The organism is Deltaproteobacteria bacterium, from assembly GCA_020845775.1.
Lineage (GTDB): Bacteria > Bdellovibrionota_C > UBA2361 > SZUA-149 > JADLFC01 > JADLFC01.
This window is the reverse complement of record JADLFC010000028.1, coordinates 1-84778: the sequence shown is the minus strand read 5'-3', so window position 1 is coordinate 84778 and position 84778 is coordinate 1. Positions and strand designations below refer to the sequence as shown.

Genomic DNA, 84778 nt, shown 5'->3' with positions numbered 1-84778 from the left:
TTCTCGTAGTAGTTGCATGTTTAACTATTGAGCGCAGTTCTCTTGCTGGGCTTTTTAGTGTTTTTCGCCTGCTGCCTAAGGCTCTCCGCCAACGAAAAAGTTTATTTACAAAACGCCGCGCGAGTAAATTATCTATGTCGAGGCTTTTTAGCGATAAACCGCTTTCAGAACCCGCGCTAAGTTCCACAAGAAGTATTAACCCCGTAAATGCGCTCCACATAGTTATAATTAACTTCAACTCAGGCGAGCATCTATTGAACTGCCTTAACAGTGTCGCCGAAAGCATATCCACATTAAGCGCCACGCTCGATGTTATGGTAACGGTTATCGATAACGCCTCGACTGACAATAGTGCGAAAGAGGCGGCAAGTAAGTTTGGCGCTAGACAGCGTTTTAATTTTCACTTACTGCCTACGAATTTAGGGTTTGGCGGCGGCATTAACAAGGCTTTGGAAGCCGACAACTCGGCGGCAGCACTAATATTAAATCCCGATGTTAAAATTTCAGCTGACTGCATTTTTAAGTTAATAGAGGCTCTGGACAATTGCGATAACCTCGGAGCAGTTGCGCCACTTCTTAGAGATGAAGCGGGAAAAATCGATGAGCGATACTTACCGAGGCGCTTTCCAACGTTGGGGTCTACAATTGCCGAGTTGTTCTACTTGCATCGGCTTTTTCCGGCAAACCCTTGGACAGCGAGCTATCTTGGAAAGGACGATTATTGTTTTTCTAAATATTTTAGAGAAGCGCTGTTCCCTGAAGCTTCTAAAGTCTGCCTATCGAAAAATCCCTTTCTGGTTGAGCAACCAGCTGCCGCATGTTTAATGGTAAGAGCTGCCGCGTTTAAAGCTATTAGTGGCTTTGACGAGCGATATTGGCCAGCGTGGTTTGAGGATGTAGATTTTTCTAAACGCCTTCTTGAGAGCAATTGGCTCTCGGCATTTCTAGCTTCCGCTCGAGCTATCCATGCTGGCGGCCATAGCCTGAAATTCATCACCAACGCTCAATTCGCTCACATCTGGTACGGCAATATGGCGAGATACTGGAGAAAGCACGCAAGTCGCCGACAGTATTCGGTTTTTGCCAGCGTGCTCCGCCTTGCCATACTGCTGCGTTCGGGAGTGAACCTACTATGGGGACTCTGGCAGTTTGCCACCGGCCGACGCGGCGCTTCGCGTCGCGCGCTTAATCTGGCTAAAGCCCTTTTGCGTCGAGCGATTTCACCGTTTTCGCAATAATTAACGTGCCGTTTGACGAGAATTAGAAGCTTAAGGGACGTGCGGATTACACGCCCCCTAATGCTAATTAACTAACGAACATAGAAATCTTTACGGGCATACCCACCGCTTAGACTGTCAGACAGAGGAGGAAACATGTTGTCTTTCCACATTACCGCTCCACTGGTTGTTGTTACCTTTACGTCATACTGCCTATAAAAAATCCTAGTGTAGTAGCCGGTCAGAGGCACGGCTGTCTTGGAATACAGGTATGACCTCGTCACATCAAACCAATACAATGTCCCAGTTGTTTTTACATACTTGGCCTTGACGTAGTCATATAACCAAATATATCCCCATACGTTAGTATACACTCCTGATGCCTTTGGCATCATGGACTCTTGCTGAGCCTTTACCTGCGGTCTTATAAGAAAATAAGCATCGGATACCATGTCTAACAACTCAGCGTCATCCTCCTTAGACATGAGCTTGTTTAGTGCAACAACTGAGTTGTTTGTGTTTCCTGCCTGCACTACTTCAATTACTTCCTCCAGCGCAGCAACCTTATCGCCAGTTGTCAGGTTCTGAGCCTCCCTCAATATGTTTATCGCCTGCTCTCTCTTAGAGGCAGTATCAGGGCCAGCCTTTGCAGGTTCGACACCCACAAAACCGGACACTATTAACAACAACGCTAACAAAAGTCCCTTCTTCATACTAACTTCTCCTACTTCTTAACTTCTAACTTCCTCCACTTCTAAACATATCCAACTGTGCTAGAGTTCTTAGCTTTCTTCCAGAACACACGGTTAATAATGGAAAGATAAAAACTTTTCTAACAAACAGGAATAAACGCCTATCCTTGGCTAGATTTTGAAGTGGCGCAGCAATTTAGCGCGAAATATCTTTTTTTGTCAATTAACCAAGCGTTCCTTGCACACCTCCACACGAAAATTCGAATCTAATTTACAAAGAGCGGATTTGTGGGCATCTCGGCCCTCAGTTCCATAGGGGTATAATCTTCGACAACGACAGCAGCGAAATTGAGGTCTTGTAGGCGCAGTTGGTTGCTGTGCACTTTGGCTAAAATCCCAGGGGGAGAAATCTCCTCTGGAACTAACAGCAGGCCATATCTCTTACTTAATTCTCCCAGATATGGACTGCTAACCGCCCATATGAGTATGGGCGACAGAAGCATCCCTAGTAATATTGGAGCAATCCACACTAGCTCTGTCGGACTAATTAACCCTAGAGTTATCGCCCAGCTAAGTCCAACTAAGCCAATCCATCCCGAGCGCGAAAGTGCTAGCGGAAAACTAAGCCCTAGCGAATCTCTTTGCTGCACGTCCCAGGTTACGGTTCTCCCTAAAAGCGTATTCACTACAAACCACGAATGAAACATCATCATGGTAGGCGCAAACAATGTAAAAAAAAGCGTCTCGGCCAGTGCACTAAACAAAATATTGCTAACGCTCCCAAAAGAAAGTCGCGAAATGCGACTCTTTAAATTGAGAAATAGGGCACCAACTTTCGGGCCAAACAGCACTAAGACCGTTAGGAGGAACAGATACAACGCGTCCTCACCTCGCGATATTGGCCAAGTGGGAAAAAGCTGATGCTCGGAGGGAAAGTATTCGTGAACTAGCAGTGCCTCTAATATCGCATCCAAACTAGAGGAAAGCAGCAGCAATAGCCATAGCGGCGAACTAATGTAAGCAAGCGCACCCAAAACAAAGAATGTTCTACTAGATACGAGCAGCTCCGGGCGAAACAAAAGTTTAAGGTGCTGAATATTTCCTTGCGACCATCGCTTATCTCGCTGTAGATATTCTAAAGGAGTCGGCGGAACTTGCTCAAAAGATTCAGCCAACCAAGGAATTAAGTATACGCCCCAACCGGCGGAGTGGAGCAATGCGGCTTCAACAAAATCATGGCTAAGAATCTGCCCCCCGAAAGGAGCGCGACCCGGTAGCTCACCCAAGCCACAGTGACGGCGGAATGGTTCAATGCGAATAATTGCATTGTGCCCCCAGTAATTTGAATTAGAACCGTGCCAAAAAGCTGCCCCGTAAGAAAACAACGTGCCGTATAGTCGCGAGGTAAACTGAATTAGCCGGCCAAAAAGAGTCTTAGCAAATATTACCTTGGGACTGGTCTGTAATAGCGCTGCTTGGGGATTGGCCTCGAGCAATGAGGCAAGCTCTACAATGACTTTCCCAGACATGACGCTATCCGCATCTAGCACGATCATCGACTCGTAATTAGCGCCCCAGCGCTCCACAAAATCCTCTATATTCCCCGCCTTTCTGCCAACATTGTTCTGTCGATGGCGATAATAAAAGTTATGACGACCTTCTCCTCTTAGCATCTTGCATAGCGAAGACTCATGGGCTACTAGGTCCGCATCGCGCGTATCGCTTAGGACAAAAAAGTCAAAATGCTCACTAGCAGCGAGTTCTGTTAAATCCTTAAGCTCGTCATACATAGCAGCCATTGCGCCAAACACCAAAGCCGATGACTCGTTGTACACTGGCATTACTACGGCATGGCGCTTCTCTAACTCCTTACCCCGGGACCTAAGCGGAAGCCTTCGCTCCAGAACGAAGGGATTTAGGCGAAAACAAATGACAAAAAAACCCGCAACTGCAATCCAAAAGGGCACACAGATCCAAGTAAAGCATGACACGAACAGTAGAAATATAGGGGCTTGCAGCCAGGATATATCGACGCCCTGAAGAATGTAGGACATCCGAGAAGCCATCCAAGCACTGGATGCCACGACCAGGCACCAAAAAAAGACCGAACGACCGCGAGTTATAATTTCGTTCATTCGTCCCAAAGGTAAAACCATGTTTCACTTAGAGTTTCACCGCGAAGCGTTAGCGTGAGTCTCATGTCAACAGCAGTATCCACATCTCTTATGGCCACGAAAACCACTCGCCAGTCCCCGGTTAGCTCATCCTTCTGAATAGTGAGATTGCGAAAGCTTCCCTTAGACAAAAACAAGTTCGGATGAAGAGGCTGATTAGCTCCCAGGCCCTTTAATTCAGAACCAGAAAAGTCGACCAAATAACGCCTGGCGATTTTTTCTTCATCAGCCGTAGAAAACTCAGTCTCTGCAAGAGACTGGGAAAGGGTGCGCTTAACCTGCGCGACATCGGAGTTAACGGCATCGCGTCCGGCAGTAATGCGATATTTCAGTTTTAGGGGCCGATCCACTGTGTCTTGTGGCACCCAATATGCCACTACGTTGTCATTTGACTCGAACTTGCTAGCGATCTCGACGAGCTCAACCGAGCCCGCTCCCCAAGGCCCTTTCGGCGCAATCCAAAAATCCGGGCGATTTTCGTAATGAGTCTCTAGGTCGAGATAATTTTCATAGCGCCTATCGCGCTGCACCAAACCAAACCCTTTAGGATTAATGTCGAGATAGCGCGTAACGCGCACTCCTTCCCCACGGCGAATCAATGGTCTAACTATCCACTCTTTGCTGGTGCCAGTTAGCATCAGCAACACATCAGAATCGTGAACTTCAGGCCGATAATCCCCCTGATCCCGAGCATCCGCTTCGCCGCGCAAAAACATGCTCGTAAGCGGCGCAATGCCCATCTTGCGACTTTGATCGCGTGGATACAGTGTCGCCTGGCAATCGACCGAAGTTTGCTGTCCCGGATGGATGAGAAAACTATAAGCTCCAGCCACACTGGCACTATCTAACAAGGCATAGAGCGTAAGATAGGTATCACCGGCCCGAGGCTTAACTAGCCAATAGTGCGAAAAATAGGGAAACTCCTCTCCGCGTGGCTCCGCGGTATCGACCGCCAAACCCCTAGCGGAAAGGCCAAACTGATCTTCTCGCCCCACGAGGCGAAAATACGATGCCCCCAGAAAAACTGCCACATCGTCGTAAACATCGGCCTTGTGCAAAGGATGGGTAATTTTCAAACCTGCAAACTTCTCGATTTTAGTGCCATTAACTTTTTTTTCCACACGCGGATCGAAGGTGAAAAAATCGCGCGAATAACTTATTTCCTGGACTTTCTCCCCATCGACTTCAAATATGCGAACTGGCACGGAAAACAAAAAACCGAGGTGAAAGAACTGCGCTTCAAACAACGCCTGGCCCCTCCAAAGAGCTTTATCAGCATTGAAGCGAATCATGCGATAGTCATCGTAGCTAAGGCCAGCTAGCGAACTATGCACACTTGGCGGCTGATGGGGCTTGCGAGATAATTCTTCCGCCATTTTTTCAACGTAGGAAAAATCCACCGGAGCTGCTACGGCCCTCTCGGCCCAGAAAAAGCAGATGCCCCAGAGAAAGAGCTGCGCCGGGCAATAAAACATTAGCGCCCCAATACTTCTTAGCGATCTAACCACCAGCTCCCAAAGCCCTTCGCGTTGGCGCAGTCCGCTGCCAATCTCATCCATATTGTTTCGTGGAAATTAACAGAATGTATCTATTACTGATGAGGGTGCCTTCCATTATCCACCAGGCCCCCAAGCAGTGTTCTTTCGAGAATCGAGATCGCGAGACAACCTGTAAGACTAGACAAACTAACCGAGCCCCAGGCCTCTTTTGGTTTCCCCTCCCGACATTAATCGCGTGGAATTATAGTAGGGAATTTGGCAAGCCGCAAGCTGTCGAGCGGCAAACATGAGGCTTTTTTTACAGTCCGAAGCAATTGCCCCTCCCAACGCCTCGTCGCCCCTCTGCTCCCTCCCCCTCAGCTCTACCGGAGCCACCGAGCCACGAGGCCAAGACAAACACGCCATAAACCACTGTTTTTTCAATGACTTAACAGCACGAACTTCAGGCAGTTTAAAGTATCCCAATAGCTCCGAGGGTAAGTTCTGGAGCTAAAGGCACGCTGGCAAAGTGAGTTTGAGGATCCGCCAAAAATTAATTGGATGATCGCCATTAAGCCTAAGTCTAGGTTCTAGTTTTATTGAGTTTTCTGCACCTAAATACATCTTGCTCCTAAAGCCTGGTGATTTTAGTGCTCTGCAATATGTCGTAATTTCAACGACTTAAGGATTGGAGCCGATGGGGATCGAACCCACGACCTCATGACTGCCAGTCATGCGCTCTCCCAGCTGAGCTACGGCCCCTTAAAGGATTTACTGAATGCTTTTTAATAGCGAGGCTAAACGCATGAAAGGAAAGGGATTTCTGGCCTTCCCCGCCAAACGAACCTCGTAGTGTAGATGTGGCCCAGTTGAGCGTCCACTGGAGCCCGATAGGCCTAGCTTATCACCGCGCGATACCTTAGCGCCCACCTTAACTAAATAGGACGACAAATGGGCATATCTAGTTTCAAATCCATTCCCGTGATCTACAACCACCATTCGCCCATAAGATCCCTGATAGCCAACTACGACCACCTCGCCATCCGCAGAGGCGTAAACCGGAGTCCCACTCGGTAGCGGAATATCTACGCCATGATGCTTATGACTCCTGTGAGTAAAAGGTGAGGTTCTCTTGCCATATCCAGAAATCACATTCCCATAATGAACGGGATAACCAATAGGGAAATAGCGCAAGCGAGCAAGCTCCCGCTCTATCAGTTCTAGCGAACCCAACTCGCGCACGTTCACTTCCTGGTTAGCCTCAATTCGCCTCAACTTATTTGTAGAATACGTCAAGATAGCGGCATCCTCATCGCCACCACCAAGTCCATTAGAAACCCCCTGCTCGTTAGCTGCGGGTTTAAAATTCTCCACAACGTCGGCATGCAACACAGAATCGAGAACCGCATCGAGTTCCCTACCCTTCTTGTAAAGGTTTTCCTCGTAAACTCTCGCGCGTTCAGCCGCACTTGCTAACTGAGTAACTACTTTTGAAAACTCCTTCTCCGAAATATACTTCGTGCGACTGCTGTCGATACTTAGATTTACTAAGGCAACTAAACTAAAGCAGCTAACGACTACCGTAAGCACCGCGCCAATAAAACGCGGTGTAGAAATGTTAGAAGCCCCATTTGAAAAAAACTCTCCAATGGTATCGAAAAATCTCATCTCCCTCCCTAGAGCTAGGAGCCATTGCGGCATTTGCCGCATAGGCCCACCTATATTACTCGGTAACTCACTAACAAAACGCGAGTCAAATAAGGCATAGCAACTAAACTATCAAAAAGCAAATTGCTAAACACTAGCAACACAATCGGAAATTATCGCCCTCCTTCGACATGAGTCATACTCCGCTACTCCGACAGAACCTCAGCATTGAAGCCAAGCAACTTCATAGCAGACTGCTTAAACTCCTTGGTCACGCGCTTTCCCGCCAGCATACGCGCAATCTCGTCGACACGTGCAGAGTTCGACAAAGACGACACGGAAGTTCGAGTTTCGCCGCTAGCGGTATCCTTGCGTATGACAAAGTGATGCTCGGCTAAAGAAGCAATCTGTGGCGCATGAGTAATAGAGATAACTTGGGAAAACTCAGCCACTTTCTTTAGCTTCTCGCCAACTACGTGAGCCACAGCACCACCTACACCAACATCAATTTCATCAAATATCTGCAGTGGTGCACTCTCCCTTTCGTTAATGATAGTTTTAAGCACTAGCAAGATTCGCGACAATTCGCCACCAGAGGCAACATCAGCTAGAGGGCAAGCTGGCTGGCCAGGATTTGCCGCCAACAAAAAACGCACATAGTCGCGGCCAAAACGCGACGACTCTTGGATAGCCGAAACTTCCACAATAAACTTCGCCTGCGCCATATTTAGCTTGCATAGCTCCGCCTCAACGACCCTTGAAAGCGCCTGAGCAGCCTTGCGGCGCTCTGCGCTTAACTCCTTCTCAAGTTTCTTTAAAACTAGATCCTTCTGCTCTAGCTCCAAACGCAAATGTTTCGGATCGCTCAACGTGCCACTAAGCTCGGCAAGTTCTCTCTCCCAGTCTTCGCACTGCGAAAGTATTTCATTAATGGCCTTCCCATGCTTTCGCTCTAGCCTCCCAATCTCAGCCAATCTATCGCGCAGATTTTCAATTCTTGTCGGATCCTCTTCTAATTTAGAAGAGTAACTCTGCAAAAAGAAAAGTACTTCGCCTATATTTGCTACCGCTGGCTCAATTAACTCCACAACCTGAGCCAATGTGGGATCCTTCTCAGCTCCCAAAGCGATCCTTTCCTCCAATCGCGAAAGCTGTGCACATATTCCCGATGAATCATCTTCGAGCAACAGCGAAGCTTCGCTACATACTTCAGCCAAAAGTTCGACCGAAGACAGTTTCGCGACTTCAATCTCTAGTTCTCGGCGCTCGTCCCTCTTTATGTCAAGGCGCCGAATTTCCTCCACCTGAGCAGACAACTGCTCAACGCGCACTTGCATATCAGCACTCTGCCGCTCTAACGCTCCTAACTTGCGGCTAGCCACTCCCCAATCGCCATAGGCTTCTGCAACCTGACTCAACAAATCATCGCTAACGCCAAATTGATCTAAAAACTCCCGATGGCGCTCCGCACTAACTAACAAATGGGCCTGGTTCTGCGCAGTAATATCGAATAAAAAGCCAGAAACGCGCTGCACGCAATTTGCCGTAGAAAGCCGTCCATTGATGTAAAACTTACTGCGACCGGAGCGATCTAGAATTCTTCTAATAAGCAAATCATCAGCATTATCAATATCGATATCGAGTCCCAAATCCTCCTCGAGCTTAAAACTCTTTCTAGCACGCTCGTCCAACACAAAAAGTGCCTCGACCTCGCAAGCCTCCGCACCTTCGCGAATCAAATTACTCGACGATCGCTTTCCCCCTAGTAACTCAATGGCCTTTAGCAACACGCTTTTTCCAGCGCCAGTTTCGCCAGTAATGACGTTTAAACCCGGCCCGAACTCGACCTCCAGCTCTTCGATGATTGCTAAATTCCTTATCCTTAAAACCAACAGCATTCTTATCCAACACAGTTATCGCGTTAACGCGTAGCCCACTTGAGTTTACTCGCCAACACATCAAAATAATTCCTAATGGAGGATTTTACAAATCGCACCGAACGAGCCGATCTCCTCACCTCTACCTCATCGCCACTGCAAATTGCCATTCCCTCCTGCCCATCAATAGTTAAATAGACCTGTCCTCCATCGGCAGAAGAGTAATCTAGCACCCTAAATTTTACCGAAAAGCTGTCCGGCAAAACCAAAGGGCGACTAGCTAATGCATGTGGGCAAATCGGAGTAACTAACATTGCCTGCACCTGCGGATGCACAATAGAGCCACCGGCCGCCAGGGAATATGCCGTGGAGCCACCAGGAGTAGCAACAATTACACCATCTCCACGCATCACGCCTGCAAACTTGTCGTTCGCATAAAACTCCATATTAAAGAGCCTTGCAATCCCCTCCTTAGTGATCACTATGTCATTAACTGCAACAAAACTGCGGCTTGTTTTACCTCCACGCAGTAAACGGGCTTCAAACAATGCGCGAACTTCGGACGTCGACTTCCCCTGCAAGAAATTATCCACAACAACACAAGATTCCTCAGGACTAACTTCCGCCAAAAATCCCAAAGTGCCGACATTTACTCCGATAATAGAAATCGGCCGCTCCCCAGAAAGCCTCGCCACTCCTATAAGTGTTCCATCGCCGCCAATAACAACAACTGGATCGCATTGCGAGACGATTTGCTCACGAGAAACTGCATCTGAAAACTTATTCCCAACAGATTCGAGTATTGGCGCGTCAAGCGATACATTGGCGACATACTTAACTCCATTCGCCATCAAGAACTCTACTAAGTTTTTCCCAATATCTCGCGCTCGCTCGAGCCTGGGATTTACTACTACGCCAACACTGGTGTGCTGCTTATTCGACATAGGCAGTTAAAGAACATCTACGAGGTTTATTCAGCGCCATCTTCTGAAAGTTCCTTAGCAATTGCTGAATTAATTTTTCCTGGTACTGCCGTAACCGAATCATAAACCGACAACACCTCTTCCCGTGCTGGCTCGGGCAATGCACTAGTTATGTGAACTGGTTCATACCCGGCCATGGAAATAGCCGCATTGCCAACAACATAGATTGCATATGGAGGCCATATGGCAATCGCGCCGACATTCATCATAGTCTTGCCGATTCCATCGCCATAAAACCATCGCTCACCACTATCCCTAAGGACTTCGCTAAGCTCATCCGGTTCTAAAGGCTGTTCCTTGCCACTAGCAAGTCCAGATAGCGTAGGGAAAGCTGTCTTCTCTATTTCATCTGTCCGAGAATGAGCCTCACTAAAATTTCGCCCTCTCGATGCACTCCCAGAGCGTGCTGGCGCTGCAGAACTAATATCGCCCAGCATCGAGGCACAGGCGTTGCAGAACAAAAGCGACAACACCCACAAAAAAGGCGCTCGTTTCCTTAGCACTAGCATTTGCATAGCTAACGAGTCCTATGTCCAGTCCAAAACGCCGCGCTTCCAAACATAGGCCAATCCCAACACTAACACCCCCATAAAAGTTACCATCGCCAAGAATGCCGACCAACCCAAGCTCTGCACTTGAACTGCCCAGGGGTACAAAAATACAATTTCCACATCGAAAAGAATAAATATCATTGCTACTAGATAAAACTTGACATTTAGTCTATCAGCAAACCCTCGACTGGGCACAGTGCCACACTCAAAAGGATCGTCCTTAATTTCAGAATACTTGCGCGGTCCAATTGCTATTGCCAAAACAAGTGTTACGAGCAAAAACCCTGCACACAACAACATCATCACCACAACTGAAATGTATTCGTTAAGCACTGCCTCTCTCCTCGGTATCCCTTACCTTCTAAATTCTCCGTCCATCCTAGCCATGAGCAACAACAAAAGCGCAATGGCAACAACGGCTACCACTACAAATGACCAAAGGATAAAGCCGCTTATTTGTCCAGAATCTTCAACCACACCGGCTTGCTTTGCAGTGGGGTATGCCAGCATGGCACGCGGTGCAGCACCGTCCAGCGATTTTTCGGATTTGCCAGCAGATTTGCTTTCTACATCCGCCGAAATTTTTGCCTCAGTTTTAAGCGGCTTAACCTCCTCCACCTTTCTCTCCTCTGGCGAAATAGATGCTTTATTTGCGTCATCCGTTGTCAAACTAATACTAGGCTTCTCGGTTGCCACCGCTTCTCGTGAACCGTCAGACTCTAGCGACTTAGCTAACAATACATCCAAAGGCTCTTCACCATCAGCCTCCACCCAAGACCGCATCTGAGCCGGCTCCGCCGAAGGCGACTGCGCAAGACTGGAGCCTTTCAGATCTGCCTCTTCCGCTAATGGCGGAGCCAGCGGCTTGTCGCGCGATATTAATTCCGGCTCCTTTTCTTCCTCTTCCTTTTTAGAGACTCTTCCTGCTGCCACTTCCTCGGCGGACGCGGACTCTGAATTTTCTTTAGCCACTGAGTCCTTAGGCTTAACTGCTCGCTTAAGCTCTATATCAGCTTTCACCGCTACCTCTCGTTTCTCACTCTTAACCACGCTAGATGAGCGGATAAGGCTACTACTAGACTTACTCGGCTCTGCAACAAAACCGGTCTCAGAGGACGAGAGACTAAAAACAGTGCCACCAGCGGCGACTGTGCGGTCTGAAGCAACTCCGGTATCGGCCATAGCTAGAAGCGAGCTGTCGTCAAGTGGCTTAAAACCAGAAAAAGCGTTGGCGTGCTCCCGACTAACGGCTAACTCTTCCAGTGGCAAGTCTCTAGCTATGAGTTTGCCGCGTTCTAGCTCGCGAATCGACTTAATGGATGGGGCAACAAGGCCATGAGAAGGGGCCTCAGCCCTAGCCGCTACTGACGTTTTTGTAGATAGATTCTCTGACTTCGAGAGCTCACTTACTTGGGTAGTAGTACCGACTACACTCCCGCCAATATTTATGATAGTGCCACCTACGCCAAGACTGCTCTCACTTTTTGAAGTAATATCCTTCTCCTCCACCGGAGAAGAACTATCGCCCCCCGTAAATGCAGCTGCCCTCTCCCGCCCATCGCCAAACATCTCACTACACGCCGCTACAAAAACCAGAACTACCATCAACGCCAGAAAGACGAGGTTGTCGAGAAACCAAAAAAGATCCTTCGAGCTAGTTCGATATTCGCGCATTGTGCTTACTCCTACCTATACTCAGTAATTACGACAGAAAAGACAAATCCACTTCTACACCAAAAGGGCCATTATTTCCACCACAATTTACCTTAAAGGTCGCTGTTTTCTGACACGCAGCAAGTGTGCTAATCTAGAGTGTCTGCTTAAGCCAAATTGCTAACCTAAGAGAGCTTTTGTTAATGTCACGACAATTTGATATACCTACCTCCTACCGCTCATCTGAGCTTACCGCAATTAAGAGCACATCTTCATTAAGCAACGACGAGAGGCGAAGTTTTAAACCAATAATTCTTGATTATTTAACGGTAATTTTTAGCATTGCTAGGCACTTTGGCTTCTGCTTTGGAGTCAACAATGCCATTGAAATTGCTCATCGAGCGATAGAGGAAAACCCGGGTCGGAAGATATATCTCTTGGGAGAGATGATTCATAATCCGGAGGTTAACGATGATCTATTAAAGAGAGGCGTTAAGTTTATAAGCGCATGTTGCGAGCAGGATCTTTCTATGTTATCCGCGGACGACATTGTAATTGCTCCGGCTTTTGGGGTTACATTGGAATTACAGGAGCGCCTAAGAAGGTGTGGCGTAGTTAAGTCGCACTACGACACTACTTGTCCCTTTGTGCGAAAGGTATGGAAGCGAGCTAGGGAATTGGGCGCTAGTGGTTTTACGGTAATAGTTCATGGCAAGCGCACTCATGAAGAAACCTTGGCAACCTTCTCCCACAGTCAGCCGGCTGCGCCAACACTCGTAATTCGAGATTTGGCCGATTCAAAAAAAATCACTGACTTCATTAGCGGAATTCTGTCCAAAGATGAATTTCTCTTGCATTTTAAGCCGAGCATGTCTAGGAATTTCGATCCCGATATACATTTAAGGAAAATCGGCGTTGTAAATCAGACAACTATGTTAGCAAACGAGACTAAACAGATTACTGCGGCGCTTCGGCAGGCATATTGCGATGTTTTTGGCGAAGATAAAATTGACGAACATTTTGCCGACACGCGAGACACTCTCTGTTACGCCACAAACGAAAACCAAAACGCAACTAAAGCTTTAATTGAGCATGGCGCCGACATCGCCATAGTAGTGGGCGGCTACAACAGCTCGAATACATCACACTTAGCCGAGCTCTGCGAGCAGGCCGTTCCAACTTTCTACATCCGGGATGCAAGCGAGATTTTAGACGCTTACACAATTAGGCATTTCGACGTCAAAAATGGCTCTATCGTTCAAAGCACAAACTGGCTCGACTACACACCTCCAGTGCGAATAGCCATAACTTCCGGTGCTAGTTGCCCAGACTATCTCGTAGAAAATGTGATAAAAAAAATACTAAGGTTTTTTGAGCCCTCTACCGCCGAGCAACCTCTTTCCACATATATACAGGGTTCAATTGCATGAGTGGCACAGTGTCTGCCGATGCAAGCGCAAGCAGCATGAATATTGTTCTAGTCGCACCTCTAGTGCCGCAGAACACCGGAAGCATTGCGCGGTTAACGGCCGCCACTAACTGCTTACTTCATCTAATTGAGCCATTAGGATTTAAACTTGAGGATCGCTACCTAAAGCGGGCTGGCTTGGATTACTGGCCAGAAGTTAGGATGCTTGTTCACAGTAACTGGGATAAGTTTTTAGCAGCGACTCAGGCAGCAGCAGAAAAGATTTGGCTGTTTAGTTCGCATGCAACGACTAATTACTGGGACGTAAAATATAGCTCCGGCGACTACCTAGTTTTTGGCAACGAAGGGTCAGGTCTACCGCAACACCTGCACGAACTCTACGCTAACCACCGCTGCCTAATTCCCATGGATAACCCAAAGGTGCGTAGTCTTAACCTTGCCAACGCAGCTTCGATAGTCCTTTACGAGGCTCGCAGGCAACTTAGCTTAGATCACTAGATCGTGCGCTCTACAGACCCGTTCTAAAATGCGCTCCTCTGGCACAAACTCGGAATGCAAAGAAAGACCTAAGCTCTTAATGGCGAGTGTTATCAATTTATCGCGCTTTACCGGTGACTCGTTATAGCCTCCTAATCTTGCAAAATACTCTCCTGCCAGCACCATCGCCTCCTCGGGAACCAGCCCCACGATCTCGCTGCCAATCACCCTAACACCAAACTCGCTCGCTAGCGTCACGCACCTCTCAAACACCTGATGCAGCCCTGCCACCCTAAAATCGGTCACATTGGTAGACACCTGACAGCAACCATACCCTCGCATATCCCAACCAATAGCTTTTACGGTTTTCAATGCCCCCGACTCGCGCTGACTTCCGGCCTGGGCGTTCGTGCCCACTACGCGGCCACTCTCCCTTAAACGCGCAGCGATTTTTCGAGCTATACCGACATTGGACGTATGGAGACTAACGTTAAACGCAATGAGCACGGGTCTAGCCCCTATAATGGTAGCACCAAATGTCCTATGATCCCTATTCGGTCCCTCATCGGAAACTAGCGAACCGTTGGCAAATCTTGCCGGCAGTTCTAGAAAACCACCACGGCGCAAGCTGGCTAAATCTCTACCAACTCGCTCCGTCGCAGCCTCTCCGTAATAGAAAACGGGAATCTGCAATTCGCTAGCAACTCTTTTCCCTAACTGGTGCGCTACCTCTATACAAGCAGCCCTGAACTCACTTCGCAGATACACAAACGGACAAACATCGACCGAACCAATGCAGGGATGTTCACCAGAATGCATCTCCATATCAATTAGAGCCTTAGATCGCTCATATAACCTAAACGCGCCTTCCAAAACAGCATCGGGTTCACCTAGCATTGTTATTACGCTGCGATTAGCATCCGGATTGGGATCGACGTGCAGCAAATGGACACCTTTAACGCTCGCTGCATAAGAAGCAATCGAGTCTATCTTGCCGCGATCCCGTCCATCGCTAATATTGGGAACACACTCAATCATATTACCTCACATCGCACGCACTTTCGGGCCATCGAACCTGAACGCCCAGCCAACGCGCATCACCTGATGAATTATATTTTCTCGGACTCCACAGTCTATCGACTTCTATAGTTAATAGAATATTACTAGAAACACCCCCTAGCTCGCCGCCAAGCGATACCCTCTGCCATGCAGTGTCAGTTAGCCGGGCGCTGTTCTGAGCAATGATGCTCCGCGTGCCCAGAACTGTATTTTGCCAGATAAACGTGACCGCCACCGGATTTTTAGCTAAATCTGGGTGCGCTGCCCGAAATTCCATTCTTATTGGGCTGTTACTCTCAGGACAAAATACGAGATTCGCCTTCCCGGCTGTCCAAACTACCACATCGCCCTCACCTCGTTCTCCCTGCTCAGCACCATAAAACCCTTTATGCCGAAAGCGGGCATTATCTGTCCAATCAAATTTCGCCGCATAAGCAATTAAAAGAATTAACATGGCGCAATATATCGACACACTCGATGCAATGACCATGCGACTACTAGTCATATCTAAAAACTGCCCATCTCCGCGCTGAAGGCCAAAACCAAGCAACGCCGCGAGCAAAAAATGCACCTCCTCGAAGTGAATGTGCGGGCCAGTAAGGAGCAAAATAGGAACGATTATAGAGATCGGACGGATGAGGCCTGTCATGCCTATAGAGACGCCGTCCGTAACAGCATTCTCCGAGCGGCTTGCTCCAAAAACGCCGAGGCCGATTAGACAAAAGGCCATTACAACGGCTACAATACCAGCAATACCTTGCTCAGCTAAAACGTGTAAATAGTAGTTGTTGGCGTTATCCTGCCAGCCTTTTAGCTCTATTCCCAAATCCCTTGCTGCTGCAGGAACGGATTGGAGAAAAGCCCCCATGCCGATACCAAACGCGGGAGATTTTAAAAAAAGCTCCGCTGCGATTCTTGCAAATATTAGGCGACTGCTAAACATCTCCTCAGCCGTGTCCCAGTTAAGGGTTTTTAGTACTCGCTGCACACTCGCCATGCCAGAAGCGCCCGCCTGTAATCTTTCATTAAGCGATGGATAGCCAAAAATCCCGACAATAGCCGCTAAAGCTAACAGCCACATCGAGGAAACAACAATGCGCCGCGCAGGTTTCGAAGTAGCAATCGGCAGGAATTGTTTACACCCGAAGTATGCAAGCCATAAAGCGACTCCTAGCCAAAAGGTCCGAGAGCCAGACCAAAGAGAAACTCCAAATAGGGTAACGGCGCCAAGCGCAAATATGCTGCGTTGACTTAAACGCGCAAGCGATGAGCCAACAGAGCTCTCGCCCTCTAAAGAGCGATTTGAAAAAGCCTTCCACAAGAGAATCGGTACGATTAAAATTGCCATAATGCCAAGAGAATTTGGATCCGAAAAACTCGCTCCATAACGACCGGCATAAACCCAAAACGCCGAACGATTAAAGGAACAGGCAGTATGAAACTCTAGCACCTGGCAAGCTCCATAGCCCGCGGCAAACATAGCTCCCGTTAGTAGACCAAGAACAAAGCCTTGTTCGCTAGTTACCTTCTTGTCACGACAAATAAAAAAACAGAGCAACAGCGCTATTACCCAGGTAGTTAGCGACTGCAATGCCTCTAGCCAAGGTTCGGCGTTTGCCGTGAGATAGTGATACAGGCCGGAAATTTTTCCAAAGGCAAGTATCGATGCTATGCGATATTCGTCGAAAAAAAACCAAACCGATTGCCCAAATCCCAACACCTGGGAAACAGCAATCAGCGCAATTCCAAGTAATGCGTATTGTTGGCGCAATGACAGGCTTTTGAGGAATGAATCTCCAGAATTAGAAGCACCTTTAAATCTAAGGGTTTTTGCTAAAAGCCAGCCAAGCATGTACACACTGACCGCACCTCTACCAAAAACTGGCACAACGCAAAAAGCAAAGCCTAGGAAGAAGTAAGCCAGGCCGTCTCGCCAGAAATTAAGCGAGAATGCAATCGCGAAAATGGCAAGACAGGAAGGGATTATAAAAGCTGGTAAAGTCGCGAGTTTAAGAAACGAGGATAAAACACTAATAACAAGGGCGATAATTACCAAACACTTTATGGATTTGTCTGCCATGATGGACGACCTGTAAACTCAATCATACGAGCATAGCGGCTCTCGTCCTTTCCCTTATCTGTAACCCACAATTGGATGTCCTCTGGTAAAAGTTTTTTTGCAATTTCGACTGGCCCTCCCTGCAAAAATTTCCTTAGCTGCTCTACCGCCGGATTTATTTCGCCGGGATGCGCTAACAGCACTAGCCCCACTTCGCCGGTAAACCCCGTAGGTCCCTGTCGAATAGTTCCCAGGTAAATGTCAGAGGCTGTTTTTGTTATGTCCACAGCAGAAATGTCCTGTCCACCCAGAAATCGCACCCCTGTATCGAGGTGTTCGGACTGCGTCGCCTCGCCGACGCCACCTACTTCCTGAACATACAAAGCCATGAATTCTTTGGGCTTCAACAAAAGCGAGAACGAGTACCAACCACCAGGCCGGATGTTAATCCTATCAAACGTAAACCAACCGCCGCTTCCGCTTTTCCCCTTTACATAAACCTCTGGACGCATAGAAGTCTCCAAGGAGCGAAGTGCAATAGCCCATCCTGGATACGGGTGTTCTTTAGAGGCGTATTTAGAAATAATGTTGTGTCTAAATCCAACGGTGGGTAGCTGATCAAAGCGCACGACAAATGAAAGGAAAAACGCCCTGTCCAGCTCGGGATCTAGGCCCTGGTCAGATCTAACTACCGCAAAAGAAGTTCCGCCTTTTACCGATTCCGGCTGAAACTCCTCAACTCCTTCGCCAGATTGCAAATCTCGCGCCGCAGTTCTAGTCGAAACGCCTAACGAACTATCGAATAACGAGAAAATCGCACAAACGCTGAGCAGTATCGGCAGAAAAAAGCCAAAGAGCATCCCTAGGATAATTCTAAATGTATACACTTAATGACTCACTCGAGCCGATACTTACAGGATACTATTCAGCAGAAGTGTCGCCTCCTTGAGCGTCCGATTGCTTCCTCGCAGAGGCATCTAAGCGCGCCTTCACGTCCTCGACCGCCTCATCTTCATCCTTGCTACTTACTGCTAGCGGCACTACATTTACAGTAACTACAGACTGAACTTCCGCGTGAAGCTTTACAGCCACCTTGTATTCTCCGACTCGCTTAATAGGTTCAGCCAAAAGAACTCTACGACGATCGACCTCAAACCCCTTACTGGCAAGCTCTCGCGCAATGTCGCGGGATCCAACCGAGCCGTACACTCTACCACCCTCTCCAACGCGCAGTCCCAGCTCAACTGCTATTGACGACAAACTAGCAGCTCGACCTTCGGCATCGGCCTTTAACTTCTTCTTCTTAGCCTCAATTTGCGCCTTTTTGTGGGCGATGCTCTTAGCCTTACGAGCGTTGAACTCCAAGGCTAAACCTCGTGGAATTAGATAATTTCGCCCAAAACCTGGCTTCACAGTTACTGTGTCACCAATATCGCCGACTCCTACGACATCGTCAGTTAATATTACTCTCATCTATCTCACCTACTAATCGATTCTACCTGCCCAAACTCATCTGCATCCAAAAACTCCTCATCCCCCTTAATGACGTCAACCAGCTCTTCTTCAAGCTCGTCTTGCAATCGCGCTGTAAAATCAGGTGCATATTTATCCTTGCGCACGCAGAGGAATCGTACAACCACCTCGCTAATTCTAAACTGCCTCTCCAGTTCGGCTACTAAAGAGTTATCGCCGTCAAAAACCATCAAGACGTAAATGGCAAACTCTTTTTTGTTAATTTTATACGCCAATCTCCTCCTTCCCCAAATGTCGAGCTTTTTAACTGCACCACCGCGACTCGCAATAGTGCGCTCAACTTTGGCGATCTCATCCTTGACCCCGTCGTCGCTTAGGTCTGGATCCAACAAAAGTACCACTTCGTAATCTCTTTTCATACCATGCCTCAAAACAATTAATTAAGTAATATTGTTAAACTATTAATACTAACGCTTATACCAACAGGGGTGCAATAACTAGAGCAACTATTGACATGAGTTTTATCAAAATATTCATTGCCGGACCAGAAGTGTCCTTAAACGGATCACCCACAGTGTCTCCGATTACAGCAGCCTTATGTGAATCACTACCCTTCTTTTCGCCTTCAATCGCTCCGGATTCAATGAGCTTCTTTGCATTATCCCAGGCCCCGCCGCTATTTGCCATAAAAAGAGCTAAGACAACGCCAGTAACTAACGAACCCGCTAGCATGCCAGCCAATGCCTCCGCTCCCAAGAAAGGACAAAAGCCAATTGCTACCGGCACTATAACGGCAACCAATCCAGGTAAAATCATTTCCCTTAGCGCTGCTTTTGTGGATATTTCCACACAACGCGCATGATCGCCAGTAACGCCTTCTTTGCCTTCCAACAAACCTGGAATTTCCCGAAACTGACGGCGAATTTCGTCTACCATAGAAGAGGCGGCTTTACCTACCGAAGTCATGGTGAGCGCAGCTATGATGGCCGGAATAGCAGCACCAATTAACAAACCAACTATTACCTTCGGATCCGTAAGACTTACCTTAAGGCCCCCAACTACCGGCACTGCCTGCGTATAGGCCGAGAAGAGAGCAAGTGCGGTAAGTGCAGCCGAGCCAATCGCAAACCCTTTACCTATAGCGGCGGTGGTATTGCCCAAGCTGTCGAGTTTATCTGTAATAGCCCTAGTCTCCGCACCTAAGCCGGCCATTTCTGAAATGCCTCCAGCGTTGTCAGCAATAGGACCATAAGCATCCACGCTCATAGTTACGCCAACAGTAGCCAGCATTCCCACAGAAGCTATTCCAATGCCGTATAACCCTGCAAAATAGTCCGCTACAATAATAGCCAAACATATGCCAATAACTGGAGCGCCGACGCTCAGAAATCCAACTGCCAAACCGCTAATGATGTTGGTTGCAGAACCCGTCTTTGACGCCTGTGCGATTCCAAAAACAGGCTTCCCGGAGGTATAGTATTCTGTGAGCAAGCCAATAGCTATGCCAGCGACCGTTCCAGCGAACACAGCTGCATACACAGCCATATTTACGCTCGTAACTAGAAAGTAGATAAAAGACACGACTAAGAAGATTACCGCTGAGTTAATAGTAGCCTGTCTTAACGCCCTAGCTGGATCGCTATCCTTAAGAGTCTTCATCGAATTAATTCCAACAAGCGAAGCAAGCAAGCCAATTGCAGACAAGGCCAATGGGGTTCCCATCAGGACAAATCTATAGGAGTGCGGGCTATCGCCTAGCTGAAAGCTTGTAAGTTTTGCGAGCCAGTCCTGTGAAAGCGTTATGGCAATAACAATCGTAGCTACTATTCCGCCAACATAGGATTCGAAAATATCTGCTCCCATACCAGCCACATCGCCTACATTGTCTCCCACGTTGTCTGCAATGACACCTGGGTTCCGCGGGTCATCCTCTGGAATCCCAGCTTCGACCTTGCCAACCAAATCGCTTCCTACGTCAGCAGCTTTTGTGTAAATGCCGCCACCGACGCGCGCAAATAGCGCAATCGACGAGGCTCCCATTGCAAAGCCAGAAATATTATTTAGCGCTAGTTCTGAGCCGCTTAAAAAATAATAGGAAAGAAAACCAAAATAGTAAAACAGCACACCCACACCTAAGAGTCCAAGGCTAGCAACAGCTAGACCCATTACTGCGCCGCCGCTAAAGGCGGTATAAAGTGCCTGTGGTTGATTCTTTTCAAATGCCCTTGCAGCCGTCCGAACATTAGCCTTAGTTGCTGCCAACATACCGGCAAGCCCAGCTCCAACCGAGCATGCAGCGCCAAGAAAAAAGGAAAATGCAGTTTTAAGACCAAGCGCCGGAGTAACCGAAATCAACAAAAACACTACGACGACAAAGATCGCCAAATAACGCCCCTCGGCAGTGAGAAACGTTCTCGCGCCAACCGCAATGTGATCTGAAATGTCTCTCATCTTTTCGTTTCCGGGCGCCTCCTTAATGATGCCTTGATACAGCTTATAGGCAAAAAGCACACCTAGGATAGCAGCGAGAGGTGCGACCGCGCTAATAAGGATTGCAATGTAATTGGACATTCTGGATAATCTCCCCTTTTTTTTATAAAGCTATTATATGTTTTGTTAGTTACAAAAATCTAAGGCTCTGCCATTAGCGGCGATGTAAGCCGCTCGCTCGTTCTCGCCAGCGCCGCGCCAGCGAGAACGGCCTCCGACACTACAACCGGCCCACCGGCCAGTTGTTTAGCACACCTCAAATATCAAGTCACGCCTATCTAGCATGTAATCTCTGCTGCGCCGCCAGTACGCCCATTTCTATGATACAGCACGTGGCGTCGGTCGCTCTACAAACTGCGTCACTTAACAACATCCGCTCTTCCCGACTAGGAGCACTCAACACCCAATCTTTAACATCGACTACCTTCTTTGCACCCGAGACCTCGCCTCCGGAGTTAGGTTGCCTCTCTGGATGCCCAATGCCGACTCTTAGGCGACAAAAATCTCCCCTGCCTAAATGCCGCATGACGTCCTCAACACCTCTATGTCCGCCGCTCGAACCGCCCTGCTTAATTCGGACTACGCCTGGGGCAAAATCTAAATCATCGTGAATGATTATTAGCTGCGAGTAGTCGATTTTAAAAAAACCACACACCGCCGCTACTGGCGCACCGCTTTGGTTCATAAATACCTGCGGAAGAACCAATATCACCTTATGCCCAGCAAGCGAAATATTTGCCAAATTGCAATTAAATTTCTGCCTCCATACGACCTTTTCACCCCGACCCTCGACCAGAGCCGCTAAGGCTTCAACCACCCAAGCGCCCACGTTATGGCGGGTATCGGCATATTTCCTGCCTGGGTTTCCCAAGCCAACCACGGCAAATAATTGCTCTACCACTACTCGCCCTTAGTGCACGTAAACCTAGTCGATTTAAAAAAACTAGGAACTGCCTTTTGCCTTAGCAGTCTCGCTAGTGGTTCCTGCAGCCTCTGGCGTTGCCGGGGTCGCTGGAGCCTCTTCAGCTTCGCGCTTTACTATAATGCTTACAATGCTAAGCTTTGGATCGCTAATCAACACAACATTTTGCGGCATAGCAATATCGCCCGCTTGAATCGAGTCGCCAGCCTCGAGTGCGCTGATATTGACCTCAATAAATTGAGGTATTTCACGTGGTAGACATTTTACGTCGATCTCGTGCGCCACGTGATTTAATACTGCATTGCCTAACTTAACAGCCTGACAGACTCCTAATAGGTGAATTGGAACCGTAGCAACGATCTTATGATCTTCAGTCACTGCTAAAAAATCCACATGCGTTACGCGGGATTTAATCGGCTCAAGCTGCACATTCTTTAACAAAACAGTTAACCCATCGAGCTCCTTTGACTTGCTCTTTAACGTATATAACTGCGTAGTGTTCGCAATATTAACTCGCTTGCCAAAGTGAAGCCCCTCTATTGCTAGACCTCGCGCTGCCTGCTTTTCGCCATAAACAACTCCAGGAATATATCCTTCCCTGCGAAGTTTCCGAGCCACGGACTTCCCGGTTTCTTCTCTATGTTCGACCTCGACTGTAAGTGGTTCCACTCTCTTAATCTCCCCTGATTGTTCTATAACGCCGCTCTCGCGCGGCGCAATTATTCATAAAAATCAAAAATCCCCTAATCCTCAAAAAGCACGCTCACCGAATCTTCCTTGTGTATGCGGGCGATGGCCTCTCCTATTAGGGGAGCAACGCTAAGCTGAACGATGTTGCTATCCTCGCCCTGAAGATCCGGATGATAAATTGAATCCGTAACAACGAGTTTGGTAATCCTACTTTTGGGAAGTTTTTGTTTTGCCTTCCCCGACAACACCGCGTGTGTCACGCAAGCGCTTACCTCAATAGCCCCAGCCGCGAGCAAAGCATCGGCCGCCTTCATCAGCGTTTCACCGGTATCAACTATATCATCTACTAAAACTGCCACCTTGCCCCTAACATCGCCCACCACGTTCATCTCTGCAACCTCATTAGGCGAGATGCGCCTCTTGTCAATTATCGCCAAGTGGGCATCGCCTAAGCGTTTGGCGTAAGCGCGCGCGCGCGACACGCCTCCGGCATCCGGAGAAACCATACACAGTGAGTCGCTGGGATAACACTGGCGCAGGTATTTTAGGTGCACCGGCATAGCGTAGAGGTTGTCGACCGGGATGTTAAAAAAGCCCATAATTTGACCAGCGTGCAAATCCATTGTCAAAACTCGCTGTGCTCCTGCTGTAACCAACAAGTCCGACACGAGTTTTGCCGTAATTGGGACGCGAGGCTTGCTCTTGCGATCCTGTCTCGCGTAACCGAAATACGGAATAACCGCCGTAATCCGCATGGCGCTCGCCCGTTTCAAGGCATCCAAGATAATGAGCAGCTCCATGAGGTGATCATTTCCAGGTGTCGAAGTGCTTTGAATTACGTAAACGTCATCGCCGCGAACATTTTCGCCAATTTCAACGCTTAGTTCTCCATCGCTAAATCTGCGAATGTCACAAGCCCTTAGCTCGACGCCTGCGGATCGCGCAATACTAGCCGAAAGCTCGCGGTTAGATCGCCCTGCAATAATGGAAAAATGACCTCTCATAATAAAAAAAATGGCTGGGCGGGGAGGGATCGAACCTCCGAATGCCGGGATCAAAACCCGGTGCCTTACCGCTTGGCGACCGCCCAATATTATTTCTCACCTTCGTTGGCAAGCCGCGGTCTTACCACTGCGACGAACCAAGCCGGACGAAGCTCTTGTATCCTGAGGCTTAGCCTCTTTGCTCGCTCCTCCTTACCTTCAAATACTGCTATCGTACTGCCGCTACCAGCTAAAAGCGGTCTATGGCCGCCTTCTTCGACAATTAGACTAAAAGCTTCTCGAATTTCGGGATATTCTTCTCGCACAATATCCTCGAAATCGTTTCCAATATGAGCTAAGAGGCTCTCGAACTGGGATTGAAATTTCCCGCCACAGATAACTGCTCCAGCTCCTCTCCGCCCACTTAGTTCTATATTGCCTTTAAGCGCAAAACCCAAACGCGCAAGTTCCTCTTCCGCCATCTGTTTAGCGCGACTCTCAAATTCCGCCAGAGAAAAGACTGGAATGTCTTTTCTTTTCTCCCGCATAAGCTCGTACGCCCGACTGGTATCAACCCCGACAAGTGGCTTCACCAGGATTACCCAAAGGTTTTCGAGCCCTCGCAGGTAGTCGGGCCACGTGGCGGGATCTAGTTTCATCACCCTGTCGCCAGTCCCGTCTACAAAACTAAGCCCCTCTCCCATCATCACTGGGACGTCCGATCCTATACGTGCGCCAACCTTATAGAGTTTTTTTAAAGAATATTCAAGCTTAAGCATCCTAGATAATAGCAAGATTAATTGAGCCGCATCGGAACTTCCGCCCCCTAGACCAGCTTGAAACGGAATATTTTTCTCTAGCTCAATATTTAGGTTAACCTGCCCATATAGCCGAACCTCCCTAAGAAACTCTTCAGCCGCCCGAACAACTATATTTTCCGACGAGTTAATAGTCTTAAGTGCCTGATTTAATTCATTATATTTTGCCGAAGCCGCGAATAAATGCTTGTGTAATTGTTCTCCTACTTTGCAAGCAAAGCTTACTCCGCTAAACGGTTCCAGGTTATTTTTCTCACGGCATCCAAGCAGCCCCAAATTAATTTGGTCATAAAGTGTTAGCGGAAGGACAAGCGAGTGAAGCAGGTGGAAACCATTCTCTGCCAGCCTTCCAACAACCCTCAGAGTAAGATTTATTTTTGCCGGCGCTACTACCTGCATATTTTTAATATTTTTTCCCAAAACAACTTTTTAGTAGGTCATAGCTGGTCTATAATGAAATTCTCATGAGCAAACGAGAATACACGGAACGCGCGAAGCTGAGCAATAAATACTTGAGCCGCAGGGGCAGCAAGTCGCTAAGGCGATATTACCCATTCGGCCATGAGCACACTTTAGTGAGCTATCGCAAAAAAAATCGCGTGGAAACTGTTTTGATGGAAATGCCTTGGGCCATCGTAATTCTTACAGCTATGATATATGCCGTTGGAATAGTTTTTTTTAAGATATTCTGGTTTGAAGTTTTTGGAAAACCACAAATCTTTGCCAAGCATAGCGTATTAGAGCGAGAACTTAAGGCAAGCCGCAATCGGAAGATTCCTTAACTATAATAATAGCTTCAGCTCAGTCGACATTCTCCAAAACATCTCGCATGGAATAGCTACCAGGCGCCTGTTTAACTAGCCATTTTGCGGCACGCACGGCCCCCCTTGCAAATATTGCCCTATTGGTAGCACGATGCGTAAGCTCCAGGCGCTCACCATTTGCAAAAAAATACGCCGTGTGCTCTCCAACGACGTCGCCACCTCTTACCGCGTGCATGCAGATTTCATTTTCCTTGCGCAGAGCCTCTTTCCCAGAACGCGAAGCAGTTATAACCGCGCTACCGCGACTAGGCTCCATAGCTCTTAGAATCTCATCGCCAAGCGTTAGCGCAGTGCCACTTGGCGCGTCCTTCTTCATCTTATGGTGAAGCTCAACTATTTCAACATCTACTCCAGAACCGAGCATTTTCACAGCTCGCCCCGCCAGCAAAAATAAAACATTCATCCCTACGCTAAAATTACTGGATAACAAAATCGGAATTGTCTTGCTAGCCTCTGTTATCGCAGCTCTCGTATCTTCACTTAACCCCGTAGTGCCAATTACAATTGGCTTGCCAAAATCCTTCGCCGCGCGAACTGCATCTCGTGTTCCGACTGGCGATGAAAAATCGATCACGACGTTGCAATCCTCACACTTTTTAAACCACTTCGTGCCGAGCGCAAGCTGCCACTGCCTTGTCCACTCCTCGATTCTTGCACTGCCCTCGGACGCTACCCCCGCAACAACAATATCGCGCGAGCCACTACTCCCATCCTCCGCCCCCACCACGACCTTGAGTATCTCCCCACCCATCTTCCCAGTTGCACCATAAAGACATATTCGCAAATCACTGCTCATTCCAAGCTTCCCTTAGAACCTGAAGATTAATCTCACCGCTAAAAACACGCGCCGCATCTCCCGTCAAATGTATGCGCTTTGCCTGAACATCCCAGCTTACCTCTAGCTCCCCTCCTAAAGTCTCCACGACAACAGTATTCGCGCACTTTCCCATATGAATAAGCGCCCCGACAGCACCACATGCGCCCGTCCCGCAAGCGAGCGTCTCGCCCACGCCGCGCTCCCAAACGCGCATCTTAATTCGACGCCGATCTACGATTTCAACAAACTCCACGTTCGTGCGCTGGGGAAAAAATTCATGTAGCTCTAACTTTGGACCCACCACACCTACAGGGTACTCCGAGACGTTCTCGGTGATAACAACACAATGCGGATTGCCCATGCCAACAGCAGTAATTCTATGCGTCTCGCCGTCTACAACAATCGGCACATCTACGTGCTCGCCCGCCTCCGCCGTAGGAACGCGCAGTCCCTCGAAAAACGGCTCGTGGAATGCTACCTTTACACGCGCGCCTCGCTGCAAAACCTGCACGGGAATGTTGCCAGCATCGGTCTCCAACTCAAACCCCCTCTCCTCATCGGCCAACAATCCGCTCTCGTAAATAAAACGCGCGGCACAGCGAATTCCATTGCCACAAATTGCCCGGCTTCCATCGGCATTAAAATAGCTCATCTTGTATTCAGCCCGGACAGAAGCATCAATCACGATTAGCCCATCGCCGCCAATCCCATAATGCCTATCGAGAATTCTTGGAATAAGCTCGTACAGCCTAGCGGGCAAGCCATAGCGACCATCCGCAACGACGAAATCGTTTCCATTTGCCTGCATTTTAACAAAACTAATGCTGCTATCATGCGCGTGATTCGGCTTAGACATAACAAAACTCCCCTCGATCTACTCAAGTCGCTCGACGATGCTCGACTCTCCTAAGAAAGTCACCCTAAGCGTCGCGGCAGATTGCCCCTCCACTCCGCGACTATTAACCGGAACTACCCTATAATCATAAACAGAGCCCGGTACTATATCCCTATCTGCAAAACTGTAAGTGATTGCCGCCTGCGACGCAGCGGGGCTAGCACTGCCTGCCTGTCTTTCTCCACTAGAAGCGAGGCCTGCGACACCAACTTCGCCAATGTCCTTAAATCTGCGCATCTTCTGGGAGTCATGAATAGCTCTCTTAATCGAAAAGAATTCGAGATTCTCGAGCACATCGCCACTAGCAGTAATCTTTGGTGCCTGCCAGCTCAGAATAACTGAATCCACCTGTCCCCTTGCAGTATAGAAACCAACTGCGCTCGGCGCAAAAGCCTCTGGCGGTTTGGGATCCCCCTTCCGCCCGCAACCGTAAACGAAAAGCAGGCTTCCTAAGACGGCTGCAAACAGCAGTAAAAGTGAAAATCGAGCCATCACGGACCTGCCCAAGCAAAACAAACTGTCTTCTCTAGTAATCATAAAATAAACCGCGAAAGGTCTACGTCCGTAACAATTTCACTCAGGCGTTGGCGCACCCGTTCTCCATCAATCCTCACCTGTCGGCCCCTGAATTCATCGGCAGAAAATAAAACATCATCTAGTAGCTTCTCTAGCAAAGTGTGCAAACGCCGCGCCCCAATATTTTCCGTTCGGGAATTGACCTCGGCAGTCAAACGCGCAATCTCGTCAATAGCATCGTCGCTAAATTCGAGCTCCACATCCTCTGTAGCTAACAAAGCGGTATATTGCTTGATCAATGCGCTCTTCGGTTCCTTTAATATTCGCACAAACTGTTCGGGCGTGAGACTTCGCAGTTCTACTCGAATGGGAAAACGCCCCTGAAACTCCGGCATCAGATCCGATGGCTTCGTAAAGTGGAATGCGCCGGACGCAATAAAGAGAACGTGATCCGTCTTTATAGAACCATACTTAGTGCTAACCGTGCACCCTTCCACTAATGGCAACAAATCTCGTTGCACACCCTCACGCGACACATCGGGCCCTTTAGTAGAGCTATGTTGCCCACAAATCTTGTCGATTTCATCAATGAATACAATGCCGTTTTGCTCCGCTCTAGCTAATGCGAGCCTAGTAACTAAATCCTCGTCAATGAGACTCTCGCTTACATCCTCCGTCAAAACTTCCCGTGCATCCTTAACGCTTAATTTTTTCTTTCCATGCTGCTTGGGCATCATGTTGGAAAAAACATCCTTAAGCTGATCCTCTAAAGCACCAAAGTTGCCATGACCAACTATTTCAAAATGCGTAGCCGAGGGTTTCACCGTCTCAACTTCCACAATTCGACTCTCCAATTTACCGGCCCGCAGCATCTCTCTAAGCTTTTCGCGAGTATTAGTCGAAGCGCGCCCCCCCTGAGCATCTAATTCGCCACGCTCAGAGTCGGGCAGCAATAAATCGAGCAATTTCTCTTCCGCTAGCTCAACTGCCTTTTCTCTCACCTTAGCCCGCTCCTCTTTGCGAACTATACTCACCGCGTTTTCAGCCAAATCGCGAATTATAGACTCTACGTCCCGCCCCACATATCCAACCTCCGTAAACTTTGAAGCCTCTACCTTTACAAAAGGCGCTTTCGTTAGCTTTGCAAGTCGTCGCGATATCTCCGTCTTCCCCACACCAGTGGGGCCAACCATAATTATGTTTTTTGGAGTGATTTCCTCCCTCATCTCCCCAGGCACGCGCAATCTCCTCCAGCGATTGCGCATAGCAATCGCCACTGCCCTCTTTGCGTCCTCCTGCGCTATCACATAGCGATCTAACTCGGCTACAATCTGCTGGGGCGTTAGCGAAGCATCGTCGGCGAGCAATTCGCTATTGTTTTCCTTTCTATCCAAATTCTCAGTCACAGCTCAATTCTTCAAATACAAAACTATCATTAGTAAAAGGGCAAAGCTCTGCCGCAATCTTTAGCGACTGCTCGACAACTTGCCGTGCATCTATTCTCTCTTGGCCATATCTTATTAAAGCCCGCGCTGCCGCCAATGCGTACGTCCCACCCGAACCAATGCCGATAACGCCGTCATCCGGCTGTATCACGTCTCCTACCCCCGAAAGCAAAAAAAGCGATGCGCCGTTGCCAACAATCATCATCGCCTCGAGCTTCCTTAGGAATCTATCCGAGCGCCAGTCCTTTGCCAATTCAACGGCCGCTCGCGGCAAATTGCCGCCGTACTCACCTAGCTTCGCCTCAAACCTCTCAAACAAGCTAAACGAATCGGCCGCAGATCCCGCAAAACCCGCAAGAACCTTGCCATTTTGCGAGCGCCTGATCTTAACAGCCGAGTGCTTCATAACGGTATTATTTACTGTAACTTGACCGTCTCCGCCAAATACAAGCCGATTATTGTGATTAACCGCTAAAATAGTCGTCGAATGAGTCTTTATCATTTCCATCGCAAATACCCCAATGCGTTTCAGCTTCCATTTATCATGCTGACGCCGAACTTTATAACCATTAAATGCCATGAAAACAACACCTAGACGGGATGCCTTTAATACACTATACCCAAACAAATGCAGGCGAAATGACATTGCATTTGGAAATAGTTTGCGACTTGTTTTATATGGATATTGAAACTCGCTTTTATCATAGAAGATCCCTACTTCAAAAGCGCATCGGTAACGGCGCAGCTATCATTCCTTCGTCTGTCGAAACGAAGAAGAGCAGAGATCAGCGGCATCATTTTCGTCAAGATTCTAACTTTTTCTATCTTACTGGCTTTTCAGAGCCAAATTCAGCCTTGTTACTTCTAGGAGGGAAGCGCGGGCCGCGGTCGGTAATATTTCTTCGAGAACGCGATCCCCTTAAGGAGCGCTATGAGGGGGAACATTTGGGTCTCACCCGCGCAAAGCGTCGCTTTAAGATAGACGAGGTTAGAAATATTGAAAATCTCGAAAATGACCTAACGGGCCTTTTAAAAGATCACGCCACACTACACTATGTGCCCGCTGTAAATCCGGAAGTTGACAGTGTCGTTTGGAGAATTTTTTGCAGGCAGTCCGATCCTAGCAGTCGTTTTCCGTATCAGCTTAAAGACCTGCGAGCAGAATTACATCAAATGCGCGCTGTAAAGGATAGTTACGAAATTAACTGCATTAAGCGCGCTATAGAGATAACGATTGACGCTTTTGTAAAACTTGCATCCGATCTGCCTTCTCTTAAGAGCGAAGCCCACGCTGCAAAACTGCTCGAACAATATTTCACCGAATTCGGAGCCTCTAGTTTAGGCTTTGACACCATCGTAGCGTCTGGCAAAAATGCCACCACTCTACATCATTCGCCTCTGCTTTCCCCGATTCTAAAGCAAAAACTGGTTTTAATAGATGCTGGAGCTGAATTTAACGGTTACTCGGCCGACATTAGCAGAACCTTCCCGGTATCTGGAAAATTTAGCACGGCTGAGAAGGAAATCTACAACTTAGTGCTTGCGGCGCTTGAAACCGCCCAGAAACGCGTTCATCCCCAAGCCACTGCAAACAGCATCCACCTAGCGGCCGTAAAGGAGATTACAAAAGGTTTAATCGATCTAAAAATCATTAAGGACAAGGACTGGCAAACAGCATTTACCGGCGAGAAATACAAGCCATACTTCATGCATAGGACTAGTCACTTTTTGGGCCTAGATGTACACGACCCGCCTCCGCCACAGCTCGACGGGAGCATTACTCATAGCGAGCCTCTTAGGCTCCAGCCGGGACACGTCATCACGGTAGAGCCAGGTCTTTATTTCGACTCGAGAGATATGAGCATACCGAGGCATTTTCGCGGTATCGGAATTCGCTTAGAAAACGATGTACTAGTTACGCCACATGGTGGAAGCGTTCTCACGTCGCGCTTGCCTGTAACGCTTTCAGATGTGGAAGAACTGTTAAAATAGCACATGGAGATTATGAAATTTAAATTTCTTTTTCACTTTCACTGGGCGTTTGCGCTGTCGCTAAGTCTTCTCTTTAGCGCCACTTGCGTTGCTCAGGAAGTTGATACAGATACGGAAGAAGACAGCAGCGTATTCAAAAAATTGTCAGAAATGAATCTAAATCTTTTTAAAGATATTTCGGCTTCGCAAACCGAAATATCTACTACGGCGGACGCCTGGATCTTGTCGCCACCCGATAGCGTTCGCATAACGTTTCTACTCGAATCTACTGGAAAAAGCGCTACGGCGACCTTTAACAACGTAAAGACCACATTCGAGGCGGTTAAAAAGGCAATTGCTTCGCCAGGTTCCATACCGCTAAACATTTTAGATCGAGGCATACAGCTTTCTAGCGCTGCGAGAAAGAGCCCTTCTATTAATAGCGGCGAACTCATGCGAGCCGAGCAGTTTATTGCGGTCGAATCGACAGACCTCACTGCAGTTAGCACGCTTATAGACAGCGCCTTGGGAGCGGGGGCTAGTTCTGTCGTCGATGTGTCTTATTTCGTGCATAAGGATGAGGCAAATATTACTGAGGCTATTAGCGTTGCCACTAACAAAGCTCGCCAGAAGGCCGAACTTATAGCCTCTTCTCTCGGAGTTAGTTTAGGCAAACTGTTATCGGCAACTGCAACGGAGGAATCGCTTGGTAGAACTCAGCGCATTCAGCAAAAGGACGGAATTGCACTAAAAACCTATGCCGATAAAGAGCTACACGTTTACGTCACTGTGCGCTATGCGGTAGGTAACTAGCGGCACGTTGAACAAATATTTCTGAGAGCTTTGGATTAGACCCCCAGTGTGCACGCACTGCTGTTGCGAGTATGTTGGGCGAAGGCGATAAACCTTCGATAGTGGAGAAATCTTCCGCCCGCTTAGTCGAAAGAAGCAAATTGCGATCGCGCAACTTAAAGCTGCCAGGCATTTCATCCCGCGTGCGGATTAGCCACTGAAAGTTGCGAATCCCCCTAAATCGCTGCCCAGTTTCTCCTATGACCGTCGTAGCTTGGCTCTCAACATCGCAATAGGCGAAGCCCGAGGCGCTCTCTTCTATCACTCTCGTCGCAGTGCCTCGTATTAGACCGACTCCTTCGTACACGCCGCCACTTGGCAATATAATGCTCTCCATTAGATAAGCCACCGCATCGCCTTCAGCAAAGACCACCCCACCGGCTTTGCCAAAAGACCTAATTTCCTTAAGAAGCGACTGATTGGAAGACAAGTCGTTAGCGTATAGGTGGACATAGCCGCCGGGTAGATATATACCGCTAATGCCGGCTGGCAACTTAGTATCAGCTATGGGCGAAAAAGATATAATTTCTGCACCTTCGCGGCGAATCAAATCAATATTGTCTTGAAATGCTAGATGAAAGGCTGCATCGTCCGCAACGGCTATTTTGCAATTCTTTGTCTTACCGTGAATCGTTGCAGCCGTTACTTGTATACTCCCGGCAGTAGCCGCAAGTTCTCTTAAAATCCCCAAATCGACGTTATCTTCTGCAAGCTCTCCCACAGCCATCACTAGACTACGAGTAAGAATACTCGGGTTCTCGCGCTGTGCTTCGCTAGCCGACATTAGCGCCGGATTGCCAAGCGGCAAATATCCAATAAATCGCACCCCTCCCAATACCTCGACAGATCTTTTTAGAATTTCTCCCTGCTCCTTGTCAGCGACCCTATTGACGATCACGCCAGCGAGTTTTGCATCCGCAGCAAAACTGTTAAAACCATCTACCACTGCACCTAAACTCTCCCTGTAGCCAGCACCATCCATAACCAAAATTATTGGCGTCTTGGTATCCATTGCAAACTCGGCCAAATTTCTATAACAAAAATCCTCGCCGTAATAGTCGAATAACGCCTTCTCGCCTTCTATTAAGACGAGTTCAGCGCCGCCACACAATCTTCCCAAGGAATTATGAATGTCCTTCCGCGACAGCATCCAGAAATCCAAACTATTGGCCAGCCTACCCGAGATGCGCCGATGATAAGTCACATCGATAAGCGATGGTCCAATTTTCCCCATCGCCACTGAAACTCCCTTTTTCTTCAGTGCAACGAGTAGACCACAAGTGACCGTAGACAAACCACTGCCGGCATGAGTTGAAGCGAGCAAGACTCGCGGAACAGCTATTTCCAATAAATTCTTGGAAGTCATAAAAAACAAAAAATTTATTTAAGCATAGTCGGCACTACCCTGCACCCACTAACAGATTTGAGACACTGAAGGACAACCAGTCGATTCGTATTACTTCCCTTTTTATTATTATCCACATTGAAGCAATTAGCTAGCTTAGTAAACTGCTGTTTATTGACTAAAACCTCCTTGACGGCAAATATTTTGTCGTTAAACGCTAAACCGCTCACGCATTCGGCAATTACGTCATCCAAATACACCACCTCACCCTTTACCACAACATCGCCACCCTCGATAACGGCATGCGCGCCAGGCTTTAGCACTCGCAAAAACTCTAGCAAGAATTCTCGCACAAACGCCTTGCAGTGCTTTAGTGACGAACTCGCGACGAGGTTTTCGCCAAACTCATTCGGATTAATATCGCAAAACCAGAACTCCAACCAATTATCGGCCAAATAGTCTACCTTATCCAAAAACGGTGGCGAAGTAACAATGAGATCCACCGAATTGTCGCCAATCTTTTCAAGTTTACGCGCGTCAGCGACTTCGCAAATCGAGGCACTACTAACTGCAAAAAAATCGCTCGAAAACCCGTCTCTCAATGCCTGTGAGGCCTTCCGAATAATGCGCGGAGCTACCGCGCGATACTCAGGCATTTGGCCACGCTTTTGGTTAATTAGTAATTGATGTGCCGAAGGAATCGAGATCTGAGGAAACGTGTAGGCGGAAAAAAAACCGCTCGAATGTCCATGCAAGCGCGATATAGCAACTAATTCGACGAAGTTACTAACCGCATCGCTGTGTTTGCGAAGAAAGCGCTTTAAGTTCACCAACTCCCTATACGTATCTGGATGATAAAATGGCGAAAACTTCTCCGGATACCCCTCTAGATCCACTGGGCGCCTAAAATCCACCTCGTTTAGACGCAGCACTATTTCGTCCAATCCAACTGGAGAGAGTTTAGCCGCAGTCATCCTAATTGCTAGCGGATTGACGTCACATGATAAACTCACTCTGCCGAGAAGCGCCGCTTGTAATGCAGTAGTTCCCCTACCACAAAAAGGATCCAAGACAACCTGTCCCTTGCGAGAGTACTGCCTTATGCAATAATCCGGAAGCTCAGGCTTATAGCTTGCCCTATAGCTCACAACATAGTGCAAGGAATGCATTTGGCGCGGCTGGCCAGCCCATAACTCCCCTACCAAACGCTTATACCCAACGCCCTGAGTGCAGTCTTCCTCCATAAGCCGCGATTTCGAAGGATTTTCTACCATATTGTGACCTATAGATGCGCCTTGCTTACCGCGTTCAAAAAAAGTCGCTCCCAAAAACTTCACATTCAAACAAAACCTAGCACATACTAGCTGATTGGCACACAAAAATAGTATTCCACTACATCTAACCTAAAGTTCCCATAAAAGAACTATATCTGTGGCTCAAGCAGCTCGAAGGCTAGCGAAATGCGATCGTTTTAGTGCACATTAACTGACAATGTCCCGAAATATCGCCTCGATAAATCACGCGTCACTCCAGTAGTTTTGATATTCAGTCGACATTATCAGTAGGTATTTGCCATTATTTCTTCATTATATGGTGCTTAACGACAGACATGAGGACGGTCAGGGAACTAGAGAATACTAACGGCGAGCTTGAGACTTTGATGGAAAAAAGCAGTGAGCACGCCACTATTCGCCTGCAAACTACGGCAGACAAGCTTGAGCTATATATTTCGATAACGCTAAGGAACCCAGACGCGCGGCATACATTTACCCGTGAAGAGCTACTGTCTATTATTTTTAGCTGTGCCGAGAAATCTCTAATCAACATTGCTTGCATAGACAAAATAGTAAATGAACTAAATTCGCAAACTAACGTTAGTGCTCGCCTAATCGCTCGCGGGCGCGCGCCAGTGCCCGGGCAAGACTCGAAGTTAATTCTATTTGTAAAAAAATTTGAGGGCTTTTCCCGTCCCGGAAAGCAGGTTGAATTTGTGGACTCTCGCTTTATTCGCGCTTTTGACAACATCGAAAAGGATAACATTATTGGCAAAATACGACCGCCTAACTCGGCCATTAACGGACTCGACGTCATCGGAGAGATGAGCGTCCCACAAAAGGGAAAGGCAACTCAACCTACCGTAGACAAGACTATAGAGCTCGTTGCAGAGGACGCAGACGGCGCTGAGACGATGCTAATTGCAAAAGAAAGGGGCTACCTCACGTCTGACAGCAGCGGCCGCCTCTCTATTAGTCCACATCTAGCTATAGAGGGAAATGTCGATTTTAAGACTGGCGACCTAGATTTTATTGGCTCGATTGAAATCACCGGAGACGTAGCAAACGGCTTTAAAGTTGTAGCCGGTGGCAACATCTCAGTGGCGGGGAACATAAATAACGGCATGCTAGTTAGCCGAAACGGATCGATTGCCATTCAAGGATGCGTAACTGGCTCAGAAACCCGCTCTCTTAGCGCAGCAAAGCAACTCAAGGCCCGTCGCGAAACAAAAGGAGAATCGCGTCTACTCGACATCTATAGCGCCGGAAATTTAAGCGCATCCATAGTGGCTGGCGCAAATATTTTTGCTCAAGGAGACATAATCATAAAGACGGAGTTAAGAGAAAGCATTGCGCGAACTCAATGCGCCCTAAGAATTCCACAAGGACACATACTAGGTGGCGAAATATTTGCGATTTGCGGCATAGAAGCCGGAACGATAGGCTCAGCCGGCGGCAGCAACACCACCATAAATCTAGTAGGCGATCCAAAATCCTCAATTGAATATCGACAACTAGAAAGCCAAATCGAATACTTCAAGAACGCCGAAAATCTAATTCAACTCTACCTTGCTCCTTACGTTGCCGCACTGCAAAAAAATATCAGGCTCGCACAGTCGCAAAAAGCATACATCGAAACCATGATTCGTTCGCTCACAGCTGTTACCAAACGAATAGACGAACTTCAAGAAAAGCAAAAGGCTCTAACAGAGTCATCTCAAGTACAGAGATCCTTCAAAGTTAGCTTCCATAAGACACTGTACGCGGGAACGCAAATAGTGGCAAATAGAAAAATATTTGCTCCCGACAGCAATATTGATGGGCCAAAGACCGTGGAATATCGCCCCAACGAGCGCGACTTTATCGTAAGAGATTTCTCTAAAATTGATTGCAGCGCCAAGGAGAGCGGCAAAGAACTTGGTCAACAGAATAAGAACTTGGAGAAAAAAGCATGATAGACTTTTCACTTGCCAACATAGGTTTATTAGATAACCGCTTTCTCGCTAAAAGCATCGGCCTGTTAAAGCCCCACAACCCCATTACTGTTGAGGAAAACTCCTCTATAGAACACGCGATTCAGTTACTTCAACAAAACAAAGTAGGATGCGTAATTGTAACCGATCGGCCTGGCAAGATAGTGGGTATCGTTACCGAACGCGACGTAGTAATAAAGGTCGCCTTAGCTAAAATAGATCTTTCGAGGACGCAAGTTACAACAATAATGACAAAAGCGCCTCATACTGAGTTCATGACTACCTCCATGGCGCATGCGGTAAGTCTAATGTCTCGTGGTGGTTTTAGACACTTGCCTATAGTAGACGAAGAAAATTACCCCATCGGCATAATATCCGTAAAAGATTTAATAGACTTTATCGTTGGCGAGACGCTGCGCGAGTTAGAAAAGATAGGTACTTAATACAATACTACTAGCTATAGAGATTTTCTTTTTCCCCATGAGGTCTGGTTTTCCAGCGCCTATGGACCCAAAACCACTGTTCCGGATGCTGTCTAATGACGTCTTCTAAAGCTTGGTTCATTTCTCGGGTAAAGGACATTATTTTTTCCGAGGAGTTTCCGCTAAGTTCTCTTGGATTCTTGAGCTCGCGCAATATAACCTCGAATCGTTCAGGCACAATCTCGACCGCTACCGCTAAGACGACTCTAGCTCCAGTGCGAAGCGCAGCCGTGCCGATTGCCTTTGTAGTCGCTGCGCGCAAGCCAAAAAAATCTACAAACGTCGCATGATTGCGCTTTACGTTCTGATCACACAGCACTACAACATCCCGTCCACCATTAAGCCGCGAGACTATTTCTCTGTAACCACCCTTCCGGCTAAATACATCGTTGCCAAATATGCTACGCCGCTCGTTACACCAGCTATCCAATCTCGGAAGATCGAAACCACGCGCCAAAATTGATATTGGCCTAACGAGAAGCGCGTGCATCTGAACAAAAAGTTCAAAACATCCATAATGCGCAGTGGCAACTAAAATTCCCGTCTTGCTGCAATCTTCCTCGCACACTTCGGAGCTCCTGCGCCAAAACTCGCGCACCTCGCCATAATCAACCTTTTCCTCCGCCGCCCTGCGCGTAAGCCTGGGCATCCGTGCAAAAGCGTAAAGATTGCGAGCCAACACTTCGAGCGACCTGCGATAAATATCATTGCCTTCCTCGCTGGAGCACTCCGGAAAAGCAATTTTTAGATTTCTTAAGGCTACCCTCCTCGAACGTGGCATTGCGAGCACCAAACCGTGGACGCAAATGCGCGCAATACACATGCCCAAAAATTCTGGTGTCACCTCCATTGCCAAGACTAAAAGGCGAACAATCGAGAGCGCGGCAAGGTCTAGCGCACCTTTTAAAATCGCACTTCGCATTTGAGCTATCCAGCAGCTAGCTTATTTTTCACGGAAAACCTAGACCGAATTGAATCTAATAACTCATAAAAAGTTCTCCATACGCTCTCTAAAAAAGTTGGAACTTGCTCGGCCGAGTTAAACTCCTTTTCCAAGGCGATATGAGCGCGAAACAAGAATGGCATTCCGCCCAAAACTACACTTTTAACTTCTGCCGCCGGATTTGAAGAATTAGGCCCGTCGTGATGCAAGTAGTAACTAAACTCAAAAGTGCGAGCTAGTTTTTCAATACCTCGAAGATTTGCAACGCGGCTTTCTACACCCCTTTGGTAATTGTCGCGGTAGTGCGCAATGCCTGCCTGAGCATTTATCCAAGGATTCATACATTGCTCCTGGCTTAAACCATACAAGGCAGCAGTTCCCTTAACAAACTGAAATAGGCCGCAGGCCGAAGTAGTAGGAGCCCGTGCCATTGGATTAAACCCCGACTCCACCTCGGCTATGGCTAAGAGCACAGCTTGATCTGTCAATGACAATCCACCGCGACGAGCGTAATAAAGAATAGCGCGAATTGCTTCGCGCTGGGCCCATGGAGGCGCACCTACGCCGAGGAATTCATCACTGCCCTTTCCGCTTAGCTCTGGCGAAACGAATTCACGCCTATAACTCGAAGCGCGAATCAATTCATCGACGGTAACATCAGGGATTTGACTTAGTAGTAACTGCTCACGGAATCGCTCCCCTGTTAGAGCAAGAAGTCCGAAAACAAAAACTATAAAAACATTAAACACCGCATGACTTGGATGATGTCGTATATACCGCCATATGATGCTCGCGCACCAACTAAGTGAGCACCAAGTGGCCGCAAGCAGAACGCAAACTAAGTTAGCTATTGTAGTATGCAAACCAGGAAGTGGCGGCAATGGAGCTTTACTCACTCGCACAGCGGAAGTCTGTATATCGCTATGATGCGACGCTACCCGTTCGACAATCTCTTCAAAAGAAGCGTCGTGAACGATTAGGGCATTAGACTGAAACGGTTCGCTCAAAATGCTATTATCAGTGGCCGCCAAATTACCCTCAGCGAACGGAGCGCTAATACTAATTAACTTGGCAGAAGTGCTAAATCTTTTCGACAAATCTCAGCTCCCGCTAGGCGTTTGTTGTTTTTCTAAAACTAGAGAGTATTCGATTTCCTTAAACCCTTTACAAAAAGTAAGTTAAATATTTTACCTTTTGTAAATGCTATAAACCCCCACATACAAGCCATGTCAATAACAACTATAACATTTGCATTTATCGCTTGAAGCACTATTATACTAAATAATGAAAAAGCCAAGTTCCAATGCTACTAGTCGCAAATTTGCTCCAGGCGAAATAGTTTTCTGTCCCGAGTTGCGATTAAACCTAGAGATACTAGAGGGCCCAAACGCTAAAGGAGAGTATTTGTCGTTAAAGGGAAGCGTCCGCCTGTGGATAAGCAGTGGCCGCTTGCAGGCAACCGAGGCTCCTAAGAAAAAAGCTAGAAAACAAAAAAGCAACAGCGTTCCGCTCGTTAATCGCCATAAGGACTCGCAGGACAAGATGCTTAGGCTCGACATGCATGGGTTTACAGTTAGTCAAGCAGTCGAGCAGTTGGAAATGGCTCTCGATAAGGCACTGCATAGAGATTTTAGAGGTTTAGAGGTAATACACGGAATTGGAAGCGGCGCTTTGCGCGAAGCTGTACATAAATATTTAAGCAGCTCGCGCCATGTTAGCAATTTTAGGCTATTGGAACAAAATCCAGGAACGACTATGGTGTATCTGTGAATATTCTAGCGTTAAACATGTCATAATTCCGCTCGACTTTTTATAGCTTGGCGATTGACTTGGCTAGGTTATTTGTGCATTCTTGTGTCGTTGTTATTTCTGTAAAAGAAAATTTCGTTAACCTTAAACATTGGAGTGGCAGATGTATGGAGGAGAGGATGCAGTATCCGAAATGCCAAAAGTGTACTAGTGGGGTATTGCTTCCGTTGTCCGATTATGGACAGGAGGGAGCAGCAGTAATGTATAAAGCCTGGGCATGCATAAACCCTGAGTGCGGGTTTTCTATTCGCATAGATAAGGGTGAAGTAACATACGGTCGAAAGATACAAGATAAGCAGTAGGCAGTAAGCGGTTATCTTGGGTATTTGCGAGGCGCTTAGGCGCAAGCGGTTTTTTTTTGCCGAAACAGGCTGGCTTAGTCGCTTTGCGGAGCTTTATCGCTTAGGCCTAGCTTGTCCATTTTGTATTTTAGGATGCGACGGCTGATTCCTAGAAGTTCGGCTGCGCGCGTTTGCACGTAGTTAGTTTTCTCTAGTGCTTTTTCAATAAGTTCTTTTTCGAAGGCTCTTTCTGCTTCCTCAAACGGCGTAATTCCGTCCAGGACATTTTGTCTCAAATCGCCGCCTGCTTTGCGCACTGCACCGCGAATGCGTGGTGGAAGTTCGGCAGGTGAAATTTCGCTAGTTGTAGTTAGCGCCAGGATGCTTTCCGTCACGTTTTCTAGTTCGCGCACGTTTCCTGGCCAGGAATACGCCATTAAGACATTCATCGTTTCGTCGAGGATTTTAGGAGCACGCCCACTGTAGAGCGAAGAAAAGCGTTTTAGAAAGAAATCGACTAAATGCGGAATATCCTCCAAGCGTTCGCGCAATGGGGGAACTTCGAGCGACACTACATTTATTCGATAGTAAAGGTCTTGCCTAAACCTTCCTTCTTGAATCGCCACCTCGAGACTTCGGTTTGTTGCGGCCACAATGCGAACATCTACTTTAATAGGCTTTGAGCAACCTATGCGATAGAATTCTTGATCCTGCAAAAACCGCAGCATCTTTACCTGAACTGGCAGACTTAATTCGCCGATTTCATCCAAAAATAAGGTGCCGTTAGTTGCGAGTTCAAAATGCCCTATTCGCTTTTCGATAGCATGCGTAAATGAACCTTTTTCGTGCCCGAAAAGTTCCGATTCTATTAGCGTCTCTGGAATCGCCGCACAGTTAAGAGGAATAAATGGCCCCGATGCTCGGCGACTTCTTTTGTGAATTTCTCTTGCCACCAACTCCTTTCCAGTGCCAGATTCGCCAGTCACGAGCACGGTGGTATCGCGTTCGGCAACTTGATTGATTTTTTGATACAGCTCGCAAATCACCGGGTGACGACCTACCATGCAGCCAAAATCACCGGGTAGATTCGGAAGATCAGCCCGACCACTTAGCTCTAGCGCCGACGTCTTGTGCAGATTCTTCAAATTGTTAACTTGAACGAGTGTGCGATCGATAAGACTAAGTAACTCTTCGATCTCAAAAGGCTTGTTGAGGTAGTCCACTGCGCCAATCTTCATTGCCGCGACGGCTGTTTTTACAGTTTTATTCGCCGTCAACATTATAACTGGCATGGCTGGGTAGTCCGCCTTAATCTCTTCTAGCAGCTTTAACCCGTCGCATCCCGGCATTACGACATCGAGCAACACGAGATCCGGCAAGGGAAGCCTAGCCTGATTACCCTCCGATTTACTGGAACGATCCACTAATTGAGAGCGTAGTATTTCTAATGCAACACTTCCCGATTCTGCAACGTCAACTTCATATTCTCTATTTAGGATTAACCTTAGCGATTCGCGCACATTAGATTCGTCGTCTACGACTAAGACTCGCTTGCGTTCTGTGACTTCAGTCATAAAAAGAACTAACCCCGCCCTTCAGGTATGTTTTCGTGACAAACTATCATAAGGCACTTTGAAACTAGCATTAAGATGCTCTCGTTAAGAAAACGACGTTTGTATTTGAGCAATTTGCCAAACCCTAGGCCTTTATGTATTGCTTAGAATGCGCAGATAATTTAAGTCCCTTGAAATCATTGAGGAATTTCTTAAAACAGTGTTGAAACTACCGTCATTTTCCGCATCGACTACCTTAGGCTACATGCTTCGTTGGGAGTTATTGCTTGCGTTCTTCCCGCCAGCAGTTTTTGGGCAAACAGCGATAAGTGCCGAACAATCGCCTGTAGTGGCTTCGCCGGCAACTGTAACGTCCTTTGTCGGTTACGACTTAGATATGGAGTCGTTTCGGCCAGAACTCGAAGAAGTAGTAGCCTTGGTCAGGGAATCGAGCAAGCTCGTTAAGGAGGGCAATTTGGAAGGGGCCAAGACATTGCTGCTAAAAGCTAAGGCGAGCTGTGAGGCGATGTTTAAAACTATCGGCAGAGGTAGCCATGACGAGCTCTATTTTCTTCTTGGCATGGTAAATGAATATCTTGGCGACAGCAAAGCAGCCATCGAAAACTTTGAGAGCTCTTTGAGGCTTAAGGCTAACAACCCAGTTGCCATATTTAAACATGCAACACTACTGAAAACCTCGCGCCGCTATAACGAGGCAATCTCTGAATTCCTCGAGGTAACCTGGCGGGCTGATTTTGCTAAACACGAGCCATATTTTTTAATGGCTGAGTGCCAAAAGGAGCTCGGGCAACACGACGCGGCCTTAGCTAGCCTAGAGAAATCATTAGCAGCAAACCCGTCTTACGTTCCCGCTCTCAGTCTTTTGATAAAAACTCGCAGCGAGAAGTTAGCAACCACTAACGACCCACAGCAAAAGGCGGATCTAGAAGGAAAAATCCTTCTAGACTTAAAAACCCTCGTAAGCATTGACCCAAGCAATCGAGAAAACGTAACTAAATATGTCCGCGCAACACTAAACCGCAGCGACCCTTTTTTCGATCGCCAATCGCTGCAATCAGCAGAATCGCTCGTAAGAGCGATAGTTGAGGCGTCAAGTTATAAAGACTCATCAATGGTCAAACTGCTATTCGATGCGCAGCTTAAGCAGCGAAATCTCGATAATGCCGAGAGGACTTTAAAATTAGGCCTAGAACAAGCCCCAAAATCTTCAATCTTACTAAACGCAACAAAACAGCTAGACTTAGAGAAAAACGCGCTTCTTAGCGATAGGTAGCATCACTAACTAGTGCAACGAACTACTTAACTGCGCTACCTCTGTCTAGCACTACATAAAACGCTGGCACGACTAATAATGTAACGAACGTGCCGAAGACGACGCCAAATCCAAGGCTTATGGCCATTGGAACTAAGAACTGCGCCTGAAAACTTGTCTCAAAAATGAGCGGCACCAGGCCAAAAAACGTCGTCAAAGAAGTGAGGATGATGGGTTTAAACCTCCTACAGGCACTAGTAATCAGTGCCTCAGAAAGCCCCATTCCCTCGCGTCTTAGGGAGTTAACAAAATCGATCAATACCAACGAATCATTCACAACTACCCCCGCGAGAGCAACGAACCCGCACATGCTGAGCAAGCTAATATCATGGCCCAATATGAAATGAGCCAACACAGCTCCTGCAAAGGCAAATGGAATTGCAAACATTACTACCAACGGCTGCATGTAATGCCTAAACACTATGGCTAGCTGTGCATAGATTAAGGCTAGCGCAAAGACAAAGCCCCTTAACAAGCTGGCATTAGATTCTCGCCTGTCTTGCTCAGTCCCAGACAAACTTGAACTTAGGCCGGGATAATCGAGCATTAGGTCTTTAAGCACGCCAGATTGAAGCACTGAGATAATCTGATCGGGATTTGCCATCGAATAATCGACCAACGCCGAAACGTTTACTATTCGCTTGCGGTTTGAGCGTCGAATTTCGCTATACCCCTCAGACTCGCTAACTTGGACGACCTCTACGAGAGGGACCTCCGCCCCATCAGATAGCCGTATCCGCATATTCTCAAGCGAGCTCAACCTGTCCCGCTCCTCCTTGGAATAACGCACCATGACTTTGAGTTCGTTCCGTCCACGTTGTATGCGCAAAGCCTCTGCGCCGAAATATCCAGCGCGCACCTGCTTGGCTAGCTCCGCCTCGGTTAACCCGAGCATTCTTCCTCGAGGAAGTAGTTTAAACTTCAGCTCCCGCGTACCTAAGGCAAAGTTATCCCGTGCATCCCTAACTCCCGCAAATTGTCGCAAAGCACCTAAAAGCCTCTCGCTAGCCTGCCGAAGGATAGAAAGGTCCTCGTGCTCAAGCCGAATATCTATGTCGTCCTCCGGATTTGCAAAATCAGAAGAAAACACGAGAGATTTAACTCCAGGAATTTCCCCCACCCGCTCCCTCCAATTCTTAGCAAAATCACTAGCTCGAAAATGCCGATTATCGCTAGAGGCTAAAAAGGCTGTCACACCCGCTATGTGCCCACCACTGCGCAAGAAACCCCCACCATGTGGCCCAACCTCCTGACTTTTTCCGACAGTCGCGAAGATATTTCTCAATGACTTATACCCATCAATAGCCAGGTCGTCGAACTCACTAGCCACTATTAATGCGCTGTCCTGAATGCGCTTAACGACCCCACTCGTATTTGCGGCAGTTGTTCCTACCGGCATCTCCACGCTTACGCTCACTATCTCGCCATCGCTGGGAGGAAGATTAATAAACTTAACCAAACCACCAAAGAGAAGTCCAAAGGAAAAAAGGAGAAATGAAGCGGCAATACTTAGCGTGAATACTCGGTTCTGCACCGCTTTACTAGCGATGGGCTTAAAAACATTCTCGACAAAAATATCTACCTTGCGACCAAACTCCTGCCGACTCCTTTCTATTCTACCCAAAGAACTTCCTCCAAGCGCCAAATGAGCAGAATGCGCTAGGTGAGACGGCAAAATAAAAAAACATTCGAACAACGAAATGCTAAGGACGGTTATTACAATTGCCGGAATGACCCAAACAAACTTTCCCATTGTGCCGGAAATAAACAACATTGGGAAAAAAGCGCTTATAGTAGTTAAGGTAGAAAACGCTACCGGCATAGCAACCTCTATCACCCCATCCACAGCACTATCTGTTAGCGACTTGCCCGATAAGCGATGCTCGTAAATATTTTCACCTACTACAATAGCGTCATCTACAACTATTCCTAGACACAAAATAAATGCAAACAGCGAAACCATATTAATGCTAATATCCAAGCCCGGTAGAAAAAGCATTGTGCCTAAAAACGATACCGGAATGCCCATTGTAACCCAGAAGGCGAGCTTCAGCTCTAAAAATAGGCCCAACACTACAAACACTAACACAAGCCCTATATAGGCATTTTTTAGTAGTAGTTCTAAGCGAGATTTAAGCAACTCAGATCTGTCATCCCAAATGCCTATATCGATATTTCCAGAAAGCCCGTGGCGCTTTTTCGCGACATAATCTCGAACTATTTCAGATATCTCGATCGGAGCTTGCTCGCCAACGCGAAACACTCTAAGCATTGCAGCGGGCTTGCCGTCAAAAAATCCCCTTTCGTCAACATCCTCAAATTCATCCAGCACTTTCGCAATATCGCCAAGTCTTACCTCTGCGCCAGCAGGCGTCGATACTACGCGAATAGATTCGTAATCAGCACCGTAGTCGCGCTTATCCCTAGTCCTTAGCAAGATTTCTCCGCCCGCTTCTTTGACGACGCCAGCAGGCAAATCGACATACCCCTGCCTAATGCGTTCGGCGATTGTATCTAGACTAAGTCGATATTTGCGCAGATTTTCCTCGGTGATTTCGACTGATATTTCATAGGGGGCGACACCCGAGAGCTCGATCTGAGTAATTTCCGGGTATTCCAATAAATCGTCTCGAATTGATTCTGCCATTTCGCGCAGCGATTTTTGCGACGCCTCGCCAAATACTGCAATAGACAACACCTCGTGCCGGGGCACAACCTTTGAGACTTTTGGCTCCTCAGCCTCCTTCGGAAACGTGCGAATACCGTCTACCTCTGACTTTATATCCTGAACCACCGCATCGACATTCGAGGATGACAATAGCTCAGCGGTAACTAACCCAGCACCTTCATACGCTATACAACTCGTCTCCTTAATGCCCTCTATACCTGAGATGGCCTCTTCGACTGGAAGACAAATCCCCTGCTCGACTTCCTCCGGCCCAGCACCTGAATAAGGAACTGCAATGTTTACGAGGTCAAGTTGAAACTCAGGAAAAATTTCCTGCTTGATAGACGGAGCAAATAGCAAGCCTCCAAATAGCAACACAGCCATGGCGATATTTGCCGCCACGCTGTTTTTTGCCATCCACCGCATTGCACTAAACACTGTCGGGCTCCTCTCTTGAAGTTTAAGGCACGAACTGCCTGCTCGCCATTTACGAGCTCGGTTCTCTAACTCTAAGTCTTAATCCAGAAGAGGCGCCAGCAATATTGGTGATTACTACGCGGTCGCCCTCTTCTAAACCGCTGCTAATGACGACCTCATCGTCCATAAAACGCGCTACTTCTACGCGCCGCTCATCTAGCACATTTTCGCCGTTTACCACCCATGTCGTGGAACCCTGCCGCAAGGCAAGGCGCGGAATGACAAATACGCCATTTAACATGCCAACATCGGATATAACCACTTGCACGAAACTTCCCATGAGCAGAGCGGAATTGCGTCGGCCATTTGCAGTAGGACTAAGTGAGTACGGCTCATCCACTTCCACTACAGCCTGAACCATTCGCGTTCTCGAATCCACTTCGCCCAAAAACCGCCGCATCCTGCCATTCCATGAGAGCACATTCGACCCAACACTCATATAAACTCTTGCCGGCAGGTTAAGCTCTTGGCTTTCCTTTCTAGCCGCACTAATCCAGCGAGCTTCGTCTGCAAGAATTGAAACGACAATTTTAGCGACGTCAGTTCCATAAACCTCAGCAGCGACGTCGCCCGACTTAATATATTGACCAACATCGACCCGCTTGGAGATAACGATGCAATTAAACGGTGCAAAAACAGTAGTGCGCTGAAAGGCAAGTTCCGCCTGTGATAACCTTGCTCTCGCCGCGAGTAATTTGCCCTCGGCATTTTTTAACTGCGGTCCAAAAAGTGCCAGCGCACTGGGTTCTGCCATATCGACAACTCCATCCGCAATGCTTGAAGATTGGGCCGTGGCGCCTTTCATGACTTTCCACTCCAGCCCAGCAATTTGCGCTCTTGCCTTGATAGTTTCAAGCTGCTCTTCGGCAGACAACACATCGGAACGTCTCACCTCGACTTCGTTACTGTAATCTCTATCGTCGATTCTAAATATTGGCGTATCCTTTTTAATAAAACCGCCTTCGACAAAAGCATCGTTTATCGAAATTACCCGTCCGTTAATTTCGGTCGACACATTCACGCGCTGTTTAGGCTCTACTGTCCCCGTGGCGCTTATCTCGATTGGCACATCGCTTTTACGTGCAGCTACCGTATCCACTAAGACGCCTAAATTTTCTTGCGGTAGCTCGGTCGGACGCTGCCGAAAAACCCAAAACAACAAGAGTGACAAGATGCCGAATCCTAGCGCCATGACAGGCTTCTTGTTTTGTCTTGACACCATCATTAATTCCTCGACTCACTAACTCGTTCGACAGAATTTTGCATTGGCGCTCCCACTCCAAGTGTTCGGGCCACTTGAACGTAAAGCGAGAGTAGCCGCCTACGAGCTACCAGCAACTCAGTTTGGGTGTTATAATAACTAATTCTAGCCACTAGCACAGCGAGAAGGTCGCTTAGACCTTGAAGGTAATCTCGTGTGGACACGCTAAGAGTGTTTCTTACGGCAAGTTCTTTATCCCTTATTAGCTGAATGCGGCGTTTTTCTGCCTCAACCTCTGTTAGGGCGATCTCTACTTCCTTAAATGCAACGAGCACAGTTCTAAGGAAACTCGTGCTCACTTCATCTAATACTGCCTTTTCTAGTTCTTCGCGCGCCTTTTTTCTTCCCCCATCGATAATAGTTAACCCTAACTCCACTGCAAGGTTCCACACTAGGTTTTCTGGTCGAAACACCTCGTCAATATTCGCTCCAACGTATGCTCCAGACGCGCGTAACAATACATTGGGAAACCTGCTTGCAACCACCGCGCTTAACTTAGCATGTTGAGCGCGCAATCTATACAATGCTGCCAATACATCCGGTCGCGAAAGCACGTAGGTAGCAGGGATTGTTTCGGGCAAAACGCAATCAAACTCTGGCAATCTCGTTTTTTCACATTCTAGCGATTCGCCGCTGAATTCGCCTAGTAGTATATTTAAGGATTGCTTAGCTCGTGCGAGCTCTATGTCCAGCTGGGGTTGGCGTGCTAAATTGGTCGATAGATTTTGTCGTGCTTGGAAGACGTCTAACGCGCCTGCGAGACCAGCCACATAGCGCGCACTTATGAGTTCGTACAAGCGCCTGTCGGACTGCAAATTTTCATCGATTAGTTTTAGCTGTCCACAGGCCTGAGCTATGGCAAAGTATGTATCGGCCACATCGGCGATAATGCTAAGTTTTGCAAAATTATAGTCCTCTTTAGCAGCGTGCATCTCTGACTTACTTGCTTCCTTGCTATGCCAAACGCGCCCCCAAATATCGACCTCATAAGAGGCTGGTATCGAAAGCTGAAAATCGCTATTAATTGGCTTGACGGAAAATCCGCTTGTTTGTTTTGGCAAAAAGCGAAGGTTAAGACGCGAGCGATCAGCACTGGCCGAGATCGATAACTCGGGCCACAAATCCGCCCTCGCGACTTTATACCTGGCATCTTGCTGAAGGAATCGTGCGTAGCTTTGCTTAAGCTCTAGGTTACCATTTACAACCCGATTAACTAGCGAGTTGAGGCGATTGTCTCCAAAATCCTCCCACCATTTCTCCCCCAACACCCTACTTAAGTCGCCCAGATTTTCGGCATCGGCAGCAGTGCCGTCTGTTACGCCAAATTTAATGGGAATTTTCTTTGGACTTAATTCTGCCACAGCGGCCGCCGGGCTTTCGGGCATCGCATTGCCATAGAGCCACGCGCAGCCATTTAAGAGAGCGAAGGGTGCTGTATATAAAACTATTAGCGAGCGCGCCACCCATTGCCTAAAAAAACACTTTGCCAAGTAGGCCAAATAATAAATACCGCTCCGTGTTAAACTGATGCTTAACGCTTAGAGAACTGTGGTCTCTTTCTCGCCTTATGTCGACCAGGCTTTTTTCGCTCTACGGCTCGATCGTCCCGAGTAAGAAAGCCTCCTTTCTTTAGAACCGATCGTAGCGTTGGGTCAGCTTGCACAAGTGCGCGGGATATGCCGTGCAAAACTGCCCCTGCTTGGGAACTGATTCCGCCACCTCTTACAGTTACTCTAATGTCATATTTGCCGCTAGATTCTTCTGTCAATGCGATTGGCTGCTTAATAACCATCTGCATGATTGAACTTGGGAAGTAATCCTCGTACGGCAGCTTGTTAACTGTTATTGCGCCTTCGCTGTCTTTTGCGGGAGATATATAAACGCGTGCAGCAGATGTCTTTCTACGTCCAGTAGCACAAATCGGTTTTATAGCCATTCAAATCCTCTCGGTTAACTTTTACTTTCTTATTGCACTAAATACACATACTAACTTCAGCTACCGCAGCATTCTTTTGAAAGAAACGGCTTAGGCTGTTGTGCCTGGTGCGGATGTTCAGAGCCCGAATATACTTTTAATTTCTGAAGCTGTTTTTTTCCTAAAGGTGTTTTGGGAAGCATTCTACCGACGGCCTTCATAATTATTTGCTCTGGCTTCTCAGCAAACAGTTTAGCTGTTGGTATAGTCTTTACACCGCCAGCAAATCCAGTGTGATGTCGATATACCTTGCTTTTCAATTTATTGCCCGTAAACTTAATATCTTTTGCATTGATTACGACCACAAAATCTCCGCAGTCATTATGAGGCGCAAAAGTTGGCTTATCTTTGCCGCGAAGCACACTTGCGATTTGCGATGCCAAGCGACCCACCACTTGATCCTTTGCATCAACAATTCTCCAACTGCGACTAGCTTCTGCCTGTTCGCGACTTTCAAAATACGTACTCATTTAACCTAACCCACCAATTTCTAAAATAAAAACAAATCTACGCACCCATGAGCCATCAAGCCCACGTGGCATTTTATTCTATACCGTTTCCAAAGCGCCAAGAATACCCCTAAATCTCAATACGTCAAGAGAAAGTCACGAAAATAAAGCATTTTATGCTACAAGACCCCCTACAAATTGGCGACTCTTCACTCATTCACAGTCGATCCATAGAAAGAAAACTACCCTTTTGCTGCTAATATTACAAAAACACTCTATTGCCTAAGGGGCGACTATCGGCGCATGTGCAAAAGTTCAAGTTCTTGCTGTTGAATTGCAAAATACTCGCCAAGCGAGTTTTTCACTGCTGAGGGTGCGTATCCACCGGTAAGCGCAGTAAGCTCAACGTAAATTCCTAGCGAAATGCCGTAGTATCTATTAGAAGCGTAACCAGTCTGCGGATCCACGATAGGCCCCGTTGGAACTGAGTAACTACTGGGACTAAGCGAGTTAGCGTGGTCTAGCTGTTCGCGAAGAAACGTCTCCTGTGTCTTATACGGATAGCGAGGCGCGCGAGTTTTTAGACTAAAGTTTCCATGACTTTCTGCAGATCCGTTAAATGAGTATCTAAGCAGTTTTCCGCTATGCTCATCCACTTCGAACACCACACCGACTGCCCTGAGTTTATAGTCGTCAAAGCTCGCCGAACTCATTCCCTTTGTCACTGCATCCGATGTTTCCTTAACTACGCCATCGAGAATTTCCTCTAAAACTCCCTCGTCGACTCTCAATGCAAAATTTGAATCCAAATAAAGTGGCGAGCTATTTGCGTGATGAGCCCTTGATGCCAATCCAGCTCTAACAGCGTTTGTAAAAACCGACTTCCTAACGAGATACAAGCCGGCATCCGTTACGACGAGTAAAAAAAACAGTGCAAGCGGCGTAAAAAGAACCGTTTCTAGCAAGCCGTTGCCCCACTGACAAAACAATATATTTCTCTTGCGCTTAAAACTCACTTTCTAATAACAACCTGCCTATTTGTTGCTAAAATAAAAGGTATGACTTTTCTTGTAAGCTCTTCAGGGGAATTGGCAAGATAGAGGTTAACATTTGCAAAATCCTCCGCGTACGCCTGCAACAGTGCGTACCGCCTGCTCAATTCACTTCGCTTATCTTCCGCTAGCCCAGGATGAATCAATGTAACGAAAATCAGGTTAACATTGGTAGACTTAAGATTATCCAACAAAGACATGACCTTTTGAGACCCCGCTTCGAAGAGCCAATCAGTTATGGCAATAATATTCTTGCCACTAATGGCGGACAAATTGCCGCGCCTTGCTCTTGCCTCATCAATATCTGAAAGAACCGAGTTCGCGAGAAGTAACTGTTGATACGCCTGGTCTATGGCCAGTAGAATATTTGCACCGTCTACCATATGGGAATACTGTCTTGACGCCCGCCAGTAAACTGCTTGGCGAAGGCTAACTGAGTCTAAACACTCTGCGCTGAGTTTACCTAACGGAAAGTGCACCTTGCCCCAAACGTCCCCTGTTCCCGGCAACTCACACCTCATTGTGGCTCCGCTAGCTAAACCATACCCGTGACTTACATCTTCAAGGGAATAACGCATTTCATCGCTAATCGCGGGGCTAGCAATAAAGCTACACAACTCGTCAGATGTAAATGATTCCTTTTCAAAGTAGTTCGCCCAAGCAGCGTGCCTCTTGGTTCCGTCTTGCGAAGGAAACGCTAAAGATCTAGTGACGGCATATCCTAGTGCATTGTCATTGCCCGGAGTATGAACCAGACCAATTCGAGACTGCTCAGAAGCCCCGAAAACATCTATCAGACTTATTGCGGCCAACTTAACAGCACTTAGCGCCGGATTAAAACAGTGTTGTGTAGCCCATCGGCGAAAAGAATCACTTTCCCATTCACCGTCCCAAGCCGCCCAGAATAACGGCTCTGTAAGCGAAGCAAGATTATCGGGGTTTGGATTATAGACAAAGTTCCAATATTTTGAGGCCGCCCACTGACCGCTATCTCCCCAAGCACTGTGAGACGGCGGTCTTAACGAGCTACCATCTGCAATTACGAACACGTAATCGTTTGGCACTACGCGCGCAGATGACGCATGCGAGTAGCGAAATTTAAGCGGCTCGCCATTTACTCTGGGTAGAAACCCGGCAAAACTCGCCGTATAGCTTCCGCTAACACTTAGCGATATGCCAGAAGAATCGATTCTTAGCCGCTCGCCATCTGCCCCACTTGAAATCGACAGACCTGGATGAAGAGCAAGCTCACTATGAATGAGTGCACGTGCAGCGTCTCTATCTGGCAAAGCCTTGCTTGCCTGAGTAACAATGCTATCTATTAAGTCCTGGCTTAAACTTCGATGTGAATAATACCCGCTAACATCTATCAACAAAACTGTAAGCGTCAATAGGACTGGCAAAACGACTGCCAGAAAAAAAGTAACGTTCCCGCTCTCTGCTGCTTGCCTCCTCGCCGCGAAACGGCACGCAGATATATTACTATCGAGCTGACGACAATTGGCTCTACAACAACTAGCCACAAAAACTACCTCTAAACACTAATAGCACTCCGCAAGCCCAAACATCACTTGCGACAAAGACTAGAGATTCGACATTTTAGCCAAATTCGAAAAAAAATCCATCTCAAAGGCAGAGCATATTACACACTGGGGAAACTCCCCAGTAAATCGATCGCGGCATGCTAAATGCCTCATCAACCTTAGCTGCTAAGATGTTATGCGGACTTGCCATAGAGACTTGCCATGAAGTCAGAACAAGCAATAATTCCAGATAGATGGCCTCTATTGGCAGGGCTCAAAAATGATCCCTGACGGTTCATTTCTCTTGCTTGGGCGATATTATTGGAGTAGAGTACGACACTAGCTAACGGGGTTAATACACATTTTTCAAATGCAAACTGAGTTTCGCCAAGTCGTATTCGATTTTCTAGTCAGGCTACTAAAGCCGGTATGCTTTTTTTGCATTCAAAAAGGCTTTAAATTTCAGGAGTTTAGCGAGGCCGCAAAGAAGGCTTTTGTGTCGGCGGCAAGTGATAGCGTGCTTGAGGCCAATAAGAAGGATGTTAGCTTGAGCCGTCTTTCAATAATCACTGGTTTACAGCGACGAGACATATCGCGACTAATACAGAGTTCCTTTGACATCAAAGACGAGTACAACCTCCTGACCAAGGTAATTGGCGCTTGGCAGAGGCAGCCGGATTTTTCCTCGCGGGGGAACAAGCCTCGAAAACTAGTATTTGAAGGTATCGAGAGCGAGTTTGCAAAATTGGTTTCCTCGGTTAGCCAAGACTTAAGTCACTACAGCGTGCTCTTTGAATTGGAGAGACTGGGCATCGCGCGCAAAGACGGCAATACTGTCGAGCTGCTACGCAATGCTTATTCTCTTAGCAGCGACGCTAAGAATGGCTTAATGCTTTTGGCGGACGACATCGGAGATCTCGTGTCGGCAGTAGATGAAAATTTGTTCGCCCAGCCCACGACTCCCAATCTGCATCTAAAAACTCGATATGACAATATTTGCCTAGACAAGCTTCAGGAAATTAAGGACTGGTTTATACAAAAGGGAATGGAACTTCACTCTGAGGCTAGAGCTTACCTCTCGCAATTCGACAGGGATTTAAATCCTCTCTTGCATTCCAAAAAGGGCGGCGGGCGAGTGACGTTGGGAACATTTAGCAGAGTCGAAATTCCCGCCGATATACAGGAGGCAAATCAGATTGCCGCTAAAAATAGTGATTAGCTTGATATTTCTTGAAGGAGAACGGAAGTGAGACTTTATAAGTTTTCTTGCATATTCTTGGCGATAAGCCTTTTTTTGCTTAGCGGCTGCGCCGGTGGCGGCACAGTGGGGACCGGAGGTGCGGCATTCGAGGGAACAATCACCTCAGCAAAAAACGGGCCGCTGCCTAATATTAGTGTGACCATTGCCGAGACTGGCGAAACCGCCACTACGGATGAGAGCGGACAGTTTTCAATTGAGACTAGCAGTATATCGGGGGATGTAGAGCTACTAGTAGAGGGCGAAACAGAACAAGGTAGCATTTCTGAAACTGTGGTGGTTGAGGATGTTCCAGCAGAGCCAGCGACCATATCTGTAGAACTCGAGGTGAATGAGAACTCTAACTTAATTGTGGTCGAAGGAGTTGAAGTGCGCGCGAAAATCGTCGGTACCTGCGACTTCTTTTTCGAGAATCGCCGTGTTATTCGCCAGACTAATGCTGCACCGCAGGGCGTTGAGTGCACAGCGAAAATTTGGCTTAGCCAAAACAGCGTCCCACTCCCCGGACTAGGATTCGCTATTCAAGTTCGCAGCTGTAGCGAAGATGCGAGTTGGATCACGTTAGGCAAGGGAACCACTCGCACTAGCGGAGATTCAATTGGCATCGGACAAATCGATTTTAACTTTATTGATGACTCAGAACACTGCGTCTACCGAATCATTGCGCCCCTGGATGAACCATTATTTCCAGAAGTAATTCACGAGATCCACACTTTTACTAAACAGTCGCAGGATGCAGGTACAGTTAAGTGATCGGCAAGTGAGGTGAAGCCTTTTTTACTGTTACCTACCTAAGTAATAGTAAAAAAAATTATGGGCGCGTTTTTTAACGCGCCCATAAATCATAACAATCGCAAGATGCGATCGAGTTATTTTTTCATGCAAATGGCTTGGCAGGAGACGTAAGCATACTTTCCACTTTTCGTCATCTTAAGAACCCACTCTGTGCCATCTATTTCGATCGTACAGCCACCAGTGTAATTTCCCTGATGATCGCCACTGTCAATTCCGCCGTGGACACTTCGCGACAAAGCGCAAAAGGAATAAGTTGACTTAGTGCCGAGCACGTTTCGAAAAGTTCCAGCTGCCTGGTCTTGCGTTCGCGTATATTCCGGGCTAAACCAAATCAAGGGATTCTTGCTCTGATAGCGATCGTCTAAGGCCTGATCGCCAATTTTAATATTGTCAGCTTTAATAGTGCCCTTTACATGCAACTTCTCACTGGGAGAATCTGTGCCAATACCAACATTGCCATCATTGTAAAATGTCGACGTGCCATTCGTGTCCCACACCGATGGAAGACCTCCAACTCCCTCACCACACGCCGTAATACTATCGGCGGCAATTGCTGGTGAGCTCAAAGCACAAACTATCCCTACCGAACAAAGAATTCTTTTCATACCGCTCCTTATCAATATATTCTATCAATCAAACTGTTATTTAGCCTTCCTCCTTCTCGCCTCTACACCCCGTCAGACGCTAGTCTTACAGACGGCAGTCCTACAGACAGTAGTCTTACAAACCGTGGTTAGAAACCATTAGCCCATTTTCGCCTGTTAAACGTTAAAGGAGTATTACCTACTTCAACACCACAAACTTGACATAACTTGGTTATGAAACATTGCCTGCGAACTGTGTCATAAAAAACTCGCTCAACCGACAGTGAGTTAATGCACAGATATTCTATAATATCAACGAGTTACTCCTCCGGGCAATGCTCCAAACAAGGCCAATGTATTTTTTTTCTAGCCTTAAAACTCACTCCTGCTGCTCCGAACATCGATATTAAGCTCCGAATGTTTCGAAAGGCGAAGGAGCATACCTATAGCAAATAGGTACATTACCATAGCGCTCCCGCCGTATCCCACAAGCGGCAAAACCATGCCCTTGGTTGGGAGCAATCCCAACACGACGGCAATGTTTAGTATGGCGGGCATGACCACTAGAAGAGTTAATCCCACAGCCAAAGTAGATAAGTACGGAGAAAAGGAAAGACGCTTTGACAGTATATAGCCTCTATATGCAAACACCATAAATAGCAAAACTACCGCCAAAGCCCCAATAAGCCCTAACTCTTCAGCTATAACGGCAAAAATAAAATCGGTATGTGCCGCTGGCAAGTAGAATAGCTTTTGTTTTCCGGCTCCCAAACCTGCACCGTAGAGACCACCGGAACCAACAGCTATTAGGGACTGAATCAACTGATAGCCAGCATTGGTTGCATCGCTAAAGGGATCGATAAAGGTCGAGAAACGACGCATGCGGTAGGGAGAAACAAATATTAGCGTAGCGATCGCAGCAGCAGCAAAGAGGCCCAAGCCAAGCAAGTGAGCTATCCTAACGCCAGCAACTAATAGCTGACAGACTACTATTGCCATAATAACGGCGGCAGTGCCAAAATCAGGCTCTAACAACAACAAAAAAACCAGCACGCTCGCTACGACTAGCGGCATAACGACGCCGCGGCAAAAACTGCTAAGTTGAAACTTCCGCCGCTCTACGTAAGACGAGAAATATAGCACTACTCCAAGCTTTGCTAATTCGCCAGGCTGCACACTTAGCGGACCAAGCTCTAGCCATCTACGCGCACCGCCCGCACTTCTGCCAATTGCCGGAAAAAGCACCAGCACGAGCAAAAAAATTAACCCGATGAGAAGATATCCAGAAACCTTACCAAGCAGATCCGATGGAATTTTAGTGGCTGTGTAGAGAGCACCGAGTCCTACTATCAGGTGCAGTAAATGCTTTCTCAAATAAACAGTCGACTCGCCATACAATTCTGCCGAACTAACGGCCGTGGTCGAAAACACCATCAACACCCCTACGCCCAACAGAAGATAGGTAGTTATGAGAATCCAAGAGTCCACTCGACCTACAGCATAACCATCGCTACGCACACCAAACGACACCGCGCTCCGACGACTAAGAACCCCGCCAAAACTCACAAAAAAGCCCTTTTAAACAAGTTAATAAGCAACCGAGGCATATCCGTCCTCGCCACTGCCTCGCCGTTCGGCTGATTCCCTCACCAAACTACCAAAATGCTCTCCTCGAGCAACGTAATTGGGATAAGCATCGAAACTTGCACAGGCCGGACTAAACAAAACCACATCCCCACTAGCCGCTAACTCCATCGCGCGCGCCGTCGCGTCCGATAGAGTTGGCACACTTTCCACAAAGGCTTGCGAAGGGAGATCCCCCAGTGCTCGCCGAATCTCATCGCGATACGCGCCAAATATTATAACTCCGCTAACATCGCTTTCGATCTTTCTCGCTAGAGACATAAAACTGCCACGCTTGATTTGACCGCCCAACAACAAAAATATTCTCGCCCCCCGGCGATAATCCCTCATAGCATCTATCGCAACACAGGCAGCGGAAACATTAGTGCCCTTAGAATCGTTTACATACAACGCACCAAAAAATTCCCCCACTGGTTCAAGTCTGTGAGGCAGCGATTTAAAAGTATCAATAACGCTCTGGACGGCCTCTCTACTCACTCCGGCTAATCGCGAGGCTGCCACAGCAGCCATTAGATTCAATTTATTATGGTAACCTATGAGACTCCAATTCGATAGCGAGTATTCCTCTTCGATTTCACCTAACCTAAATACTACCCTATTGGCTGAAGTGTCTAAATAACACGCATTAGGCACACCACTTAGGTCCTTGAGAGATCCAAACGGAAAGTAGCGCCCCTTGCAACTGAAGCGCATATAATCAGCATATGGACAATCAACGCAGATTAAGGACCAATCGCTCTCAGAATCTTGATTTGCAAAAATCCGCGACTTAATATCCCTATAAGTTTCAACACTACCGTGCCGCTCCAGATGATCGTCGTCTAAATTTAAAAACACCGCTATGTGAGCCGCAAATTCAGGCGACTGCTCCAGCTGATAGCTAGAAATCTCCGCAACAACAGAGCTACCTCTATTTTCGCAAATGCCCAGCCTAAGAGACTGTGGATTGACTGCATTCACAAAGGGACGTCCAACATTGCCAAGCATTAGCACCTCGCGTTTAGCAGCCTCAAACATAGCCTCTACTAGGTGAACCGTCGTGGTTTTCCCATTCGTGCCGGTGATGGCAATCTCTGGTCGCCCGAGATAAGCAACTGCCAGTTCCACTTCAGAAAAAAGCGGAATACTAAGACTTTTCGCAAATTTGAGCATTTTGTTGCTCGAACCTATGCCCGGACTCCTTACTGCAAGAGCATAGTCGCGAGCCCCTAGCTCCGACACCATCTCATCGCTCCCCTCGTCGAAACCATCACGCACTATCGCGCCATAGCCCTCTAGCTCCTCCAAAACTGAAGACGCGAGCCTCTTTTCATCTATTACTGCTGCGCAGAAACCAGCTTCTGTAAATAAGCGCACAAGTGCTAGCCCCGTAACACCCGCTCCAATTACTAACACCCATGGCTTGCCACCGCTTTCCAAAGCCGCCTTTAGAAGCTTGCGAAGATTTTCTTCTCTCTCGTTTCTTTCCATACTTACTGCCTCCGAAAAAATGCGCGTTAATATTTCCTAGCGGAGTTTTAATGTCGAAATTGCAATTAAACCAAGTACGATTGAAATTATCCAACAACGCACGATTATCTTTGGTTCGTTTAAACCCTTTAGCTCAAAGTGGTGGTGAATCGGGGCCATCTTAAAAACGCGTTTCCCAGTAAGGCGAAACGACAACACCTGGATAATCACCGAAAGCGTTTCTACCACAAACACGCCACCAACAATAATTAACAACAACTCCTGCTTTGTAATAATCGCTAAAATTCCTAGCGCCCCACCTAATGCTAGCGACCCGACATCTCCCATAAAAACGCTCGCTGGAAAACTATTAAACCACAAAAAGCCCAAGCCAGCCGCCACGAGAGCCGCTGCAAAAATAGACAAGTCACCGCAACCAGGAACATAGGAAATCTGCAAATAGGACGAAATTACGGAGTTCCCGGTAACGTAGGCAAAAACTCCATATGTAAACGCTGCCGTCATCACAGGCCCTATTACTAAACCATCCAAGCCGTCAGTTAAATTAACCGCATTCGAGCATCCAACTATGATAAAAACTGCAAACGGAATAAACGCATAGCCCAAATCAAAGCTCAAATTCTTTAATAGAGGAACCGCAACTACAGTCGAAAAACCAGGAGCAAAGGCCATTAGCATAATGACCGCCACAGTCGCCACGCTTACCTGCGTCCAAAACTTTTTTCGCGCACTAAGACCCTTGCTATTTCTAACTTTGACTTTATAAAAATCATCTAATAATCCCAGGCATCCATACAAGAGAGTAACACCTACCGTAAGCCAGACATATATATTGGTTAGATCCGCTAACAGCATAGTCGAAACGACGACCGCGAGCACTACGACGAGCCCACCCATAGTGGGCGTCCCTTGTTTAGAAAGATGCGTCTGTGGGCCATCGCTTCGAATCGGCTGCCCAAGATAGCGAACGCGAAACCACTTAATAAACACTGGCTGGAATACGAGCACTAACACAAACGCAATGACAAACGCCAACATCGAGCGGAATGTCAAATAGCGAAAGACATTGAGCGCCCCGAAAATATCACGCAGCGGATACAGAAGATGATATAGCATTTAGCTCCCCAACTAGTTTTGTCACGCATTTTTCTAACGCCATGCCACGAGAGCCTTTTACTAATACAACTCCAATATTTGCTGGCATATTGTGCAAGAATAACTGAGCAGCTTCGAGCTGACTTTTTGCAACGGCGCTGTTATCCAAACCTTCGCCTCGCGCGGCTTCTACCACTACTTCAGCGAAATTCCCAAAAGCTACTAACTTTTCTGCACCCAAACGAGCAGCCTGTTTGCCAAGTTCGCGATGAAACGACTCAGCGCGCTCCCCAAGTTCTAACATATCTCCCAGTATCACTCCAAAAGAATTCCGCCTGTCCGAACTTCCATTTATCATGCTAGCCGCAACCTCTAAAGCCTTTCCCATAGATACTGGATTAGCATTATACGCATCGTTAATAACCCTTACGCCAGCCGCTTCTATTACCTCCAGCCGCATTGGCGCTCTGCGACATTCACTTAGTGTCGCGCATATATCTGCAACATCGAGATCCTGAAAGGCAGCACGGCTAATTGCAATTGCTGCTACCGCATTGCAAATATTATGCTTACCGAGATGCACAATTGACGAGGCGTAGCGCTTGCCATTGTGGTTTACGAAAAATTTAGACCCGCCGAAGCCAAGATTTTCCCAGTCCGCGGCATAGTAATCGGCCTGATCTGAAAAACCAAACGTTACGACTGCTGGCGACACAAATCCGGCTTCGCAAAGTCGCTTAAATGCGCGCTGCAACTCGGCATCGTCTTTGCACAAAACAACTTTGCCAGAGGTTCTAACATGAGCCAATAATTCACACTTAGCATCTGCGATTTCTTCTACCGACGAAAAAAATCCCAAGTGAGCCAAACCCACATTGAGGACTGCCGCAACGTCGGGCTTTGCAACCGAACCCAAATAGTCGAGCTCTCCCGAATGATTCATACCAGCTTCTAGTAGCAGCCATTTGCTATTTTCATCTGCCTCTAAGATCGTTTGTGGTAAGCCGACGTGATTATTAAACGATTTTAGGTTTGCAGTTCCATGGCCAACCAATCGCGCTAGAATAGTTCTAAGCATTTCTTTTGTGCTGGTTTTTCCGTTAGAACCGGTAAGGACAATTGTTGGAACTTTGAGCTGTTCTCTCCAATAGGACGCCAATTTGCCCAAGGCCACAGTTGTATCCTCTACGCCTATAAGTGCTCTTCCAGGAAAAACTTTTTTGCATTGCTCTTTGGCGATACAGCAATTAGCATTTAGCCACTCGTCACTTACCAGGCAAGCCCTAGCACCAGCTAAAAACGCTTTCTCGATAAACTCATGCCCATCGAGACTCTCGCCTTTTCGCGCTACAAACAAGCTACCTTCTTTTACCTCCCTGCTATCAGTAACTACCCCTGAGCAGACCTGCTCGTCTATCCCGCTTGGAACGACCGTAAAAGGTTGAAGGACACGACCAATCTCTTTTATTGGAGCTCTAAAACCCATATCTATATTTCACCAAAATATTCGCACGCCAAAAACAAACGTCAGCGTCCCGCTAACGCCATAATATTACTACTTTTGTTGTTGCTCTAACACAGTCCCAAACACACTGCTCTGTAGCCTCTAAGAAAATTACCTATTCTAAATTCCGTTAACATCTTACCCGCTTTTCCTACAATCCGCGATTAGCATTTAAACGAATCTGATGGATACTCAATATTATGGACACCAATTATAGAAAACTAGTCACCTTTACTTACTGTCAGCTAATTCGCCACTTAAGCAACGATGGAGGCAAAAATGAGTAATAACTTAGACATACCTGTTCTCTTAACTGTTAGAGAAGTTTCGACACTGCTTAGAGTTCAGCGACCCAAAGTCTACGAGCTCATTAAAGACGGTGCAATAGATGGTTTTAAAGTTGGAGCAGATTGGCGGATTAGAAGGGATTCCGTCGAAATGCTAATCGGGGCTATTCCTGAGGAATTCTTCTGCAATAGCGCAAATGAATATGACGAATTGAGCTCAGATGATGACTCTTTCGCGTCCCCTTGTGTAATAGCTAAATAGGAAGAGCAGTTAGTCCCTTCTTGGAATCGAGGTCTCCCAGAAGGTTCGCGCTTGGGGTAGAACAGGGTGGGCATTCCGCCGCCCTGCATACCACTTGCGGGGAGCGCAGCGTATGGCAACGCTCCCCGCAGTCGGTATTTTTTTAATGTCTAACCGCTTACCGAGTAACCTCTCATTAGACAGTCGAAAAGGCATCTTTTTAAGGCCACATTCAGTAACATTGTTGCTCTCTAATCTACTTATCTATTGGCACGCTACTTGCTTAAGCTCTCATAGAGTAATTCAGCAGTATTTTTCTCAACAGGAGGTAACTATGTCGTTAAAAAGATCTATCTCAAGTGCCTTAATGTCCTTGGCTTTTTCCGGCTGCTCAGTTTTTATGGCTGCTCATGCTGACAAAGCGCCGGATGATTCAGTTCTTAGGGTTGGAAATCCAAAATCTTTAGTCGAAGCGCAGTTCAACAACATTATTTCCAGCCACAAAACTCGCTCTGGCTCGGTCACGACGTATCAATTTTTCACTAATGACGAAAAAAGTTACGGTAGAGCTGCAACTTATGCGGTTGTGGACATCGCAACTCTAGGTTTGGCCGAAGTTTTCACAACTCCAGTAGAAGCTTTGCAGGGAGATAAGCACGTTATCGTTGTAACCTACGACATGAACGACAGGATAAGAAAAGTTGAGCGCCACCAGGCGGTAAAAGCCTTGCTCCCCAAACCAGAAAAAGCCTTAGGGATAGAAAAATGAGGCTTTACAATATAGAGACAAAAAAACTAACGGCGTCGAATTGACCACTATCGCTCGCAAGTTTCACGACAAAAACTGCCCTTACGCCCCAGTAATCGCTGCCATTTCCTCCTTCCCAAGCCTCTTCCATAACTTGCGTAGCGAAAAGTGGCACTAAACTTACGCCCAGCAGTTGTTTGGATGCCCTAATATCTACATGCAAATCGCTCACGCCATCTATAAGGCGAACGCCATGTAAGCCGCCCTCGACGTCCTCGCCGCTCAGCCACTTTTTTTCTGCGCCACTAAAGCGCTCTTTGGTAGAGATACCTCCTACGCTTAGTAGGGGGCAGATTGAAATAGCTTCCGGCACTGCGGTAGGTAGCATTGCGTTCCACTCGATAGCAAGCAATGTATTTTTTGGCGGCAACTCAACGCCGCTAAAAGAATATGCTAAAGAGAAACCAGTCGTGGCATTTTCGCAATGCGCACCAATGCCTGATTTAAAAAGAAAATCCTTTACTAAAGTCGTCCTCCAGGAGGTACTCTGTGTGGTTCCAGACACTTCGATGTCTTGCCGACATTTTATGCCCAAAAGATCTGGCGTGCGCAAAGAAATGACGCTATGCGACACACAAGCACTCTTTTTACTACCAGCTGCCACGTCATAAACCTCGACTGCGGGCTCTAATAACGGAAGTTGGTTAATATTTAAAAGTGCTTGCAAGTTTTCCGTCGGCCCCATCTCATCGTGTAGAAAACTAACTAAATTAGCCTTTCGAGGCTTATAGTCTAGCTCAACTATGCTAGCGCCGCTCTCGCCGTCTAAGTACAGGCGCAATAGCTGCGTGTTTACGATAAGTTCGTCTTGTCTATCCAAATCGCAATCTAGGACCTCCCATTCCACCCATCCAGAATTCGGATCCACCTCTGAATAGACGAGCTTATCAACCTCAACCTGCGCTCGTATGAGAGCCTCATAAAACCTCCCAACAGCAACTCGAGAAAGTGTTTTCAATCCGCTTGCGCGAAAACCATTAAAGATCTCCTCCGCTTCATCCAAATACAGCTGGGCCACTACAGCCGTTTCATTAGGAAGTTCGCCACGAGCTAAATCTTTTTCCACCACACAAGCATTAACTCCCCCGTCAAGCTCATCAACTTGTCGTTTTAAATCAAGCAGTCGTCCGCTTAAAGCACGAAAACAACTCAACTCTATAAATCCTCCTTAAGAATTTCTACATTAATTTGAAGCATATATTGCAATTTTAATGATTAGTGGAACAACTATCTAAACGCCACGATTGAGGTTAAGAACATGAATAAACACAATCTGATACGCGCTACTCTGTTCACTACTCACTTAGCAATTACCATTCTCCTCTTCTCTAGCAAAGCAGCCACAGCGGATGAATTTGACTGGGCAATAGACGAATTAGTCGAATATAAGCGAGCCCAACTAGCTTACCCACCTGCCGCAGAAGAACAGCCCACAAAAACAGATAAAAACAGCCCTCAACACGCTACGCCACAAACCGACAAAACAACTAAAAATGCTCCGCGACAACTGCCAAAGACTAGAGAAATAATCACCAACCGAGGAAAGCAGGCTGGCGACACCGACTAGACTACCACCTAGCTAAAATTTAGAAAGGAGAAAGTGGAATTCATCACTCCCGGGCGCCATTACAGGTCCTTCGAGAATCTTAATCTTGCTAACGCAAGTCGAAAACCAATTTAGAAGACTAACAATGTCACTTGGAATAAACACGTGATAATGAATGCTATAATCAGTTGCTATGAGTCGCCTAGCTTCTTCGATCGCATCTGCCCCGATCTTGTTATGCACGAAGAGAGCATACTCAAGATAATGCTCAAAATCGCGCTCCTTTGAAGGTTCTAGAAAATCGAGGATTAAGTGCTCCAGCGTTGTTCTAACTCTTTTCTTGTCAAAGATTACGCGCTTATCAGGCACGATGAGATATATTAGTCCCCCTGGCTTTATAACCCTACACCACTCCTTAAGAGCTAGTATGGGGTTCAATACGTGTTCAATGACATGAGCAGAGATTAAAAAATCGTAGGCGTCGTTGGAAATTTCGCTTAAATATTGAGCGTCGCCAATGATGTTTGGCTCGACTAGCGGTAACTCCTTTAATTCAGGATAGTGCCTACGAAGCTCTTCCACCGTGAGGCGATCGATATAGTCCACATCCATTCCGTCATGGCGCACCATTGGCCGGTGGAGCGGCCCTATCTCTAAACCCCTACCATGGAGGCGAGTGGAAAAATATTGGCGCCAATCCCTATCCTCAAATGCCTGCAAACTAGTTTCAGCCACAATGGCTTGGGGCATATCGCACATGTTGCCAGGCACAACCGCGGCCTCTACAGCACCTCCGGAGATAACTCGATTCATTGCTAACGAAGCTTCTCTCTGTCTAGCCGTGTTATCGACCTCTCGCCCTGTGCGCAACAATGCCTTTACAGCACCCTTAACTCGCATAAGTGGACGCATAAACGAAACTAATCGAAAAATACATTAAATGTCCTGTAAAAAATCACGCCCATCAACGCCCTGTAGATCCAAAACCACCCTCTCCCCTAAGCGTTACTCCCAAATCCTCCAGACTAGACACCTCTACAACTTCATTCCCTGGGCTGTGCAACAAAACTAAAAGCTGGGCAATCCTATCCCCAGATTTAAACGTCAGCTCTTCCGCGCCAGCGTTCCGCATTAAAACCTTAACCTCACCGCGGTATGCGCTGTCAATTACACCGGCACTAATTTCGCCACCACGGCTAGCAACGCTACTGCGATCCTTAATCACACCAACCCATCCCTCAGGAACGGCTATGTGTATCCCGGTTCTAATTAGGCGCCTCTCTCCAGCCGAAAGACTAACATCAAAAAGGCTTGGCAAATCATAGCCCGCATCTAACGGACGCGGCGCCGAAAAAGAAATCCCCCTCTCTCTCGCCTCTTCACAGACATAAAACGACAGTGCAGTTCCACAGCAAAAATCACTAGACATGGAATCTTCCTACCAAAACAACCCTAGCATACCGACTGCTTTCCAAAGGGCTACAAGTCTTTACACGTCAAGCGAATGCGACCTTGTTTGTCGATATCCAAGACTTTAACTTTAATTTCATCACCCTCTCTCACCACATCTGAAACCGACTCAACGCGATCGCGCGACAATTGCGAGATATGCACCAAGCCATCGCAGCCAGGAAGAATTTCTACAAAAGCCCCGAAATCCGTTATGCGCCTCACTACTCCATTATAAGTCTTTCCTATCTCCGCCTCCTCAGTTAATCCCTTGATGATTTCCATCGCACGTTTACCCGAATCGCTATCAACGCTAGCAATCGTAACAGTGCCATCGTCATTGATGTCAATCTTAGCACCCGTAGTTTCTACAATAGAACGTATAGTCTTGCCCCCAGGTCCAATAACATCGCGGATTTTATCCGGGTTAATATTCATCGTTTGAATAGTTGGGGCATAGCGACTGAGTTCCTTTCTAGCCGCCGCTAACACCTTGTCCATCTCGCCCAGTATGTGCAGCCTTCCAGCCTTCGCCTGCGCCAACGCACTTTCCATCATCTCGCGCGATAGCCCGTCGCACTTAATGTCCATTTGCAGCGCAGTAATTCCACCTCGCGTGCCACATACCTTAAAATCCATATCTCCCAGGTGATCTTCATCGCCAAGAATGTCCGTTAACACAGCAACTTTTTCGCCTTCCTTAATTAAGCCCATCGCCACCCCTGCAACGGCCTCTTTAATCGCTATACCGGCATCCATCAGCGCCAAGCTGCCCCCGCATACGCTAGCCATAGAACTAGAGCCATTCGACTCCATAATATCCGACACTACGCGGATTACATAAGGAGAATCCTCAGTAGACGGCAGTACCGGCTCAAGAGCACGCCTGGCGAGCGTTCCATGCCCCAACTCGCGCCTCCCAGTACCCCTTAACATCTTCACCTCGCCCGTACTATACGGCGGGAAGTTGTAATGGAACATAAACTTTCGCTCAGAAAGCCCTTCTAGGGTATCCATTCGCTGTGCGTCTATCGCAGTTCCCAGCGTTGCGGTAACTAACGACTGAGTTTCGCCGCGCGTAAAAAGAGCCGAACCATGAGCTCTGGGTATAACGCCCACCTCGCATTCAATTCGGCGAACATCCTTAAGTCCGCGACCGTCTATGCGTACACTTTCGTCCACTACTCTGTTGCGAACGATCTTTTTAATTAAAGTCTCTAACGCCGAGCCTATCTCTGCCGCCGCATCGGGGAACTCGACTTGAACCGCAAGAGCGACCTCCTCTTTAATCGTAGACACAGCCTGCTTGCGCTCGAGCTTATCCTTAATCGACAGGGCCGAGCACAATCGCGTTTTTGCTAATTCAGCAACCTTTTGCTCCAAGCCCGAAGTCAACTCACTGGCAGCGACATCCATTTTTTTCTTGCTAACCTTGCTGCGCAACGTTTCCTGAAGCTCGATTATTTTCCTTAGCTCGGAGTGGCCATAATATAGGGCCTCAATGACTTCCGCTTCCGGCAAAACATCAATGCCACCTTCCACCATGACGATAGCATCCTTAGTCCCAGCAATAACTAGATCGATCTCGGACTTTGCGAGCTGAGACAAACTTGGATTTATTATCAACTTGCCATCGACCTTACCTACTCTAACTCCTGCTATTGCATTGTAAAAAGGAATTTCTGAAATATAGAGAGCTGCCGATGCTCCACAAATCGCCAGCACGTCCGGGCTATTTTCTCCGTCCGCCGAAAGAACTGTACAGATAACCTGAATCTCATCTAAATACCCATCAGGGAAAAGTGGTCGAATCGGTCTGTCTATTAGACGACATATGAGAATCTCGTGTTCAGCCGGTCGCGCCTCGCGCTTTAAATACCCGCCTGGAATTCTCCCAGCCGCGTAAGTCTTCTCCTGATAATCCACTACAAGCGGAAAGAAATCTGCATCTGGCTTTGCGTCCGCACGACAAACTGTTACGAGAACCATCGTCTCTCCCTGTCGTACAATAACAGCACCAGACGCTTGTTTTGCAACCCAACCACTTTCAATTGAAAAACTCGCCCCGTGAAACTGCTGCTCAACTATCACGCGCGACTTAGAACCAATATTTTCCGCCATTATTTTTCCAAAATATTTCTGTCGTTAATAAAACCACTGTGGACTCTTAAGAATACTCCACACTAAAAAGTCAATCTTTGCTCTATTTAGGGGCGCTTTTAGGGTCGCCTAAAAAAAGATAATGGGGCTCTCTGCCCCATTAATTCTAACTACTTCCTCAATCCTAACTTCTGAACGATATCCCTATATCTTTGGATATCCGTACGCTTAAGGTAGTCGAGGAGCCGTCTGCGCTTTCCAACTAACTTTAACAAGCCCCGACGGGAATGATGATCCTTGCTATGCTTCTCGAAGTGACCCTGAAGGTAATTAAGCCGCGAGCTTATCACAGCAATCTGCACCTCCGCAGAACCAGTGTCACCGTGAGCACGCGAATGCTCGACCATAATTTCAGCCTTTTGCTGAGAAGAAAGCACCATTATAAACACTCCTTAAATTAGTAACTATAACCGAGTCAGTAATAATAAAATATTGCAGTAATTAATGTAATTAATATTGTCTTGAAGCAATTCAGAGCTGCCTAAGCTATCACACTTGCTCATCATTTGTTATTTTTTGCGAATACTTGCGCACTCGCTCTTTGCCGGAATAGAGAACCCTACAAAAACTGATACGGCCTACCGCTTCTCCTAATAAACAGTTTCTCAAAAAAAATCAACTTATTACTGCAAATTAGAAGACTTTATCTGTGCCGAATCCGGTATTAAATGCCCCATGCGGTTTTTCTTAGTTTTTATGTACTCCAAATTAAATTTATCGGGCTCTGTTAGTATAGGGACGCGCTCCAACACCCTCATCTCGAAGCGCTCTACTGACTGAACTTTATCTGGATTGTTAGTCATAAGCCTTACATTGTGAAGACCTAAATCTGCTAAAATCTGCGCTCCAACTCTATAATCCCTAGCATCTGCTGCAAATCCAAGCTCAAGGTTAGCATCCACTGTATCGCGACCGAGCTCTTGAAGCTCATAAGCGCGAAGCTTATTGCCAAGTCCGATTCCCCTGCCCTCCTGATGTAAATATACGATAACGCCCGCCCCCTCATTAATAATTGCGGTTAATGCTGATAATAGCTGCGATCCACAGTCACATCGCTGACTCTCAAAGACATCTCCGGTAAGGCATTCGGAATGAATCCTTGCTAAACACCCATCCTTCGGCTCGCCCACCACAAATGCCAAGTGTTCCTTATCATCGACGTCATCTACATACACAAAGACTTTCACAACTTGCTTAACCGTTTCGACAGAAAAGTTTATGTCTGACAAAATGCCGAGCTCGGTGATATCCGAGAACCTGCATTCAGAAACTCTCCTCAGGCACACCTCATGCTTTAATCTATATCTCAAAATTGCTTCGACGCTTGTAATCTTAATTCCCCACTTCTTTGCGTATTCAACCAGTGCCTCTCCACGAAGCATATCGCCATTCTCGTCCATTATTTCGCAAATAACGGCCGCAGGCGTAAGCCCAGCAATCCTAGCCAAATCCACCGATGCCTCCGTTTGGCCTCTACGCCTCAACACACCACCCCCTACCGCGCTTAAAGGAAAAACATATCCTGGCAAATTAAAGTCGCCTGAGCTTGCAGTATAGCTAACTGCGGCTCGAATCGTAGCAACGCGCCCACGAGCCGTTACTCCAGCAAGAGCGACTGATTTATGATCAATGCTTACAGAAAAATTAGTGCCTAACGGCGCCGAGTTTTCTGCTACCTGCAATGGGATACCAAGCTGTTTAAGGCGTTCTTCGGTGAGGCTTAGACAAACTAAACCCTTCCCTTCCTGCAGCATGAAGTTCATTCCTTGCTCCGTTAGAAGCTCGGCGGCGACCGTCAAGTCTCCCTCGTCCTCGCGATCGGAGTCGTCGATAATAATAACAAACTTCCCGAGACGAAAGTCTCGCATAACTTCTTCAAATGGATGTAGCATCATCATGCCCAACGTCTTGCAGATAATATCTAACCGCTCTGTCGACATAACGCCCTAACATATCGACTTCGAGATTTACGATACTGCCAGGTTTTAAGTCGCCAAAAGTCGTAACTGACAAGGTATGCGGAATAATATACACAAAAAAACTTTTTTCGGTAACTCCACCCACTGTTAAGCTTACCCCATCAATGGCAACTGACCCCTTGGGCACGACTAGCGGAGCCAAGAAAGGAGCTAATTCTAACTCAAAGGTAGCAGTATTACTGCACATTTCCCGAGATAACACCGAAGTAACTGCATCGACATGTCCAGAAACCAAGTGCCCATCGAGTCTAGCGCCGTAAACAAGAGATCGCTCCAGATTAACGGCTTCACCCACTTTTTTACGCCCCAACGTAGTGCAGCGGCACGTCTCAGTTCCTAAATCAAAGATTGCCGTATGTCCATCAATGCGAACAACTGTTAGACATACGCCGCTAACAGCAATAGAATCGCCAACCTTAACATCGCCATGCGAAAACAGCTCGGCAGATACCCCGAAAGCACCACCATTTAAGCCTTGCATGGACGAATGAACCTTACCAACTTCTTCGACGATTCCCGAAAACATCTAATTACCTACTCTCTCAGTGGCGCTCACGTCATATATGGCCAGTATATCGTTCGCCACTCTACTCGTTCGCAAAAGTTTAAAACGCCGCACAGTTGATGGCGCCCGCCCAGATGACATTCTAAAAAATGGCAAACCCTCGTTTCCAATCAAAAATGGCGCATAGTAAAGGATTAAGCGATTTGCCAAACCCTCGACAATTAACGAAGTCGCAATCTCGCCACCTCCCTCGCAAACCAAAAACTGAATTCCCCTTTTCCCCAAAAACTCGAGCGCTGCGCCAAGATTTAATCTTCCATTAAAATCCTCTAGCGCCACCACCTCTATCCCAGCTCTCTCATACTGCTCTCTGCGCTCACTTGAAGCCCGATTGCTAGCAAACACTACCGCCTTATCATTGGCCGGCCGGGTTCCAATGCTAGATTCGACCGCGCCCTTATATACCTGAGCGGTAAGGGGGATAGAAAGCTCGGAATCGATAATCACTCTTAACGGCTGTGGACCTTTTCCACTGCGATTAGTTAGCATAGGGTCGTCTGTCAGAACTGTTTTCGATCCCACCATTATTGCATCTGCTTGTCGTCTCATGCGATGCACCTGCGCCCGAGAAACGCTAGAACTAATCCATTTCAAGTCTCCCCTTACTCCACTAGCACTACAAGCATCGAGCGACAGTGCCATTTTTATTACGACCAATGGTTTGCCATGCTTAAGCCAATTGAGCCAAGCAACATTTAACTCGCGCGCCTTCTCTCGCAACACACCCTCTTGCACCTCTATACCTTTTTCTCTTAGTCTCCGAGCGCCACCGCTAACTACATTCGGGTTCGGATCATCCATCGCATAAACGACGCGAGAGATGCCAGATTCGATTATGGCATCCACACATGGAGGCGTCTTTCCATAATGATTGCATGGCTCCAATGTTACGTACAGGGTTGCATTTCTAGCAAGCGCACCAGCTTCTCGAATAGCGAGCACCTCAGCGTGCAATGCGCCACTTTGCCCATGCCAGCCAATTCCGACGATCTTAGATTCTTTTACGACAACAGCACCGACGCTTGGATTGGGTGACACCAAACCGCTACCGCGACGCGCAAGCGCCAGTGCCCTGTTCATGAAAAAATTATCGGAAATGCCCAACTGAAAACACTTGTTTTATTATTTACATAAAGACGCCTACCCATTAGGGCAAATATCGGACAAATCGCCACTTACCTCAGCAACCGACACCGCAGCATTATTAATGGCATCTAGCGATCTTAGCGTGTCCATGAATTCGCTTAGATCAGAAAACTCTCTATATACAGATGCGAACCTCACATATGCAACTTGATCTATATCTCGGAGCTTTTGAATTACCAACTCGCCAATATCTTGGCTCGAAATCTCTCGTTCCCCCAGTTCAAATAGTTTAGCCTCAATCCCCCTTACGATCTCCTCCATCATGTCCGCGCTTACCGGCCTCTTCTCGCAAGCTCGCCTCAAACCACTTAGAATTTTATAGCGATCGAACGACTCCCTCTGGCCACCTTTCTTGATGACCATTGGCATACTTTCCTCGATTCGCTCAAAAGTGGTAAAGCGAAACTCGCAAGACTCGCACTCTCTCCTCCTGCGCACAGAGCGCCCATCCCCTCCCTCCCTGGAATCTATGACCTTAGTCTTAACGGAGCTACACAGAGGACATATCATTGCGGCGACTCATTAAGCCTGTGCGTGTTCCTCGATGTAGTTGATTGCATCTCCTACTGTTTGAATCTTTTCCGCATCTTCATCCGATATTTCGATATCGTATTCTTCCTCAATTGCCATCACCAACTCAACTATATCTAGCGAGTCGGCACCCAAATCTTCTATAAAAGAAGCTTCTGGTTTTACGTCTTCGGCAGCTACGCCCAACTGGTCAACAATTATAGCACTTATTCTTTCAACGGTTTCCGAGCTTGACATCCTTAATCCTCCAGCCTAACTATTTACAAATTGTTTTATCATTCCAAGCTATTATAACAACACCGCACTTCTCCAACCACCATAACTATTTTTTTTCTTCACTTATGTCTTATTATGCTTTCTTATTATGCCAAAATCTCCAAAAAAAGTGAGATTCGGCCTGCACTTTGAGCTACATATACATCCCTCCGTTCACTCCAAGAACCTCACCCGTTATATAGCCAGCGCCGTTACCACAAAAAAAGCCAACGACTGCTGCCACATCCTCCGGGGTTCCTAGGCGATTTAGAGGTATGCCCTCTAAGATCTCAGTTCTAATATTCTCACTAAGGGAACGAGTCATATCTGTTTCTATATATCCTGGCGCTATCGCATTAACCGTAACCCCTCTCCCTGCTAGCTCTCTAGCTAGGCTCTTTGTCAATCCAATAATGCCCGCTTTCGAGGCAGCATAAGCAGCTTGCCCAGCATTGCCCATCTCTCCGACCACCGAGCTAATATTTACTATCCTGCCATATCTCGCCTTCATCATGGCTTTTGATACCGCCCGACAGCAGTAAAAGCACCCCGATAAGTTCACATCGAGAACTCTCTTCCAATCATCCACCTTTGACCGCACTATGAGCGAATCAATAGCTATGCCGGCATTATTCACCAGAATATCGACTTTTTGGCAAGAATCTAAAATCTCACGGAAACCATTCTCTACAGCATCCGGATCGGCTACATCGAACTGCAACACTCTTGCCTTGCCACCTTCGCTAGTTATTTCTTGCGCTAAAATGCTGGCCTCGCCACTACTATGCGAATAATTAATCACAACTTGCGCGCCGCATTGTGCTAGCTGTTTACAGATAGCTCGCCCAATCCCTCGTGCTCCACCGGTAACTACGGCAACTTGCCCGCTTAAAAAATTATCCAATCTTTAACTCCGCGTCTTCTGTCCCACTTGTCATCTTTTGCGACGATTCTGACTCCTCGCCCTTATCTTTCTCGGTGGGCAATTCTTCTTCCAATCTAGTTGTAACTTTAGCCCTCTTAGCTGCTCCAGAAAAACCTTCGCCATCCGCCATGACGCCGCTAAAAATGTTATCAAACGGCTGCAACTGACTGTCCTCGAGTTGGCCTATCTCCTTTGCAATTTTTTCTATCATGCCCGACACCACGAAGTTATCCGCAACTCTAATAGCATTTTTCACAGCCCTACTTCCGGAAGCACCATGCAATACAATAGCAACTTTCTTTAGTCCTAAGAGCGGAGCACCACCGTGAGAGGAATAATCGAATTGCCCCAAAAACACATCGTGGAAAGTGCCACGAGAGAGACCTAAGCCAACTTTCCTAAGTAGCCCCTTCTTTCCCTCGTACATGATTTGATCAAATATAAGCCTAACCGCTCCCTCCATAGCCTTTAGAACTATATTGCCTACCAAACCATCGCAAACAATAACTTTAGCTCTATCTCTAGGTATATCGCGCCCCTCGACGTAGCCTATATAGTTGATATTTTCGAGCCTGGAGAGAACCATTGCCGCGGCGCGCATTGCATCGGTTCCCTTCGTGTCTTCTGTCCCGTTTGAAAGCAGCGCAACAGGCGGCTTCTCGACGTCAAAGAGGCAATTAAAATAAATCGCCCCCATCGTAGCAAACTGAACCAAATTATGCGCCTGGCACTCTACATTTGCACCAACATCCAAGACGACATTCGGAAGACTGTCCCCTGCAACCGGCATTAGCGTAGCAATGGCCGGTCGCTTAATTGCCGGCATAGTGCCACAGATCATAATTCCCGCAGCCATCATCGCACCGGAGTTTCCGGTACTAATAATCGAGGAAGCTTCGCCCGCTTCGACTAGCCTGTAAGCCTCACAAAGAGACGAGTTTGGTTTTCTCACCACTGCCCGAGTAGGCGACTCTTCCATGCCTATAGTATCTGCTGCGTGTCGCACGCCTATAGGCAAGTGACTAGCACCCAAGCTGCCAAGCTTTGCTCTTAGCTGTTCCTCCGGCCCAACTAGTATTGAACGAGAACCAAACTCTTTGTAAGCCGCTATTGCTCCCTCAACTTGAACTTCAAAGCCCGCATCGCCACCCATAGCATCGACCGCAACTGGTAGCTCGGATCGATAGGCTGGCAAATTACCGTTTGTCCTCATAATTCCCGAAAATCAGTTTCTAGTTAAGTTAAATAGCTGCCCCTTTATGAACCTCTATAACTTCAGTAACTCACTCGCCGCTTGGAAGCTCGACCATCTGGCGTCCTCTGTACTGACCACATTCGGGACAAATGTGATGCCTTAGTTTGGGTTCCTGACACTTGCTGCATAATACATAGCCACTAGGAACTAATCCGTCGTGTGCCCGCCTCATATTGCGCTTTGACTTCGATGTTTTTCTCTTTGGAACTTGCATTTCCTTATACCTTTACATTTAGAAAACCATTACCCCAGCAAAATTCATGCACAATTCAACAGAAACTGTCAAATAAGCTGATAATGGCATGTATGACTTTAAACGCCCTACACTAAAAAAAGTAGAATCTAATATCCGAAGATAGGACTATATGGCAAGGTACCTTAATCAAGATCATCGCCAGCTTCATGAGTTATTCCCTTGATAAAGCCAACTTTTTAAAACGGCATAGCCACTATTTATTCAATTTTATTGCCCTAAAGGGATTATCAGTATTTTGGTCGGTTTTGCAGTTACACTGCCCTAGGTTTAAATTTGCCCCACAACTTGAGCACAAGCCTTTGCATTCATCTTTGCACACGACTACAAACGGCAGGGCCAACACCAGGAGCTCCTCGACTATTGGTTCGCAATCGAATTCATCCCCCGCGTAATAGTCCACATTTAGATCGGCAATAGCATCGCTCTCGCGACGTTGTCCGATTTCGGTCTCTTCGCTAACGCGCTTAAGCATGAGGTCGATATTGACTCTCAATTCTCGCGACACGTCCTCCGCACAGCGGCCGCATAAGGCGCTGAACTCAGACTTAACATTGCCGCGCAAAAAAACCGTTGTCCCCTCTATAGTTACCAAAATATTAACCTTAGGGTCACAGCGGAAAGAATAATTATACTTAAGCTCACGTGCTGACTTGGAACTCGCCGAGTTATCAGTTTCCTGGGCAACTCGCTGATTTAACACTGTTTTATCCAGCTCAAAGGATATTTCCAGCCCCTGCGTAGGTATTTGCGATGTTTTAATAATCATGTAGCCCATATATCATTGGCACACTTAGTTAGAAAAGATGGTCGAAGGAAAAATAGTTATATAGAGCCTATCGCAGAAACTCGCACTTAAGCTGGCTGCACGCGCAATTGCAAATCAAGCGATAATATGTAAGCGTATTAAAAAAAGGGGCGCGTATTTGATTAATATATAGCGGCTGTTTAATGAGCCGATTGGCATATTTTTAGGAGTTCGTCAGGCTATGGGATTAAATAGGGTTTTTTTATTGGGAAACCTCGGAGCGGATCCAGAGCTCCGCTACACTGGTTCACAGATGCCGGTTTGCACACTCAATGTTGCAACTGGCGAAAAGCGGAAATCTCCGGAAGGAGAGTGGGTAGATCACACTGAGTGGCATTCTGTGGTCGTATGGGGGAAACAGGCCGAAAACTGTAGCCAGTATCTTGCTAAGGGCAGACAGGTATTCGTGGAGGGCCGCATACAGACAAAAAAATGGCAAGATCAGGAAGGGCGAGATCGCTATAAGACCGAAGTCATCGCCAGCAACATTCAGTTTGTAGGCGGGCGCGGCGAAGCCCCCGCAAACCAGGGATTCTCGCGGAACATCGAAAAGCAATCTCCAGGTTTTGGCGATGTTGATTTTGGTGGCTCGCCTACTGCGTCAAGTTCAAAGGAAATGCATTCTGTCTCCTTCGACGACGACGACATTCCTTTCTAATTGCGTTAATGGGCCTTTCTAGTAGTGCGTGAAGGGTTTGTTGGAAAAACTCCGGTTCGCCAACAAACCCTACTTGGCTCGTCGAGCAGCGTTCCCTCTTCTAGCATTTTGCTTAGATTTGTCCTTTTCGTCGCTGCCAGTGCTAGTAGCTATTTTCATCTCGATTACTTCTTGAGTTTCATTGCCAGTAAAATCCACTTTGGTCTGAAGAATTTTAAGATGATCTTTTTCCACGCTGACAATTACCCCGCCACTATCGCCTATCTTGGTGCTGTTCCCTACGGTATAACCTCGCCCGGTAGAATCCTCCACAATCGCAGACAAGCGCCCTTGTGAGTCGCTGATTACAGCAGTCAGGCGCAGTTGATCTAAGCTGTATCGCTCTAGTGGGGTTAAGCTTTCATCCGCATTGGCTTTCGGCGAAAAATCAAAGGGCACGAAGGGATCTCGCAGTTTGCTAGGATCGTACACAAAGTCCTCCTCCTCTAGCGTGTTGGGATTAACAAAATCGTCCATCCCTTGCGCCGCAGCGCTTGTAGCATCATTAGCCACTATAGAGGCCGTCTGCTGCTCTTGGCCTTCACCATCCTCACTGGTCAACGCTAGCTGCACGGGTTCATCGCTAGCCCTTAGCATGTAGTCAGCCCCATTTCGCTCATAAATAAATGGCTTCTTCGTTTCCGGGTTATCGGGAACTTTATCAAAATATGCAGGCACTAAATCAAAAAGCGAATTAGGCGGAGTGGAATTTCGCGCCGCAAAATCAGTCACAGCAATCTGCACGCGCAATAAAGCTTCTTCCGTTGGAGAAAGCTTCTTGCTCGCCTTCGCGGCCTGCACTACCTCTTCAACAACCTGCCTCGCGTCCAGCGGCTTCGCCCTAAATTTGTAATAACCCATCGCCGCAATCGACGCGATTATCAATAATAAAGAGAGCAGTCCTAGAGCGGGAGATTTTTTTCGCTTCCTTCTGTGTGCCATGAGGCGAGATTCCCAAGGTAAACTTAAACGCAAAATTCACATCTTTAAAAACTTCAGATGCGAACTCAAAGCAGTTAGATCTTACTTATTAATATATCGGTTAATGCGCGAGGAGTTAAAGCAAAAAGATCCAAGCACTATATAAGAAACTCAGATCTATTCACCACTAATCTAGTCGAGTTACTTAACAAATTCCGCCAGGAAGCGCTATGTTGGGAATATATATATTAAAACCACCGCAAAACTTCACATAAAAGGCATATCTATCCGCTCTACAAGGTAGCGACAATATGCGGGAATTCAAATCAAACGGATGGCTAGTCGCGTCACAGGCATCGTAGCTTGCGCCTAGCATTACGTCTGGTGAAACTGAACCTCCAGGCAAAATAGTAGCCAAATTACCCGCTAAAGGGCTACCATCTGTAGCGGAAAAAGTTAAAGGCACAGAAAAGCCGGCTGGGAGACTGTCGTCCTCAAACTCAAAAGCAGAAGCTGCCAATCGAGCATTTCTTAAATCCGCTTCCACCTTGGCGTATTCGACGTCCTCTCTATAGACATAAAACGCTGTAACCGCCATGGAAGCCAAAATGCCAATTATTGAAAACACAATAATTAGTTCAATCAACGTGAAACCACCTTCGCCAATGCCTATTTGTTTCGCCTTGGTGTTTTTATCATTTACTAACTGGCTACCCATGTTCCTTGCTCCCAACAAGCCTAATAAAAATGCGCTGATATTTATTGATCGACACTCACCTTCCACCGCCACCCCCCTCACCTATCAACAAACTGCAATGCCAATAACGTGCCAAGCAATTTTGGCCCATATCGAAACCAAACAAAACGACAAAAAGTGCTTAAACTTCAACAACTTAAACGTTTGCGGCGAATAATTCATCAACTAACGCACAAAACATTGCGCTGACAAATTTTGCTTTTCCTATGCAAAAAAGTGTCATAAATGAGAAAGTTGCCCAAATTCTCTTTGCACTTATTTCAACTAACTAATATAAATAGCTCCTGTGTGGCCTACGCAAGAAATTGGATGAGCCACAATAGCACATATACTAATTGGCCATCATGTTGAGATTAACAGCTTAAACTATGTCACCGCGAAGAAGTTTATTCATTCTAATTATACTTAGCTTAATTTCTCTTTCCGCCTGCTCCGAGTATTGGTGGACGCGAGGACAGCCTCCATCGGTTGAATCGCTAGTGAGCAGAGCAGACGACAGACTAGAACGAGCGCTCGCCTCGAATTCCGAGAGTCGCGCCCAATTAGCTCCTCTTGCAAAGGACATAAAAACAGAGCTGCTCTCAGCATTCCAAATTCTAGCTTTTGATTCCAATCTTAGGGAGAACTCCCAGTTGATAGCGCATTTAGAAAAGGCCAGAGAGGATTTTATCAACTTAGAAGGAAAACTGTCCTTCGGCTCACGGCCTGCATACGGCGAACTATCCGGGCAGTTTAGAGCTTTTGAGGCGACGATTTCTCCGGATGACCGTTCTAAGTTAAGTTTTTCGTCCTTTGGCTTGTTCGTGTCGAGAACGCTATTTTTTCTTGCAAATGAATTAAGTGTTCCAGCGCCAGCTTAGTGTTAACCTGCCAAACTCATGGCTAGTAGGTAAGTGCCATGATTTTTAGAGCAAACGCCATTAAGATAAGCAGTCCGCACAAACGCCCTCTCCCCAAGTATTTGGGACTACTTGCACTAGCCATTTTGTTTTTGCAGCTATACCTGCCGACTCTAACTGAGATAGCCTTAATTTGTTTACGAGATGACAATTACTCACACGGACTCTTGCTGCCGTTTCTATCGATTTGGATAATTTGTAACGCTAGATTAAAAATAAACGCGTTAACTAGCTCTAGAGAGTTAGAGGACAAACCGACAACCATACCCATATCGGGCATCTTCTTATTACTTGCTGGTTTGGCAGTGTTTATTTTTGGCAGACAGACGCAGTTATTATTTTTGCTATGGCTGTCTTTTTTCCCTACTTTAATTGGCACTCTCTACCTAATCCTTGGACGAGATGTCGCAAGATTACTTGCTCCAGCGATTTGCATAAACTTCCTTGCTAAACCCCTGCCTGACATCCTTGCACAGAGAATATTTAATAGCTCTCAAACTCTAGCTGCACGAGCAAGCGCAGTAGTCCTCGACGTTAGTGGCGTACCTGTATTCTTAAAAGGCAACGTAATTGCAATTCCCGGCATGGACTTACTCGTTGAAGAGGCCTGTAGTGGAATGCGTTCGGTTCTCGCCCTAATAACCGTCGCCATAGTAATTATCGTATTAAAAAATGCTCGCCACATAACAAAGCTTATTACTCTGCTGCTAGCCGTTCTACTGGCAGTGATATTTAATATCGTTAGAGTCGCTGGCACGGGGTTAATGGCTTATTTCGTTAGCCCTAGTATCGCCCAAGGTTTTTTGCACAGCTTTTCCGGAGCAATAGCTTTTTTATTAGGCTTCGCAGTTCTCTACGTTGTAGTTTCTAAATTAGACGCCAAAAATGCCAATGTCGCTAGCATTATCTAGTAAAGGAATTATCCTTGCCACTATTCTTCTCGCTGGCGCTTTTTTTGCTGTGCGCTTATTGCCAACCGCACAGGAGCAACGCAAACTTCCCGATATACATTTGGAAAAACTACCGATGAATCTAGGCGGCTGGATCGGGAAAGACGCAGATCCTCTGGGTATTCGCGCGATCGATACTCTTAAATTCGACAGCCATCTTCGGCGTGTTTATGTTAACGATCAGAATCAAACAATCTTCCTGTACATCGCCTACTGGAAGACACAAACGGGCGATTATCAAGCGGCAAAACATTCTCCCCTCATTTGCCTTCCTGCAAATGGATGGATCACGCACGACGCTCATCTGCACAATCCAGCCTCCCTAGGAGGGCTGACGGTAAACGCGCTTGTTGGCCAAAGCCAAGCGCAGTCTGTGCTCTTTAACTATTGGTTTAGGAGCAGAACAAAAAATTACACCCAAGAATGGCTTGCCATTTTAATGGCCGCAAAGGATAAAATCTTTAGTGGAAGAAACGATGGCGCGATAATAGAGGTTAGCAGCATTTTGCCAAACAGCAGCACTCTGTCAGCAAAACACATAAAAGCCTCCCAACAAAACATCGACGCCTTTCTCGCAGTTCTGCACCCTGAACTCGAGAAAATATGGAAGGGGAACGCTACCTGAAGCTTTTTTTAAGGCACTATCAATACCGGACAATGAGCATTGGGCAGAATTTTTGCTGTGTTACTTCCCACAAACATTTTTGAGAACCCCGTCCGGCCATGGCGCGACATTATTATCATGTCGACATGATGAGTGCGAGAATACGCAGCTATCTCGACATAAGTGGGCTCAATGCCATCGATAACACTTGTATTAACCGCTAGTCCTGCAAAGTGCTTATCTCTTAGCTTGTTTAGTTCCTCCAAGCACTTTTCTTTCATATCAATCTTAATTTGCTTAAGATCGCCCCCCAGAGAAAAATGATACGTGGCTCGCGTCACGTCCTCCAATACATGTAAGAGTGTTAGTTGTGGCTTAACGTCGCTAGCAACATTTAACTGCTCCTTTGCGACCTCAAATGAGCTCAGTGACTTCTCAGAAAAATCGGTAGTTACGATAATATGCTTCCTGGCATTTAGGTCTCTTTTTTCTTTCGCCCTCTTTAGCGCCCCCACGGGAACGACGAGCGCGGGGCACGTAACTCTAGGCAATAATTCACTGGCAACGCTGCCCAATAGAATTTTTTTGATTCCCGTTCTGCCATGACTTGTTACCACCACCAAATTGCAGTTATGACTACTCGCATAGGCAGCTATTTCTGCCGCTACTGAATCATGGGTTCTCACAATAGCCGTTTCGACATTAAATCCGTTAAAATTCTCATGGCACAATTCTTTAATCCGCTGAGTAGCCTGTAGTTGAGCCTCATCTACAAAAGATGGAATTGACTCTTTGCTAAATTTAGAGCTCCAAATATCGAACTCATCTCTTGCCGGCAGATCCTGTAAAACAAACATCATGTGAATCCGACCTACATCCTTCCCCGCCAAAAGTGCCTGCTCCTTTGCAAAATAAAAGGCTTCCTTTGACTCTTCTGAAAAGTCAGTTGCTACGAGAATATTTTTCACAAGTCATCTCCCCACAAATACGTTAACACTCCAGTAAGCGAAAACAACGCACACTCCGGATATTGCTACTTAACTTGACGCATTTCAAGCACGTGCACGCTATCTGTCACTTCGCAGAAAACATACGAATGCATCATAAAAGGCGCTGGGTTCACAAGTTTTGTGTTTCCAACGGTATCGACACCGTGAGCTTCGTGAATATGTCCAGAAATACAAAGCAAGGGATTATGTTTGGCAACAAAAGCTCTAACGGCCTGACTCCCCACATGTCTACCATCATGTATGCGATCGATTGCAGTGTTAAACGGTGGCTGATGCGAAAGCAAGATCAAGGGACGGTTTAAATCTACGCCGCTAACGGCGGCAGAAAGGGTACTCTCAATTTGCTCCTCAGTATACTCGTTAGGAGTAGTGCCGGGGCAAGGCAAGGAACCTCCTAAACCAACAAATAGCAAGTTGTCTACTACTGCCGCGCGCCCATGAAGATTTATGCCGATCTCGCTCAAATACTCGTCGACCTCTCGATGATCGCAATTCCCGCTTACGGCAAGCACCCTCTTTGCACGTTCCTGTATTGGCTCAACAACTCTCCTAGCCTCGCGCTCTTTGCCAAAATTAGTGAGATCGCCTCCTAACAAAACCAGGTCTGCACTTTCAATAGCATGAAATACTTTTTTATAGTTTTCCGTATGTCCATGGCAGTCCACAAAAGCGACTATTTTCATCAAAACTTCTCCCGAGAGTTAGAATAAATAAGCACAAATTGAGCATTGAATTTAAAGCTATAAGATAGCATTGCTTTACTGTAAGGGAAATAGATATATATCATGCCGTATGAGTAATCCAAACGAACATGACACTTGTGTCCACGAGCTTTACGTAAACTGCCGACGATTTTTTTTAGTTGGCACGGCGCATGTTAGCAAGAGCAGTGTAGATTTAGTCGAACGAGTAATACGAGAACAGCGCCCCACCGCCGTTGCGATCGAGCTTTGCAATTCGCGTTATTCGGCAATAATAGACCCAGAAAGTTGGCGGCATGCCGATATCTTTAACATTATCAAGTCTGGGAAAGCCTATGTACTAATGGCGCAACTTGCGCTGGCGAGTTTTCAGAAGAAACTGGGCGAGCGCCTGAACTCTAAACCAGGCGATGAGATGCGCAAGGCAATCGAGGTTGCCAATGAAACCGGAGCCAACCTAGTCCTTGCCGACCGAGATGTAAAAATCACTTTAAAGCGCGCTTGGTCGAAAGCCAGTCTGTGGGCAATATTTAAGATTTGCTTCTCCATGCTAGCGTCTTTTTTCTCAGATGAAGAGCTTTCCGAAGAAGACATCGAGAAGTTAAAACAAACAGACGCATTAGAGAACGCAATTGCCGAATTTTCCTCTCACCTACCGGGAGTTAAGGAAGCTCTCATAGACGAGCGCGATTTGTATCTGGCCAATAAGATTTTCAACGCTCCTGGAGACAAAGTAGTAGCGGTGTTGGGCGCTGGCCATATTCCTGGCATTAAAAAGGCGCTTGGCTCACATATTGACATAGAGCCGCTAGAAGTTATTCCACCGCCGAGATTAAGCTTTAAACTGTTTACGTGGAGCATACCGACAATATTGATTGGGTTAGTTGCCTATGGATTCTTTCATGCGGGCGCGCAGGTAAGTGCGCAAATGGTTATTACCTGGTGTTTAGCTACTGGAGTTCTTGCCGCCATTGGAGCGCTCGTAGCTCTTGCACATCCATTAACAATCGCCTCCGCTTTTTTTGCAGCACCACTAACTACGCTACACCCTGTAATTGCAGCAGGTTGGGTTTGCGGACTAGTCGAAGCAGTTGTGAGGAAGCCAAGAGTAATAGATCTAGAAAACCTTGCCGATTCAATAACCTCTGTTAGAAAGCTGTGGAGCAACAGAGTCAGTCGTATATTACTTGTTGTCATATTTGCTAATCTAGGTGCAAGCATTGGCACCTTTGTTGCGTTTGGCTCAATATGGTCGCTACTTTAGTCTACGCCTATGTCTGACACTAATCTCAATCTAGATTCCCAACAATTTACCGATCGGGTTTTAGTTATAAGCAATAACCCTTTGATTCTTTCTCAAATCAACACAGCTCTACAGAAGAAGTCTTATGAATGCCAAAACGCTGAGAACCTGAAAGAGGCATCGAAATTTGCAACTCAACGCATTTACGATCTCGTAATAATAGAGCTTAACGAACGCGAAGAAAATTGTTATGAGCTATTAGCGCAAGTTCAAGCAGAGTCTAATATTAAGCGCCTACCCATAATTCTCCTAGCCAAACAAAATCCCTTGCTATTAGAGGCCTTAAAAGCTCAGTCCTCGCTAAATATCCACTTAATCAGCCTTCCTCTAAGCATTACCGATCTATTGGTGAAAGTAACGACGCAGATGCGAATCAGGAAGACTTCCACTAAACATTCGAAACTTGGCATCGAGGTTACGGCTGAAAATACTGAACTGAGGGAACTAACCAATCGATTTCGGCGAGAGCTTAGGGAAGCTCAAGTTATTCAGCAGTCACTCTTGCCCAAATCCCTTCCCCTAAGTCCACTAGTAAGGTTTGCCGCAAAATATGTTCCCCTGGACGCCGTAGGAGGAGATTTTTACGATATCTGGAAATTAGGCGAATCCCTTTTTGCAATTCTCATAGCTGACGTTTCTGGTCACGGCTTGTCTGCGGCTTTCGTAGCTGCCATGACCAAAATGGCTCTCTCTTATACTGATGCAAGTGAGCCGCACGAGATACTTTTTGAGATGAATAGTGGGCTAACCAAGCACATGCCGGAGGGTAGGTTCGTTACTGCAATTGCTGCTATATATAACTCAGAAAACGCTTGTTTGCAGATTGCCAGAGCGGGGCATCCGGAGCCTATTATTTGGCGGGCTAAAGAATGCAAGGCTGGACGAGTTAATGCAGAAGGACTACCGCTTGGGCTACTTAGCGACAGCACATACTCGCTATACGAAACGAAGCTGGAAAAAGGTGATAAATTGCTGCTATTTACAGATGGCTTAACGGAAACCTCCGACATGAGCGGGGCGATGTTAGGACTGAGCGGCATAGAGAATTTTCTTTCCACGAACCCGCAGGACTGTGACGTCGTTAAGCTTTTAGATAGGATATACAATTTTCAGAAAGAATTCTCTGGTGGACGCATCATAAAGGATGACATTACTATCATTGGCTTAGAGAGGCTTAAGTAGCCATGAGATTGAAGCATTCGAGAGGGAGAGAGATACAGAAATGTCTACTTTGGAATCGGTCGAGGGGCCTAGTATTTTAGTCATAGACGACGATAGACAATTTCGCGAAAAGATAGTGTCCATTCTTGCAAAGCATAGCAAAAGTGCCATGCCTTTTGAGAGCGGACAGCACGTTTTGCGCTTCATCAAGGATCAGCCCTGGAGCTGGACTCCGCAAGTGGTTATAACAGACATAGCTATGGACGGCATGGGTGGCTATCAACTAATGAAGGCCATTGCTCAGCTCTATCCAAAGAAATCCATTCCAATGATAGTCGTCTCCAAACTCACGCACCCTGATTACCGCCATGAAGCTAACGCTGCTGGCGCAAGCGCCTTCTTGGGCAAACCGGTTCGCGTCAGCGAGCTCTTAAAGACAATTGAAAAAGTTACAACCGTTGAAACCGCTACACTAAACATCACCGACGAAGAGAAATTATAAAGGCGTCTTTACGCAGATTGGCAATATGGAATGACGAGGAATTCTCCTAGCCCTTGACTCTCCGCCACCGGAAACAAAGTACTCCCATGTGGATAAATTCGGATAATGAGAAACAAACTAACGGCGTTCCTGGTTTCTCCTGGTATGCGGTTAAATGGCAGCCCGGCGCCGTATTTAAGCAAGCCAACCATGCTGGAGGCTGTCTCGTCATACTTCTTCACGCCAACCCCTCGAGGTGCTTTGGCAGTATGCACTTCCCCACATAGGTTGCAACGCAGGCGCTCACACTCCCAAACGGTGGCGCTTAACGGTGACATGGCGGTGA

83 protein-coding genes and 2 tRNA genes are annotated in these 84778 nt (G+C 47.0%); 23 read left to right on the top strand and 62 right to left on the bottom strand.

What is annotated here, in order from left to right; translation table 11 throughout:
• The first annotated feature begins 134 nt into the window (after positions 1–134).
• Positions 135–1238: a glycosyltransferase family 2 protein gene (locus tag IT291_02015; GenBank protein ID MCC6219996.1), complete on the top strand. Its 1104-nt coding sequence runs from the start codon at positions 135–137 to the stop codon at positions 1236–1238.
• Between the two features lie 71 nt (positions 1239–1309).
• Here IT291_02015 and IT291_02010 read toward each other — a convergent pair whose 3' ends face one another.
• The 10 genes from IT291_02010 to IT291_01965 all read right to left on the bottom strand — a co-directional run bounded on the left by IT291_02010 (position 1310) and on the right by IT291_01965 (position 12293).
• Positions 1310–1930: a hypothetical protein gene (locus IT291_02010; GenBank protein MCC6219995.1), complete on the bottom strand. Its 621-nt coding sequence runs from the start codon at positions 1928–1930 to the stop codon at positions 1310–1312.
• Positions 1931–2175: 245 nt separating this feature from the next.
• The gene (mdoH, locus tag IT291_02005) at positions 2176–4044 is read right to left on the bottom strand and encodes a glucans biosynthesis glucosyltransferase MdoH (protein ID MCC6219994.1); all 1869 of its coding nucleotides are present in this window, start codon (positions 4042–4044) and stop codon (positions 2176–2178) included.
• Positions 4041–5642 carry a glucan biosynthesis protein gene (locus tag IT291_02000; protein ID MCC6219993.1) on the bottom strand — a complete coding sequence of 534 codons (1602 nt, stop codon included), beginning with the start codon at positions 5640–5642 and terminating at the stop codon, positions 4041–4043. The genes mdoH and IT291_02000 overlap by 4 nt, the downstream gene beginning before the upstream one ends.
• Before the next feature lie 608 nt (positions 5643–6250).
• Positions 6251–6323, bottom strand: a tRNA-Ala gene (locus IT291_01995).
• Between the two features lie 9 nt (positions 6324–6332).
• Positions 6333–7229 carry a M23 family metallopeptidase gene (locus IT291_01990; protein ID MCC6219992.1) on the bottom strand — a complete coding sequence of 299 codons (897 nt, stop codon included), beginning with the start codon at positions 7227–7229 and terminating at the stop codon, positions 6333–6335.
• Between the two features lie 185 nt (positions 7230–7414).
• On the bottom strand, positions 7415–9100 hold the full coding sequence (gene recN, locus IT291_01985) for a DNA repair protein RecN (protein ID MCC6219991.1): 1686 nt from the start codon (positions 9098–9100) through the stop codon (positions 7415–7417).
• 29 nt (positions 9101–9129) lie between these two features.
• Complete coding sequence (locus IT291_01980) at positions 9130–10029, bottom strand: NAD(+)/NADH kinase (protein ID MCC6219990.1); 900 nt, start codon at positions 10027–10029, stop codon at positions 9130–9132.
• 26 nt (positions 10030–10055) lie between these two features.
• Positions 10056–10583: a hypothetical protein gene (locus IT291_01975; GenBank protein MCC6219989.1), complete on the bottom strand. Its 528-nt coding sequence runs from the start codon at positions 10581–10583 to the stop codon at positions 10056–10058.
• Positions 10584–10595: 12 nt separating this feature from the next.
• Positions 10596–10952, bottom strand: a complete 357-nt coding sequence (locus tag IT291_01970; protein MCC6219988.1) for an NADH-quinone oxidoreductase subunit A — start codon at positions 10950–10952, stop codon at positions 10596–10598.
• A 21-nt stretch (positions 10953–10973) separates the two neighbouring features.
• A complete protein-coding gene (locus IT291_01965; GenBank protein MCC6219987.1) occupies positions 10974–12293 on the bottom strand; it encodes a hypothetical protein in 1320 nt (439 codons plus the stop codon).
• 182 nt (positions 12294–12475) lie between these two features.
• On the opposite strand from IT291_01965, the gene IT291_01960 reads away from it, so the two are divergent.
• Both IT291_01960 and IT291_01955 read left to right on the top strand, forming a co-directional pair.
• Positions 12476–13702 carry a 4-hydroxy-3-methylbut-2-enyl diphosphate reductase gene (locus tag IT291_01960; protein MCC6219986.1) on the top strand — a complete coding sequence of 409 codons (1227 nt, stop codon included), beginning with the start codon at positions 12476–12478 and terminating at the stop codon, positions 13700–13702.
• 35 nt (positions 13703–13737) lie between these two features.
• On the top strand, positions 13738–14199 hold the full coding sequence (locus tag IT291_01955) for a tRNA (cytidine(34)-2'-O)-methyltransferase (protein MCC6219985.1): 462 nt from the start codon (positions 13738–13740) through the stop codon (positions 14197–14199).
• Here IT291_01955 and ftcD read toward each other — a convergent pair.
• The 11 genes from ftcD to IT291_01900 all read right to left on the bottom strand — a co-directional run bounded on the left by ftcD (position 14188) and on the right by IT291_01900 (position 25071).
• Positions 14188–15216, bottom strand: a complete 1029-nt coding sequence (gene ftcD / locus IT291_01950) for a glutamate formimidoyltransferase (GenBank protein ID MCC6219984.1) — start codon at positions 15214–15216, stop codon at positions 14188–14190. The two genes, IT291_01955 and ftcD, sit on opposite strands and share 12 nt — an antisense overlap.
• Before the next feature lies 1 nt (position 15217).
• On the bottom strand, positions 15218–17317 hold the full coding sequence (locus IT291_01945) for an O-antigen ligase family protein (protein MCC6219983.1): 2100 nt from the start codon (positions 17315–17317) through the stop codon (positions 15218–15220).
• Positions 17299–18183 carry a hypothetical protein gene (locus tag IT291_01940; GenBank protein MCC6219982.1) on the bottom strand — a complete coding sequence of 295 codons (885 nt, stop codon included), beginning with the start codon at positions 18181–18183 and terminating at the stop codon, positions 17299–17301. The genes IT291_01945 and IT291_01940 overlap by 19 nt, the downstream gene beginning before the upstream one ends.
• 34 nt (positions 18184–18217) lie before the next feature.
• The gene (locus IT291_01935; protein MCC6219981.1) at positions 18218–18769 is read right to left on the bottom strand and encodes a 50S ribosomal protein L9; all 552 of its coding nucleotides are present in this window, start codon (positions 18767–18769) and stop codon (positions 18218–18220) included.
• Positions 18770–18774: 5 nt separating this feature from the next.
• On the bottom strand, positions 18775–19188 hold the full coding sequence (gene rpsF / locus IT291_01930; GenBank protein MCC6219980.1) for a 30S ribosomal protein S6: 414 nt from the start codon (positions 19186–19188) through the stop codon (positions 18775–18777).
• A 55-nt stretch (positions 19189–19243) separates the two neighbouring features.
• Positions 19244–21340, bottom strand: coding sequence for a sodium-translocating pyrophosphatase (locus IT291_01925; protein ID MCC6219979.1), 2097 nt, complete (start codon positions 21338–21340; stop codon positions 19244–19246).
• A 193-nt stretch (positions 21341–21533) separates the two neighbouring features.
• Positions 21534–22160, bottom strand: a complete 627-nt coding sequence (gene pth, locus IT291_01920; protein ID MCC6219978.1) for an aminoacyl-tRNA hydrolase — start codon at positions 22158–22160, stop codon at positions 21534–21536.
• A 42-nt stretch (positions 22161–22202) separates the two neighbouring features.
• Positions 22203–22850 (bottom strand): 50S ribosomal protein L25, encoded by a 648-nt coding sequence (locus IT291_01915; GenBank protein MCC6219977.1) that lies wholly within the window; start codon positions 22848–22850, stop codon positions 22203–22205.
• Between the two features lie 74 nt (positions 22851–22924).
• A complete protein-coding gene (locus IT291_01910; protein MCC6219976.1) occupies positions 22925–23875 on the bottom strand; it encodes a ribose-phosphate pyrophosphokinase in 951 nt (316 codons plus the stop codon).
• A gap of 11 nt (positions 23876–23886) precedes the next feature.
• A tRNA-Gln gene (locus IT291_01905) sits at positions 23887–23961 on the bottom strand.
• Positions 23962–23964: 3 nt separating this feature from the next.
• On the bottom strand, positions 23965–25071 hold the full coding sequence (locus IT291_01900; GenBank protein MCC6219975.1) for a hypothetical protein: 1107 nt from the start codon (positions 25069–25071) through the stop codon (positions 23965–23967).
• A gap of 65 nt (positions 25072–25136) precedes the next feature.
• On the opposite strand from IT291_01900, the gene IT291_01895 reads away from it, so the two are divergent.
• On the top strand, positions 25137–25454 hold the full coding sequence (locus IT291_01895) for a hypothetical protein (protein MCC6219974.1): 318 nt from the start codon (positions 25137–25139) through the stop codon (positions 25452–25454).
• Positions 25455–25473: 19 nt separating this feature from the next.
• On the opposite strand, the gene IT291_01890 is transcribed toward IT291_01895, so the two are convergent.
• From IT291_01890 to hslV, 5 genes are read right to left on the bottom strand one after another with little or no spacing between them, the layout of a single operon-like run.
• On the bottom strand, positions 25474–26292 hold the full coding sequence (locus IT291_01890; GenBank protein ID MCC6219973.1) for a 4-hydroxy-tetrahydrodipicolinate reductase: 819 nt from the start codon (positions 26290–26292) through the stop codon (positions 25474–25476).
• On the bottom strand, positions 26282–27169 hold the full coding sequence (locus IT291_01885; protein ID MCC6219972.1) for a diaminopimelate epimerase: 888 nt from the start codon (positions 27167–27169) through the stop codon (positions 26282–26284). Before IT291_01885 ends, IT291_01890 begins: the two co-directional genes overlap by 11 nt.
• Positions 27170–27187: 18 nt before the next feature.
• Positions 27188–27745, bottom strand: a complete 558-nt coding sequence (locus IT291_01880; protein ID MCC6219971.1) for a hypothetical protein — start codon at positions 27743–27745, stop codon at positions 27188–27190.
• Complete coding sequence (gene hslU / locus IT291_01875; protein ID MCC6219970.1) at positions 27742–29091, bottom strand: ATP-dependent protease ATPase subunit HslU; 1350 nt, start codon at positions 29089–29091, stop codon at positions 27742–27744. Before hslU ends, IT291_01880 begins: the two co-directional genes overlap by 4 nt.
• Before the next feature lie 31 nt (positions 29092–29122).
• Entirely contained in the window at positions 29123–29671 is a 549-nt protein-coding gene (gene hslV / locus IT291_01870) for an ATP-dependent protease subunit HslV (protein MCC6219969.1), read from the bottom strand.
• Positions 29672–29808: 137 nt separating this feature from the next.
• Here hslV and IT291_01865 point away from each other — a divergent pair, with 137 nt between their 5' ends.
• Positions 29809–31161, top strand: a complete 1353-nt coding sequence (locus tag IT291_01865) for an aminopeptidase P N-terminal domain-containing protein (GenBank protein MCC6219968.1) — start codon at positions 29809–29811, stop codon at positions 31159–31161.
• Positions 31162–31173: 12 nt separating this feature from the next.
• Entirely contained in the window at positions 31174–31953 is a 780-nt protein-coding gene (locus IT291_01860; GenBank protein ID MCC6219967.1) for an SIMPL domain-containing protein, read from the top strand.
• Here the strand turns inward: IT291_01860 and IT291_01855 are convergent.
• The gene (locus IT291_01855; protein ID MCC6219966.1) at positions 31925–33358 is read right to left on the bottom strand and encodes a cobyrinate a,c-diamide synthase; all 1434 of its coding nucleotides are present in this window, start codon (positions 33356–33358) and stop codon (positions 31925–31927) included. The two genes, IT291_01860 and IT291_01855, sit on opposite strands and share 29 nt — an antisense overlap.
• Before the next feature lie 14 nt (positions 33359–33372).
• Complete coding sequence (locus IT291_01850; protein MCC6219965.1) at positions 33373–34674, bottom strand: site-specific DNA-methyltransferase; 1302 nt, start codon at positions 34672–34674, stop codon at positions 33373–33375.
• A 272-nt stretch (positions 34675–34946) separates the two neighbouring features.
• Between IT291_01850 and IT291_01845 the strand changes: the two genes are divergently transcribed.
• Positions 34947–36566, top strand: a complete 1620-nt coding sequence (locus tag IT291_01845; protein MCC6219964.1) for a DUF342 domain-containing protein — start codon at positions 34947–34949, stop codon at positions 36564–36566.
• Positions 36563–37027: a CBS domain-containing protein gene (locus tag IT291_01840; GenBank protein MCC6219963.1), complete on the top strand. Its 465-nt coding sequence runs from the start codon at positions 36563–36565 to the stop codon at positions 37025–37027. The genes IT291_01845 and IT291_01840 overlap by 4 nt, the downstream gene beginning before the upstream one ends.
• A gap of 10 nt (positions 37028–37037) precedes the next feature.
• Here the strand turns inward: IT291_01840 and IT291_01835 are convergent, their stop codons facing one another.
• A complete protein-coding gene (locus IT291_01835; protein MCC6219962.1) occupies positions 37038–37988 on the bottom strand; it encodes a lysophospholipid acyltransferase family protein in 951 nt (316 codons plus the stop codon).
• Between the two features lie 5 nt (positions 37989–37993).
• The gene (locus tag IT291_01830) at positions 37994–39106 is read right to left on the bottom strand and encodes a transglycosylase SLT domain-containing protein (protein MCC6219961.1); all 1113 of its coding nucleotides are present in this window, start codon (positions 39104–39106) and stop codon (positions 37994–37996) included.
• Between the two features lie 187 nt (positions 39107–39293).
• Here IT291_01830 and IT291_01825 point away from each other — a divergent pair, with 187 nt between their 5' ends.
• Both IT291_01825 and IT291_01820 read left to right on the top strand, forming a co-directional pair.
• A complete protein-coding gene (locus IT291_01825) occupies positions 39294–39779 on the top strand; it encodes a Smr/MutS family protein (GenBank protein ID MCC6219960.1) in 486 nt (161 codons plus the stop codon).
• 158 nt (positions 39780–39937) lie between these two features.
• Positions 39938–40120: a hypothetical protein gene (locus tag IT291_01820; protein MCC6219959.1), complete on the top strand. Its 183-nt coding sequence runs from the start codon at positions 39938–39940 to the stop codon at positions 40118–40120.
• A 74-nt stretch (positions 40121–40194) separates the two neighbouring features.
• Here IT291_01820 and IT291_01815 read toward each other — a convergent pair whose 3' ends face one another.
• The gene (locus IT291_01815) at positions 40195–41673 is read right to left on the bottom strand and encodes a sigma-54-dependent Fis family transcriptional regulator (GenBank protein ID MCC6219958.1); all 1479 of its coding nucleotides are present in this window, start codon (positions 41671–41673) and stop codon (positions 40195–40197) included.
• Positions 41674–41872: 199 nt separating this feature from the next.
• Between IT291_01815 and IT291_01810 the strand changes: the two genes are divergently transcribed.
• Positions 41873–42946, top strand: coding sequence for a hypothetical protein (locus tag IT291_01810; GenBank protein ID MCC6219957.1), 1074 nt, complete (start codon positions 41873–41875; stop codon positions 42944–42946).
• Positions 42947–42968: 22 nt separating this feature from the next.
• On the opposite strand, the gene IT291_01805 is transcribed toward IT291_01810, so the two are convergent.
• The 7 genes from IT291_01805 to IT291_01775 all read right to left on the bottom strand — a co-directional run bounded on the left by IT291_01805 (position 42969) and on the right by IT291_01775 (position 52390).
• On the bottom strand, positions 42969–46091 hold the full coding sequence (locus IT291_01805; protein ID MCC6219956.1) for an efflux RND transporter permease subunit: 3123 nt from the start codon (positions 46089–46091) through the stop codon (positions 42969–42971).
• A 49-nt stretch (positions 46092–46140) separates the two neighbouring features.
• Complete coding sequence (locus tag IT291_01800; protein MCC6219955.1) at positions 46141–47355, bottom strand: HlyD family efflux transporter periplasmic adaptor subunit; 1215 nt, start codon at positions 47353–47355, stop codon at positions 46141–46143.
• On the bottom strand, positions 47355–48890 hold the full coding sequence (locus IT291_01795) for an efflux transporter outer membrane subunit (protein ID MCC6219954.1): 1536 nt from the start codon (positions 48888–48890) through the stop codon (positions 47355–47357). The genes IT291_01800 and IT291_01795 overlap by 1 nt, the downstream gene beginning before the upstream one ends.
• A 32-nt stretch (positions 48891–48922) precedes the next feature.
• Positions 48923–49327: a 30S ribosomal protein S9 gene (rpsI, locus tag IT291_01790; protein MCC6219953.1), complete on the bottom strand. Its 405-nt coding sequence runs from the start codon at positions 49325–49327 to the stop codon at positions 48923–48925.
• A 56-nt stretch (positions 49328–49383) separates the two neighbouring features.
• The gene (gene rplM, locus IT291_01785; protein ID MCC6219952.1) at positions 49384–49836 is read right to left on the bottom strand and encodes a 50S ribosomal protein L13; all 453 of its coding nucleotides are present in this window, start codon (positions 49834–49836) and stop codon (positions 49384–49386) included.
• 272 nt (positions 49837–50108) lie between these two features.
• A complete protein-coding gene (locus tag IT291_01780) occupies positions 50109–50831 on the bottom strand; it encodes a pilus assembly protein (GenBank protein ID MCC6219951.1) in 723 nt (240 codons plus the stop codon).
• Complete coding sequence (locus tag IT291_01775; protein ID MCC6219950.1) at positions 50828–52390, bottom strand: hypothetical protein; 1563 nt, start codon at positions 52388–52390, stop codon at positions 50828–50830. Before IT291_01775 ends, IT291_01780 begins: the two co-directional genes overlap by 4 nt.
• 370 nt (positions 52391–52760) lie before the next feature.
• Here IT291_01775 and IT291_01770 point away from each other — a divergent pair, with 370 nt between their 5' ends.
• Both IT291_01770 and IT291_01765 read left to right on the top strand, forming a co-directional pair.
• A complete protein-coding gene (locus IT291_01770; protein ID MCC6219949.1) occupies positions 52761–53609 on the top strand; it encodes a hypothetical protein in 849 nt (282 codons plus the stop codon).
• A 27-nt stretch (positions 53610–53636) separates the two neighbouring features.
• Positions 53637–54401: a carboxypeptidase regulatory-like domain-containing protein gene (locus IT291_01765; protein ID MCC6219948.1), complete on the top strand. Its 765-nt coding sequence runs from the start codon at positions 53637–53639 to the stop codon at positions 54399–54401.
• 116 nt (positions 54402–54517) lie between these two features.
• Here IT291_01765 and IT291_01760 read toward each other — a convergent pair whose 3' ends face one another.
• From IT291_01760 to IT291_01740, 5 genes are all read right to left on the bottom strand, one after another.
• Entirely contained in the window at positions 54518–55048 is a 531-nt protein-coding gene (locus tag IT291_01760) for a hypothetical protein (protein ID MCC6219947.1), read from the bottom strand.
• 351 nt (positions 55049–55399) lie between these two features.
• A complete protein-coding gene (gene ftsW, locus IT291_01755) occupies positions 55400–56593 on the bottom strand; it encodes a putative lipid II flippase FtsW (GenBank protein ID MCC6219946.1) in 1194 nt (397 codons plus the stop codon).
• 21 nt (positions 56594–56614) lie between these two features.
• Positions 56615–58141 (bottom strand): UDP-N-acetylmuramoyl-L-alanine--D-glutamate ligase, encoded by a 1527-nt coding sequence (gene murD / locus IT291_01750; protein MCC6219945.1) that lies wholly within the window; start codon positions 58139–58141, stop codon positions 56615–56617.
• A gap of 36 nt (positions 58142–58177) precedes the next feature.
• Positions 58178–59257, bottom strand: a complete 1080-nt coding sequence (locus IT291_01745; protein ID MCC6219944.1) for a phospho-N-acetylmuramoyl-pentapeptide-transferase — start codon at positions 59255–59257, stop codon at positions 58178–58180.
• Positions 59226–60722, bottom strand: coding sequence for a UDP-N-acetylmuramoyl-tripeptide--D-alanyl-D-alanine ligase (locus IT291_01740; protein MCC6219943.1), 1497 nt, complete (start codon positions 60720–60722; stop codon positions 59226–59228). Before IT291_01740 ends, IT291_01745 begins: the two co-directional genes overlap by 32 nt.
• Positions 60723–61019: 297 nt before the next feature.
• Here IT291_01740 and IT291_01735 point away from each other — a divergent pair, with 297 nt between their 5' ends.
• Together IT291_01735 and IT291_01730 are read left to right on the top strand one after the other, a co-directional pair.
• Complete coding sequence (locus tag IT291_01735; protein MCC6219942.1) at positions 61020–61289, top strand: helix-turn-helix domain-containing protein; 270 nt, start codon at positions 61020–61022, stop codon at positions 61287–61289.
• Positions 61290–61602: 313 nt separating this feature from the next.
• Entirely contained in the window at positions 61603–62037 is a 435-nt protein-coding gene (locus tag IT291_01730; protein ID MCC6219941.1) for a hypothetical protein, read from the top strand.
• 4 nt (positions 62038–62041) lie between these two features.
• Here IT291_01730 and IT291_01725 read toward each other — a convergent pair whose 3' ends face one another.
• The gene (locus IT291_01725) at positions 62042–63229 is read right to left on the bottom strand and encodes a DUF1926 domain-containing protein (GenBank protein ID MCC6219940.1); all 1188 of its coding nucleotides are present in this window, start codon (positions 63227–63229) and stop codon (positions 62042–62044) included.
• A gap of 105 nt (positions 63230–63334) precedes the next feature.
• Here IT291_01725 and IT291_01720 point away from each other — a divergent pair, with 105 nt between their 5' ends.
• On the top strand, positions 63335–63643 hold the full coding sequence (locus tag IT291_01720; protein MCC6219939.1) for a hypothetical protein: 309 nt from the start codon (positions 63335–63337) through the stop codon (positions 63641–63643).
• Between the two features lie 12 nt (positions 63644–63655).
• Here the strand turns inward: IT291_01720 and IT291_01715 are convergent, their stop codons facing one another.
• The 13 genes from IT291_01715 to IT291_01655 form a co-directional block, all read right to left on the bottom strand.
• A complete protein-coding gene (locus IT291_01715) occupies positions 63656–64522 on the bottom strand; it encodes a methyltransferase domain-containing protein (protein ID MCC6219938.1) in 867 nt (288 codons plus the stop codon).
• Positions 64523–64586: 64 nt separating this feature from the next.
• On the bottom strand, positions 64587–65051 hold the full coding sequence (gene dut / locus IT291_01710; protein MCC6219937.1) for a dUTP diphosphatase: 465 nt from the start codon (positions 65049–65051) through the stop codon (positions 64587–64589).
• 50 nt (positions 65052–65101) lie between these two features.
• Positions 65102–67192 carry a polyribonucleotide nucleotidyltransferase gene (pnp, locus tag IT291_01705; GenBank protein ID MCC6219936.1) on the bottom strand — a complete coding sequence of 697 codons (2091 nt, stop codon included), beginning with the start codon at positions 67190–67192 and terminating at the stop codon, positions 65102–65104.
• Between the two features lie 149 nt (positions 67193–67341).
• Positions 67342–67611, bottom strand: a complete 270-nt coding sequence (rpsO, locus tag IT291_01700; GenBank protein MCC6219935.1) for a 30S ribosomal protein S15 — start codon at positions 67609–67611, stop codon at positions 67342–67344.
• Positions 67612–67854: 243 nt separating this feature from the next.
• The gene (ribA, locus tag IT291_01695; protein MCC6219934.1) at positions 67855–69123 is read right to left on the bottom strand and encodes a GTP cyclohydrolase II; all 1269 of its coding nucleotides are present in this window, start codon (positions 69121–69123) and stop codon (positions 67855–67857) included.
• Positions 69107–69736: a riboflavin synthase gene (locus IT291_01690; protein MCC6219933.1), complete on the bottom strand. Its 630-nt coding sequence runs from the start codon at positions 69734–69736 to the stop codon at positions 69107–69109. The genes ribA and IT291_01690 overlap by 17 nt, the downstream gene beginning before the upstream one ends.
• On the bottom strand, positions 69737–70855 hold the full coding sequence (gene ribD / locus IT291_01685) for a bifunctional diaminohydroxyphosphoribosylaminopyrimidine deaminase/5-amino-6-(5-phosphoribosylamino)uracil reductase RibD (protein ID MCC6219932.1): 1119 nt from the start codon (positions 70853–70855) through the stop codon (positions 69737–69739).
• A 60-nt stretch (positions 70856–70915) separates the two neighbouring features.
• On the bottom strand, positions 70916–71431 hold the full coding sequence (gene nrdR / locus IT291_01680) for a transcriptional repressor NrdR (GenBank protein ID MCC6219931.1): 516 nt from the start codon (positions 71429–71431) through the stop codon (positions 70916–70918).
• 12 nt (positions 71432–71443) lie between these two features.
• Positions 71444–71689 carry an acyl carrier protein gene (gene acpP / locus IT291_01675; protein MCC6219930.1) on the bottom strand — a complete coding sequence of 82 codons (246 nt, stop codon included), beginning with the start codon at positions 71687–71689 and terminating at the stop codon, positions 71444–71446.
• A 172-nt stretch (positions 71690–71861) separates the two neighbouring features.
• The gene (gene fabG / locus IT291_01670; protein ID MCC6219929.1) at positions 71862–72611 is read right to left on the bottom strand and encodes a 3-oxoacyl-[acyl-carrier-protein] reductase; all 750 of its coding nucleotides are present in this window, start codon (positions 72609–72611) and stop codon (positions 71862–71864) included.
• On the bottom strand, positions 72604–73845 hold the full coding sequence (plsX, locus tag IT291_01665; GenBank protein MCC6219928.1) for a phosphate acyltransferase PlsX: 1242 nt from the start codon (positions 73843–73845) through the stop codon (positions 72604–72606). The genes fabG and plsX overlap by 8 nt, the downstream gene beginning before the upstream one ends.
• A 70-nt stretch (positions 73846–73915) precedes the next feature.
• Positions 73916–74101 carry a 50S ribosomal protein L32 gene (gene rpmF / locus IT291_01660; GenBank protein MCC6219927.1) on the bottom strand — a complete coding sequence of 62 codons (186 nt, stop codon included), beginning with the start codon at positions 74099–74101 and terminating at the stop codon, positions 73916–73918.
• A gap of 235 nt (positions 74102–74336) precedes the next feature.
• Positions 74337–74909 carry a DUF177 domain-containing protein gene (locus tag IT291_01655; GenBank protein MCC6219926.1) on the bottom strand — a complete coding sequence of 191 codons (573 nt, stop codon included), beginning with the start codon at positions 74907–74909 and terminating at the stop codon, positions 74337–74339.
• A 220-nt stretch (positions 74910–75129) separates the two neighbouring features.
• On the opposite strand from IT291_01655, the gene IT291_01650 reads away from it, so the two are divergent.
• Positions 75130–75606 carry a single-stranded DNA-binding protein gene (locus IT291_01650; GenBank protein ID MCC6219925.1) on the top strand — a complete coding sequence of 159 codons (477 nt, stop codon included), beginning with the start codon at positions 75130–75132 and terminating at the stop codon, positions 75604–75606.
• A gap of 69 nt (positions 75607–75675) precedes the next feature.
• Here IT291_01650 and IT291_01645 read toward each other — a convergent pair whose 3' ends face one another.
• Both IT291_01645 and IT291_01640 read right to left on the bottom strand, forming a co-directional pair.
• Complete coding sequence (locus tag IT291_01645; GenBank protein MCC6219924.1) at positions 75676–76587, bottom strand: pilus assembly protein PilP; 912 nt, start codon at positions 76585–76587, stop codon at positions 75676–75678.
• Between the two features lie 184 nt (positions 76588–76771).
• Positions 76772–77284, bottom strand: a complete 513-nt coding sequence (locus tag IT291_01640; GenBank protein MCC6219923.1) for a type II secretion system protein — start codon at positions 77282–77284, stop codon at positions 76772–76774.
• A gap of 407 nt (positions 77285–77691) precedes the next feature.
• On the opposite strand from IT291_01640, the gene IT291_01635 reads away from it, so the two are divergent.
• The 3 genes from IT291_01635 to epsI are packed head-to-tail and all read left to right on the top strand — an operon-like array spanning position 77692 to position 79797.
• Positions 77692–78183, top strand: a complete 492-nt coding sequence (locus tag IT291_01635) for a hypothetical protein (protein ID MCC6219922.1) — start codon at positions 77692–77694, stop codon at positions 78181–78183.
• A gap of 38 nt (positions 78184–78221) precedes the next feature.
• A complete protein-coding gene (locus IT291_01630) occupies positions 78222–79133 on the top strand; it encodes an exosortase/archaeosortase family protein (protein MCC6219921.1) in 912 nt (303 codons plus the stop codon).
• Complete coding sequence (epsI, locus tag IT291_01625; protein MCC6219920.1) at positions 79114–79797, top strand: EpsI family protein; 684 nt, start codon at positions 79114–79116, stop codon at positions 79795–79797. The genes IT291_01630 and epsI overlap by 20 nt, the downstream gene beginning before the upstream one ends.
• An 8-nt stretch (positions 79798–79805) precedes the next feature.
• Here epsI and IT291_01620 read toward each other — a convergent pair whose 3' ends face one another.
• Together IT291_01620 and IT291_01615 are read right to left on the bottom strand one after the other, a co-directional pair.
• Positions 79806–80744, bottom strand: a complete 939-nt coding sequence (locus IT291_01620; GenBank protein ID MCC6219919.1) for a universal stress protein — start codon at positions 80742–80744, stop codon at positions 79806–79808.
• A gap of 65 nt (positions 80745–80809) precedes the next feature.
• Positions 80810–81469 (bottom strand): metallophosphoesterase family protein, encoded by a 660-nt coding sequence (locus IT291_01615; GenBank protein ID MCC6219918.1) that lies wholly within the window; start codon positions 81467–81469, stop codon positions 80810–80812.
• A gap of 109 nt (positions 81470–81578) precedes the next feature.
• Here IT291_01615 and IT291_01610 point away from each other — a divergent pair, with 109 nt between their 5' ends.
• The 3 genes from IT291_01610 to IT291_01600 are packed head-to-tail and all read left to right on the top strand — an operon-like array spanning position 81579 to position 84453.
• Positions 81579–82751 (top strand): TraB/GumN family protein, encoded by a 1173-nt coding sequence (locus IT291_01610; GenBank protein MCC6219917.1) that lies wholly within the window; start codon positions 81579–81581, stop codon positions 82749–82751.
• 9 nt (positions 82752–82760) lie between these two features.
• Positions 82761–83972, top strand: a complete 1212-nt coding sequence (locus IT291_01605) for a SpoIIE family protein phosphatase (protein MCC6219916.1) — start codon at positions 82761–82763, stop codon at positions 83970–83972.
• A 40-nt stretch (positions 83973–84012) separates the two neighbouring features.
• A complete protein-coding gene (locus IT291_01600) occupies positions 84013–84453 on the top strand; it encodes a response regulator (GenBank protein MCC6219915.1) in 441 nt (146 codons plus the stop codon).
• 8 nt (positions 84454–84461) lie between these two features.
• Here the strand turns inward: IT291_01600 and IT291_01595 are convergent.
• Positions 84462–84778 (bottom strand): hypothetical protein (locus tag IT291_01595; protein MCC6219914.1); only part of this gene is annotated, 317 nt, incomplete at its 5' end.

Excerpts from the sequence above, each read along its gene's own strand:
- IT291_02015 (MCC6219996.1), top strand. The coding sequence starts at position 135 with ATGTCGAGGCTTTTTAGCGATAAACCGCTTTCAGAACCCGCGCTAAGT.
- IT291_02010 (MCC6219995.1), bottom strand. The coding sequence starts at position 1,930 with ATGAAGAAGGGACTTTTGTTAGCGTTGTTGTTAATAGTGTCCGGTTTT.
- mdoH (MCC6219994.1), bottom strand. The coding sequence starts at position 4,044 with ATGAACGAAATTATAACTCGCGGTCGTTCGGTCTTTTTTTGGTGCCTG.
- IT291_02000 (MCC6219993.1), bottom strand. The coding sequence starts at position 5,642 with ATGGATGAGATTGGCAGCGGACTGCGCCAACGCGAAGGGCTTTGGGAG.
- IT291_01990 (MCC6219992.1), bottom strand. The coding sequence starts at position 7,229 with ATGAGATTTTTCGATACCATTGGAGAGTTTTTTTCAAATGGGGCTTCT.
- IT291_01980 (MCC6219990.1), bottom strand. The coding sequence starts at position 10,029 with ATGTCGAATAAGCAGCACACCAGTGTTGGCGTAGTAGTAAATCCCAGG.
- IT291_01975 (MCC6219989.1), bottom strand. The coding sequence starts at position 10,583 with ATGCAAATGCTAGTGCTAAGGAAACGAGCGCCTTTTTTGTGGGTGTTG.
- IT291_01965 (MCC6219987.1), bottom strand. The coding sequence starts at position 12,293 with ATGCGCGAATATCGAACTAGCTCGAAGGATCTTTTTTGGTTTCTCGAC.
- IT291_01960 (MCC6219986.1), top strand. The coding sequence starts at position 12,476 with ATGTCACGACAATTTGATATACCTACCTCCTACCGCTCATCTGAGCTT.
- IT291_01955 (MCC6219985.1), top strand. The coding sequence starts at position 13,738 with ATGAATATTGTTCTAGTCGCACCTCTAGTGCCGCAGAACACCGGAAGC.
- ftcD (MCC6219984.1), bottom strand. The coding sequence starts at position 15,216 with ATGATTGAGTGTGTTCCCAATATTAGCGATGGACGGGATCGCGGCAAG.
- IT291_01945 (MCC6219983.1), bottom strand. The coding sequence starts at position 17,317 with ATGGCAGACAAATCCATAAAGTGTTTGGTAATTATCGCCCTTGTTATT.
- IT291_01935 (MCC6219981.1), bottom strand. The coding sequence starts at position 18,769 with ATGAGAGTAATATTAACTGACGATGTCGTAGGAGTCGGCGATATTGGT.
- rpsF (MCC6219980.1), bottom strand. The coding sequence starts at position 19,188 with ATGAAAAGAGATTACGAAGTGGTACTTTTGTTGGATCCAGACCTAAGC.
- IT291_01925 (MCC6219979.1), bottom strand. The coding sequence starts at position 21,340 with ATGTCCAATTACATTGCAATCCTTATTAGCGCGGTCGCACCTCTCGCT.
- IT291_01910 (MCC6219976.1), bottom strand. The coding sequence starts at position 23,875 with ATGAGAGGTCATTTTTCCATTATTGCAGGGCGATCTAACCGCGAGCTT.
- IT291_01900 (MCC6219975.1), bottom strand. The coding sequence starts at position 25,071 with ATGCAGGTAGTAGCGCCGGCAAAAATAAATCTTACTCTGAGGGTTGTT.
- IT291_01895 (MCC6219974.1), top strand. The coding sequence starts at position 25,137 with ATGAGCAAACGAGAATACACGGAACGCGCGAAGCTGAGCAATAAATAC.
- IT291_01890 (MCC6219973.1), bottom strand. The coding sequence starts at position 26,292 with ATGAGCAGTGATTTGCGAATATGTCTTTATGGTGCAACTGGGAAGATG.
- IT291_01885 (MCC6219972.1), bottom strand. The coding sequence starts at position 27,169 with ATGTCTAAGCCGAATCACGCGCATGATAGCAGCATTAGTTTTGTTAAA.
- IT291_01880 (MCC6219971.1), bottom strand. The coding sequence starts at position 27,745 with ATGATTACTAGAGAAGACAGTTTGTTTTGCTTGGGCAGGTCCGTGATG.
- hslV (MCC6219969.1), bottom strand. The coding sequence starts at position 29,671 with ATGATAAAGACTCATTCGACGACTATTTTAGCGGTTAATCACAATAAT.
- IT291_01865 (MCC6219968.1), top strand. The coding sequence starts at position 29,809 with ATGACATTGCATTTGGAAATAGTTTGCGACTTGTTTTATATGGATATT.
- IT291_01860 (MCC6219967.1), top strand. The coding sequence starts at position 31,174 with ATGAAATTTAAATTTCTTTTTCACTTTCACTGGGCGTTTGCGCTGTCG.
- IT291_01855 (MCC6219966.1), bottom strand. The coding sequence starts at position 33,358 with ATGACTTCCAAGAATTTATTGGAAATAGCTGTTCCGCGAGTCTTGCTC.
- IT291_01845 (MCC6219964.1), top strand. The coding sequence starts at position 34,947 with ATGAGGACGGTCAGGGAACTAGAGAATACTAACGGCGAGCTTGAGACT.
- IT291_01840 (MCC6219963.1), top strand. The coding sequence starts at position 36,563 with ATGATAGACTTTTCACTTGCCAACATAGGTTTATTAGATAACCGCTTT.
- IT291_01835 (MCC6219962.1), bottom strand. The coding sequence starts at position 37,988 with ATGCGAAGTGCGATTTTAAAAGGTGCGCTAGACCTTGCCGCGCTCTCG.
- IT291_01825 (MCC6219960.1), top strand. The coding sequence starts at position 39,294 with ATGAAAAAGCCAAGTTCCAATGCTACTAGTCGCAAATTTGCTCCAGGC.
- IT291_01820 (MCC6219959.1), top strand. The coding sequence starts at position 39,938 with ATGCAGTATCCGAAATGCCAAAAGTGTACTAGTGGGGTATTGCTTCCG.
- IT291_01815 (MCC6219958.1), bottom strand. The coding sequence starts at position 41,673 with ATGACTGAAGTCACAGAACGCAAGCGAGTCTTAGTCGTAGACGACGAA.
- IT291_01800 (MCC6219955.1), bottom strand. The coding sequence starts at position 47,355 with ATGATGGTGTCAAGACAAAACAAGAAGCCTGTCATGGCGCTAGGATTC.
- rpsI (MCC6219953.1), bottom strand. The coding sequence starts at position 49,327 with ATGGCTATAAAACCGATTTGTGCTACTGGACGTAGAAAGACATCTGCT.
- rplM (MCC6219952.1), bottom strand. The coding sequence starts at position 49,836 with ATGAGTACGTATTTTGAAAGTCGCGAACAGGCAGAAGCTAGTCGCAGT.
- IT291_01770 (MCC6219949.1), top strand. The coding sequence starts at position 52,761 with ATGCAAACTGAGTTTCGCCAAGTCGTATTCGATTTTCTAGTCAGGCTA.
- IT291_01760 (MCC6219947.1), bottom strand. The coding sequence starts at position 55,048 with ATGAAAAGAATTCTTTGTTCGGTAGGGATAGTTTGTGCTTTGAGCTCA.
- murD (MCC6219945.1), bottom strand. The coding sequence starts at position 58,141 with ATGGAAAGAAACGAGAGAGAAGAAAATCTTCGCAAGCTTCTAAAGGCG.
- IT291_01745 (MCC6219944.1), bottom strand. The coding sequence starts at position 59,257 with ATGCTATATCATCTTCTGTATCCGCTGCGTGATATTTTCGGGGCGCTC.
- IT291_01740 (MCC6219943.1), bottom strand. The coding sequence starts at position 60,722 with ATGGGTTTTAGAGCTCCAATAAAAGAGATTGGTCGTGTCCTTCAACCT.
- IT291_01735 (MCC6219942.1), top strand. The coding sequence starts at position 61,020 with ATGAGTAATAACTTAGACATACCTGTTCTCTTAACTGTTAGAGAAGTT.
- IT291_01730 (MCC6219941.1), top strand. The coding sequence starts at position 61,603 with ATGTCGTTAAAAAGATCTATCTCAAGTGCCTTAATGTCCTTGGCTTTT.
- IT291_01720 (MCC6219939.1), top strand. The coding sequence starts at position 63,335 with ATGAATAAACACAATCTGATACGCGCTACTCTGTTCACTACTCACTTA.
- IT291_01715 (MCC6219938.1), bottom strand. The coding sequence starts at position 64,522 with ATGCGAGTTAAGGGTGCTGTAAAGGCATTGTTGCGCACAGGGCGAGAG.
- dut (MCC6219937.1), bottom strand. The coding sequence starts at position 65,051 with ATGTCTAGTGATTTTTGCTGTGGAACTGCACTGTCGTTTTATGTCTGT.
- pnp (MCC6219936.1), bottom strand. The coding sequence starts at position 67,192 with ATGGCGGAAAATATTGGTTCTAAGTCGCGCGTGATAGTTGAGCAGCAG.
- rpsO (MCC6219935.1), bottom strand. The coding sequence starts at position 67,611 with ATGGTGCTTTCTTCTCAGCAAAAGGCTGAAATTATGGTCGAGCATTCG.
- ribA (MCC6219934.1), bottom strand. The coding sequence starts at position 69,123 with ATGCTACATCCATTTGAAGAAGTTATGCGAGACTTTCGTCTCGGGAAG.
- IT291_01690 (MCC6219933.1), bottom strand. The coding sequence starts at position 69,736 with ATGTTTTCGGGAATCGTCGAAGAAGTTGGTAAGGTTCATTCGTCCATG.
- ribD (MCC6219932.1), bottom strand. The coding sequence starts at position 70,855 with ATGAACAGGGCACTGGCGCTTGCGCGTCGCGGTAGCGGTTTGGTGTCA.
- nrdR (MCC6219931.1), bottom strand. The coding sequence starts at position 71,431 with ATGATATGTCCTCTGTGTAGCTCCGTTAAGACTAAGGTCATAGATTCC.
- acpP (MCC6219930.1), bottom strand. The coding sequence starts at position 71,689 with ATGTCAAGCTCGGAAACCGTTGAAAGAATAAGTGCTATAATTGTTGAC.
- plsX (MCC6219928.1), bottom strand. The coding sequence starts at position 73,845 with ATGAGGACAAACGGTAATTTGCCAGCCTATCGATCCGAGCTACCAGTT.
- rpmF (MCC6219927.1), bottom strand. The coding sequence starts at position 74,101 with ATGCAAGTTCCAAAGAGAAAAACATCGAAGTCAAAGCGCAATATGAGG.
- IT291_01655 (MCC6219926.1), bottom strand. The coding sequence starts at position 74,909 with ATGATTATTAAAACATCGCAAATACCTACGCAGGGGCTGGAAATATCC.
- IT291_01650 (MCC6219925.1), top strand. The coding sequence starts at position 75,130 with ATGGGATTAAATAGGGTTTTTTTATTGGGAAACCTCGGAGCGGATCCA.
- IT291_01645 (MCC6219924.1), bottom strand. The coding sequence starts at position 76,587 with ATGGCACACAGAAGGAAGCGAAAAAAATCTCCCGCTCTAGGACTGCTC.
- IT291_01640 (MCC6219923.1), bottom strand. The coding sequence starts at position 77,284 with ATGGGTAGCCAGTTAGTAAATGATAAAAACACCAAGGCGAAACAAATA.
- IT291_01635 (MCC6219922.1), top strand. The coding sequence starts at position 77,692 with ATGTCACCGCGAAGAAGTTTATTCATTCTAATTATACTTAGCTTAATT.
- IT291_01630 (MCC6219921.1), top strand. The coding sequence starts at position 78,222 with ATGATTTTTAGAGCAAACGCCATTAAGATAAGCAGTCCGCACAAACGC.
- epsI (MCC6219920.1), top strand. The coding sequence starts at position 79,114 with ATGTCGCTAGCATTATCTAGTAAAGGAATTATCCTTGCCACTATTCTT.
- IT291_01615 (MCC6219918.1), bottom strand. The coding sequence starts at position 81,469 with ATGAAAATAGTCGCTTTTGTGGACTGCCATGGACATACGGAAAACTAT.
- IT291_01610 (MCC6219917.1), top strand. The coding sequence starts at position 81,579 with ATGAGTAATCCAAACGAACATGACACTTGTGTCCACGAGCTTTACGTA.
- IT291_01605 (MCC6219916.1), top strand. The coding sequence starts at position 82,761 with ATGTCTGACACTAATCTCAATCTAGATTCCCAACAATTTACCGATCGG.
- IT291_01600 (MCC6219915.1), top strand. The coding sequence starts at position 84,013 with ATGTCTACTTTGGAATCGGTCGAGGGGCCTAGTATTTTAGTCATAGAC.